The 115343-nt window shown below is 44.7% G+C and carries 84 protein-coding genes and 3 pseudogenes (1 of these 87 cut by a window edge); 57 read left to right on the forward strand and 30 right to left on the reverse strand.

The window, feature by feature from the left end:
- The 4 genes from FCL46_RS25790 to FCL46_RS25805 form a co-directional block, all read right to left on the reverse strand.
- A protein-coding gene (locus FCL46_RS25790) for a sensor histidine kinase (protein WP_176371627.1) crosses the window boundary here: on the reverse strand, positions 1–1664 show its 5' portion. Its footprint begins 34 nt before the window's first position; the window shows 1664 of its 1698 coding nt (coding positions 1–1664); the start codon lies at positions 1662–1664; its stop codon lies off the left edge, out of view.
- Between the two features lie 143 nt (positions 1665–1807).
- Positions 1808–3136, reverse strand: a complete 1329-nt coding sequence (locus FCL46_RS25795; RefSeq protein ID WP_136808784.1) for a TRAP transporter large permease — start codon at positions 3134–3136, stop codon at positions 1808–1810.
- Positions 3136–3636 carry a TRAP transporter small permease subunit gene (locus tag FCL46_RS25800; RefSeq protein ID WP_167505958.1) on the reverse strand — a complete coding sequence of 167 codons (501 nt, stop codon included), beginning with the start codon at positions 3634–3636 and terminating at the stop codon, positions 3136–3138. Before FCL46_RS25800 ends, FCL46_RS25795 begins: the two co-directional genes overlap by 1 nt.
- 99 nt (positions 3637–3735) lie before the next feature.
- Entirely contained in the window at positions 3736–4806 is a 1071-nt protein-coding gene (locus tag FCL46_RS25805) for a TRAP transporter substrate-binding protein (protein ID WP_136808783.1), read from the reverse strand.
- Between the two features lie 671 nt (positions 4807–5477).
- Between FCL46_RS25805 and pta the strand changes: the two genes are divergently transcribed.
- Together pta and FCL46_RS25815 are read left to right on the forward strand one after the other, a co-directional pair.
- Positions 5478–7604 (forward strand): phosphate acetyltransferase, encoded by a 2127-nt coding sequence (gene pta, locus FCL46_RS25810; protein WP_136808782.1) that lies wholly within the window; start codon positions 5478–5480, stop codon positions 7602–7604.
- A complete protein-coding gene (locus tag FCL46_RS25815) occupies positions 7601–8806 on the forward strand; it encodes an acetate kinase (protein ID WP_136808781.1) in 1206 nt (401 codons plus the stop codon). Before pta ends, FCL46_RS25815 begins: the two co-directional genes overlap by 4 nt.
- 401 nt (positions 8807–9207) lie before the next feature.
- Here the strand turns inward: FCL46_RS25815 and FCL46_RS25820 are convergent, their stop codons facing one another.
- Positions 9208–10542, reverse strand: coding sequence for a tetratricopeptide repeat protein (locus tag FCL46_RS25820; protein ID WP_136808780.1), 1335 nt, complete (start codon positions 10540–10542; stop codon positions 9208–9210).
- Positions 10543–11141: 599 nt separating this feature from the next.
- Between FCL46_RS25820 and FCL46_RS25825 the strand changes: the two genes are divergently transcribed.
- From FCL46_RS25825 to FCL46_RS25845, 5 genes are all read left to right on the forward strand, one after another.
- Positions 11142–12206: a hypothetical protein gene (locus FCL46_RS25825; protein ID WP_136808779.1), complete on the forward strand. Its 1065-nt coding sequence runs from the start codon at positions 11142–11144 to the stop codon at positions 12204–12206.
- A 19-nt stretch (positions 12207–12225) separates the two neighbouring features.
- Positions 12226–12684: a hypothetical protein gene (locus FCL46_RS25830; protein ID WP_136808778.1), complete on the forward strand. Its 459-nt coding sequence runs from the start codon at positions 12226–12228 to the stop codon at positions 12682–12684.
- 54 nt (positions 12685–12738) lie between these two features.
- The gene (locus FCL46_RS25835; RefSeq protein ID WP_136808777.1) at positions 12739–13140 is read left to right on the forward strand and encodes a hypothetical protein; all 402 of its coding nucleotides are present in this window, start codon (positions 12739–12741) and stop codon (positions 13138–13140) included.
- An 815-nt stretch (positions 13141–13955) separates the two neighbouring features.
- A complete protein-coding gene (locus tag FCL46_RS25840; RefSeq protein ID WP_136808776.1) occupies positions 13956–14567 on the forward strand; it encodes a nitroreductase family protein in 612 nt (203 codons plus the stop codon).
- Between the two features lie 23 nt (positions 14568–14590).
- Positions 14591–15160 carry a PIN domain-containing protein gene (locus FCL46_RS25845; protein ID WP_136808775.1) on the forward strand — a complete coding sequence of 190 codons (570 nt, stop codon included), beginning with the start codon at positions 14591–14593 and terminating at the stop codon, positions 15158–15160.
- A gap of 208 nt (positions 15161–15368) precedes the next feature.
- Here the strand turns inward: FCL46_RS25845 and FCL46_RS25850 are convergent, their stop codons facing one another.
- Positions 15369–15956 (reverse strand): PEP-CTERM sorting domain-containing protein, encoded by a 588-nt coding sequence (locus FCL46_RS25850; protein ID WP_136808774.1) that lies wholly within the window; start codon positions 15954–15956, stop codon positions 15369–15371.
- Between the two features lie 498 nt (positions 15957–16454).
- Between FCL46_RS25850 and FCL46_RS25855 the strand changes: the two genes are divergently transcribed.
- Both FCL46_RS25855 and FCL46_RS25860 read left to right on the forward strand, forming a co-directional pair.
- A complete protein-coding gene (locus FCL46_RS25855) occupies positions 16455–16892 on the forward strand; it encodes a DsrE family protein (protein ID WP_136808773.1) in 438 nt (145 codons plus the stop codon).
- Between the two features lie 144 nt (positions 16893–17036).
- Positions 17037–17762: a hypothetical protein gene (locus FCL46_RS25860; protein WP_136808772.1), complete on the forward strand. Its 726-nt coding sequence runs from the start codon at positions 17037–17039 to the stop codon at positions 17760–17762.
- Positions 17763–17837: 75 nt separating this feature from the next.
- Here the strand turns inward: FCL46_RS25860 and FCL46_RS25865 are convergent, their stop codons facing one another.
- Positions 17838–19823 (reverse strand): MopE-related protein, encoded by a 1986-nt coding sequence (locus tag FCL46_RS25865; RefSeq protein WP_167505957.1) that lies wholly within the window; start codon positions 19821–19823, stop codon positions 17838–17840.
- 330 nt (positions 19824–20153) lie between these two features.
- On the opposite strand from FCL46_RS25865, the gene FCL46_RS25870 reads away from it, so the two are divergent.
- The gene (locus FCL46_RS25870) at positions 20154–22259 is read left to right on the forward strand and encodes a SpoIIE family protein phosphatase (protein ID WP_136808770.1); all 2106 of its coding nucleotides are present in this window, start codon (positions 20154–20156) and stop codon (positions 22257–22259) included.
- 464 nt (positions 22260–22723) lie between these two features.
- On the forward strand, positions 22724–23920 hold the full coding sequence (locus FCL46_RS25875; RefSeq protein WP_136808769.1) for an amino acid aminotransferase: 1197 nt from the start codon (positions 22724–22726) through the stop codon (positions 23918–23920).
- Between the two features lie 228 nt (positions 23921–24148).
- On the opposite strand, the gene FCL46_RS25880 is transcribed toward FCL46_RS25875, so the two are convergent.
- Positions 24149–25294: an alginate O-acetyltransferase AlgX-related protein gene (locus FCL46_RS25880; protein ID WP_136808768.1), complete on the reverse strand. Its 1146-nt coding sequence runs from the start codon at positions 25292–25294 to the stop codon at positions 24149–24151.
- 8 nt (positions 25295–25302) lie between these two features.
- Positions 25303–26751, reverse strand: coding sequence for an MBOAT family O-acyltransferase (locus tag FCL46_RS25885; RefSeq protein WP_136808767.1), 1449 nt, complete (start codon positions 26749–26751; stop codon positions 25303–25305).
- Positions 26752–27336: 585 nt separating this feature from the next.
- Here FCL46_RS25885 and FCL46_RS25890 point away from each other — a divergent pair.
- On the forward strand, positions 27337–27831 hold the full coding sequence (locus FCL46_RS25890) for a DUF2059 domain-containing protein (RefSeq protein ID WP_136808766.1): 495 nt from the start codon (positions 27337–27339) through the stop codon (positions 27829–27831).
- A 184-nt stretch (positions 27832–28015) separates the two neighbouring features.
- Here the strand turns inward: FCL46_RS25890 and FCL46_RS25895 are convergent, their stop codons facing one another.
- On the reverse strand, positions 28016–28354 hold the full coding sequence (locus tag FCL46_RS25895; protein WP_136808765.1) for a hypothetical protein: 339 nt from the start codon (positions 28352–28354) through the stop codon (positions 28016–28018).
- Between the two features lie 249 nt (positions 28355–28603).
- Here FCL46_RS25895 and FCL46_RS25900 point away from each other — a divergent pair, with 249 nt between their 5' ends.
- The 3 genes from FCL46_RS25900 (at position 28604) to FCL46_RS25910 (ending at position 30944) form a co-directional block, all read left to right on the forward strand.
- A complete protein-coding gene (locus FCL46_RS25900) occupies positions 28604–29476 on the forward strand; it encodes a DUF1835 domain-containing protein (protein ID WP_136808764.1) in 873 nt (290 codons plus the stop codon).
- 387 nt (positions 29477–29863) lie between these two features.
- On the forward strand, positions 29864–30322 hold the full coding sequence (locus FCL46_RS25905) for a hypothetical protein (RefSeq protein WP_136808763.1): 459 nt from the start codon (positions 29864–29866) through the stop codon (positions 30320–30322).
- Positions 30323–30548: 226 nt separating this feature from the next.
- The gene (locus tag FCL46_RS25910; protein ID WP_136808762.1) at positions 30549–30944 is read left to right on the forward strand and encodes a DUF2750 domain-containing protein; all 396 of its coding nucleotides are present in this window, start codon (positions 30549–30551) and stop codon (positions 30942–30944) included.
- Positions 30945–31067: 123 nt separating this feature from the next.
- Here FCL46_RS25910 and hypD read toward each other — a convergent pair whose 3' ends face one another.
- Positions 31068–33428 (reverse strand): trans-4-hydroxy-L-proline dehydratase, encoded by a 2361-nt coding sequence (gene hypD / locus FCL46_RS25915; RefSeq protein ID WP_136808761.1) that lies wholly within the window; start codon positions 33426–33428, stop codon positions 31068–31070.
- Positions 33429–33432: 4 nt separating this feature from the next.
- Entirely contained in the window at positions 33433–34350 is a 918-nt protein-coding gene (locus FCL46_RS25920) for a glycyl-radical enzyme activating protein (RefSeq protein WP_167505956.1), read from the reverse strand.
- Between the two features lie 214 nt (positions 34351–34564).
- Between FCL46_RS25920 and FCL46_RS25925 the strand changes: the two genes are divergently transcribed.
- Positions 34565–34969, forward strand: a complete 405-nt coding sequence (locus tag FCL46_RS25925) for a DUF4332 domain-containing protein (protein ID WP_136808759.1) — start codon at positions 34565–34567, stop codon at positions 34967–34969.
- Positions 34970–35128: 159 nt separating this feature from the next.
- On the opposite strand, the gene FCL46_RS25930 is transcribed toward FCL46_RS25925, so the two are convergent.
- A complete protein-coding gene (locus FCL46_RS25930) occupies positions 35129–35590 on the reverse strand; it encodes an SRPBCC family protein (protein WP_228723283.1) in 462 nt (153 codons plus the stop codon).
- A gap of 260 nt (positions 35591–35850) precedes the next feature.
- On the opposite strand from FCL46_RS25930, the gene FCL46_RS25935 reads away from it, so the two are divergent.
- The 3 genes from FCL46_RS25935 to FCL46_RS25945 all read left to right on the forward strand — a co-directional run bounded on the left by FCL46_RS25935 (position 35851) and on the right by FCL46_RS25945 (position 38671).
- Positions 35851–37071, forward strand: coding sequence for a hypothetical protein (locus FCL46_RS25935; RefSeq protein ID WP_136808758.1), 1221 nt, complete (start codon positions 35851–35853; stop codon positions 37069–37071).
- 169 nt (positions 37072–37240) lie between these two features.
- On the forward strand, positions 37241–38050 hold the full coding sequence (gene thiD / locus FCL46_RS25940; protein WP_136808757.1) for a bifunctional hydroxymethylpyrimidine kinase/phosphomethylpyrimidine kinase: 810 nt from the start codon (positions 37241–37243) through the stop codon (positions 38048–38050).
- A gap of 51 nt (positions 38051–38101) precedes the next feature.
- Positions 38102–38671, forward strand: coding sequence for a flavodoxin family protein (locus FCL46_RS25945; RefSeq protein ID WP_167505955.1), 570 nt, complete (start codon positions 38102–38104; stop codon positions 38669–38671).
- 181 nt (positions 38672–38852) lie between these two features.
- Here the strand turns inward: FCL46_RS25945 and FCL46_RS25950 are convergent, their stop codons facing one another.
- Both FCL46_RS25950 and FCL46_RS25955 read right to left on the reverse strand, forming a co-directional pair.
- On the reverse strand, positions 38853–41273 hold the full coding sequence (locus FCL46_RS25950) for a PAS domain S-box protein (RefSeq protein WP_167505954.1): 2421 nt from the start codon (positions 41271–41273) through the stop codon (positions 38853–38855).
- Positions 41274–41526: 253 nt separating this feature from the next.
- Positions 41527–42696, reverse strand: a complete 1170-nt coding sequence (locus tag FCL46_RS25955; protein WP_136808754.1) for an iron-containing alcohol dehydrogenase — start codon at positions 42694–42696, stop codon at positions 41527–41529.
- Between the two features lie 459 nt (positions 42697–43155).
- Here FCL46_RS25955 and ilvB point away from each other — a divergent pair, with 459 nt between their 5' ends.
- The 10 genes from ilvB to FCL46_RS26005 all read left to right on the forward strand — a co-directional run bounded on the left by ilvB (position 43156) and on the right by FCL46_RS26005 (position 56705).
- A complete protein-coding gene (gene ilvB / locus FCL46_RS25960; protein ID WP_136808753.1) occupies positions 43156–44844 on the forward strand; it encodes an acetolactate synthase large subunit in 1689 nt (562 codons plus the stop codon).
- On the forward strand, positions 44825–45127 hold the full coding sequence (gene ilvN, locus FCL46_RS25965) for an acetolactate synthase small subunit (RefSeq protein ID WP_136808752.1): 303 nt from the start codon (positions 44825–44827) through the stop codon (positions 45125–45127). Before ilvB ends, ilvN begins: the two co-directional genes overlap by 20 nt.
- A gap of 167 nt (positions 45128–45294) precedes the next feature.
- Positions 45295–45495: a cold-shock protein gene (locus FCL46_RS25970; RefSeq protein WP_136808751.1), complete on the forward strand. Its 201-nt coding sequence runs from the start codon at positions 45295–45297 to the stop codon at positions 45493–45495.
- A gap of 246 nt (positions 45496–45741) precedes the next feature.
- On the forward strand, positions 45742–46572 hold the full coding sequence (locus tag FCL46_RS25975) for a class I SAM-dependent methyltransferase (RefSeq protein WP_136808750.1): 831 nt from the start codon (positions 45742–45744) through the stop codon (positions 46570–46572).
- A 128-nt stretch (positions 46573–46700) separates the two neighbouring features.
- Positions 46701–48278 carry an MBL fold metallo-hydrolase RNA specificity domain-containing protein gene (locus tag FCL46_RS25980; protein ID WP_136808749.1) on the forward strand — a complete coding sequence of 526 codons (1578 nt, stop codon included), beginning with the start codon at positions 46701–46703 and terminating at the stop codon, positions 48276–48278.
- A gap of 1054 nt (positions 48279–49332) precedes the next feature.
- A complete protein-coding gene (locus FCL46_RS25985) occupies positions 49333–50484 on the forward strand; it encodes a TRAP transporter substrate-binding protein (protein ID WP_136808748.1) in 1152 nt (383 codons plus the stop codon).
- Positions 50485–50623: 139 nt separating this feature from the next.
- Positions 50624–51130, forward strand: a complete 507-nt coding sequence (locus tag FCL46_RS25990) for a TRAP transporter small permease subunit (RefSeq protein ID WP_136808747.1) — start codon at positions 50624–50626, stop codon at positions 51128–51130.
- A 2-nt stretch (positions 51131–51132) separates the two neighbouring features.
- On the forward strand, positions 51133–52476 hold the full coding sequence (locus FCL46_RS25995) for a TRAP transporter large permease (protein ID WP_136808746.1): 1344 nt from the start codon (positions 51133–51135) through the stop codon (positions 52474–52476).
- 688 nt (positions 52477–53164) lie between these two features.
- Positions 53165–54940, forward strand: a complete 1776-nt coding sequence (locus FCL46_RS26000; protein WP_136808745.1) for a hybrid sensor histidine kinase/response regulator — start codon at positions 53165–53167, stop codon at positions 54938–54940.
- Positions 54941–55277: 337 nt separating this feature from the next.
- Entirely contained in the window at positions 55278–56705 is a 1428-nt protein-coding gene (locus FCL46_RS26005) for a sigma-54 interaction domain-containing protein (RefSeq protein ID WP_136808744.1), read from the forward strand.
- 75 nt (positions 56706–56780) lie between these two features.
- On the opposite strand, the pseudogene FCL46_RS26010 reads toward FCL46_RS26005, so the two are convergent.
- Positions 56781–58361 (reverse strand): annotated as a pseudogene (locus tag FCL46_RS26010) (acyl CoA:acetate/3-ketoacid CoA transferase); the annotation flags it as partial.
- Positions 58362–58635: 274 nt separating this feature from the next.
- On the opposite strand from FCL46_RS26010, the gene FCL46_RS26015 reads away from it, so the two are divergent.
- From FCL46_RS26015 to FCL46_RS26050, 8 genes are all read left to right on the forward strand, one after another.
- Positions 58636–59430 (forward strand): SDR family NAD(P)-dependent oxidoreductase, encoded by a 795-nt coding sequence (locus FCL46_RS26015; protein WP_136808742.1) that lies wholly within the window; start codon positions 58636–58638, stop codon positions 59428–59430.
- A 52-nt stretch (positions 59431–59482) separates the two neighbouring features.
- On the forward strand, positions 59483–60766 hold the full coding sequence (locus FCL46_RS26020) for an acetyl-CoA C-acetyltransferase (RefSeq protein ID WP_136808741.1): 1284 nt from the start codon (positions 59483–59485) through the stop codon (positions 60764–60766).
- Positions 60767–61135: 369 nt separating this feature from the next.
- Positions 61136–62320 (forward strand): NrfD/PsrC family molybdoenzyme membrane anchor subunit, encoded by a 1185-nt coding sequence (gene nrfD, locus FCL46_RS26025; RefSeq protein WP_136808740.1) that lies wholly within the window; start codon positions 61136–61138, stop codon positions 62318–62320.
- Between the two features lie 205 nt (positions 62321–62525).
- The gene (locus FCL46_RS26030) at positions 62526–63074 is read left to right on the forward strand and encodes a DOMON-like domain-containing protein (protein WP_217909524.1); all 549 of its coding nucleotides are present in this window, start codon (positions 62526–62528) and stop codon (positions 63072–63074) included.
- Positions 63075–63110: 36 nt separating this feature from the next.
- Positions 63111–63458, forward strand: coding sequence for a DsrE family protein (locus tag FCL46_RS26035; RefSeq protein ID WP_136808738.1), 348 nt, complete (start codon positions 63111–63113; stop codon positions 63456–63458).
- A gap of 131 nt (positions 63459–63589) precedes the next feature.
- A complete protein-coding gene (locus tag FCL46_RS26040; RefSeq protein ID WP_136808737.1) occupies positions 63590–64243 on the forward strand; it encodes a lactate utilization protein in 654 nt (217 codons plus the stop codon).
- 189 nt (positions 64244–64432) lie between these two features.
- Positions 64433–66262 carry a peptidase U32 family protein gene (locus FCL46_RS26045; protein ID WP_136808736.1) on the forward strand — a complete coding sequence of 610 codons (1830 nt, stop codon included), beginning with the start codon at positions 64433–64435 and terminating at the stop codon, positions 66260–66262.
- 547 nt (positions 66263–66809) lie between these two features.
- Positions 66810–67148 carry an IscA/HesB family protein gene (locus FCL46_RS26050; RefSeq protein ID WP_136808735.1) on the forward strand — a complete coding sequence of 113 codons (339 nt, stop codon included), beginning with the start codon at positions 66810–66812 and terminating at the stop codon, positions 67146–67148.
- A 143-nt stretch (positions 67149–67291) separates the two neighbouring features.
- Here FCL46_RS26050 and FCL46_RS26055 read toward each other — a convergent pair whose 3' ends face one another.
- Both FCL46_RS26055 and FCL46_RS26060 read right to left on the reverse strand, forming a co-directional pair.
- Complete coding sequence (locus FCL46_RS26055) at positions 67292–68434, reverse strand: tyrosine-type recombinase/integrase (RefSeq protein WP_136808734.1); 1143 nt, start codon at positions 68432–68434, stop codon at positions 67292–67294.
- Positions 68434–68994, reverse strand: coding sequence for a hypothetical protein (locus FCL46_RS26060; protein ID WP_136808733.1), 561 nt, complete (start codon positions 68992–68994; stop codon positions 68434–68436). The genes FCL46_RS26055 and FCL46_RS26060 overlap by 1 nt, the downstream gene beginning before the upstream one ends.
- Positions 68995–69162: 168 nt before the next feature.
- On the opposite strand from FCL46_RS26060, the gene FCL46_RS26065 reads away from it, so the two are divergent.
- The 7 genes from FCL46_RS26065 (at position 69163) to FCL46_RS26095 (ending at position 81871) form a co-directional block, all read left to right on the forward strand.
- Complete coding sequence (locus FCL46_RS26065; protein ID WP_136808732.1) at positions 69163–69354, forward strand: helix-turn-helix domain-containing protein; 192 nt, start codon at positions 69163–69165, stop codon at positions 69352–69354.
- A gap of 4 nt (positions 69355–69358) precedes the next feature.
- Positions 69359–69574, forward strand: coding sequence for a helix-turn-helix domain-containing protein (locus tag FCL46_RS26070; RefSeq protein WP_136808731.1), 216 nt, complete (start codon positions 69359–69361; stop codon positions 69572–69574).
- A 162-nt stretch (positions 69575–69736) separates the two neighbouring features.
- On the forward strand, positions 69737–71716 hold the full coding sequence (locus tag FCL46_RS26075) for a PriCT-2 domain-containing protein (protein WP_136808730.1): 1980 nt from the start codon (positions 69737–69739) through the stop codon (positions 71714–71716).
- A gap of 214 nt (positions 71717–71930) precedes the next feature.
- A complete protein-coding gene (locus tag FCL46_RS26080; RefSeq protein ID WP_136808729.1) occupies positions 71931–72515 on the forward strand; it encodes a hypothetical protein in 585 nt (194 codons plus the stop codon).
- Position 72516: 1 nt separating this feature from the next.
- On the forward strand, positions 72517–72765 hold the full coding sequence (locus FCL46_RS26085; RefSeq protein ID WP_136808728.1) for a hypothetical protein: 249 nt from the start codon (positions 72517–72519) through the stop codon (positions 72763–72765).
- 394 nt (positions 72766–73159) lie between these two features.
- A complete protein-coding gene (locus FCL46_RS26090) occupies positions 73160–79684 on the forward strand; it encodes an NACHT domain-containing protein (protein ID WP_136808727.1) in 6525 nt (2174 codons plus the stop codon).
- A 1617-nt stretch (positions 79685–81301) separates the two neighbouring features.
- The gene (locus tag FCL46_RS26095; RefSeq protein WP_228723284.1) at positions 81302–81871 is read left to right on the forward strand and encodes a PEP-CTERM sorting domain-containing protein; all 570 of its coding nucleotides are present in this window, start codon (positions 81302–81304) and stop codon (positions 81869–81871) included.
- 550 nt (positions 81872–82421) lie between these two features.
- On the opposite strand, the gene FCL46_RS26100 is transcribed toward FCL46_RS26095, so the two are convergent.
- From FCL46_RS26100 to FCL46_RS26130, 6 genes and pseudogenes are all read right to left on the reverse strand, one after another.
- Positions 82422–83459: a hypothetical protein gene (locus FCL46_RS26100; protein WP_136808725.1), complete on the reverse strand. Its 1038-nt coding sequence runs from the start codon at positions 83457–83459 to the stop codon at positions 82422–82424.
- Between the two features lie 313 nt (positions 83460–83772).
- A pseudogene (locus FCL46_RS26110) lies at positions 83773–85080 on the reverse strand (IS5 family transposase); the annotation flags it as partial.
- Between the two features lie 311 nt (positions 85081–85391).
- Positions 85392–86438, reverse strand: a complete 1047-nt coding sequence (locus FCL46_RS26115) for a hypothetical protein (protein ID WP_136808722.1) — start codon at positions 86436–86438, stop codon at positions 85392–85394.
- A gap of 938 nt (positions 86439–87376) precedes the next feature.
- Positions 87377–87979 carry a MarC family protein gene (locus tag FCL46_RS26120; RefSeq protein WP_136808721.1) on the reverse strand — a complete coding sequence of 201 codons (603 nt, stop codon included), beginning with the start codon at positions 87977–87979 and terminating at the stop codon, positions 87377–87379.
- A 494-nt stretch (positions 87980–88473) separates the two neighbouring features.
- Positions 88474–89250: a TIGR03915 family putative DNA repair protein gene (locus FCL46_RS26125; RefSeq protein WP_136808720.1), complete on the reverse strand. Its 777-nt coding sequence runs from the start codon at positions 89248–89250 to the stop codon at positions 88474–88476.
- Position 89251: 1 nt separating this feature from the next.
- Positions 89252–90508, reverse strand: a complete 1257-nt coding sequence (locus tag FCL46_RS26130; RefSeq protein ID WP_136808719.1) for a putative DNA modification/repair radical SAM protein — start codon at positions 90506–90508, stop codon at positions 89252–89254.
- Between the two features lie 411 nt (positions 90509–90919).
- Here FCL46_RS26130 and FCL46_RS28995 point away from each other — a divergent pair.
- The 5 genes and pseudogenes from FCL46_RS28995 to FCL46_RS26155 all read left to right on the forward strand — a co-directional run bounded on the left by FCL46_RS28995 (position 90920) and on the right by FCL46_RS26155 (position 98950).
- A pseudogene (locus tag FCL46_RS28995) lies at positions 90920–91863 on the forward strand (AAA family ATPase).
- Between the two features lie 6 nt (positions 91864–91869).
- Positions 91870–93081, forward strand: coding sequence for a DUF58 domain-containing protein (locus FCL46_RS26140; RefSeq protein WP_136808718.1), 1212 nt, complete (start codon positions 91870–91872; stop codon positions 93079–93081).
- Entirely contained in the window at positions 93078–94481 is a 1404-nt protein-coding gene (locus FCL46_RS26145) for a DUF4129 domain-containing protein (protein WP_136808717.1), read from the forward strand. Before FCL46_RS26140 ends, FCL46_RS26145 begins: the two co-directional genes overlap by 4 nt.
- Before the next feature lie 539 nt (positions 94482–95020).
- Complete coding sequence (locus tag FCL46_RS26150) at positions 95021–97531, forward strand: hypothetical protein (protein WP_136808716.1); 2511 nt, start codon at positions 95021–95023, stop codon at positions 97529–97531.
- Positions 97532–98083: 552 nt separating this feature from the next.
- Positions 98084–98950 carry a dienelactone hydrolase family protein gene (locus FCL46_RS26155; protein ID WP_136808715.1) on the forward strand — a complete coding sequence of 289 codons (867 nt, stop codon included), beginning with the start codon at positions 98084–98086 and terminating at the stop codon, positions 98948–98950.
- Positions 98951–99009: 59 nt separating this feature from the next.
- Here the strand turns inward: FCL46_RS26155 and FCL46_RS26160 are convergent, their stop codons facing one another.
- The 3 genes from FCL46_RS26160 to FCL46_RS26170 all read right to left on the reverse strand — a co-directional run bounded on the left by FCL46_RS26160 (position 99010) and on the right by FCL46_RS26170 (position 101550).
- On the reverse strand, positions 99010–100245 hold the full coding sequence (locus FCL46_RS26160) for an anaerobic sulfatase maturase (RefSeq protein ID WP_136808714.1): 1236 nt from the start codon (positions 100243–100245) through the stop codon (positions 99010–99012).
- Between the two features lie 421 nt (positions 100246–100666).
- Positions 100667–100843, reverse strand: coding sequence for a MarR family transcriptional regulator (locus tag FCL46_RS26165; RefSeq protein ID WP_136808713.1), 177 nt, complete (start codon positions 100841–100843; stop codon positions 100667–100669).
- 335 nt (positions 100844–101178) lie between these two features.
- Positions 101179–101550 (reverse strand): pyridoxamine 5'-phosphate oxidase family protein, encoded by a 372-nt coding sequence (locus FCL46_RS26170; RefSeq protein WP_136808712.1) that lies wholly within the window; start codon positions 101548–101550, stop codon positions 101179–101181.
- Positions 101551–101696: 146 nt separating this feature from the next.
- Here FCL46_RS26170 and FCL46_RS26175 point away from each other — a divergent pair, with 146 nt between their 5' ends.
- Together FCL46_RS26175 and FCL46_RS26180 are read left to right on the forward strand one after the other, a co-directional pair.
- Positions 101697–102185 carry an RrF2 family transcriptional regulator gene (locus tag FCL46_RS26175; protein ID WP_136808711.1) on the forward strand — a complete coding sequence of 163 codons (489 nt, stop codon included), beginning with the start codon at positions 101697–101699 and terminating at the stop codon, positions 102183–102185.
- Between the two features lie 430 nt (positions 102186–102615).
- A complete protein-coding gene (locus FCL46_RS26180; protein WP_217909527.1) occupies positions 102616–103452 on the forward strand; it encodes a YitT family protein in 837 nt (278 codons plus the stop codon).
- A gap of 211 nt (positions 103453–103663) precedes the next feature.
- Here the strand turns inward: FCL46_RS26180 and FCL46_RS26185 are convergent, their stop codons facing one another.
- Positions 103664–104500 (reverse strand): class I SAM-dependent methyltransferase, encoded by an 837-nt coding sequence (locus FCL46_RS26185; RefSeq protein ID WP_136808709.1) that lies wholly within the window; start codon positions 104498–104500, stop codon positions 103664–103666.
- A gap of 504 nt (positions 104501–105004) precedes the next feature.
- Complete coding sequence (locus tag FCL46_RS26190) at positions 105005–105640, reverse strand: TetR/AcrR family transcriptional regulator (RefSeq protein WP_136808708.1); 636 nt, start codon at positions 105638–105640, stop codon at positions 105005–105007.
- 190 nt (positions 105641–105830) lie between these two features.
- On the opposite strand from FCL46_RS26190, the gene FCL46_RS26195 reads away from it, so the two are divergent.
- From FCL46_RS26195 to FCL46_RS26215, 5 genes are all read left to right on the forward strand, one after another.
- Positions 105831–106916, forward strand: a complete 1086-nt coding sequence (locus tag FCL46_RS26195) for an alkene reductase (RefSeq protein WP_136808707.1) — start codon at positions 105831–105833, stop codon at positions 106914–106916.
- A gap of 121 nt (positions 106917–107037) precedes the next feature.
- Positions 107038–107334, forward strand: a complete 297-nt coding sequence (locus FCL46_RS26200; protein ID WP_136808706.1) for a hypothetical protein — start codon at positions 107038–107040, stop codon at positions 107332–107334.
- 676 nt (positions 107335–108010) lie between these two features.
- Positions 108011–108838, forward strand: a complete 828-nt coding sequence (locus tag FCL46_RS26205) for a putative selenate ABC transporter substrate-binding protein (protein ID WP_476700524.1) — start codon at positions 108011–108013, stop codon at positions 108836–108838.
- A gap of 177 nt (positions 108839–109015) precedes the next feature.
- The gene (locus FCL46_RS26210) at positions 109016–109687 is read left to right on the forward strand and encodes a phosphonate ABC transporter ATP-binding protein (protein ID WP_136808704.1); all 672 of its coding nucleotides are present in this window, start codon (positions 109016–109018) and stop codon (positions 109685–109687) included.
- Positions 109688–109690: 3 nt separating this feature from the next.
- The gene (locus FCL46_RS26215) at positions 109691–111187 is read left to right on the forward strand and encodes a PhnE/PtxC family ABC transporter permease (protein ID WP_136808703.1); all 1497 of its coding nucleotides are present in this window, start codon (positions 109691–109693) and stop codon (positions 111185–111187) included.
- Positions 111188–111254: 67 nt separating this feature from the next.
- On the opposite strand, the gene FCL46_RS26220 is transcribed toward FCL46_RS26215, so the two are convergent.
- Positions 111255–113999 (reverse strand): DUF748 domain-containing protein, encoded by a 2745-nt coding sequence (locus tag FCL46_RS26220; protein WP_167505953.1) that lies wholly within the window; start codon positions 113997–113999, stop codon positions 111255–111257.
- Between the two features lie 483 nt (positions 114000–114482).
- On the opposite strand from FCL46_RS26220, the gene FCL46_RS26225 reads away from it, so the two are divergent.
- Complete coding sequence (locus FCL46_RS26225) at positions 114483–115004, forward strand: YkgJ family cysteine cluster protein (RefSeq protein WP_136808701.1); 522 nt, start codon at positions 114483–114485, stop codon at positions 115002–115004.
- Positions 115005–115343 lie beyond the last annotated feature (339 nt).

Genomic DNA, 115343 nt, shown 5'->3' on the forward strand with positions numbered 1-115343 from the left:
ATGGTGATGACTGTTTTTTCCTGCGGAATGCAGGATATTTGAATACCGTGTTCTTCTCCGCAAAGATTTTTAATACGCTTTTCAACGATGTCCATGCCCAACCCTTTTCTGTCTCGTTTCACAAAGTTTCCGGCATTATCTTCAATGATAATACACATGCGATCTGACTTCTGACGGGCGGATATGCGGACTATACCCTGGCCGAGCATCTGCGAGATACCATGCTTGATAGCATTTTCAACAATCGGTTGAAGGGTGAAAACCGGTAGCTTTCGCGAGAGCATAGTTTTGTCGATATCCATTTCTAGCTGCAACTTATCTTCAAACCGTGCCTTCTCTATGACAAGGTATGAGTTGACATGATTAAGCTCTTCTTCGAGAGTGGCGAGATCGCCGGTTCGTTTAAGATTTTTCCTGAAAAAGTTTGAGAGGTGCATAAGCAGGTCACGCGCACGATCACCGTCTTTTCTGATAATGGCACTGATAGTATTGAGCGCATTAAAGAGAAAATGCGGGTTGACCTGAGCCTGGGCAAGTTTGAGTTCTGATCGGGTCAGTAAATCCTTTTGTTCAACATAACGTGAGTAGAGAATCTGGTCGGAGAGGATTTTTGTGATTCCTTCACCAAGTGTTCTATTGGTAACCAGGAAGAGTTTATTTTTCGGTTCAAAGAGGTTTATGGTCCCAACAAGTTCGTTATCAACCCGAAGCGGAACGCAGAGAACAGAACCGAGTGGACAGTTATCGGAGAGATTACATCGCCACTTCTTTTTACCGCCATCTGCATAGATGATCCGGTTTTCACGAATAGCTTTTTTGGTTTGGGATGAACTGATTGCCTGACCTATCTGGTGGTGGTCGTGGCCATCTCCAACGAATGCTAAAACTTTTTCCCTGTCAGTGATGGCAACAGCGCCAACGCCTGTCTCCTCGCGGATAACTGAGGCGACCTCCGAGGCTGTGTCCATGTTCAGCCCCCGACCGAGAATCGAGACGGTTTTCTCAGCCATTTTAAGAGCTTTTGCAGAAAAGGTGACACTTAACTCATCGTACATTTTTCGCTGGTCCCGGATGATGGAAACAAAAATTGCAGCACCTGTTGCGTTGGCGAGCATCATCGGCAGGGCGATGATTCGAACTAGGGAATAGGCGCTTTCAAATGGTTTCGCAAATGTCAGAATGATCAACATTTGGCTTATTTCGGCAACAAGTGTCGTGAGAAATGCTACCCAGGGGCTGAGAAGCTTATGCTGCTGATAGCTGCGTATAAGATAGATGTGCACCAGACCGCCAATTAGTCCTTCTGCTGTTGTGGAAAGACCGCAGGAGAAGGCCGTGAATCCTCCAAGGGAAAAGCGGTGGAGGCCAGCCGTAAATCCGACAGCTCCGCCGAGAAGGGGCCCACCTATAATTCCGGCAAGAACTGCACCTATTGCCCGGGTGTTAGCAATGGCATCGTTTATTGGCAGACCGAAATAGGTGCCAAGTATCGAGAATGTAGAAAAGACAGCGTACAGGAGGAGTAATTGCTGCCAGTGGAGTGTGTGGATATGGAACGATTTAAAGAAAGGGGATTTGGTAAAGAGATAGGCGATAACCAGAAATACTGACATCTGTTGCAACAGAGCAAAAATATTGTTGATAGAAAATGTCAGCAGATCCATATACTACCTTATTGCCTTTGTGGTTGAGCACTTTAAACGATTACGAGTGTAACATATCATAAACACTATGGATCTGAAAGTTATCCCCGCCATCCGTCGATATGGTGGTGGCGGGGATAGTCGACTTTCAGAGAATAGTCTTTTTACAGGCCATATTGACCAGGAAAAATGATAATTGAGGCCAGAACCAATATCTGGATAACAATAAATGGGAGAACTCCACGGTATATATCGACTGTCTGCACTCCAGGTGGACACACCCCTTTGAGGTAAAAGAGTGAGAAACCAAACGGCGGCGTAAGAAAAGAGGTTTGCAGGTTCATGGCAACAAGGATCGCAAACCACATCGGGTTTATCCCGATGGCTTCTGAAATTGGTAGCAGAATGGGCACTACAATGTACGATATTTCTATAAAATCAATAAAGAAGCCGAGGAGCATGATGGCTAACATCGAAAGAATAAGAAATCCCCATTTTTCACCCGGGAGGTTCAGCATGAACTCTTCCACAAGGAGATCAGCGCCTGTGTAGACAAAGACCATGGAAAATGCGGTTGCACCGATCAGGATGGCAAAAACCATTGCTGTAATCTTTACCGTCTCAAGCGAAGAATCAATGACGATATCCAAACTGAGTTTTCTGTACATTGCGGCGAGAATCATTGCTCCCAGAGCACCAACTGAAGCGGATTCTGTTGGTGTCGCAATTCCGGCAAAGATCGAACCGAGAACCATGATAATCAGGGCAAGCGGCGGAATGATGGCCAACAGAGCTCGTTTGATTGAGCCTTTTTGATCTTCTTCGGCGATGAGAATCTCTGGTGCTACCGTCTTGTCAAAGAGAGCGATCAGAACGATATAGAGGATATAACAGCCTACCAGAACAAGCCCGGGAACCAGTGCTGCCTTAAAGAGATCACCTACAGGTAATTGGAATACGTCACCAAGAATGATCAGCACTATAGATGGCGGAATGATCTGTCCTAATGTTCCTGCGGCACAGATGGTTCCCGTGGCAAGTTTCTTGGAATAGCCATATTTCAGCATCACAGGTAGAGCTATCACTCCCATGGCTACAACTGAGGCACCGACAACACCGGTTGATGCGGCAAGTAGTGTACCAACAAGCACAGTGCTGATTGCCAGGCCGCCACGTACTTTACCAAAGAGGATACCCATTGATTCAAGTAATCGCTCAGCCAGTTCTGATCGCTGCAGAATGATACCCATCAGGATAAAGAGGGGCACAGCCATCAGGATGGTGTTGGTCATTATTGAGTAGATCCGGAACGGCATCATGGAAAACATCGAGAAAAATTCTTCCGCGACCATTATGAGGCCAGCATCGGGTTGCAATTCGATAAAGGCTGCAATTGCACCGAAAAACAGTGCCACCGCCCCGAAGGTGAAGGCCACGGGGTAACCTACGACCAGGAGAACAAGGGCCGCAAAAAACATTATAATACCGGTCATTATCCTCTCCTGAAGTTATTGATATTCTGCAGGACGTAGCCTGTCGCGCTCAAAAGTAAAAATACAAATGATACAGGGATCATACTTTTGATAATCCACCGATAAGGCAGACCGCCGGGGTCTTCAGAGATTTCATTCATTGAATATGCGTCATAAACAAAATCCACGGAACCAAAAAGGATCAGAAGGGAGAGAGGCATTAAAAAGAGTAGAGTACCGAAGATATTAATCAGGGCTTTGGTTTTCGGTCGCATACGGTCATAGAGAAAATCGACGCGTACGTGCGCTTCATGTTTAAGGGCATATCCGACTCCGAAGAGGATAACGATAGTAAATAGATGCCACTCAAGTTCCTGCATGCCGACAGAACTCGCGCGGAAGAGGTATCGCATCATAACGTCAAAGGCGACATTAAGTACCATCAGCAGTAGGGCGATTGCCAGCACGATGCCCATGGCATCAACAATTCTGCCGATGAATTTTTCAATTTTTTCCAACATGATGGTAGTTCGCTCTGAGAGAAAATAGAAAGGTGCCGCCCGGAAAGGTGACCGGGCGGCATCCAGGGTGCTGATGGGGTTCGCAGGCGTCAGATCCTGTTATTCCAATTCCTGAGAAGTCTTGATGTAGTTATACTCAGAGATGGTGGTCCAGTTTCTGGCCTTGGCCATATAGGCACGCTGAGAGGCAAGGATCTCTTTGAAGCTCTCATCTTTTGCTGCATACTCTTCATAGAGTTCGTCAGCGGCTTTTTTCATTGCTTTAAGAACTTCTGGTGGGAAGGTTTTAACCTTGATATTCGGGAATTCGGTTTTCATCTGTTCCCAGGCTTCAGCACTTTCTGCGAAGTTGTCTGTAGTCATATCTGTGCTTGCTGCTTTCATAGCAGTGATCAGCATTGCCTGATATTCTTTAGGCAACTTGTCGTAGGCGCGCTTGTTAATGAGAAATTGCAGCTCGGTGGCAGGCTCATGCCAACCGGTGTAGTAAAAGGGCGCAATTTTATGAAAACCCATTTTGATGTCCATACCAGGTCCAACCCACTCGAGAGCATCGATGGTTCCGCGGTCAAGAGAGGTGTACAATTCGCCAGCAGGGATATTGGTAACGTTAACGCCAAGTTTTGCAAATACTTCTCCTGCGAGACCGGGAATACGCATTTTCAGGCCCTGCAAGTCGTCAAGAGAGTTGATCTCTTTCTGAAACCATCCACCCATCTGGACACCGGAGTTGCCGCCGGGAAAGCTCATTACCTCGAATTTATCATAGGTTTTCTGCATCAATTCCATACCGCCGCCATGGTAAAACCAGGCGTTCTGCTCATCGACATTCATGCCGAATGGAACTGTGCAGAAAAATACGGTGGACATGTCCTTGCCTTTCCAGTAATAGGATGCGCTGTGAGCCATCTGGTACTGACCGCCTTTGGTCATGTCGAGAACACCGAGTGCAGCTTTATGTTTCTCTGCACCTTCAATGCGAATGGTGAAGTCTCCACCACTCATTTCCTCTACCATCTTGGCGAGGTACATTGGAGCATTGGCAAACGGGGTAAGGGTGGAAGACCAGCTCATTGCCAGTTTCCAGCGAACTTTTTTGGCCGCAAAGGCCGGTGTGGCGAGAAATGCGAGAACGATGAATACAGATGAAATGCGTAAAACCAATTTCATTGCAACCTCCTTTGGATGGATTGAAAATGTTCCCCCCACGGGAACAGCGTTATACTACCCAAAGCGGACTGGCGAAAAAACACTGTCGCCGTTAAGTGGTCGAATGTCAGGCTAAGCGGTTACTGTTGAAGTTAAGTGGTTTATACCTCGTATTTTTCCAGGATAAAAGCTGAAAATATATTTGAGGCCGTGTGGTTAGCGTAGATTACGACCGATAATGAACTTTGCGGGGGGATGCATCCAATCAGTTGCGTACGAAGCTTGTATTGGTCAGACCATAGTGGATATTTTGGTAGTACCAATTTTGCAACATAGTGCTTTTGCGGTATGGAAGATATACTTTCTGTAAATAAATTCTTATAACTCGTGATCAGACCGGAGCAATCGCATAACAAGTAAGAACGGGCCCTTTGCAGAGCTGAGTGGTAATCTGGTCTGATTAAGAACCGAGTTTCTAACCGGAATATCGTCGAAAAGAGTTGTTTCCCTATAATTTGTCGGCTAATATGCAGCGGTATTTTGTGTGGCACATAGTGACATTGCTCGTGAAGAATTCTTTTTTTGCAATGTCACATCCCCTAAAGTGATTATTGTCTCCCTTCGCGTGTCGGTGGACCGGTACGTTGTGAGGGGTTCTTTTTGTTTGCGCTGATGACAGGGCGGGAAAGGTTATGTCGACGAATTTGTATATAATGGCAACCGAGGAACGGAGCGGCAAATCCGCTATTGTTCTCGGTGTTATGCAGATGTTACTGAAATCTATTGATAAGGTGGCATTTTTCAGGCCGGTGATCCATGAGACTGAACCCGGTTGGGAAGATCCTGTGATCAGCCTGATTCTTGAGCATTTCGATATTGATATCAATTACGAAGATACCTACGGCCTGACTCTTCAGGAAGCCCAGGAGCTTGTAAATTCAGGTCAGGAAACCTTGCTCCATGATATCATTCTTAATAAATATAATGCTTTAAAGGCTGAGTTTGATTTCATTCTCTGCGATGGCACTGATTTTCGCGGAAAAGATATTGCTTTTGAATCGAACATCAACACTGATATTGCAGCAAACCTCGGCGCGCCTGTACTGCTTGTTTCTTCAGGCAGGAAAAAAGAGACGGAAGAACTTGTCAGGTTAACACAGCTGAGCATTGATGCATTGATTGAAGAAGGCGTTGATGTTATCGCCTGTGTCGTAAATCGCGCTGCTGAGGGTGTTGTCGCAGATGATTTTGGCAGAATCCAGACAAAGGCTACTGGTGATAACCGGCTGCCTGTTTATGTTATCCCGGAAAACCATGAGTTGGCCAATCCTACTGTTGGCGATGTAAAGCGCTGGCTCGGTGCACGCACTATGTATGGTGAAGAGGGCATGACTACTCTGGTTGAGAACTATGTGGTCGCAGCCATGCAGATCGGGAACTACCTCGATTACATCAAGCCGGGTTCCATGATCATCACTCCGGGTGACCGCTGTGACATTATCCTCTCAACAATCTCTTCCAGACTTTCCACTACCTATCCTGATATCTCCGGTATTATCCTCACTGGTAACCTGCTGCCTTCAGAAAATGTTTTACGACTTCTACAGGGTTTAAGCACTACTGTTCCTGTGCCTATTCTGGCTGTTGAAGGTCACACCTATCAGACCATCGAAAAAGTCGGGGAATTGTACGGGTATATCGAGGCACATGATACCAAGCGTATCGCTACTGCCATCGGTGAGTTCACCAAACATGTTGACTTAAAAGAGCTTGGCAGAAGAGTTGTGTCAACCAGGCCGACCCGTGTTACTCCGAAGATGTTTGAGTTTGCCCTGATGGAAAAGGCGGGGCGCAACCTTCAGAGGATCGTACTACCCGAAGGTACCTGTGACCGTATCCTCCAGGCTGCTGATATTTTGATGCGCCGTGGTGTTGCCAATCTTGTTTTGCTTGGTGACGAAGAAGAAGTTCGGATGCGCGCAACCGGATGCGGCCTTGATCTGAAATGGGTTGAAATAATTGACCCTTCCAAATCGAGCCTGCTCGACTCATTTGTTGCCGAGTATATGGAGTTGCGTAAGCATAAAGGTGTAATTGAAGAAGTGGCACGTGACAGAATGTCTGACCCGACCTATTTTGGTACTATGATGGTCCATAAAGGTTTGGCAGACGGCATGGTCTCGGGCGCCGAAAATACTACCGCACATACCATTCGTCCTGCTTTCGAGTTTATAAAAACCAAACCGGGAATATCTGTTGTTTCTTCAGTATTTATCATGTGCCTCAAAGATCGGGTGTTGGTATACGGCGATTGTGCTGTAAATCCCAACCCGAATGCCCGTCAACTCGCCGAGATAGCACTCAGTTCAGCAGCTACCGCCAGAATATTCGGAGTAGAGCCACGGGTAGCCATGCTCAGCTACTCAACAGGTAGTTCAGGTAAAGGCGAGGATGTTGAACGCATTGTTGAAGCGACCGCGATTGCAAGGGAACTCATTCTGGAGCGTGGCATGGACCTGCCTCTGGAAGGTCCACTGCAGTATGATGCTGCCATCGACCCGGATGTTGCCGCGACCAAGTTACCTGGTTCACTGGTTGCAGGTAAGGCGACTGTTTTCACGTTCCCTGACCTCAATACTGGCAATAATACCTACAAAGCTGTGCAGAGATCAGCGAATGCTGTGGCCATCGGGCCGATATTACAAGGATTGAATAAACCTGTTAACGATCTTTCCCGTGGCTGCACGGTCGACGATATTGTTAACACTGTTGCTATAACCGCCATTCAGGCACAAGCAGAAAAAGAGGAAAAAAAGTGAAAGTATTAGTCATCAACTCAGGAAGCTCTTCTATTAAATTCCAGCTTCTTGATATGCAGGATGAGTCTGTCCTGGCTTCCGGCCTTGTAGAGCGAATCGGAGAACCGGAAGGTTTGATCAAGTGTGAGCTTCGCCCTGATACAGATGCAGAAGAAGTAATCAAGATTCAGGAGCCTGTTCCAAATCACGAGCATGGTATGCGTAAGGCTGTTGACCTGCTCTGTGACCCAGACAAAGGTGTTATCGCTGATCGTAATGAGATTGCAGCAGTTGGTCACAGAGTTGTACATGGTGGTGAAGATTTTCATCAGCCAACCCTCATTACTGAAGAAGTTATTGCCGCAATCACCAAGAACGTTCCACTTGCACCTTTGCATAATCCTGCAAACCTTGATGGTATTAGTGTAGCACGTGAGCTCTTCCCAGAAGCTCCACAGGTTGCTGTATTTGATACCGCGTTTCATCAGACCATTCCTGCTCATGCTTTCCATTACGCGTTGCCTAAAGAGCTTTACGAGAATCATCGTGTACGCCGTTACGGTTTTCATGGTACCTCCCACGCGTTTGTTGCCGGTGAATGTGCAAAATTAATGGGACGTCCTGCAGAAGAGCTGAACATCATCACCGTTCATCTTGGAAACGGTTGCTCAATGACTGCAGTTAAAAATGGTAAATCCATTGATACTACTCTTGGACTTACCCCGCTTGAGGGCCTTGTAATGGGAACCCGCAGCGGTGACGTTGACCCTGCAATCTACGCATTTCTTGCAAGAAACTGCGATATGGATATTGATCAAATCGACAACATGCTCAACAAAGAGTCCGGCCTTAAAGGACTTTGCGGCTTAAACGATATGCGTGATATTCATGACGCAATCGCAAAAGGCGATGAGGCAGCTAAGCTCGCTCTCGATGTTCAGACCTACCGTAACCGTAAATATATCGGTGCATACATGGCAGCCCTTGGTAGCGTTGATGCGATTGTTTTCACTGCTGGTATTGGTGAGAATGACGACATCGTTCGCGCGAAGTCTGTTGAAGGCCTTGAGCAGTTCGGTATCGTTATGGACGATGAGGCAAATGCACAGCGTGTAAAGAAGCCTACTCTGCTTAGCAGCAGCGACAGTAAAGTTCAGATCTGGGGTATCCCGACCAACGAAGAGCTTGCTATTGCTCGTCAGGCGGTTGAAGTTATCGGTTGATATCTTGTGGGGTATATAATCCCATTTTTTTGGTACAGGTGTAATAGTATTAATGTGTTACAGTATTTTGCACCTGTGCCAATATCATATCAAGTTTTTTTTATTTTCTGGTGAGCATCAAGTCTGCAGCATAATAGCTCTTGCCAAATAATCCCCCTCCCCCTCTTGCTCAATCAAAGAACAATCCGGGTGCAAATAAACATGAACCGTCTATGTAGGTGCACAGGTACTATCTAAAATTCATAAATATTTAAGATAGTAAGATCTTGGGACTGGCGACCTTGGCACTTTGCTATTTAAGCTAGAGTCAAAATATATTGGAAATACATTGACTATATGAATAGATTAGCTCTGATTTCTCATGGTAAATTGGTATCAGGTCTAATGTTTCATTTGGGCTGTTATTTCGCTTTGTATTTCACGTTGTAATAAAGCTGGTAGAACTGGCCGGATGAATCTTCAAATGCCGTGAGCAGGTTATATGCGGTAATGATATAGCCGCCGTTACTCACTGGAAGATTGTTCGAGCATTTTATCACGCCGGGCTCTCCAACTATTTCTAAATTTTTATACACTATTTCTGCAGGTTTCCCCAGTTGTGGTACAGGAAGGATCTCCTGAAAATCCAAGGCTAAACCGGCCTGGATAAATCCTGTTTCCCCTTCTTGTGCTTCGAACTCTCTTTCTGTCATTCCATATATATATCGGGGAAAAAGTTTACCATTTTGCTCAAGTTGCTTAAAGAGGTTGAACTTATGGTAATTGAAATAATCTCTATAACTATCTCCTGCTGATCGGGCCACTACGCCTCTCAAGTAGTAGATATCAGAGAGTTGTGGCTCAAGGTGTTGGGCTTTATCCAAATCACTATAATATTTATCTGAATATCCTTGAATCCTTGACGCCGCATCGGCTCTTACAACGTAGAGTAAGGCAATATTCGGATTGAGCTCAATTGCCCGTGACATGAGATCATATGCTTCGAAAGCGTTGTTTTGTTGAAGTTTTTCCAGTGCGTTTTTATAGAGTTTTGTTGTTTCATCATTGGCATTCTCGAATACCGATGCCTTTACCGCTGTATCAATCTCAGAGCAGGTTTCATCTGTATTGCACGAAAAAGCTATCATGGCCATTAGCCCTTTAATTTCTGCAGTATAAATCATATCCCTTATCAACACCGCGCGTGTCTGTGGATTCAGGATGGAGAAATGAAGGCTATAAAATTCGATACCTCCAATTGTTGCTTGCGATTCTTCATACGCAACCTCGGTGCCATCCTGCTTTGCAGACTGCTCGTATGCTTCTGATAATGTCTGATGAAAAAATGGAATAGTCTGTTGAAATTCCGGGAACCGAACTTTGTCATATTCCTGATATTTATAATTCAGCGTGTTACCAGGGCTATGAATAAGTGCCAGTTCACCGGAAGGTTTTGAAGAGGGTCGAACTCGTTGACCGCTTGATGACTCAATCATCTTCTTGCTTTCTTCATATAACTCTTGGGCAAGCTGCTCGCTCTGTACCTGCCATCCTTCAGGAATTACAAATCGCCAGCCTGATGGCTGGTGGTAAAAGCTGCGTTCTTCGACAGTGGTAGAGGAGATTTGCGGTTCTGTAGTGGCAACATTCTCTTCAGCCTCCGGGAAGAAGACAATAACAATAACGATGAAACCTATGCAGATAATTACGAGAAGGGCAACACCGTAGAGAATGAACTTGAAGAGTTTCTTCAGCATATGGGAGGTCTTTTGTAGAGATTAACGGCATCTTTTCATGGTTCGTCAAATCCGGTTATTCAGTGCATATGCCTCTAATTCTATATCATACGCAGCCAAAAAGGAAATTGTCTTCACTGCACCTTACCGCCAGGAAGATTAGCATCCAGAAATGTCACAGATAAACGATACTAGTTTCGAGAAAATGTGGGATATACAGCCGGTCTGTTAGCCACCGTGAGCTAAACACGATTATCAACAGGCTAGCAGTTTAAGAGGAGCTCTCCGGGCTGGTAGAGCCGGATACGCCTGAAGATAAGCAGAGCCATGCAATATAACGGAATGTAGTTTTAGAGATCAATCACCCATGGAGCAGTTTTGAGCGATAATCCGTTAGCCATGGCGCGATTTCAATTACTAGGTAATGGCCTTACGGAATTTGACACATTGTCGGTCAGGAAGATAAGGTAAATGATGCGGTTGTATTTTTGGATCATAACCATTCTCTGGATTAAAACGGTGCAAACCGTGTAGTGGATAGGTCGGCATGCGATCTGTCAACGGTAGGGGAGCATCGCAAGTAGTTTGTCGAGTCTGAAACTCTGCTCAGGAAAGTCGAAATGCTGAAAAAAGCCGATTGGGTATCACCGTTGCTCCTTGTTTTCACATGCCTGTTTCCCACTGCTTCTCTACTTGAGGCTACCACGTTCTCAGGTTCGAAGTTCGGTTGGCAGATTCACCTGCCGAACGAATGGAAGATAGAGGTTCTGCAGGATACCGGCGGCTCGGTATCTGGGGCTCCGGCAAAGGCCTGGATGATCAAAAAAGACCCGATGACGTATGTTATCTATCAGATAGAAGATTCAGATATACGAAACAGCATGCGGCTTGATGAGTTTAAAAACAAAAGTTTCGAACTTATCTCGGCGTCGATGCAGCATACTGCCCGGCAGGTGAGTGCCAGTCCATTCTCAAATATTGACCAGATCGTGGTGGGCAACCAGGTTTTTGATACTTTAGTCTGGATCCTGGAGGCACCCGGCCGGCCGGATCTCAAATCCATGACTCTTGTAGCACCAATGGCAGATAAGGCTGTGACCATAAATGTTTCCTGCACGGGTGCCGATTGCGACACTGTATTCAGGGCAATCGATAACTCTCATTTCAGCAATCCCGATGGGAAAGGGGTGGTTATACCCGCACCGCCGCCGCTACCGCCGACAGCCTTACGGAGTACTCGTGATCCCGTCTGGGATTTCACTATACCACTGGGGTGGCAAAGGGTGGCCGTTTCTTCACCGGAAGATAAGCTGGCTATTGAAAAAGGAGAAGGTAACAGCCTTTCCTACTCACTTATGGCGGATGAAAAACATGAACTTGCATTGATGACGATCAATGACCTTAAAGGTGAGATTTTCAAAGAGACAATGACCCAGTTTCAACAAATTGCTCATGAGAACGGTCTACTTTTCGGGAGTGAAGAAGAAGTGATAATGCTGGGCAAAGCCCCCTTTCAGACGCTTTCCCTCAGCCTGGTGGATCCAAATACTCAGGAGCCTGTTATGGTTGTCGCCCACCTTATTTCGATGCTCAACGATAAATTGGCGATGATTATGATAACCTGCATGGACGAACTTAGTTGCGTCGAAGTGCAGGAGGCTGTTGAGGATTCATCATTTCGATAGCAAGACCTAAAGAGTCAAGATGCAGAGCCAGGTTTCCTTATACAGGTTTTGGTTTGTCTTTGTTTTTTCGGTTCTTTTCTGCAATGAGTACAATCTGCAGTGGCTCGCTGCGGTTGTTGTGGGGAAGTTAAGCCTCATCGGCGGCTTTAAGGATGCATATCAGTTCCTCAGCTTTGACTCCTACGCATTTTTTACCGCAGCGAGGTTGCCCCCCTTTCTCGTGTTGGCCATTATGGTCTTTCTTACACGAAAAAAGGATAGTTCAGTGGTCCATGCAATCGCATGGGGAGGATTGATCGGTGTTGTCGGCACAATTGTCATCGTTGAGTGGTCGATAGTAAAAACATATTATATAAATATCCATGTACCCTCAACATCCGCAATAGGGCTGCTGGTTGCACCGATACTTGCCATCCCGTCATGTCTTGTCGGTGGATTGCTCGGTCGTATTACGTGTTGGATTTGCTGTCATAAATAAGAAAATTTGTACGGTGGATTGATAAGAGAAAAATCGAGAAAGAGGAGACGTGATATGCATAGCAGCGATAAAGAAAGGGTTTTTGACGAGGCAGCTCCGGATACCATGAATCTGCTCACTGTTGGCAGCAGGCAGAAAGCGCTCCTTAGGGCATTGCTGGTCTACCTGCTTGTAATAGTCGGGTCTGTTTTTCTACCTGCGGTCAGGGAATTTGAACAGCTTCTTCTGCTTCTTGTCGGAATTGTAATTGTTTATCTGACAGCTCGTCTCTGCTGGGCACTTTATGGCAGGGGGAGCGCGATACTGTTGACACTGTTGAGTTGTATTCCCTATGTCAATATAGTTATTATTCTTTTGGCGAGCGGTAAAGCAACCAGGATACTGAAAGGAAAAGGTTTCAAGGTTGGTCTGCTCGGAGCGAATTTGTCAGAAGTGGAGGGGAGGGGGGAAGGATAGCCGAGGTGCCCCGGATGATCCGCTTCCGCTCAGCAGTTTTGGTATGTGAATGGTATGAGCCACCAAAACAAAATTACCCGTGTGCAGATCCTGCATGACCAGTACTACTCTTATCTCTTGCATGACTACGCATTGGAAGGAGATCTACACCACAGTCGAATCAAGCAGACATCAACTTGAGAGATCTAGTGTAAACCCCAGGGGAGGCCGGCCCCATACCCGCTTTCGCTCTCTTGCAGGGATAAACAGGGGTTGTCAGGCAAATGAGACGTCATTGCAGGATTTAGCTTTACTATTTTCCTACACGTAACACACAGAAAATACAAGTAAAGAGGGTGTAGCAAAGGCAGGGGACCTACGAAAAAAGAGATGACCGCTTTTGTGAAAAGATATTGCGATTAATCCGGATTATCGTTGGTCTAACTGTCCATCGGAAATCCGTTTTTTTTTTATTGTGAATCATGGTAACGGAAAAGCCGTAGTTGGGGCAGGTCTCAGTATGTCTTACGTCATTTAAAGCAAAAAAAAAGTGTGTTACACATCTGATGAAGAGTTTCAATATATCCTGATACTCGCTGTTGCTCTAACGGAATACGATTTGTCGGCCTTGTAAAATTGGACCATATGCAATAAAGTAAGCGCGGAATTTACAGTCAGGATGGCTGTGTTCGAACACCTGGTGATCTTTCCGTTTTTTTCACAATATTTTTCTGAATATCTTCACCTATATCATATAGTTTTTACACAGAGAGCACGAAAACAGGTGCATTCTCCTGTTTTTGCAGAGAGATGTAACCGTAAATCAGGAGTATATAATGAGTAGGGTTTTCGGCAACGATACATTGGAAACCATCTATAATCGACGTTCAATTCGACAGTTTCAGGACAAGCCGGTTGACGATGAAACGATCAAATTGATCCTTGATGCCGCCAACCAGGCGCCATCAGCCCATAACCAGCAGTCATGGCAGTTTATAGTAGTCCGCGGGGAAAAAAAACAGGAATTGGCGCAATTGGTGAGCAGCAAAGCTGCAGCTTTTCCAAAACCTTCGGCGGCAATCCTTCGTATGGCCGCAAGAAGTCTTGCAAATGCGCCTGTTGTTATTGCTGTTAAAAACACAGGGAGTCTAATCAGTCACGGGAGTGAACTCTTCCAGATAGAAAAAGAGCGATCATTTGATTTTTTTAGAACAATGGAAATCCAGAGCTCTGCAGCGGCGGTTCAAAATCTGCTATTGGCAGCATCTTCTCTTGGCCTGGGGAGTGTCTGGCTTGGGATTCTTTACTTGATTAAAAATGACGTGCTCGAATTCCTTGGTGAAGAAAAAGGTGAATTTATGGCTGTTATTCCGATTGGATATCCTAAAAAGGAATCCGGCGGGCCTAAGAAGGTATCGCTTGAATATGTTCTCAAAGAGCTTGAATAGGTTTCTCTTTTATCCACTATAAGATGGATAATATACTACCTCAAAACACCTTGAATCCGGTTCGACAGAAAAACGATGTCCTGCCGGATTCGTCCTCTCTCATTCTTCTGCAATCTGCCGGAATTTTGGAGCTTGTCTGTCACTATTATACCCTGTTGCTGGTGCCTTCAGTATTTGAAGAGATAACAGAAGCTGAAAAACCGGGGGCCAATTTTTTCGTATATCTGCAAAAGAAGAATCTGCTTCATCTGCTTACGGGTTCTGATATTTCCAATACCCCCATGCAAAGAGCAGAACTTGGTAAAATGGGGAAGGGCGAGAGTGAACTCCTTGCAAATTTTCTTTCAGGGGCTGGCTCGTTTGTTGTGGTTGATGACCTGCGGGCGGCTAAGTTTTGCGTGAGGCATGAAATACCGTTTATCAATGCATTATTGATACCACGGATTCTTATGTTTGCAGATGTACTTTCAGGTGAGAGTGCAGATGAATACTTTAGTCTGATTCAACAGCGCGGCCGTTATTCTGTTTCTATTCTGAAAAGAGCTGAGTCGTTTCAGCATGAAGATTTAGAACGATTTTTTCCAGACAGCTAAGCAGAGTGTAACTCTTTAAGTGCAATGTTGTATTGCATGAGTTTGTGCTTTCTCTGTATTGGTGGCGAATATTGTTGGTTAAACCTGACAACTAGCGGGGAACTATTATGCGGCTTAGGATAACTAGAACCTCCTATTGATATAACAAAGGCAAAGCCAGAGGAATGGCTTTGCCTTTGTGAAAAGCAATCAATGTTACAGATTGAAATCAGCTTTTTTTTCTTCTACGTACTGCAGCCAGTCCGGCTAGACCCGTTCCAAAGAGCAACATCGTGGTTGGTTCCGGTATCGGAGCTGAGGTTTCTGCGATGTACCCTTCAATGATACCATTAATGGAGTTAGTGTTGTCGTTCCATTGCCAATTGAATCTGTTATCGAGTGCTATGAAGCCTTCATTACCGCCAGCATTGTTCGGTTCGCCGCTGTACCAGTTAGTATATGTAAATGTCTCTCCGGTAACCCATTGCCACCCACCTGCCGGTTCAGCTGAACCCGATGGCTGGTAGCCACCAATCCAGTATTCATCAATTTTTTCACCATCATATTGGGCTGCCGGTAAGATGTTGGAGTATATGAAGTCAAATTCTGCCTGGGATGTAATTGTAGCAAGATACCAGTCAGATCCTTTTAAACCTAATAGATCTGTATTAGCATCACTCCAGGATTTATCTTCTAATACAATCAGTTCATACCAGTGACCATTTGCGCCCCATTGCATAGGTGTGGCATTTGCTGTTCCAACAAAACCACTTATAAGTAATCCAATTGCTAAGCCTGCTAAATGCTTCTTTGTCATATTTTTTACCTAACAAAAAATTATACAACTGCTACCCTGTCAGACCGTAATTGTAATCAGTTCAGAGTTCTGGTAACTGTTATTACTTGATAGCAATTATTGTACCAGGACGAAGGGATATTAATGTTAGGTGTCTATGTTTACGTTTTTCTTCCAAAATAGGAAAGATTATTAGGAAACTGTCTTTTAAAAATTCTAAACACGCATTTCTGTATTTCGCCAATACGTCAAAATTTTCCACAATTGCGGAAGTTTCAAGCGATTAGCCGATAATGTGTCTAATTTCGAATCTGAAATAGCTATTGGTTAGCGCGCAAACACGGATTTTTCCTCTATGCACTTAAATTTGTGTATCTACTTATTATAGGCTACAATTTCATGAATAAGTCATGTGATAACTACTACATGGTGGTCTTTTTGTTTGTGTAATCCGTGTTACGCTGAACATATTTCAACAGTGTCCTATTATCTATACTCATCAATGCAAAGGAGACATCAATGAAGGTTGTTAATGCTGCTCTATGTCTGATTTTTGTCCTTGGTATGTTCGTCCAGAGTCCGCTGGCGTCAGAGGCAGAGAAAAGCCTGTTTGTGAACCTAACCAGCAATGAGATTAATAGAGCTGCAATGGCCATAAATATTAGTACCCGTGTACTGAGGCAGAAGAAAATTCCAGTAACGATATTTCTGAATGTAGATGGGGTAAGGCTGGTAGATAAGGATGGTGCTGAGCATAAACATGCGAGTGGCAAATCGCTAAAACACATGCTGACTGAATTTATAGATGCCGGTGGCACAGTGCTGGCGTGCCCTATGTGTATGAAGAACGTTGGTGGTCTTACAAAGGATGACCTGCTGACCGGTGTTGTGGTAGGTGGTTCCGATACTACCTGGCCTGCCTTGTTTAAAGATGGTGTTACAGTTTTGAGCTATTGATGTTGTTATTTGAATCGTTCGAAATCAACACGTTACGGGGGAGTAATATTTATAAAAAAATGAAATATCGATCGGCCAGAATGGTGTTGTTGCTATTAACGCCATAGCGTCGGAATTACAATACAACCAAGAGGAGACGTTCTTATGAAAGTGTGCATGACCCTGACAGTTGTTGCGATACTGTGTATGGTATCAGTAGCTTTTGCATCACAGAACAGGTTTCAGCAGTTCAACACTGATGTTCAGCATGCCTACGCTAATTACCGTATTGCATTATTTCAGACGAATAAAAACGATGGAGAAAAATCTCAAATAGCTGTTCAGCAATTTCAGCAGGATTGGGAACTGATTATTGAGACGTACGGCGTTGTTCCTCCAGAGGTTTTCAGCACTGATCCACAATGGAAAATAACCCTCAAGAGTATTAATGATATAGCGAAGAAGAGCGCCGACCAGATTGAGCAGAATGAGTTAGATAAGGCGCATGAAACTCTGGAGGGGATTCGGGACGAGTTAAGCAACCTGCGGCATAGAAACTCTGTTGTTGTTTTCAGTGATCATGTCAATAACTACCATGAGGTGATGGAGGGACTGCTGCTTGCGGGCTATAGCCCTGAAAATCTTGATGCAGATGCCGTGGATCATATCCGCGGAGAACTTGCAGTCTTAAAGTATCTGGCGAAGCAGATTAAAGAGAATGCACCACCGCAGTATGGTGAGAATGTTAAATATCAGCAACTGATTCAGGAGTTGTCAAGGTCTTTGGAAAAGCTCGAAATGGCGGTTAAAGACAATACGCCTGAAAAAATAAGCAACGCAGTTAAAGGCTTGAAGCCGGCATATTCCAAACTTTTTGTGAACTTTGGTTAGTGAATTGAAATACTTTTAAAAGCGAGATAGCCGGCCAATTTGGCCGGCTATCTCGCTTTCGTATTTTAGCAGCAGTTACTGAGTACATTCAGCATGCGGATAGGGGATATTATCCACAAAGTCAGTTGCATTGGGGTCACAGGGACCAATACCGCCGCGCTCAGCCTGACGGCTGAAATCATGGCAGAACAGACAGTCCATACCTGCGCCCTTGTTGATGTGATTGTGCATGCCGGAGTGACTGGCTTTGAGATTTTTCTCACGGTGACACTGAGAGCATATCTGACTCTTGGCACCTTTCAGTTTGTACCCGAGTAGATCAAGCTCACTATCATTGTCGACATCAAGTGAAGAGTGACATTTTACGCAATCAACGCTTGCAGCAGTAGCTACACCGTGATTGATCAATTGATAGGTGTCAGTGGTAACCCATTCGACAGGTTCATCGGCAGGATATCCCATATTAACGAGGCCGGATTGGACAGCTGCATTTACATCGCCGCTTACACTCAGATATTCAAAAGTGTCGAGAGCTACAAGTTTATTGCCGTTAGTGATCATTGGCTGAACAGCAGTCTTATACTTGAAAGGATAAAGCTTGCCGTCATTAATGTTTCCCTTAGGCCGTGATGTCGGATATGTACCGGTTTCAGGATCAATAACTGCTGTATCTCCGAGAAGATAATTGTCGCTTGTGCGGTTCCAGAATTTGTAGACTGGTTTGAGGCTATCAGCGACAGTGAGTTCAGGGTGACCCGGACCGGAGGTGCCGTCAGCAGGGAGGCCACTATGATTGTATCTCCAATCACGATTGGTCTCTGTTGCGACTTTAGCATAACTGTCAATATGACAGGATTGACAGGCTACCCGTGAAACGTGACGATCTGCGTCAGTACGGTTGGCACCTGCGGCTGCATGACCGCCGTTTGCTTCAAAACCGGTATGGCAGGTGTAACATGTAATTTCACTGCCACGAACAAGGTCATCTGTAGGCCTCAGGTCGGATCCGCGTCCAATGGTTTTATGATTTTGGAATACATGACAATCCTGGCACGACAGGTTCGAGGCCGCTGTATTCATATGAACATCAAAGTCCGGATCGGTATTGTTGTTTGTACCCTCAAAAAGAGGAGAACCATAGAGGTCACTTCCGGACATGGACAGATCACCTCGTTTTACACCATTGCCGCCACCGGCGAATGCATGACATTTCAGACAGTTAGTTTTTGTCGGTTTGGCAATGTTCTGAGTATAACTATCAAGGGTGGTCAACTCTGCCGGGGTTGGGTTTTCAACAGCCGCCAGTGCGGGAGCCAGGGTTCCGTCGGCCAGGCGGCCGCGAGCCAGGGCATAGTCCTCATTATGACACATCAGGCAGTCAATATTAGAATTGTCAGCCAATTGATCATCAGGACGTAATCCACGGCCGACGTGACACTTGCCGCAAATTGGCCAGTCACCGACAATGTTAATGCAGTAGCTGTTAACAGCGTTGGTCAGTTTTCCCTGTACCGTGCCGTTTTGATTTGCCATTTCAGTGGTGTCCCCAACCCATTTGTAATGCGTGGAATTTGCCATTTCATTGAACTGAGTATCATGACAGCTCATACAGTCTACCGGATAATTAGACCAGCTATTTGCTGCGTGTGGGTTTGATCCACAATATGGATCAACCGAGTCGGTCAATCCGTCGCAATTGTCATCTATACCGTTATCACATATCTCAGAAGCTCCGGGGGAGACGCTAGAGAGTGTATCGTTGCAATCTTCTTCGGCATAGGTACACGAAGGGTCTGCAGGGAATCCGTATCCGTCTCCGTCAGTATCTGAACAGGTTGGCGTTCCGCAGGCGGGATCGGAGCTGTCAATGAGCCCGTCACAGTTGTTGTCTACATTGTCTGAGCAGAGTTCAACAGCACCTGGGTAGATTGCAGGATTGTTATCGTTGCAGTCAACCCTGCTTTTAAACCCGTCACCGTCATTGTCGACAGGTTTGGCTGCATGGGCCGGGGCGAGGGAAAGAGCCAGCAGAAAAGTGAAAGCCACAGCTTTCGTCCACATCGTGTTCATCATTGCCACCAGGGGGTAAAATTGGCATTTCAGGACATTCCTTGAGAATGTCCCCCGAGTACGTGCATAATTATTTAAGCAAGTACTTTAGCGTGGCTTTGGTAAAAAAACAACACATTGTAGTACGTATAAGCGGTTTTTAAGGATACTGATTTTTTTTACTAGAGAGATACTGGCTGGGGAAAAATGCCTGAAAGTTTGCAGGAACACTCCTAACGTATTGTTACAACTTGACCTCTCATATTGAGCGTGGTTAGGCTACAATACAACTCAACCAAAATCTTGAAATCAACCCTGCTACAACCTGTATGGGAATAGTTTATGAAGTTACAATGGAAATCATTCATAATCCTGCTTTTGGCCAGCTTGATACCTATGATGCTGGTTACAAGTTTTACACAGAAGGCCTCTATAGAATTGGGTGCAGCTATTTCGGACCAGACTCAGGACGCTTTGACAGAAACAGTCCGAAGGGAGATTGTCTCTGCTACTGAGAATTATGCCATGATTACTTTAGGGGCCAAGTCATCAGTGGAATTTGCCTTGCAACTCCTGGCTAAAGAGGCTGCAGAGGTATTGAACAGCCCCGTCTCCGAGACAGAAAAGCTTTATTTTGCACATGACTTTGATCAAATAGAATCAGCACCGGCAGACCTTGCACCGTCAGAAATTCATTTCAAAATCGGAGATGATGGAAAACAGACGAAACGTCTTGTGAGCTTTGAGCAGCCCAGTTTTTTATTGGCTCCCGGTGTTGTTCGTGATGAAGTGAAAGATGATATTGTAAGATTATCGGGTCTGGCACCTGCTTTAAGGCGCATTGCAGGAGGCTTGGAGCAGAGGGGATTCTGGATCTATACCAGTCTTGAGAGTGGTGTGCATATATCTTATCCAGGTCATGGTGGCTATCCTCCAGGCTATGATCCCCGTCAACGTCCCTGGTATATTCGCGCCAAAAATGAACAAACGCTGAATTGGGGGACACCTATTGCTGATCCAACAACTAACCAGCTGACATTTTCTCTCTCTGCACCCATTTATGATGCTGATGGAACGTTTGCCGGGGTAAGTGCTATCGATGTCCTTATTCCAGACGTCTTGCTGGCGAGTGAGATTTCTTCGCAGTGGTCAAATAAGATGCAGTCATTTCTCCTTGGTCAAAGTGATAAGGCAAACGGCAAACAGCATCATTGGGTACTGTCGAAAACGTCTAAAAACAGATTGGACAACACCAATAATGAAACTGGGATGTTCTGGGTAGAAGATCAACAGGATTTTGTTATTCTTATTGATAACATAGGTAGTGAGAAGTCCGGCAGCCTTGAAATGCAATATAAGGGAGTGGATAGTTTCTGGTCATATGCTGAAGTCTTTCCCGGGCTCTATTTTGTGATTGTTGCTCCGACATCTATACTTATGGAATTGCCTGAGGCTGTTGGTAAACGTTTTTCTGAATATACACAAACTCTTAAAGTTGTTTCCGCGTTGGCCGTTATTCTGGTTGTTTTTGTTATCGCTGGATTGGCCTTTCTGTTTTCGCGTTCAAATACCAGAAATATCATAGGTATAGCTGATGGATTTAAACGCCTTGAGCAAGGAGATTACTCAGCAAGGCTGGGAATACGATTTAATGATGAGCGTGATCTTATCGTCGATACGTTTAATCGAATTGTCCCGAAGATGGAGGAACATCTTCGGATGAGCAGAGCCCTTGGGATTGCAAAAGAAGTGCAGCAGAGTCTGTTGCCGGCGGAGAACCCTATGCTAAGTGGTTACGATATCGCCGGCACAAGTGTCTATTGTGAAGAGACAGGTGGCGATTATTATGATTTTATCAGGATCAGCGATGATCGGCTGGCGGTGGTTGTAGGGGATGTCTCAGGGCACGGTGTGTCCTCTGCGCTACTGATGGCGACAGCCAGAGGGCTGGTTATGTTGCGTGCATCAATGCCGGGACCCGCAGCTAGCATCATTAATGATGTGAATAAGCATCTCAGTCATGACACATCTCATACCGGCAATTTCATGACCTTTTTCTATTGTGAACTCACAACAGAAAAACATGAAATCCGTTGGGTGCGTGCTGGTCATGACCCTGCTCTGATCTACGACCCGACGAGTGATGAGTTTACTGAACTTAAAGGTACAGGAGTTGCCTTCGGCCTTGATTACACATTTGAATATGAAGAGTTTGAACGAACACTTTCTGCAAACCAGATCATTCTGATAGGTACAGACGGTATATGGGAAATGCGTAATAATGGTGATGAAATGTTTGGTAAAGAGCGGCTCAAGACGATCATCCGCCAGAATTCTACCTGTACCTCAAAAGAACTGCTGCGGATAATTACCACAAGTCTGAATGAATTCCGCGGCAATATGATTTTAGAAGATGATGTGACAATGGTTGTTGTTAAGGTCGTTTAGCTTAAAGTCGAGTGATAGGCAAAGCTTAATAAAAGAGGGGAAGATTTTCCGGTGGCGCGGTTACGTCTGCATCACTGTTTTTTGTTGTATGGTCAAAAAGTTCCTGAATATCCCGAATGGAGGTGAGCAGGTCTGAGAGGATGATGACATCATACGGTCTACCCAGGTCAATATCTTCGGCAATACCACAGATAAACTGCTGGCGAGATGCTGAAATTTACTAAAAATGTAAAAAAAATAACTCAGGATGTCATATCCAATACCTTTTTTCTCGCTGATCTGATATCTTGGCGAATTCAGTTGTATGAGACTCCCTACCGCCTGCTTTCCCAGACCTACCCCCTAGGAGTACATTACGGGCCAATCAGCGTAACATCTTGTTGACACATTCGGTAAGGGATAACTATGTAGTAATTTCTATCCCAAGGCCCTTGGGAACCCCAAAATCCTTTATGGAGGCACATATGTGGAAAAATATTGAGGCTGCTCCGGCAGATTCGATCCTCGGCCTGACAGAGGCCTTCAGAAATGACAGTAATCCTGCGAAGGTAAATCTTGGTGTTGGCGTTTATAAAGATGACGCGGGCACTACCCCTGTGCTGAAAAGTGTAAAGGATGCTGAAAAAATCCTGCTCGACAAAGAGAAAACCAAAAGCTATCTGCCTATCTCTGGTGATCCGGGCTACGGCGTGTGTGTTCAGAAACTTCTTTTTGGCGAAGCAAGTGAAGTTATTTCCTCTGGTCGTGCAGCAACAGCTCACGCACCTGGTGGAACCGGTGCCTTGCGTGTTGGTGCTGAACTGCTGAAAAAGTTCAATACTACAGCAAAAGTATGGATCAGCAAGCCAACCTGGGCAAATCACAAAGGTATTTTTGGTGCTGCCGGTTTTGAACTTGATGAGTATGCATACTATGATGCTTCTTCCATGAGCCTTGATTTCCCGGCTCTGGTGAACAGCCTTGAGAATGTGCCAGCAGGAGATATCGTTCTTCTTCATGCATGTTGCCATAATCCGAGTGGTGTTGATTTAAACGAAGAGCAGTGGAGTCAGGTTGTAGAAATTGCAAAAGCAAAAAATTGGATTCCTTTTCTCGACTTTGCGTATCAGGGATTCGGCGCAGGCGTAAACGAAGACCGTTTCGCTGTAGAGCAGTTCGCGGCAGCGGGAGTTGATTTCTTCGTGGCCAGTTCGTTCTCTAAGAACTTTGGCTTGTATAACGAGCGTTGCGGCGCTATCACCGTAATCAGCCCGAGCCGTGAGGAGTCAGTTGTGGCGATGAGCCATCTGAAGACCACTGTCCGTGTACTCTATTCGAATCCACCGGCACATGGTGGTTTGGTTGCTGCAACCATTCTCAGCGATCCTGCCCTTTATGAGCAGTGGATTGGAGAACTTGCAGAGATGCGTCAGCGTATTGTTGCAATGCGCAGTGCACTCGTTGACGGTCTTGCAGCACGTGGTGTTGATCGCGATTTCTCGTTTATTAAAGAGCAGCGCGGTATGTTCTCGTTCAGCGGTCTTAACGATGATATCGTCAAATGGTTGCGTGACAACAAAGCCATATATGTTGTTGGTGGAGGCCGGATAAACCTGGCAGGACTTACCACTGCAAACATCGATTATGTCTGTGATGCCATTGCCGAAGCAATAAAAGCGTAAAGCACTACATCCTGGATGTAATAAAGGCTGCTTAAGAGAAACTCTTAAGCAGCCTTTTTTGTTTTAATGCTTTTCATTGGAGGTTTGTCCGAGAATAGGTATTTGGGTCAAAATCGAGGCATTATCAAAAATCAAGCGAAGCCATATGTATGATATTGCGAGCGTTGTTTTTTGATAATAACGAAGAGTTTGGAACAAAGGCCATTGTCGGACAACCTTCTAGTGTTTTTACTTGAAAAATTTTCTTTCCACCTGCGCATTTATTACGACATCCGGAGTGTAAATATCAAAAATTTCCTCGACATTTTTCTGGTCATAATCTTTCCACAGATAGACAACATGTCTGAAGTTTTCTGATAAAAATGGCTGAAGTTCTGTGAAAAATGAGTCTCGGAACACCAGAGCTGTGAGGTTTCTGTCAGAGCATCCTATGGCATAGGACGGTTTGGCGCGATCCCTGGTATAGTTTGAAAGGTGGTAATGATTAAAGTTTCGTGGATTGGCACATTGTTTAAAATTTTCAAGGGAATGGAAGATTACACTGGTCTCATTGTGACGCATTGCCATCCTGGCGAGATCGCAGCTTTTCGGCACCTCACTGCATTGCTGTTCACGTTCTTTACCAAATGTGAACTCTGTGACAAACTCCTCTTCAGGAAACCGTTCTTTCAATGCATCAATTATTGCAAGAAATGCAGCATATGCTCCCCGTTTGTTCCAGTGAGTGTCAGTCTTATAGAAAAGTTGTGCGGTCGATTTCGCTGTGCGTAGCGGTTCGTGCAGGTCGATAAGATAAGGGAGTGGATTATCAGCTGTATAGTTGACCAGTTGCTCAAGCCGTGTCGTTCCGCGCATTTTCTGAACTTCATCGGGTAGGTATTCCGTATAGATTGTATGTTTTCCAGGTGGTGCCATAGTCAAATATTCAATACCGAGTGAACCAAGCCACTCATATCTCCGATTTTGGTCAGCAATCCAGGAGTCAAGTTCCTTCTCGGTGAAAGTAACTTTTCCCAGAAAATCATTGAGTTGGTTCTGGGCCGTAAAAAAGTACCAACCATCTTTTCCCTCCAGCACTTTTGATTCAAGCCCTGTTTTACCGAACCGTTTGGACATCTCCCGGTAATAGCGTGAGATAAGGAAATCTCTATAGCCAAAATGGTCGCCCAGGTAGGTGTCCAGCTGCAGAAAGTAGTCTTTTATCTGTTGAATTGAGTCAGGCCATTCGGGTAAATCCGCAAGCTTTCGTTTTTCGCTCTGTGACCAGTTCTCCTTCGGAGAAAGCAACATTTTGGCAGGCGGAAGAAAGATCAGCGAAAGAAACATGAAAATAACCAATGTATTAAAAAGCTTTTCAATTGATATAGTTTTCATATTCCGTCCTAAAATCTAAAGTAAATGAACGGGTTATAGGCTCCGGCTGCAAGGCTTATAACGGTAAAATAGGTGAGCGTAACGGTAAGGGTGAACTGGACTAAGTAGAATCCCGCAAGCCCTGCATTCCCGCCGGGAACTGTTTTTTGCGTAAGAGAATCCCGTATACGTACAAAGAGCGGAAAAAGTGGTACTGACATTAGCATAGCCATAAATAGTTCAAAGATAATTTTATAGTCAAGCAGTACAGCAATCGGATATGCGCTTATCTGCTTGTCGACTAAGCCAGACATCATTGCAAAAAAGTTCATCGCCTGGGCGGGACTTTCCGATCGAAAAATGACCCAGCCAAAGATAATCAGCACTATGGTTATAAGGTGTTGGAGCGGTGACCACAGTTTTTGCAGCAGGTTGCCGATAACTGTACGCTCAACTGTCAGGAACAAGCCGTGATACAATCCCCAGAGCACAAAGGTCCAGCTGGCACCATGCCATAGTCCGCAGAGAAAAAAGACTGTGAGCAGGTTAACGCTTGTCCGGGTATTCCCATGACGATTACCGCCCATGGGAATATAGAGATAATCCCTGAACCAGCTGGAAAGCGAAATATGCCATCTACGCCAGAATTCCCGGATTGATCTGCTGATATACGGATAGTTGAAGTTCTCGGGGAAGTGAAAACCAACCATTCTGCCGAGTCCGATAGCCATATCGGAATATCCGGAAAAATCAAAAAATATCTGAAATGTGTAGCAGATAGCCCCCAGCCAGGCTACAGAAAATGAGAGTTCGTTTCCCGGCAATGAAAAAACCTGATCTGCCATAGCTCCCATTGGGTTTGCCAGCAGTACTTTCTTTGAGAGTCCGTATAGAAATCGTTGTGCACCAGCCGCAAAATCGCCTGTGGTTATTGTACGTTCGGCCAGCTCACGGGCGATATGATGGTAACGGACAATAGGGCCGGCAATCAATTGCGGGAACAGACTTATATAGAGGCTCAAGCGTATCAGGTTCTGCTGTGGTTCAACATTTTTCCGGTAAACATCAACAATGTAGGAAACCGCCTGAAATGTGAAAAACGAAATCCCAATAGGAAGGTGGACCGGGTCCAGCAATACGACAGGCAGTGAGAGGGCATCAAACAGGCTATTCAGGTTATCAACGATAAAATTTGCATATTTGAAAAATGCAAGAATACCTATGTTGGCAACGATACCGGAGGCCAACACAAATCGTGATGGGGAATCAGAGCCTTTACGGATAATGGATATCCCACAGAGATAGTTAAGCAATATAGAAACCAGCATAACCAGTAGATATATTCCTTCTCCCCAGGAGTAGAATAGCAGGCTGGCGAAGAGCAGAATAATGTTTCTAAATTTTCTTCCGGCTATTACGTAAATCAACAGCGTGAGAGGCAAAAAGAAAAAGAGAAAGGTAATAGAAGAAAAAACCATAATATAGCAATTTCGTGGAGTTGCAAATGTATTGATAGTGTAATGATTGAGAATAATAGAGTTATAGCATACTCTGGCCGGAGATGCAGTAATGAATCGTAAAGATTGTCAGGTAGTGGTAAGGTGACGGCAGATGCTGCATCCGGTCTTATTCGTGAAAAATGGTAACAATATATCTTCATTATGTGACTAATAGTTTTTTGTCGCTGCTTGGCTTTATCGCTCTATATGTCACTTTGTTGGTGATGAATGTAAGCTGATTACGCTACTGCGGTTATCAGAAATAGAAAACTGCTACACAGTCACAACCGCATGTGCAACATGCATTACCCGGATTTTTCATCAAAACAGTTTTCGCTGATCGAGGCACCAGAACCGCCGCTATAGACAGCTGGCATAAGTGGCTTAACGCTGTAGCAACTGGAACATCTATTGACCCGAAGGGTGAGCTTTTTGATTTCAAACGAAAAACTCGCTGGTATTTAACGCGATCATTTTTTTAATATAAAATTAAACAGTTGAGCTTGTAATCAGAGAGATAATGAGAATTGCGGGGTAGTGCCCCCCCCCTTATAAGGAGATGCAATGAACCTGCTGAAGAGACAGATGTTTTTTAGTGGTAGTGCACTGCTGTGTATTTTGATCTGTTCTATCCCGTGTTCTGCTATGATAGACGGCCATTACCAAAAGGCTGAACGTCTACTGGTTCTCACCGAGTTGCCTGTCAACCTTGAGCAGTTGTCAGCAATTGCGATCACTATCCAGATGGAGGAGGAACCTAAGCTGAAAAAATATGAAAAGATTTTCAATGAGTATGTCAGCAAGTATGTAAGCTGGGAAGTATTGAAAGACGACTTTGTTGATGTGTACATGGAGACGTTCAGCGAGAGTGAACTCGATCAATTGATCGAGTTTTACTCATCTCCCCTTGGCAAAAAATCAATACAACTCGCACCATCTCTTATGAATCAGACATCTTTTATAGTCCAGCAAGCCTTTATCAACAATGAAAGACGCCTTGAGAAAATGATCAAGGAGTACGATCGTAAGTCGAGGAAAGCTGCTAAGAGTAAGAAATGATTAATCTTCCGATAGAAATGACTTCAGCGCCAGTAATCACCGGACTACGAGTTTTCACCGTGTCAGTCTGAAATGTTCTTGTGTTAGTTTCTGTTGTTTAGAGCCGATATATTAATTACTTTCATCTCGCAAGGGTACCGGCCTCGTCTTTATTCTCTTCATTACTCTTCAATCTCCAATACCTTCAATTACTATCACTCCTTCGCTCGCGTGATCTGATAGCCGAGCTGTAGATATTCTGAGCTCTATTCATAGCTTCTTGAGATTCAAGTGCAATTCGATAGGCTTTATCCCATTTGTTCTCCTGCCAGAAATCTTTGGCTTCACCCAGAAGTTCGTTGGATACCTGTATTTGAGATTTCATTCCAAATGGAAAATATGTGCGGGTACGCGCCCAGTCCAGACGTCCTTCAATATCGATAATGGCGTCTTCGTATTCTTCCTGTATATATTCTTGTCGTGCAAACTGAATGAGATAATAAACAAATACGACGAGGAGTCCGGTTGCTAAAACAGTGTTCATAGCTGTTCTCCAAAAGTGATCCTTAAATATCCCCATGGTTATGCCGCAGATGGCCGGGAGAGGCTTTGCTGTATTTTTTATTAGAGACCTTATATCAGAATACTGTATTTTGATGGTAAATCCCAAGTTGAGATTTTAGATGATCGTATTATGAAATGAGAGGTATGTCTGGCTGTCAGTGCAGCATAACGTACTTTAGCGGTCTAATATTATATGACATGATTTCTTTGTTTCGAGGAGTTGTCCTGTATGGCTACGGTCCTTCATATTGTTAATGGTGATGGTGCAGGGGATAGTCTGAAAAAAACGGGTATTTCAGGTGATTTTCTGATTTGTCGCGATCTGCTTTACGATGGGCCTCGAAACCTCGGCTGGCCTGATGAAGCGACCCTGGCTGCTCGGGCAGAGTTCCTTGAGGAATTTACCGGCGGTGGGATGGATACGAGTAGCATCCTGGAAATCCTGCAAAGCCATTATCAACAATTTTTGACCGCTAAAACCTATGACAATATCGTGCTCTGGTTTGATGGATGTTTATGTGATCAAACTATGCTGGCACATACCCTTGTTTGTCTCGATATTCTGCAAATAGACCAGGTTGAACTTATCTGTATTAATTCTTTTCCCGGTGTTGAACGCTTTAATGGTCTTGGGCAGCTTGACCCGTCTCAACTAGCATCTCTGTATGGTACGCGTCAGCATGTGACAAAAGAGCAGATAGATTATGCGAAACGTGTAAACACGATTTTTGTAACTCAGGATCTACAGTTATTAAAAGAACTTGCAGCTGATGTTAATGCTCCTTTACCCTTTGTCCCTGCCGCGGCCGCGCGATGGATCCAGGAGCAACCCGACCCCGATACCGGTTTAGGACGACTTGAGAGTCTGGCCCTTGAGGCAATTGTTGGCGGCAGGAATACGCCGGGAGAAATTTTTAGAAGCGTGGCTGATGCAGATGTTCCACCGCAGTTCTGGGGCGATATTACCTTATGGCAGAAAATCAATTCTCTGACATTACGCACTCCACCGTTAGTGTGTATTGATGGTCCCTCAACAATGCTTCCCCAAGGTGGGAATCCCGACGAATTGAAGAAATACAGAGTTTATCCATCAAAGACGTGAGGTGTTTTTTCGTTATAAGGGGAATGCCTTGCTGGTCTTTGCTATCTGCTCTGCTGTCAACTCTTTCAATTTTAGGCGCTCAAAAAATAATGCTCGCAATATCATCTGAATGGCTGTGCTTATTTTTTGAAAATGTCTCGATTTTGACCAAAACCCTTATTTTCGGACACCCTCCTAGATGTTCAGGCCCTGTTTTGTCAGAAAAACTCTTGCGAGAAATTCCTGTAATAGGCGCGCGAGTCAGAAAAGAGTTGGAGAAAAGTGTAAAGTAGATAATGAATGATGCATCGAATTACTTGATCAATTTTATGCTGGAACTATTTGAATATAAATAAGGAGATGTTCTTCTCAACTGATTGTGACGAGAGGACATAAACGAGTAGAAATATGTATTTCATTAAATATCACCCGTTAAAAGAACAGTTACTGAATCGAACACTTACTGAAAAAGAAGCTTTGCCTTATCTCGTAGTTTTTTCGGCCCTTACAACCCTCATATGTTCTCTGCCCTTACTGGATGGCTACAATGAGTGGGATGGAATGTCCTCCTTTGCAAATGTTTGTATTGCTGTATGGGGTGCAATATATGCGTATCGCGAGAATGGCGGTGATGAAGGGTTTGATTTTATCCAGAAGTTTGTTGTGCTTGGTTGGGTAGTATCAGTACGGTTTTTATGTGCCTTTATTCCGGCGATGATTGTTGTTTCAATTGTTGGCCAGATGCTGGGTCTTTCTTCACTTGATGCCACAGGGCCTTACGATGTCCTTGTTGCGTCAGTTGCCGAAGTCGTTTTCTATGAGCGGCTTGGAAGACACATACGCGATACCGTCAAGATAGCCGAATAACCGGGAGCATACGTAAAGCACCTGGGATAAAAAATAGTTTAGTTCATTTGCACATTATGTCGTGATTTATTTTGTGGATCATGCTAACAATCAAAGCGATCAACGTTGTAGATGTGATGTATTGCAGAGTTGCCGATTGGATTGCTGGCTTTAATTCGGAACGTTTGTGAGAACAATATATTCCTAACTGATGCCTGTGCAGCAGAGTTTGTCGTAGCTTGGTTGCATGGCATTGATCCACGTCGAAGAACAGGCTATGAAATCACTACCCGCCGAGTCGTTTTACAGAGAAGTTTCCGCTACACTCCATCTCTGGTCCATTTCCACAGATGAGGGAGTTCCGACATTTAGTAATCATGACGGGGCGACCTGTCTGCATGTATGGTCATCCAGGGAAAAAGTAGAAAAAATTATAGAGTCAGAGAGCTGTTTTCAACAGTTTCGACCTCTGCAAATTCCCTGGTCACACTTTGAATCATACTGGATGGCGGAACTGCTGCCCGAGGATGTGGTATTTGCCGTAAACTGGATAGGCAAAAAGCATAAGATCTGGGAAGAGCCGGCGAGCGAGCTGACGAATCATGTAAATACCCTCATTCACCAGCGCGTTTCGCAAAAATAGATGCATTAAAAGAACCATGGAAATCATTGCTGTCGCTGATTTTATGGTTCTTTTAATGTTTGTAATTTTGGCTATTTTTCTCATCTAAGAGTTTGGCCAAAACTCCTGTTATCGGACAGGCTCCTATGCGTGTTCCTGCTCTGTCCTGCTGATAATCTCAGCCTGATGTTCTGCATCAAGATCAACGAAATAATCGCTATAACCTGCCACGCGAACAAGCAGATTTCTATAATCGTCAGGGTGATCCTGTGCCTTTTTGAGGGTGGCGGTATCGATAACATTGAACTGAATATGATGACCGCCAAGTGCAAAGTAGGTGCGAACCAGACTGCAGAGCTTTTTCAGATCCTCATCTGTTTTTAACACAGAAGGGAGAAATCGCTGGTTGAGCAGAGTGCCGCCAGATTTGACCTGATCCATCTTGCTGAGTGATTTAATAACCGAAGTCGGGCCGTGCCTGTCCGCGCCCTGGGAAGGTGAGGTTCCGTCAGAAAGCGGTAAATACGCATTCCGACCATTGGCGCTGGCCCCCAGCATTTTGCCGAAATAGACATGACAGGTAGTAGAGAGCATGTTCAGGTGATAGCCGGTTCCTTTGGTGTTGGGCTTGCCATCAATGGCATTAAAAAGGCTGCTGTACACCTGCTGCATGATTGAATCTGCCGCGTCATTGTCATTGCCGAAAAACGGGGTCTTGTTCCATAGTGTCAGCCGAAGTGGTTCGTTGTCTTCAAAATTGTTCTTCAGAGCCGTTAACAGTTCCTTCATACGTATTGAAGGATTATCAAAGACGTGGGTTTTAATGGCTGAAAGTGAATCGGTTATTGTACCGATTCCGCAGCATTGGATGTAATTGGTATTATAGCGTGGGCCGCCGTTGTAGTAATCTTTTCCATTTGCAATGCAGTCGTCGATGACCACAGAGAGAAATGGCGCAGGAGAGTAGCGTGCATACATCCGTTCGATGTAGTTATTTACGCGAACCTTGAGGTCAACCACATGCTCAAGCTGTTGCTGAAAGGCATGGAGCAAATCATCAAATGATGAGAAATTTAAAGGATCTCCTGTTGCCAGGCCCACTTTTTTTCCTGTCAGTGGGTCAACACCGTTATTCAGTGTTAGCTCAAGAATTTTAGGAACGTTCAGATAACCGGTCAGGATGTATGCCTCTTTACCAAAGGCTCCGGTTTCAACGCATCCGCTGGTACCGCCTTCGCGTGCATCTTCAAAGGTTTTACCAACACGAATCTGCTCCATGATAACTGTGTCGGTATTAAATACAGAAGGGTATCCGTAGCCCTTACGCACCACATTTACAGCAGCTTTTAAGAATCTGTCCGATGTCTTGTTACTGATATGCACACTTGGCTGCGGTTGAAGCAGATGCAGTTCATCCGAAACTTCAAGAGCCAGAAAAGATAGTTCAGAGCAACCATCTGTACCGTCTTTTTTGAGGCCACCGAGATTGATCTGGGTAAAGTCGTTATAGGTTCCGCTCTCTTTGGCGGTTACACCAACTTTGGGTGGTGCCGGATGGTTGTTTACTTTTATCCAAAGACAACTCAGCAACTCTTTTGCCATTTCGTTATCAAGTGTGCCTTCAGCAAGTTCCTTTTCGTAAAAAGGCTGCAAATGCTGGTCGAGGTGACCGGGGCTCATGGCGTCCCAGCCATTTAATTCGGTAATAGTTCCGAGGTGGACGAACCAGTACATCTGAATAGCTTCGTGGTACGTATCTGGTTTATTTGCGGGAATCTTACGGCATATCCGCTCAATTTCGATGAGTTCAGCGCGTCTGTCGGGATCTGTCTCATCTTTTGCCATGTTTGCCGCAAGATCTGCGTGACGTTCAGCAAAAAGAATTGCGGCATCACAGCTGATATCCATAGCCTGTAATTGTTCTGCCTTATCAGATGCTTCGGGGTCATTTTTATAGTCGAGCCGTTGCATGCTATCGGCGATGCGCGCTTTGTAATCGAGCATGCCATATTGGTAAATGCTACCGTCCAGAGCGGTGTGACCGGGAGCGCGCTGCTCCATAAACTCAGTAAACAGTCCTGCCTCATATGCTTCCCGCCATTCAGTCGGCACTTCACTGAAAATTCTGTCACGCATTGACCGTCCTTCCCAGTAAGGAATTACCTTTTCGCGGTAGGTCTGAATATCTTTTGGTGCAACCTGGTAATTTGTCATGGAACGATCATTTAAAATCTGCAGATCTTCAGCGGTGTGGCAGGTCAGTTCAGGAAAGGTTGGAACGACTTTCGGTGCAGGTCCACGTTCGCCAACAATAAGTTCATCATCGCCTATGTAGATGGTTTTTCGGGCGCAAAGATGTTCAAAACAGAGAGCACGTAGTACCGGCAATGAGAATTTACCGTAGTTTTCTGTATAAAAATCCGTTTCGAGTAATGCTCGTTCAATTGAAATTGAAGGCTGGGTCTCGAAACTTTTCTGCCGTAATCGGGCAATGCGTTCATTCATTGTATTACGCTCCTAAACGGACCTGGAGTCCGAAATCTTTAAATATGTGGGTAACTCGGGCGAGGCATTGAGAATCCGGGGTGTGATACTGTTCCCCGCGATATTCCCCGCCAAGCTTAAGATATTTATGACTGGCAAAATGATGATAGGGTAGTAGATCGACACCTTGAATTCCTTTGAGGTTGCAAATGAAATCAGCTGTAAGGCGGATGTTGTGATCACTGTCGTTTATCCCTGCGAGTAGCGGTACCCTGATCTGTATTTTTGCACCGCTCTCAGAAAGTACTTTGAGATTTTTCAAGATCAATGTGTTGTCTACGCCGGTATATCTTTTGTGCAGCTCTGCGTCCATTACTTTAATGTCATAGAGGAAAAGGTCGACATGTTTGGCAATATCTAAAAGTATTGCAGTTGGTGCAAAGCCTGTCGTATCGACAGCTCTGTGAATTCCACGTTCACCGCACCGTTTAAGCAGTTCGAGCAATGCTTGCGGCTGCATAAGTGGCTCGCCGCCAGAAAAGGTGACTCCGCCACCTGACTGTTCGTAAAAGAGGCGGTCTTTTTCAATTTCTGCCATCACCTCGTTGATTCCGCTCTGATACCCAACAGCCTCATGGGCCAGAGACGGACATATCTCGACACATTCGAGGCAGGTGGTACATCTGGAAAAATCTCTATGAATACCAGTGTCATCAACTGTTAAAGCTGATTCCGGGCAACCATGCAGGCATTCACGGCAACCGATACATTTATCTTTTACAAATATAACTTCGGCCTTTGGATTGATGCCTTCAGGGTTATGACACCAGAAACAAGATAGCGGGCAACCTTTAAAGAAAACCGTTGTCCGGATATTGGGGCCGTCATGCAGCGCATATCTTTTAATAGAAAACAGCAGTGGGCTTGGGTTGTTTGTAGTCATAGAAAACAGATAACAAAAAATATCGCTGTACAGCAAGATGATTGTATACAATTGCAGTGTATTAATAATAAATATTATTTCCAACTTGACAATATCATACCGATACATAGCTTTCAATTAATAAATGTCCTTATATACCAGGACGTTTGGTTCCCGCAGGTACACTGCAGTACGGTTGGATTACATCATAAAATATCTGCAATGGTGGATTATCATGGCAAAAATAGCAATGATTGAAGGTATTGGCAAAAAATACAGTGAAAAACTTGAAGGTGCCGGTGTCGGTACAGTTGAGGCATTACTGGAAAGAGGCTCTACTAAAAAAGGTCGTAAAGAAATTGCTCTGAAAGCTAATGTCAGTGAGAAACTGGTATTAAACTGGGTGAACAGGGCAGATCTTTTTCGGATTAAAGGCATTGGTTCACAGTATGCAGATTTACTTGAGAATGCAGGTGTAGACAGCGTGCCCGAACTTGCTCAGCGTAACCCGGAAAATCTGCTACTTATGCTTCAGGAGGTCAATAGTACAAAAAATCTGGTCCGTGCTATGCCATATTTGAAACAGGTGCAAAAGTGGGTGGGAAGGGCAAAAGACCTTCCAAGAGTGGTTACTCATTGAACAGTTCGTTATAGAGTTGTCCGGTAGATTATACCGCAGGGATAAAAGGGCTGGTTATTGTAAGACCAGCCCGATATTCTCCACGTAATTTCTCTGTAAGTAAATATATGCCTGGCGTAACTAATCATCTCAAACGGTCTCCTGGCAAACCTTTAAAACCTAATATACATACGGGAAAAGTTGGGCTAACCTCTGTTCTCTGTAATTAAAGATACGGTCTAGAGTTTTACGTATGAAAGCCGAATGGAGCATTGTGCCGATAAAGCCGTAAGGCATTATGTAGGTTACCCTGTCCAATGAGACGACTCCGCCAGCAATTTCTGTTAGCTGGTGATAGTGATTCCAGAAGCGAAAAGGTCCAGACTGTTGTTCGTCAATAAAAGAGTGTTTTATACGGATGTGCTTGATCTCGGTGAGCCATTTCTGTCTTCCAAACCCGGGTATGCGGATTGAATACTCAATAAGCAGGCCGTTATACATCTCTTCCGGCACGTTTGTTATAATTTTAAACTGAAGATCCGGAGGGGTTATGATGTTGAGGTTTGCAGGGTTTCTCAAAAAATCCCAGCATTGCTCAACCGAGGCTCCCAGCTGTATTTTTCTTTCAAGTGTGTATATCATTATATAGGCCGCGGACATCCTCCTGGTGGCTCGGTAAGAGGTTTTTTTCCTGATCTTTCATGGTAGCATACGTGTGCGTTTAGCTGCAAATTGCAGACTGTATACCTCCTGTCAGGTCTGACTATGATATACTCTTTTGCAGGGATTCATAAAGTCAATTTGCAGCATCGATATTTTGTGAAATTTGTAAAGATATCGGAAATTCTGAACAGTGAATTTTCTATAAGAGATTGTTGAAGTACGTGAGCAGGGAATGGCATATGCGACTAATCCAGGCAAAGGTGCGATGTGTTGAAGGTGTTGTGGATACCGGCTGGCTTGTTCCGGGAAGGCAAACTACCGTAATTTACGGCCCTGTCGGCAGTGGTAAGAAACATTTCCTGAAGGCTTTGGAGGCATTGAATCCTGTCTATGACATCTCGGTAGAAAATCCATTCGTTAATCATCCTGAAATCTGGCAGCAGGGGAAGTATAAACGACGCGTGTACCCTGAGAAGAAGACTGCTGTTTTCATGGTTTTTTCGGCGCAGCCGAACCTTGTTCGGGAGCTGGATAACATAGACCCTGCACTTATTGAGACTGATAGAATCGAAGTGGGGAGAAGACTGGATCTCAGCAGGTGGATAACCTTCGTAGAGATTTCTGCATCGACCCGCTGGTCCGAGATCGCTGATCAGATGAAAACATTGCGGGAACGATTGCAACACTGTTCTAAAGGGCGGGATTTTGTGTTGCAGGGAGATTTTATAGATATGCTTGCAGCAACTGACAGGGTTAAGGGAGAGGTCGCAGTTACGTGTGCTAACTGGCTAAATTCAATCGCTGACGTGCTGACGGAGGAAGACAGGCCCTTACTGGATACCTGCATGCAGAAAACACAGCGTGCAGAACGGTTTATAACAGCACGAAAAAAGGTTGAAGAGTCGTTGCCGCCAACGATAGCCGTTCACAAAGAGCAGAGCATTCGAGCAGATTACTCGTTCTCATTCCTTGAAAAAGCAGATACGGATTGTGATCCTGTTGTTTCTCTATTACGGAATATTTTTCACTCATACCGGCTAGGAAGTAAACATGGTCGCGAAAGATTTTTTTCGACTCTCAAAGAGCCATATGCTGACATTAAGTCGCTATTGGTGGCAGGAATTAACTTGCCGGAACTGATGGTGGATGAAAACGGCTTCACACTTACAGCGTATACACCTGACAGCATTTTAGCAAAACGGGTTCAATTAATGGGACTTGTAGCACTCTTGTCTACCGTCTGTTATGGACGGCCACCTCTCCTGCTTATTGATCAATTAGATGAAGGAATGGATGACGAAACAGCAGACACCTTCATTGGCTGGTTGCAAGATTTTAGCGGCTATTGTCAAATTATTCTGGCAACCGGGAGCCGTCGGGTTGCATTACGTCCGGGATGGCAGGCGGTAAAGCGAATCGGCCCTGAAGGACTCACTGAAGGCGGAATAATCTCAGAATGAGAGCTGTCGTGCACGATATGACAATGCATTTTTCACGCACCCTCAAGGCTTGTAGTCTCTTGCAACTTCCTGTAATTTTTGCCAGTATGAACTATTATTACTGCCAGAAATACTGAATACAGATCAAATACAGATTAAATACATATCGAATACAACGAATGAGAACGAGATGAAAAAGTACACACGATTGCTGACTATTGCTGGGTCGGATAGCGGAGGGGGGGCCGGGATTCAGGCTGATCTAAAGGCATTTTCTGCCTGCGGTTGTTACGGAATGTCAGCCATTACAGCTTTAACAGCACAAAATACAGTAGGAGTGACGAGTATCCACCCTGTCCCTGTGCCATTTTTAGAAGCGCAGATTCGTGCTGTCTTTGATGATATTGGTGTTGATGGTGTAAAGATCGGTATGCTCCATTCAACTGAGGTTATCGAGTGTGTAGCCGGATTGCTCAGTGAGTATGATTGCAGGCGGGTGGTGCTTGATCCGGTTATGGTTGCCACAAGCGGAGATCCGCTCATCAAAGAAGACGCTATCGAGGCAATGAAGGAGATACTCTTTCCGGTTGTTCATCTTATCACTCCAAACATTCCAGAAGCTGAATTATTACTCGGGCGAAAAATAGGCGGGGCTGCAGAACTCGGTGATGCTGCCAAAGAGTTGTCGGTTGCCCATTCATTGAATGTACTTCTTAAGGCCGGGCATTTGAGTGATGAGTCGCTTGAAGATGTCCTGGTTACGCTAGAATCCGAAAAAATAAATATCTATAGCAATGCCAGACTGAAAACAAAAAATACTCATGGAACAGGGTGCACACTTTCGTCAGCCATTGCATCGTATTGGAGTAAGGGGCTTGAAATAGCGGAGGCAGTGGCAGAGGCAGAGAGCTATCTGCACAAGGCAATAGCCGCTGGATCTGAATATGCAATTGGCGAGGGACATGGGCCGGTGCACCATTTTCATGCCGTTTGGAATTGAAATGATGTTGTCATTGCGGGAATAACCAACTTTTAGGGTGAATATATGCACATGGTCATAGTGTTGGGTAGTCCAAGAAGAAACGGTAACAGTGAGATGTTGGCAAAAGCCGTGGCGGAAGGTATGGAGTCTGAAGGTGGAACAGTTGAATATCTCCGATTAAATGATCTGGATATTCGCCCCTGCCAGGGGTGCGGTGGTTGCGATAAGTCAGGCGAATGCGTCGTCAAAGATGATATGACCGAAATTTACGGAAAAGTTGATAACGCAGACAGGTTGTTGTTGGTGACTCCAATATATTTCTATGCAATGTCTGCCCAGGCAAAGATTTTTACTGACCGAATGCAGGCTCGCTGGTCAAGGCGATACAATCTCAAAAACCGTTTCAGGCAGGGTGAGGGTAGACGCGGATATGTGCTGGCAACCGCTGCAACTGGCGGTGGTAAACTTTTTGAGAGCACAGAACTGTGTGCCAGATACCTGTTTGATGCGATTGATATGGAGTGTGGCGAATCGCTGCTGGTAAATGGTGTGGATGATCGCAAAGCTGTACGTGAAAAATTAGATGAACTGACCCGGGCCAGATCATTTGGTGAGAAAATCAGCCGTGGTGAACTGTAGGCTTTAGACAGCCTCCTGGGAGGCTGTCCGAGAATAGGGATTTTCGCTCAGATCAAGGCAAACTCGCAAAATTACCGGAGGCATATAGTTAATATCTCGGAGTCTCGTCCCTCGCTTACCGGAGGATAATTTTTCGAGTTTAACGAAGATATGGGTGAGAAGAGCGTTTTCTGACTGCCTCCTAGCAGGTTGCAGTCACATGCGGCCTTTCTTCTGCTTGTAATACCCTCTGCAAAGTTGATGCAAGAACTGTTGCATCAACTGGTTTGGTCAGATATTCATCCATCCCGGCAGAGAGAAAATTCTCTCTGTCGCCCTTCATCGCATGCGCAGTTACAGCAACTATCGGAATAGACATCCCCTTCTTAAGGGTGTTTTTCCGAATAATCTTAGCTGTTTCTATGCCGTCCAGTTCGGGCATCTGAATATCCATCAGGATGCAGTCAAATGATGTCGTTTCCAGCAGGTCAATTGCCTTTCTGCCGTCTGTCGCCAAAGTTACATTATGACCAATGTTTTGCAGCATCGCCAGGATCACCATGGCGTTGATTTTTTCGTCTTCTACTACAAGTATATCGGCTTTGCGAGTCGATGTAGAAGTTACCGGTTTACCCACTTCATTGCCGCCTGAGGTAAATGCGTCAGGTTGTACGAGGATCGCAAAGTCAGCTATAGTCCCCTGTCCTTCGCTGCTTTTTAATTCTATGGTTCCATCTAAAAGCGTGAGCAGCTGTTTAACAATAGATAGACCAAGCCCGGTTCCCTTGTATTTACGTTGAAATGAACCGTCCGCCTGGACAAATGGCTCAAAAAGCTGATCAGATAACTGAACCGGTATTCCGATACCTGTATCTTCAAGTTTGAAGTGGATTTTGATCCTATCTTCTACCTGCTCTTCTGCAGTGACCAAGAGATGGATATGACCGTTGTTGGTGAACTTTACTGCATTACCCAGCAGGTTGAACAGAATTTGCTGGAGGCGGGATTCGTCTGTCTTTATGCGTCTGGGGACATCATCCGCTATTATGAGCTGTAAATCGATTCGATTGCTATCAATAAGACTCTCAAATGAATAGAAAATCGTTTTTAGAAATTTTCTTAAATTAAAACAGCTTGGGAGAAGTTCAATTTTTCCTGCTTCGATTTTTGAAAAATCGAGAATATCAGTAATCAGGTGAACCAGATTAGACCCGGACTGGATTGCGGTATCGACAAATCCCGCTTGTCGACTGTCGAGATCTGTTGCCTGGAGCAGTTGCAACATGCCGAGTATTCCGTTCATCGGAGTTCGTATTTCATGGCTCATATTAGCCAGGAATTCTGATTTTGCCTTACTGCCTGCCAATGCCTGTTCTTTGGCATTTTCCAATTCTTTTTGAGCTTCGACTCTGGCTGTAACGTCACGACTGACACCGACTACTCCGAAGAAGTCGCCGTTGTCGTCATACATGGGGGAGGTAATTGTTTCTATCCAGATGAAGGAACCGTCTTTGTGGCGAATCTCAAATTCCCAGAATTGCAGCTCTTTACTTGTTGTTTTTCTACGAGATATTCCTTTGTAATGTTTCGAGAATTGCTTGTGGTACGGTATGGAAGATTTTGGGAAATATGTTGAAAAGTTGTTGTTGAGAAATTCTTGCGGAGTATAGCCGGTAACATCTACAAGCGAAGGAGAGAAAAAAGTGAATGTAAGCTCTGCATCCATAGTCCAGATTACATCACGAACATTCTCGGCAAGCAGGCGGTAACGCTGGTCTATTATACGTTTTTCTTCTTTTATTTTGAGGTCCTGAGTGATGTCTCGCCCGGTTCCCACTGTGCCGATGAGTTTTCCTCCGGTGTCAAACATCGGTGCTTTGTGGACATCAAGCATGATGTATTCTCCGCGAACGAGGCCATCTTCCAGAAAGCGCCCTGGCTCACCTTTTTCTCTTACCTGTTCATCTGAATTTGTACAGATTTCTCCAAAGGTATGCATATGGCCCAGTGCTCTTTCACGTAGAGCAAAAAAGATGTCATTTTTACCCAGTGCCTCCTGAGCAGAGTCGCATTTCAGTAGAGTGTTGCAAATCGCCTTGTTGGCAAAAAGATATTGGTCGTCAAGGTCTTTGGCCCAGATCATGTCCGGGACAGTATCAGCCATTAACCGCATCAGGTTATACAGTGCAAAATACTTCTCTTCACTTTTTCTAAGAGCCAGATCTGTTTCTTTTTGCGCGGTTATGTCTTTAAAAATTGAAAAGATAGCGGATTGCCCGTCAATCTCTATAACACTGCCTGAGATAGAGACAAATCGGTCATTCCCATCTGAAGTTTTTAGGTGGGCTTCGTAATCTTCGAGTTTCCCTTCGGCTCCTATATGTTCTACGAAAGTGTGTCTATCCTGTGGATTCGTCCAGAAATCGACAATATTTAAACCGAGAGCATCTTCAATCTTGATTTGAAAAAACGATGCTGCAGCATTGTTCATATAGAGGATGGTCTGCTTTTTAAGTGATGTTACCACAAGTGGCAACATCGCATTATCAAGCATCTGCCGGTATTGCTCGTTTAGGGGATCGACAGTGTCTTTTTCTGAATTTGCATTAACGAGTTTCAGCATGGTATCTCTGTGTGCCTTCCGCATGAATTTGGCTGAAGACAGAGTAAACCTAGTTTTGGGTATGGGTTACTCTGGTGTCGTGATATTTCGGAAAGTTAATCTAACACATTATTGAGCCTGTAGGAATGAAAGTATTGATATCCCGTAAATAAATAGTATTACACCTTAAATGTCGCATTGTTGCTCAATACGATGTTCGAGATGCCTGTATGTGTAGAATTCTGTATTCACTTCTCAAAAGTACTCAATATATTTATATTCTTTCCTGAAGGATGAGTCGGTGATCTTCTTTGGTTAAAGCTGCCGGATTGTATTTATTACCTGTCTGATTGAGTATTTCATCAAACGAATTTTCAGTGACTCCATAATCGCCAAGGCACGGGATACCAAGAGTAGTTGAAAGATTTGTAAGATATTCGATGAAGATGTCCTGAGCTTGATGGTCTGAAATATCCAGCTCTGTTGTTAATCGGCCAAGTTTTGCATATTTTGCAAGCGAGATTCTGTCACCGTCGTTTTCGCGAAGGTGTTGTAGTGTAAATCTGTTGGCTGCAGCCATCAGCGTTCCGCAGACTACTCCATGGGGGATTTCGCTAATTCCACCGATAGCCGATGCAAAACCGTGGATAAGTCCAAGACCGGCATTGGCGAGTACTATGCCGGAGAGATACGAGGCGTACGAGATGTCTGCTCGTGCAGAAATATTGTCACCATCATCACATGCATTCTGCAGTGAATGTATAACGCGTTGAATTCCTTCAAGAGCAAGAGCGTCGGTTAAAGGCGACCCGTTGGTTGATAGATATCCCTCAACAAGTTGGGTGAATGTGTCCATTCCGCAGGCAACGGTCAGGTTGCGTGGACACGCTGTTGTCAGTTCCGGGTCGATTAAGGCAATGTCCGGGATGTAGTTATCGTGACGAAGAGACTTTTTAAAGCCGTGATGACCAACACTGCTGATTACAGCATTGCTGGTTGCTTCGCTGCCGGTACCTGATGTGGTCGGAACAGCAATGAATGGGATTTTTTCTCCGCTTGGCTGTCTGCTACCTACCCCTTCGAGAAAAGTTGTTACAGGTTCCTGTTCAACCAGCATGGCGGAGATTGCTTTTCCTGCATCCAGAGCGCTTCCGCCACCGATACCGATGACGGCATCGATAGGCTTATCTGAATAGTGTTCGGTAACTGTATCGATATCAGCAGGGGAAGGTTCACCTTCAATATGTACGAGATTGAAGGAGTATCCGGATTCAGTAAGGTTACGTTCGAGATCACCCCAATATTTGCCTGAAGTAAAGGATTGACCACCGACAACAATGAGCAGTCTTGAGCCAAAACGTTTGAGCACTAAGGGAAGTTCTTTATGTCTCCCTACACCGAAAAACAGTTGCGGCGTGGGTTTAAAACTGAAGTCTGGCACCATTATGCATCTCCTGAAATTGGTCTGTCATTAATAGAAAAGTCTGGAACAGGATATAAACATCACTCCTCCAAGGCAAAGGAAAAACATATGACAGAGAAAAATAGGTATATAAAGAATACCGCTTGACGGTGCCTGTGAATTTTGCTATTTCAAAGGCAGTTACATAATCTATTTCAAATACGGACCAAAAAAACGCAAAGCGAATGTTACCTAAAGCCACCAACATGAATGTAGTTTCTATTCTATCTCTAGCACTAGTCGTACTTAGTGTGGTGGTCGTGGTGCGTAACGTGGAGGGCGCAGCGCCGTAACAGGAATAGAAGAGTAAAATAAATTACTTAACCCCTGTCGGCGCAAGCCGGCGGGGGTTTTTTTTTGCCCTCGCCGAAAATCGCCGGCATAAAACGCAACCAGCCTCGGAATTGTTCAGGGTTTCGGGCTGGACGGAGGAACCCACCAATGCATACCATGAATGGAGCTGATCTCATTATCCGCCTGTTGGAGCGGCAGGGAATAACAACTATTGCCGGAATTCCGGGAGGAGCAAATCTGCCGTTGTATGATGCTTTGTACAAGGCACCGCTAATTAATCATATATTAGCGCGACATGAACAGGGGGCTGGATTTCTGGCTCAGGGAATTGCCCGTTCAACCGGCAAACCGGCTGTATGTTTTGCGACTTCCGGGCCGGGAGCAACAAACATAATGACCGCCATAGCCGATGCCTATCTTGATTCAATTCCGATCATTTGTATTACAGGCCAGGTGCCTGTTTCTCTGTTGGGTACTGATGCTTTTCAGGAAGTAGATACATACGGAATGTCCATCCCGATCACTAAGCATAATTTCATGGCTCGAACTGCCGATGAATTACTTAGCATAATCCCAGAAGCGTTCAGGCTGGCAATGTCTGGAAGGCCCGGCCCCGTATTGATTGATGTGCCCAAGGATGTGCAGATGGCAGAGGTGTCGTTTGAAGAGTGGCCGGAACCTGGTGAAAAAGAAGTAGCTGCACGTGCTGATAAAGGCGCACTGAGGCTGGCCGCGAAGCTGATTAATGGTTCCAAGAGACCGGTACTCTGCCTTGGGGGTGGAATAATTCATAGTGATGGCTCTGATGCAGCCTTAAAGCTTGCGGAGAAAGGAAATATCCCAACAACCATGACCTTGATGGGCTTGGGAGCAATACCCGCAGACGAGCAGCTTTCTTTAGGCATGCTCGGTATGCATGCGGCGCGTTCAACAAATATGATCCTTCAGGAGTGTGATCTGTTTATTTCGGCGGGGGCCAGGTTTGATGACAGGGCAACAGGAAAAATAATGGAATTTTGTCCTGACGCAAAGATTATTCATATGGATATTGATCCAAGTGAAGTCAGTAAATTAAAAACGGCCAATATCGGCCTTATCGGCGATGTTCGGGATTCACTGGAGCAGCTTTTGCCTCTCATTACAGCAAATAAGCGTTCAGCATGGAAAAATCGTGTGGGTGTATTACAGAATGCTTACCCGATGACAACTGGTGATATGACGGTTCCTGAAAAACCATATGGTATAATATTACAGGTTGCAGAGCGTATGGGGCATGACGGCATCATCGCGACCGATGTTGGCAAACACCAGATGTGGACAGCGCAGGTCTATCCTTTCTCAAAACCACGGCAATTACTCACTTCCGGCGGTCTAGGTACCATGGGATTCGGGTTGCCTACGGCAATCGGTGCGGCTATTGCCCACCCAGAAAAGCGTATTGTCTGTTTTAGTGGTGACGGTAGCCTGCAGATGAATATTCAGGAGCTGGCCACAGCTGTCGAACAACAACTCGATATCACTGTGATTGTAATGAATAATAATTCGCTGGGGCTGGTTCGTCAGCAACAGGGGCTGTTTTATTCCCAACACCATTACGCCTCGGATTTCCAAATCGATATAAATTTTGCCATGATCGCCAGAGGCTTCGGGATGCGGGCTTATGATGTCGGTATAGATGGTAATCTCGATGAAATACTTGAAACAGCCTTGACTGAAAAGGGGCCTTGTCTCATCAACGCACCTGTTGGCAGAGAAGAAGAGGTTTACCCTATAGTTCCTCCTGGAGCTGCAAATATCACGATGATTGGAGGTCCTTATGCAAAGCAGACAGCATGATAATTCAAAAAATACCACAATGGTTTTGCAACTTGAAGTAAACAACCACCCTGGAGTGATGTCGCATATCTGCAGCCTTTTTGCACGAAGAGCGTATAACCTCGAAGCGATAGCCTGTGTTCCTGTTGACACCGGTGATATGAGCCGGATCTGGTTACAGGTAGATGAAGCTGACAGGCTGGAGCAGGTAATAAAACAGATTCGCAAATTGCCGGACGTAATGGACGTAACCCCTCATGAAGGTGAGCATCCTGTTTTTTCCGGACTGTATACGTTTACTTGAATGGTGGGGGAGTGGATTGGTGCGGCACCTTTTAAATGACAGGGAAATGACAGATAGTGTTTGTGTTTTTGGCGGCTTTATGTTTATAACAACTTAATGGAGCGTTTTGTCGTTGTCGTCTTTTGTTGTTGGTGTTTGTTGCTATAATCTGAAGAGGAGTTTGAATCATGGCAGAAGGTAAAGTTAAGTGGTTTAATGATGCAAAAGGTTACGGTTTTATTGAACAGGATGGTCAGCAGGATATCTTTGTACATTACTCAGCCATTCAGGAAGACGGGTTTAAAACCTTGAAAGAAGGGGAACCAGTGTCTTTTGAAGTTGTAGAAGGTCCCAAAGGACTGACTGCGGAAAAAGTAAGCAAAGTGTAAAACATATCAGCAGGCATGATGTCCTCATGCCCGGTGAATATAGCGCCCTGAAATTATATCATAATTTCAGGGCGCTTTTTTTGTTTGAGACAGCCTGAACCGGGTATAATGTGGTTGTACAGGTCGGAATTGTTTACGACGTGCACTTTGAGGCCTTAATCCCGGATTTCTCAAAGCAGCGGGCCGAAATGCATGCTGGGCTATCAAGCCTCACGGGATATCAGATAAAAGTAATGTGTTGAGATTATGTCTGTAAATTTAAAAAAGTACCTGCACAATTTACTGTCGCAGGAAGAGCTCGGATTACTGGTTCGCTCGTATGATGTTATTGGCGATATTGCGGTAATTATTATACCGCCAGAACTCGAATCCAAAGAGAATGTGATTGGCCAGGCGATTCTGGATAATACAAAAAACATTAAAGTCGTTGCGAAACGGGATGGCATATATGGCGGAGAATTTCGGACTATTCCATTAAAAGTAATCGCAGGGGAAAATCGCAAGGATACTGAGCATAAAGAGTATAGTGTGCAATTACTTGTCAATCCTGAAGAGGTGTATTTCTCTGTACGCAGTGGAACTGAGCGAAAACGCATCGCTTCATTGGTAGAGCCGGGAGAGGTTGTTCTGGTGATGTTTTCAGGTATCGGTCCATATCCGCTGGTAATCAGCAAAAACAGTCAGGCAAAAGCAATTGTAGGGGTTGAGAAAAACCCAATTGCTCACAGTTATGCCTTGAAAAGTCTGGCCCGCAATAAACGGATAAAAAATGTGAGATTCTATAACGGGGATGTGGAGGCAATTCTTCCTGCACTTAATCGTCTATTTGACCGAGTAGTTATGCCATTACCGAAAGGGGGAGAACTTTTTCTACCCAAAGCGCTGCAGGTATTAAAACCACATGGCATGCTTCACTATTATGAGATGCAGAATGAAGAGTGTTTCGACGATTCGATAGCAAAGGTTGCGGCAGTATGCCGTCAGCAAAGTAGAGATTTGATTTCTGCTGAAGTGGTCAAGGCCGGTCATTGCGCTCCGCGGACGTATCGAATCTGTATAGATTGCGTAATTATATAATTTCCTACAATTATATAGTAAAGTATTTGTGTTGATCGTGAAGATTGAAAAAGATTCTGAAGTAAAATTTGTTGGTAATTACATGTTGTAAGACGTTAAAATATATACGTTTACAGGGAGAGTGCAGTATGCATCTTACATTTCATGGGGCCACCAGAGAAGTCACCGGATCGTTTCATATGTTGACTACAGAGCATGATCGTATCGTTCTGGACTGCGGGCTTTTCCAAGGTCGGCGTAAAGAAGCCGAGGCGAAAAACAGGGTGCTCCCTGTAGACCCTGAAGGGATAACGAATATAGTGCTATCCCATGCTCATCTCGACCATTCCGGAAGAATTCCAATGGTTACCGAAAAAGGTTTTAATGGTCGCATTTTCTGTACACGGGCAACAGCGCGAGCCTGCGAATACATGTTGCGTGATTCTGCGAAAATTCAGGAGGGTGATGCTGCTTACCTGAATTACAAGACTGCGCGAAATTTTTTGTCTAAGCTTAAAAGTGGAGGACAGAAGAAGGTCTCAAAAGAAGAGATGGCAGAAATTAAGCTTCTTTTAAAGAGAGGGAGGCATCGTCTTAATGATGAGGCAATTGCAGCACTCCTTTTAGAGCATCAACTCGAAATTATAACACCGCTGTATTCAATGGAATCTGCGGAGGAGTCTCTCTCGTATTTTAACGGTATTCCGTACAAGCACACTGTGACGATCGGTAAAAATGTAGAGTGTACTTTTTATGACGCGGGACATATTCTCGGTTCAGCAATGACCGTGATTGGCAAGGAAACAGAGGGACGACGCAAGAATATACTATTCACGGGTGATATTGGTAGATTCAACAAACCGATAATTGAGGACCCTACTCTTGAGTTTTCAGATGAGCACCGGGAAATAGATTTGCTAATTATGGAATCGACCTATGGCAACCGGCTTCATGACCCGGTGAAAGACATGAAGCCACAGCTGAAAAAGGTGTTGAAAGAAACTTTTGCCCGTGGTGGATCGGTACTTATTCCGGCATTTGCATTTGGTCGTACCCAGGAAATTATCTACTACCTCCATGAACTCTATCTGGAAGGTGAAGTTCCCCCAATGCCGGTCTATGTTGACAGCCCATTGGCAACGAATATAACCCATGTCTTTGGCGAGCACCCGGAAACATATGACGAGGATACGCATGAAACATTTTTGGAAGATGGTTTGAATCCGTTCAAATTTGAACATCTGAAATTTGTTCAGACTGTTGAAGAATCAATGGCCTTAAATCGAGACACACGGTCACATATAGTCCTTTCAGGCTCGGGAATGTGTGAGGGGGGACGGATTCTACACCATTTGCGACACAAGATTCATGATGCCAGGAACACGGTTCTAATTGTTGGATATATGGGGTCGAATACCTTTGGGCGACAGATTCAGGACAAGGCAGAAGCGTACGAGACAAATAAGCGAAGAGGACCCGCTCCGACGGTACGGTTTTATAACAAAGAATACCCACTTCGTGCGCAGGTTGTAACGCTTGGCGGGTTCAGTGCCCATGGAGACAGAGATGAACTTCTGAAAGTTCTGACCGGTTCAAATCTTGAGGTTAAAAAAATTGCTCTGGTGCATGGTGAAGAGGAGCAGTCTTTATCATTTAAAACTGTTCTGGAAGAGAAAGGTTTTGAAGTTACCGTGCCGTATCAGGGACAGACAATGTATGTTTCCTGAAACCGGGTGTAAGATATTTAGAAACCACAGGGGACGGTTCTCTGTGGTTGATGTACAGAGCAATGGTCATGTGTCGCTTATGTATAGATGCATGGGGCTGTCCGATTGGGCGTGTGAGTGAATACGTATGTTGCTGTAATTTAGGATTAAGTGCTTGTAGTTGTTCGGTTGTATCTATTCTCTTTGCTGCGTTGTCAGGTCCTTTTGTAGTCCAAAGAACCAGCTGATTCTCCCTGTAAAATTTTCACTCATTCATAAGCGTGTTGTATTGATATTGGCACGTAATGCGTCATTTAATCCAAAACGCGATAGGTTGAAATATCTTAGAATTGTCCTCATAAACACCTCCTGTCCGGGAAAAAAGACAACCTAGTAGCCTGTGATCATATGGAAAAGTTGAAATTCGTCCCTGAGGGCTGGATTGTGAGCCCAGTCTTTCGATGCTTTTCGAGGCTCATTTTGGAAACCACAATCTCGTATTGAAAACCAGCTGAGTGCACTGCAATCATACTACTTACCGAATTCACGATTATTTGTCTCCAGGAGGTTTGTGTGCGTTAAGTGTTGGTTATTGTGTCTATCTGGTCGTAGAGCAAAATTGGTCTAATGTCTGTTTTATCAGACATGCTGTTGTTGCCGGTGATCTGCCTGAAATGCTTGATTGCGATCTCGTGGGGTAAATCACACATCGTTGATCATTATACATAGCTAGAAATATGAGTATTTTTACCGACGATTGTCGGATTACTTCTGTGAATTGACCGTATGAAAGTATTTGCAGCATTCCAGTATTTAAGACAGGTGCTGGAAGGTTTTGGAAACCAGGTTTTCGTTAAGCGGCTGTATGTCGTGGAAACTCAGGTGGAAAGTGGAAATATCCAGAACTGGCATGAATTGTGTATATAAAAGAGGCGGTTGGTGTGAAATACAGCGGTCATCTGTTTCCACACCACTATCCTTGCAATCACGGGGCAAACTGATTGCTTGGAATGAAGGCGTGTCAGGACGCTTGGTCCTGATGGGCAATCAAATAAAAATAAGGAGGAGTTGTTTCATGAAAAAGTTATTTGCAGGTGCTCTTACCGCATGTTTGGCAGTTGGACTCACAGTTGCTACTGCTGATGCTGCTAAGCGTGAGAAGTTTGGTGTTGATGAACGTCATAAGATTGCCAAGCGCGTAAAGTTCGAGACCTCTCAGGACAAGATCAAGTGGAAAATGGTTATGCCATGGTCCAAAGGACTTCTTTTCTACGACATGGCTGTTCACTTTGCTGATAGTGTACGTCTTGCTTCTGCTGGTAGACTTGATATTAAACCTTTCTCTGCTGGCGAACTCGTTCCTGGTAACCAGTCTTTCGACGCAGTTTCCAAAGGTTCTGTTCAGATCGCACATGCTTCTCCTCTTTACTGGAAAGGTAAGAACGAGGCTTTCGTAGCTTTCGGTTCTGTTCCTTTTGGTCTGGATGCTGAGGGTTATAACATCTGGTTGCAGGAAAAAGGTGGTATGGAGCAGCTGAACGCTCTCTATAAGCCTTTTGGTATCGTATCTCTTGCTGCAGGTCAGACCGGTCAGGAAATGGGTCTTTTTTCTAACAAGAAAGCGACCACCATGGCAGATTTCAAAGGCATGCGTCTGAGAACTCCAGGTTGGTACATGGATATCATGACAAATCTCGGTGCTTCCGTATCTCCGCTTCCTGGTGGAGAGGTTTATCTTGCTCTTGAGCGTGGCGTAATTGATGCTGCTGAGTATTCAGTACCAGCTATCAACTATCCAATGGGTTTTGACGATATCACCAAATACGTTATTCAGCCAGGCGTTCATCAGCCAGGTTTTCAGTGTGACGTAATGATCAACGAAAAAGCTTGGAGTGAACTGCCAGAAGATCTTCAGTGGATCGTAAAGCTTGCTGCTGCTGAGACCCAGGCTTGGTCGTACAACTGGATCAACGCACTTAACGCTCAGGCTCTTCTCAAGTTCAAAGAGAAAGTAGAGATCGTGAAGATGGACAAAGATACCCTTATCGAGTTCCGTAAAGTTGCAAAAACCTATCTTGACGAAGTTAAAGCCAAGAATCCTGACGTGAAGACCGCTCTTGATAGCCAGGAAGCTTTCATTCAGGAATACTCAGTATGGCGTGAAGCTCGTAGTGGTGCAACTCCTTGGCCATATGAGACCTACATCTCAGGTCAGATCACTGAATAATTCGATTCAAGATATCACCTGACGCATAACATGCTCACCGTCTGCTTGTAGTCAGGGACACGGCCCTCTTCTCATGAGAGGAGGGCCATCTGGTTTGGGGTTAAGAGTTTATTAATTGAGCAATTATAAGGATACTGTGATGTTCTCAAAAATATCCAAAGGCATTGATACGTTTAGCACCAAACAGGGTGAGTATACTTCAATGCTGATACTGCCTCTGCTTGGAGTTGTTATCTATGAGGTTTTTATGCGTTATGGATTCAACTCTCCAACATCCTGGGGTTTTGAAGCAACAACGTTTCTGTATGGTTGTCACTATATGTTCGGTGTGACATACACAGATGTAAAGAAAGGACACGTTCAGGTAGATATCTTTACCGCGTTGGCTCCGAAAAAGGTTCAAGCTGTAATCTCATCGCTTTGTACCACAATTCTGTTTCTGCCGGTAATGACGTGTATGACAATATGGTCAGCGAAGTTTGCTTATTCTTCAGTTATCGGCCTTGAGCGTAATCCGACAAGCTGGGCTCCGCCAATTTATCCCTTCAAGGTGTTAATGGCAGTGTGTTTTCTGTTTTTGCTTCTGCAGGGTGTGTCGAATCTAATCAAAGACCTGCAGGTTGTTTTCAATAAAGAGGAGCGGTAATTATGAGCCCGGAAATCCTGACAGTGGCCATGTTTGCTACTCTCATACTTGCAATTACCTTAGGCCATCCATTGGCCTATACCCTCGCGGCGGTAGCTACGCTGTTTGGACTCATCGATAACGGGTTTGACGTACCTGCATTGTTCGACATGTTTGCGAACAATACATGGGGCTTGATGAACAACTATGTTCTTGTTGCAATCCCCCTGTTTATTTTGATGGCCCAGTTACTTGATCGGTCAAAGGTCGCCGATAAACTCTTTGAGACACTCTTTGTTGTTCTGGGTGGCTTGAAAGGTGGTCTTGGTCTTGCGGTTGTTGTTGTTTGTACAGTATTTGCTGCTACCACCGGTATTATCGGTGCGTCAGTTGTTGCCATGGGTCTTCTGGCGACACCTGCACTCATGAAGAAAGGTTATCAGAAAGAGATGTCTGCCGGTATTATCTGTGCTGCCGGTACACTTGGTATTCTGATACCACCTAGTATCATGATGGTTGTTTATGGTGGTCTTACCGGTTTGAAGGAAACTTCTGTTGGTAACCTCTTTGCAGCTTCCATCCTGCCAGGTCTGCTTCTTGCTGGTTTGTATTTTATCTACATCTTCATTCGCTGTACACTTAATCCCAAGCTTGGACCCCCAATCAGTAAGGAAGAAGCGTCGAAGTGGAGCCCGGTTCAAAAGGTGGTTCTTACTCTTAAGTGTCTGATTCCGCCGATGGCTCTTATCCTTTCAGTTATGGGTACCATCCTCGCAGGTGTTGCAACACCGACTGAAGCCGCAGCTCTTGGTGCTTTGGGTGCGTTGATTCTTGCAATTTTCAATGGGAAATTTAACTGGACAGTATTGAAGGAATCCTGCCATGCTACCATGAGCACTACTGCCATGGTAATGATGCTCTTTATCGGCGGTAAATTTTTCAGTACAGTATTTATGTCAATGGGCGGTGGTGATGTTGTTGCCGACGTTCTGGTTGGCTCTGGTATGAACAGATGGGCTGTACTTCTCATTATGATGGGTATTGTCTTTCTGATGGGTATGTTTATCGACTGGGCGGCAATTCTGCTCGTTACAGTACCGATCTTTATGCCGATCGCAATGGAGCTTGATTTTAATCCTCTGTGGTTCTCTATTCTTCTCTGTGTGAACCTGCAGACCTCATTCCTTACTCCTCCATTCGGTTATGCCCTATTCTACTTCAAAGGTGTTGCGCCTGAAGGCTACACCATGGGGCATATATACAGAGGTATCATGCCCTTCGTTTTGCTACAGATTGTTGGTCTTGTAATTCTGGCGATGTTTCCATCAATTATTACATGGCTTCCAAGTATATTCTTCGGAGCATGATGTTGAGCATGGTATGACGTAGTACCTTAGTTCAAAAGTGAAAAAGGCTGCAACCGGGATACGGATTGCGGCCTTTTTCTTTTGTCTAATGTTCTTCTTTTCATCTGTTTCCTCCTCCCCTCCTGTTTTTTAATCTATGGTGCTGTTAAGCCGGATTTCTTGTCAATCAAGTATCTCGCGGGCTGAGGTACCCACCATTACACGCCATGTGTAAATACATGGGCGAATAGCAAGGTTGTAAATAACGTGTTTTTCTATTCTCAAATCACATCTTATGATGAGAGAGATAGGTATATATTGTATCGTGATTTTGCTTTTGATTATCTGGCGTGATATCCTGAGTAGCAGTTGTCATGAAGGAATTTCAGCTCCTTAAACACTATCATATGCCAACGCGTTTGATATAATTAGGGGATGAGCCTTTGCCTGAAGTCTTTTGGGGTCTTGCTGCAGTTTGTCCGGAACTATGCGTTCTGTATAATTCTGGAGTGGCTGACTTCCAGAGAAGAAGGATCGATCTTTTTTTTTGCAGCTGAGAAATCGATTAATCTCTGAATGAAATTATCAAAAAGATGGATCCGAATAGAGTTGTGAAGTGAAGATGTTTTTTGCATGTAGTCATTATTGTAAAATGCCAATCTTGAATCTCATTTTTATAAATTTACTCTAGGAATTGCCTACTTTCCTCATGTTATCACTATTCAAGAAGTCTGCGAAAACCCAAATTGCAGTTATGAAGGTTGTTCTTATCTATTCCTTGTTTTCAATGGCCTGGATTACTTCATCCGACCAGTTATTGTTACTTCTCGTGAAGAGTCCAGAAATTCTGACCCGGATCCAGACGTTAAAAGGATGGATATTTATCATTGTCACATCCTGTATCATCTATGTTCTGTTATTTAGCGAGATCAACAAGGTCAGGCGTGCTCAGAAGGAACTTTATGACAGTGAAGAAAAATACCGTTTTATGGCTGAACTGACCGGTTTACTGGTCTACGACTATGATATAGCTACAGGGGAAATTAAATGGTCGGGAAGTATTACTGACATCACCGGATATTTGCCAGAAGAGTTTCAGAAAATTGATCTGCAGGATTGGGAACGATTAATTCATGATGATGACCGTGAGTATTGCGTTGCTGAACTTAAAAAGGCTATTGCAGGTGGAACGATTTATAAGATTGAATACAGGTTAAGGCGAAAAGACGGGAGCTATATCCATATTGATGACAGCGGAAGTTTCGTAAAAGATGATACCGGTAACGTGTATCGTATGCTTGGAAGCATGAAGGATGTATCTGCGAGAAAACAGATGGAAGAGCAATATATGCATAGTCAGAAAATGGAAGCAATTGGCACCCTGGCTGGCGGAATAGCTCATGACTTTAACAACATACTCGGGGCGATAGTTGGCTACACCGAGCTCGCTAAAATTAACGTAAAGACTGATTCCGGTGTTAATGAAAATCTCGATAAAGTCCTTGAGGCAAGCAATCGCGCTAAGGGATTGGTGCAACAGATACTTACCTTTAGTCGCAGGAGTCAGTCTGAGCGTTGTGCATTGAAGCCAGCAGAAGTTGTCGGTGAAATTGTTAATATGCTGCGTCCCACAATTCCTGCCAATATTAACATACACCTGGACATTGATGCCGGTGACGAGGTGGTTATTGCAGATCCCTCACAACTGAATCAGGTGTTGATGAATCTTTGTACCAATGCGTTCCATGCTATGGAAAGTTCTGGTGGTACGCTGGGAATCTCTTTGAAGAAGGAAGAGCTCTGTGAAAAGGATTTACAGAACAGGCAAGATGTTAATAGCGGCACGTTTGTCAGATTATCGATCACAGACACAGGACATGGGATATCATCAGATATAATAGATAATATCTTTGACCCATTCTTTACGACAAAGGACGTTGGCAAGGGGACAGGCATGGGATTGTCTATCGCGCATGGGATTGTTAAACGTTATAACGGATTTATCTCTGTAGAAAGTGAACCGGGGAAAGGAGCCACATTTCATGTTTTTCTGCCGACAGTACATACATCATTACACGACAATGAGAAAAAAGAAGAAGCGGATCCGCGAGGAACAGAGAGGATACTCCTGGTAGATGATGAGGAAGCCCTCACTGAAACAGGCCAAAAAATTCTGGAACAGTTAGGCTACAACGTTTCTGTGAGTAACAGCAGTACTGAGGCACTGAGACTTTTTAAGGAGAGACCCGGTGAATTTGATCTGGTTATCACTGATCAGGCGATGCCAACTCTCACTGGTGCAGAACTGGCCAGGAGTATTTTGAGTATTCGGGCTGATATTCCTGTGATTCTTTGTACGGGATACAGCTCGGTCATCACTGAGAGCGAAGCACTATCTCTAGGGATAAAAGCGTTTGCATTCAAACCATTATCAAAAAATGCCATTGCCAGATTAATACGTGATGTGCTGGGCGTAGTTGTGTAACTATTTGAATTGCAGTAATTGCGTCGTCCGAGTGTTGTGATGCAACTATTAACTCGCAGGATTAATCGTGTTTATTAGTTGGAGCTGATAGCCTGACGTGCTAACGCATGTCATTAATGACAGCTACATTTCAATTGGGCCTGTCTTCGTATTCATATTGTATGCGAATCCTTTTTTCCTTCCGGAAATCTTGAAAAACATTCCATCGAATCTCCATTAAAAGACGGCAGAGAAAAATTGTTCCACCGTTACAGAAAGTATCTTGATTCATTGCTATCCAAGCGAGTAGAGTGATGTATCATAATAACTACATGTTGACGATTTGATACGGGGTGGTATGAGCAAAAGAGCGGAAAAAAACATTGATCTGTTCGATGAACAGGATAGTGATCGCACGAGAAACCGGCTAAAAGAACTTCAGCGGATTTTTGAGCATATTCAGGATGGTGCATGTGTAACCGATGAATATGGGATAATTACGCATTTTAACGGTCCTTACGGAAGATTCCTAGAGGTTGATCCACGTGAGCAAATTGGTAAGCATATAACCGATGTGGTTGAGAATTCGAGGATGCATATTGTAGCCCGTACCGGCACGGCTGAGATTAACAAAAGCCAGTCAATCAAGGGCCAGAACATGCTTGTCCAACGCATACCGATAAAAGAAGACGGCAAGGTTATTGCTGTTTTTGGTCAGGTAGTATTCAAGGATATCAACGATGTCGGCAGGCTGGCGCAAAAACTTACAGAGCTGGAAACGCGGGTAAGGTTCTACCAGAAGGAACTGAGTTCTCTGCGTTCAACGCGTTATTCGTTTGAATCGATTATTGGTGAAAGCGAGCCTATGCTGCAGGTGAAACACGAAGCTCTTAAGGCTGCTGCCACCAGCCTGTCAGTGTTGATTTCCGGTGAGTCCGGTACAGGTAAAGAGCTGTTTGCCCAATCTATCCATAATGCGAGTTGCCGAAAGTCCAAACCGTTTATTCGTTTGAATTGCGCAGCCATCCCTAAAGATCTGATGGAATCGGAGCTGTTTGGATATGCGAAGGGAGCTTTTACCGGTGCCAAAACAACCGGAAAACCAGGTAAATTTGAACTTGCAGACAAGGGCACTCTCTTTCTTGATGAGATAGGAGATCTTCCACTTGAAATGCAGCCAAAACTGCTTCGCGCATTGGAAGAAAAAGAGTTTGAGCGGGTTGGCGGAAATCGACTTATTCAGTCAGATTTCAGGCTCATAGCCGCAAGCAACCAGAACCTTGAGGAAATGGTTGATAGGGGGGAATTCAGGGCTGATCTCTTTTATCGGCTCAATGTTGTTCCCTTACATATCCCGCCTCTTCGTGAGCGAGGCTCAGATGTACTGCTACTCGCAAGGCATTTGCTTTACAGAAACGAAGAAGAAACACGTGTTAAAGGAATCGATTTCACTCAGGCGGCAGGGGAATTGTTAGTAAAGTACTCCTGGCCCGGCAATGTCCGTGAACTGAACAACGTCATTGAGCGAACTATTGCTACCTGTGACGAAGCACAGATAACCCCTTCAGACCTGCCGCTGTATCTTCATAAGACTCAGGCTGTCATTGGTGATGCTCATAGTTCGTTACTTAAAGAGGTTGTGGCACGGGCAGAAAAAAATGCTATCGTCGATGCACTGAAGATTACAGGGTATACCAAGTCAAAAGCCGCAGAATTATTGGGTATCCATAGAACCCTGTTGTATAAGAAGGCGAGGAAGTACGGGATTTCCCTTACTCCGGAATAGCCGGAGGAAGGGAGTAGGGGAGTGGTTATGGGGGGGGCAAATAACTATTATCTCTTACACTTTTAATGCTTGAGCTCCCATTGGCTCATCACGAAATATTCTGCTATCCATCAATCTCGGGGTCGATTTAATAATTGGCTCAAAGTCCATTTGATCAAGAATATCTTTTTGCAAGTCGATTCCGGGGGCGATCTCTGTAAGCTCCATGCCTTGCTCAGTAAGGGTGAAGACACAGCGTTCTGTGATATACAGCACTTTTTGCCCTCGTTTAAGAGCGTAGTCTCCGCTGAAAGTGACATGCTCGACTTCATCCTGAACAAACTTTCTGGCCTTACCTTCCTGAGTGATTTTTAGCTGATGATTTTCAATATCAGCCTTAAGTCCACCTGCTGTAAAAGTTCCTAGAAATACAACTGTTTTTGCATTCTGGCTGATATTGATAAAGCCGCCTGCCCCTGCGAGCTTGCTGCCAAATTTGCTCACATTAACATTGCCATGCAGATCTGCCTGAGCCATGCCGAGGAAGGTTATATCAAGCCCGCCACCATCGTAAAAGTCAAACTGGTATGGCTGATCAATGATTGCCTGAGTGTTAACGGCTGCACCAAAACTCAGGCCGCCCACAGGCACACCACCAATGACGCCCGGTTCTGCAGTAAGAACAATATGGTCAAGCATTCCTTCTTCATTAACGACGTCTGACACTCCTTCGGGTACGCCGATACCAAGGTTTACGATATCTCCTTCCTGTAACTCGAACGCGGCTCTTCTGGCAATAACCTTTCGTGGCCCCATTTCCATCGGTAAAAAGGATTGAGACGGAACCCGTATCTCTGCACTGTAAGCAGGGCTATATTGTTCTGCAAAGGTCTGCCAATGATTCTCAGGCTCAGAGACAACAACGTAATCGACAAATATTCCGGGTATTTTTACATTCCGTGGATGCAATGAACCGTTCTCGGCGATTCGCTCTACCTGAACAATGACCTTGCCGCCCGAGTTACGGACTGCCATAGCTATCGCAAGCACTTCAAGAGTGAGGGCTTCTTTCTCCATGGTTATATTTCCTGCAGGATCGGCTGTAGTTCCACGTAGCAGGGCAATATCAATCGGCAGTGTTTTGTAGGCAAGATACTCTGTATTATCAAATTCTATCAATTCAACAATATCTTCGGTTGTTGCGGCGTTAATTTTGCCGCCACCATTACGGGGGTCGACAAAGGTGCCGAGGCCGACACTGCTGATAGTTCTGGGCTTTTTGGCGGCAATGTCGCGAAACATGGTCGAAATAACACCCTGGGGCAGGTTGTAGGCAATGATCTTGTTTTCAACTGCGAGCTTTTGCAAAGTAGGAACAAGGCCCCAGTGTCCACCAATAACCCTGGCAACCATTCCTTCATGACCGAGATGGTTGAGTCCGCGGTGTTGACCATCTCCCTGTCCTGCTGCATATATAAGGCTTAAATCGCGGGGAAATGCTGTGGCGATGAATCGTTCTTCAAGAGCTATGGTGAGTTGCTCGGCAAATCCTATTCCGACAAAACCGCCGGTAGCAATCGTATCACCGCTTTGTATCACACTTACCGCTTCTGCTGCGGTAACGACTTTGTTCTTTCTGGGGACTCTATGGGGTTCGTTGTCTGGGGATATCTTCATAACTGTACCGACACATCGTAATGTATTAAAAAATAGCTTTTCTCTCGGTTAATGAAAATTTAACCGGAAGTTCCTTGTAGATTGTATGTTGTTTGAGCAATAATTGTGCCTGACGCAAGTTGCATAAAATTCTGTCGGAGCAATGCAACGCATTCTTCATCCACTCTTTGCTGAAATTGTTATGATGACGAAGGTTGGCTCAGAGTTTGCATATGAGGGGTGGCGTGTGTCGTAAGGCATTGACGAATTTAGTTCCCGAAACGTGGAGGAAAATATGTTGACTGTAAAGGATTCCGTCGCCGTAATAACAGGCGGTAGCGGTGGTATTGGTAACTCATTGGCGGAATACTGGCTTAAAGAAGGCGGAAAGGTTGTTATAGCAGATATGCAGGAAAATCTTCTGCTTGCTGCAGAAAAAGAGCTCAAGACGATCAGTGATAATGTTGCTTCTATCGTCTGCAATGTAACGAGTGAAGAAGACAATCAACGATTGGCGGAGTTTGCCATTGAGAAATTTGGAGCGATAAATCTGGTGGCTCCTTTTGCGGGAATTACCGGTGACGGGCTGATGATTAGTACCGATCGTGAAACCGGGAAGGTGGTTGGTAAGATGTCGCTTGAGAAATTTCAGCGAGTTATAGACGTTAATCTCACAGGTGTTTTCCTTACAGTCCGAGAATGTGTAGAGCAGATGGTAAACCATGACTGTAAAGGTCTGGTATGTCTTATTTCTTCGACAGGTTGTCTTGGGACAGCGGGACAGCTGAATTATTCGTCCTCAAAGGCTGCTGTCGCGGTGATGCCGAAGGTACTGACAGGGGAGTTTTTCAGGCGTAATCTTTCAGATAAGATCCGTTGTATGGCAGTGGCTCCAGGTTATGTTGGCACTCCTATGGTTAAAAATATGGATGAGCGTATTGTAGATAAGATCCTTCAGCAGATTCCGATTGGAAGACTTATTGAGCCGGAAGAGGTGGTATCCCTGGTGAAAGAACTCTATAGAAACGAGGCAATGGCTGGTGAGACGGTGTTTATTCATGGTGGCTTACGCCTTGGCTCCAAAGGGTAAATTTCTATACATTCCTATATAATACGATCGTTATCTTTTAGAGGAGATACGTATGCGCGATGTCGTAATAGTTAGTGGCAAACGCACTGCAATCGGTGCTTATGGCGGCAGTTTGAAAGATGTTCCGGTAGTTGATCTCGGAGCTGGTGTTTTGAAAGAAACCTTGAAGTCGGTCGGACTCCGCCCGGTTACGAGTGAGGAGTGTATCAAATTTGCTCCAGATGCTATTCGTGATGAAGGTATGATCGAACTTGAGCAGCGATACCATGAATATGATGAAGGTTTACAGCCGGTAGAAATCGATCAGGTGATCATCGGCAATGTCCTCTCAGCAGGTCAGGGGCAGAATGTAGCCAGGCAGGCGATGATCAAAGCTGGTATACCCAAAGAGACCAGTGCGACAACTATCAACAAGCTTTGTGCCTCAGGAATCGAAGCGGTGGCACTGGCCAGTCAGGCGATCCGTTGTGGTGATGCTGATGTCATCCTGGCAGGCGGTATGGAATCGATGAGTCGTGTGCCTTATGTGTTGCCTGACGCCCGCTGGGGACAGCGTATGGGCGATGGCAAGATGGTCGACCTGATGATTTATGATGGTCTGTATGAAATGTTTTATGGGTATCATATGGGGCTGACCGCTGAAAATATTGCTGCCAAATATGGAATCAGCCGTCAGGAGCAGGATGAAATCGGCGCACTCAGTCATCAGCGGGCAATGGCCGCAATTGCCTCGGGTATTTTTAAGGAAGAGATTGTACCTGTCAATATCCCGCAGCGAAAAGGGGATCCGCGTATTTTTGAAATCGATGAACGCCCGATGGAGACAACTGCTGAAAAAATGGGCAGGCTGCGTCCAGCATTTAAAAAAGATGGAACCGTAACGGCAGGAAACGCTTCCGGTATAAATGATGCGGCAGCTTCTTTGCTGGTTATGTCTGCTGAAAAGGCAAAAGAGTTGGGTCTGCAACCGATGGTAAAAATCAAGGGGCATTCCACCGCCGGGCTTGATCCTGCATATATGGGTCTTGGGCCGATCCCGGCTGTGCGCAAACTCATGGCAAAGCATACGCTGGCAATAGGAGATTTTGATTCCATCGAATTAAATGAAGCTTTTGCGGTACAGGCAATTGCGAGTATGCGTGAGCTTGGTTGTGATATCGACAAAACCAATGTGCTCGGCAGCGGCATTTCCCTCGGACATCCTATTGGCTGCACGGGAACCCGTATTCTGCTGACGCTTATGCAGCAGATGAAACGCGGTAATCAGGGCCTTGGTCTTGCTTCTCTTTGTATTGGCGGTGGGCAGGGTATGGCTATGGCTCTTGAAAACTGTTGATCGACTCAACCATATCAAAATCAGGATGAAAATCTGTTAACCCGGATAAAGGGTAATCAAATGAACCACAACGGTGGAAAGTGTACATCACACTTTCCACCGTTTTTTTTTGACAGCGATAGCACTGGGTAAGGCTCTTTATTCTGGGCATATACCTATACACTGTGGTACTATTTGTTGCGGACCAAAGAGGCTGATCGAGGGAATACGAGAGTGTGATTCATGATATCATTACTGTAGATATTGATTGTAGCCCTATAAATGTCTATTGTTTCGCTGAATTTCAGACTCGACAATGGCTGGTGTTCTCCTATTGAATTCCAGCTTAAATGTATTCACCACCACAGATTAAAACAGCAGAGTTAGACTATGATATTTTTTGATAAAGCCGCTGAGGCTGATGTCCAAGGCAGAAATTACATTCCGTTGATGGCTGTGCTCGCACTCCTTACCGTGACCGGGGTCGCTTTCGCTATTCATGCGTTATTTGTAGGCCACGACCACGTTTTTGGTACTTCAAGAGAGGTTCCCTGGGGCATTCTTATCACTCCCTATGTGTTTTTTGCCTGTCTTTCTACAGGAATTTGTATCATTTCTTCTCTGGGGCAGGTGTTCAATATCAAGCCGTTTGTTCCTATTGTTAACCGTACAGTTTTCTTGGCAATTATTGCCATGGCAGCTGGATTGATGTCTATCGGTCTTGAGATTGAAAATCCGTGGAATATGGCAATTTATGGTTTTCTTTCACCTAACCCGCTTTCAAACATCTGGTGGAAAAGCTCTATCTACACCTTGTTTCTTCTTTTCATGTGTCTGAATTTTATGTTTTTGCTGATGAAGAGAGATGGTGTGGCAAGAATAATGGCATTCGGAGCCTTGGTGGCTATCACCTGCGGTAATCTGAATATGAATTCGGATATGGCAATTCTTGGTGCTCGTGGATTCTGGGCAGAGAATTATATGCCGCTCTTCTTCCTTATTGTTTCTACTCTCTCAGCCGCATGTTTTGTTGTCGTGCTGCTCTGGCTCAGCAGCTGGCTGCAAAAACGAAATATCGAGGAGAAAGTCCGAGGTTCAGTTGGGGCCATCTATAAACTTACCATGGTGCTCGTTATTGGTGCGCTCTGTTTTGCTGTGATGAAAGCACTTGGTGGATTTTCCGAAAAATTTACAGACAATCCTGAAGCCATGCAAATGCTTGTGCGTGGTGATTTCGCCCTTAACTTCTGGCTGGGCGAAATTGTCCTTGCCGGAGTATTGCCAATTATTCTGCTTTATCTCAGTAAGGGTGGAAAGAATATTGGTCTGTTTGCTTTAGCAGGATTTTGTGCGTTGATCGGTATCAGTATCACCTTCTATGACTTGATCATCGTAGGGCAGCTTATACCTCATTTTCACCAGTACAATCTGTTTGGTGAGCCGGCTTTCTATTCCTATAGCCCGACATTGCATGAATATATGATGGTGATTGGAACAACAAGTTTCTTCTTTCTGGCTTTTCTCGGTGGTGAGTTGTTGTTTAATTCGAAATTTCTTGAGAATCTGCGATCATAAATTTTTTCAGGTAAGAACTGAAGTCTCTTAACCTGATTGTACGATCCCTTCCGCTTTACTATCCCCGATTTACATTGAGTGTAAATCGGGGATAGTTGTTTTTACATCCCGTGTTTTTCCTGTAAGGTATATTTGAAGCATGCGGATGTGCGACAATATTGAGTCGGATATAGTAGATTGATGCAAATCAGATTTTAAGGGGAATTTGAAAAAAATGGTTACCAAGGAGTTTACTTTACATCCTTTTACCGATATTGGAGTGTCGTCACAATTGAGGGTAACCGGTGAAATATCCAGAACAACCGATTTTCTGTACCTGAGATATTGTGTCAGCGGAAATCGTAAGTTGATCGTCTGGCCTTCACGTGAACCTGAACAGCACAGGTGTGATAACCTCTGGGAAACAACCTGTTTTGAGTGTTTCATTCAGCCAGAGGGGAGTGACCGGTATCTTGAGGTAAACCTGTCTCCAAACGGCTGTTGGAATATGTATCGTTTTAACGGATACCGTATGAGGATGAAGGCAGAACCGGCTTTACAGGCAATGTCCACTGAGTTGTGTCAGGAGGATGGTGCTATAGTCCTGCGAGCATCCTTTCCGCTTGATGGTCTCGTTGTGGTTGAAGAATCTTTGCGAACAGGTATTTCCTGTGTACTTGAGCATCCAGATGGTACAAAAAGCTATTGGGCCCTGCAGCATCCAGCAGGGGAACCCGATTTTCATCATCATGATAGTTTTCTTTTAACGCTGTAGAAATGTAATTTTATAAACCTCTACCAGGTGAGACGAATGGAAAAAATTGCGTTGGTTGCATATACAGGCGAGTTGATGTGTTTTTCCCATGTGATGTTATACGCACTTGATTATGCGGAAAAGGGTCACACTGTTTCGGTTATTATAGAAGGTGCAGGGACAAAGCTGATCACCGATCTTGCAAAAACTGAGACGCCTTTCGCCAAGCTTTACTCACAGCTGCGCGAAAAAAAGCTGATCGGTTGTATCTGTAAAGCCTGTTCAGTAAAGATGGGTACCTACGATGAGGCCGTTCGGCAGGGTCTGGCCATGGGAGATAATATGTCAGGACACCCTTCTCTTGAACAGTATACCAAAGAAGGGTATGTAATTATGACATTTTAACAACCCCTTTAGTGTAGAAGTATAACGAATATTAAAGGGCGAAGCTGCGGTAATCTGGCAGAGTTGTAGATATCTGCGGCTATGGTTAGAGATAGAGCAGTCATCAATGATTACACTGATTGGAGGAAGCGGTGAACGACCCTATTGAGAATTTTTGGAAGATGAGACTCGATGAGCTGAAGGTCCAGCTTGAGAAAAACAATTTTGAGGTGTTTATAGTCGAGAACGCAGCAGAGGCTGGTGCGCTGGTTATAGAGAATATACTCCCTGCCAGTGGGGCAAAGACCGTCTCGTATGGTGGATCAATGACCATGAAGTCTGCCGGGCTGCATGATGCTCTTCTTCTGCAGGAAAACTTTGAAGTTATACGGCCTGATGAGCCGGGCCTCTCAATGGAAGATAAGATCGAGCGCAGACGCCAGGGCTTACTGGTAGATCTCTATATCAGTGGTACAAACGCTGTCACTGAAAACGGTCATCTGGTGAATCTCGATATGATCGGCAACCGGGTGGGTGCTATCACCTTTGGCCCGAAGAATGTCGTTATACTGGTTGGCCGTAATAAGATCGTACCGGATCTTGAATCAGCAATTTACCGTATTAAAGAATATGCTTCTCCGGTAAACGCCATGCGTCTTGACTGCAAGACACCGTGTGTGAAAACCGGCCACTGCGAAGATTGCAATAGCCCTGGCCGGATATGCAATAGCTGGACAATTACAGAAAAGTCTTTCCCTAAAGGGCGGACGAGAGTTGTACTTATAAACGAAGAACTGGGCTTCTAGGAGGCTGTCGAACTGAACCCTTTCCCCTCAACTCGGCGTTATTGTCGAAAAATCAATGCTCGCAATATTAACTATATGGCTGTGCTTAATTTTCCGACAATGCCTTGATTTGAGAGGGGAAATGCTCAAGCCGACAACTTCCTGAGCAGTTTCTTAACAAAACAAGTCTTAGATATATCGAGTAGTGTTATGCAGCAGCACCCTATTGAACTTCTTTCCCCCGCAAGGGACCTCGAATGTGGTGTTGCCGCCATAAACCACGGGGCCGATGCGGTTTATATCGGCCCCCCTAAATTCGGCGCCAGGGCAGCGGCTGGCAACAGCCTGCAGGACATCGAAAAGCTAGTGCGTCATGCCCATACATTTTCGGCCAGTGTCTATATTGCCTTAAACACCCTCTTTGATGATAAAGAGATTGAAGAGGCTGTACGCCTGGCCCATCAGCTATATGATATTGGTGCCGATGCGCTTATCATCCAAGATATGGGTTTGCTTGAGTGTGACCTGCCGCCAATCCAGTTGCATGCATCCACCCAGACAAATAATCGCACTCCTGAGAAGGTTCAGTTTCTTGAGCGTGTAGGCTTTGAGCAGGTTGTCCTCGCTAGAGAGTTGAGTCTTGAACAGATTCGTGAGATTCGTTCAGCCACTTCTGTTCCGCTCGAATGCTTTATCCATGGCGCACTTTGTGTGTCTTACAGTGGGCAGTGTTATATCAGTGAAGTTGTAAGTGGCCGCAGTGCCAATAGAGGTGAGTGTGCACAGTTCTGCCGTCATCAATATACGCTCAAGGATGCAGCTGGGAAAATCGTTGAGAAAAGTCGGTATCTTCTTTCACTCAAGGATCTTGACCTATCGGCCCATGTAAAGAGCATGATCGAGGCCGGTGTAAGCTCGTTTAAGATTGAAGGGCGCTTGAAGGACAGTAACTACGTGAAAAATGTTACTGCATACTACCGACAATTGCTGGATGAAATTATTGCGGATAACCCGCAACTTCAGCATGGATCATCTGGAAAATGCGAATTTTCATTTAAACCGGATACTAACAAATCGTTTAATCGTGGTAAAACCGACTATTTCCTGAACGCTCCCAGAAACACTCCCGGCTCGCTGGACACGCCAAAATCACTTGGTGAAGAGATTGGTATAGTCAAGAATGCAGATCGTCATTCATTTTCGCTGAACACTACAGCTACGCTGCATAACGGTGACGGTCTCTGCTATTTTGATGCTGGTGGAACTCTGGTTGGAGTCAAGGCAAACAGGGTAGAGGGCAGTCAGGTCTTTCATAGAGATCATTCATCTCCACAGAAAGGTACACATATCTATCGTAACCTTGATGTTGATTTCTTGAAAAAGTTGAAAAACAGTGAGCAATGCCGTTTTCTGACTGTGGATGTCGAGATAACAGAAACCTTAGACAGTTTACAATGCGATGTGAGAGATGGCGATGATGTTCACTCTACGGTTGAGTTGAAAGCCGAAAAAGAGTTTGCAAAGCAGCCTGGTAAAACGGCGGCAATGGTTGAGCGGCAAATTCGAAAGAGCGGCGGCACAGTGTTTCGGGTTGATTCGGTCAGCATAGCTATAGATGAAAATGTCTTTATACCAACAGCTACGATTAACGAACTTCGCCGCCTCGCCTTTGATAATCATCTAGTCGCACGACAAGAATCGTATAGCAGGCCGGAAAGTCAGCTTCAGAAAAATGAGATACTGTGGTTGTCAAATAAAGCTACTTACCTCGATAATATCACCAATAGATATGCCAGAGACTTTTATCAGAGGCACGGTGTTACAGAGTTTGATATTGCCCCGCAGGGTGTGAAGGGCGAGCAAGATGTCGCGCTTATGACAACGAAATACTGCATAAAAGCACAGTTGGGGATTTGCCCGAAAATCTCACCCAAGGTAAAGAAGCTCGCTGAGCCCCTGACGCTGACCGATAAAACCGGAGTGTATGAACTGGAGTTTAATTGCGCGCAGTGTGAAATGGTACTTCGAAAGAAAAAGTGATTTTTTCCGAAGGGCATTCTTTTGGACAGACTATATGACCGGGTATATCAAGTACCCGGTGACCTGCTAATCCTGCCAATCAAAAGCTATCACCCGTTTACAGTTCATCTTTGCAAATTCTGTATTTTTGTGATCTCGGTACATTTATTTGCTTTGTTTTATTGTAGAACTCCCTCGCTTTTCTCTTTCTAAGCAGAGAAAATTATCTCATATAATTATGTTAACTTAACTCGTCTTTGGGGATTAATAGCGATCTATTACTATCTGGATGCAAGTGTAGATTGCCGTCCAATATAAGCTATCGGCATTGCCGATAGCTTATATTGGATATATTTAATTAAACATTTTGACTCTGCATTTACGAAGGGTTAGGTTCTTCTCCCAACAAAAACTATTCCGAGCATCCTGTTATTTCTGATTGGTGGTTTGTCAGGAGGCTGTTTCGAAGGATTATTACTTACCGCACGAAGACAGGGCTTTAAAAGATAGTTTTTTAGTGAATAAATAATAAGATAACCAAACCGAACACCTATCCATGAGGACTAAAATGCTGGAAGTTACCGCTCAGGCAAAAACAAAACTTGTTGAATATCTCAAGGAAAACAACATCACCTCACCGCTTCGTGTATTTATAAATCAGAGCGGATGTTCAGGGTCTTCTCTTGCATTAGCTCTTGATGAGCAAAAGGATGGCGACCAGGTCTTCACAGAGGATTCCCTCACATTTCTTGCTGAAAAAGCCATGCTGGCTCAATGCGGAACTATTAAGGTTGATTATATTGATGCCTCGGGAAATGCTGGATTTAGCTTAAGCTCAGCCAACCCTCTACCTGGTGGTGGAGGCTGCAGCACAGGATCGTGCGGATCTGATGGTTGTGGGTGTTAGTTCAGTATTTGAACACAATGGTTTAATTTTGTAAGCCTACAAAATGCGTTGGAATTGGTAAGAGCAATTGATGCGACCTTCTGCCTTCTAAGCCGTAGGTCGCAGGTTCGAATCCTGCAGGGCGTACCATATATATCAAGGAGTTAGCCAGCAATGGTTAACTCCTTTTTTATTTGGGGCGCGCGGGAGGCGCTAGTGCGCTCTTCCAGGATGTCGACCATTTTTCCCGGAGAGTTATCCTTGAGTACATGACCGTATACGTCCAGTGTAATGGAAGGCTTAGAATGGCCAAGTTGTTTCTGCACGTACAAAATATCTCGACATTTCTTTAGTAAGATTGATGCGTAGGTGTGTCTCAGGTCATGCAGGCGCCGGACTGGAAGCTTTGCCTTTGCAACAATTTTGTTGAAGTGGCGTCGTCGGAAATTGTTAAAATCAATCCGACCGCCGGCTTTATTGGTAAACAGAAATCCGGATCCTCCAGAGGCAAGTTTTGCCTTTCTCAGTTCGGACGTAAGGAATGGTGTTAAGTCGACATCGCGGTCTTCTCCGCTCTTTGTGAGTTCTATAAGCTTGCCACGTACGTATGCTTTCTTGATCGTAAGGGTCCTATTGTCGAGATCGACGTCATCCCAGTTAAGGGCTGCAACCTCTGAGCAGCGGCAGCCTGTTCTGACCATAAGTAGAGCCAGCAGATAATAGTATGGATCATGCTGCTTAAAAGTTTCTAAAAGTTTTTCGACCTGATCTTCGGAATAGTATTGTCCTTTCTTGGTAGCCTTTGCCTTTTTGGCTGCTCGCCTGTTTTCCCGGAGCTTCACTGTGATGCAAGGGTTGACGGGTACGCCAGGTTGGCCGACGGCGCGGTCAAGCGATTGGGAGATACATGTTTTGATGTGTTTAACCGTACTCAGTGCCTTGTTTCGACGCTTCTTTGTCAGAAAGTCTTCGATTATACTCTTGGTGATTTCTTTAGCTGGTGTGTCCCAAAAAATGGCTATTTTAAGGTGGTTTACGACGATTCCCTGATAATCGCTTAATGTTGCAGCGGAGCAATGAAGCGGTGCATAGTCCTTAATCCATTTGTTGCAATAGAAACCAAATGTTTCTTTCTCATCATCAACTATCCCGAGCTTTTTGTAAGCTAGCGCCTCTTCTGCCTTTTGGGCCTTTTTAAGGGCCTCGGCTTTGTTCATTCCAGCGACCATTGATCGTTTTTTGCCATTGTGGTGAATGAACAGGTAATAAGGCCCATCCTTCTTTTTCTTCCTAACAGTTACTCCCATTAATTTTGGTCCTCCTTTGTATGTTTGCTGAGTATGTTTTTGTTAATTTCGACCCTTTGCTCCTGAGTCGGTTGTCGCCGGCTCGCATTATACGCTTCACGCTCTTCTGATGTCTGTCTTTTACGATGGGCGGCAACACGGCACTTGTTACCGCAATATTTGCCAGCCCCTTTTGATCTAAAATCGATTTTGTCGCAAGCTGGGCATCGGTTAATCCTGGCACCGGTTGACGCTAGAACAAGCAACATGGAGCGAACTATGCCGTCCTCTCCGACAAGCTGATTCTCTGTTACTGTCCCATCAGTGACAATGTCGTATGTGAGTGTGAATTTTTTAGGAACCTCTGTTTCTGCAAGTAAGCGCATAACTTTGCGCAACCCTTCTTGCTCTTCTCGTATGTCTTCCAGTGTGGGTGGTGGTCCTCCGGATAGCATGTTGCCGGGAACTAGGATGCCTCCTCGAGTGATAAGCAAACCCCGGAGATTGTCGAATGCTTCTTTTAGCCGTTGTGTGTTGCTTGGGTTGACTCGGGCAAACGTTGCGAACCTTTTCAATAACAAGTTGAGATCTCTCTTAGGCATTGTGTAATGGCTTTTGTTAAATTTGTTACTCCGATTATTTTTCAATAACCCATTGATAAACTGAACTGATATCGATATTGATAACTGTATGAGACATGATAAAACAAAATGAACATGTTATCAAGGGCGCTAACGAAAGGTGGTTGAATGATGAATTTTTACAGTATTCGCGAATTTGCAAAGGAGACCGGGAAATCTGAGCCGTGGGCGCGTAACGCGGCGAGAATTGGCCGAATCAAAGCGATTAAAGTCGGTAAGACTTGGGTGGTCGAGCGGGGGGAGGGGGAGCGGTTTATACGAGCACCATTCATGATAACCAGAAAAGAACTCGGGTTATAAGCTTATGGGTTGGAAAAAGACCAGGCTGGCAGCTGAGCATTTTGGCGTATCGGAAAGGACCATGAGGACTATGCTTAAAGAGGGGTTCCCACATGTGAAATTACCGAGCGGGACAATTCTAATTAACTCCAATGACGGCGATGAGTATCTTCGGAATAACTTTTCTGTGGATCATGACAAGGACGATCAAGCGATTTTCAATGCGATAAAAGACCTGTAGGGAAAATTTAATCTGTAAGGATGGTCCGTAAGGTGACTAGTAATGAAAGCGCCCAACGGAAATGGTGTGTGAGGTATGAGAAAAGCATGCTGTGACTTAGGCGAGATGGCGGTCTCGCCTAAGCCTAACCGATAAAAAGAACCTTTGAACGAGGTTGCAAAAGTGACATTAAACCAGACTCAACATATTGTCAAAACACAATCCAGCAATAGGAATATCGAGAGTGCACGATTCTTTTTTAAATGGCTAGATCCAAATTCTGACGAGTTCTTTTTCTGGATCCACCATCCGGAAACAAAAGACGTCAAGGATGCTCTGATCGGATCGATTGACGAGCTTTGGCAGGAGCTCTGCCTTCTAAATGATCAGGGGTATGGGATTTATGTCGCCGTTAACCAAGTAAACGGTCGGCGCCGACAGAAACAGGCGATTGCCAGAATCCGGACTGTATTCCAAGAGGACGACGAAAACTTTCAAGGAGACCTGCCGCTCGCTCCTTCGATGGTTATTTCTACCAGTCCGGGAAAATACCATCGATATTTCCTTACACTAAGAACAATCTCTCCGCAAGCACGCAAAGAATTCGATGATGTCATGCGCTGTATGGTCGAGCGGTATGGTTGTGACAGGAACGCCAAAGATATTACTCGAGTTTTACGAGTACCTGGCTTTTTCAATACTAAGCCGTCCCTCAGTGAGGCGTATCTGGTTGAACTTGTAAGCGGTAGCGGAATTCGGTATCCATGGGAAAGAATTGTCGAGGCTTTTAATCTCGCTCCAAGGCCAGCGTTACAGCTTCCTCGAAATGAGAGTACAGCAGACCTGAACGAGGCCCTTGAGGCATTGGGAACGATTAACCCTGATTGTGACCGAGATACCTGGCGTAATGTAGGTACAGCTTTAAAAGAGGGCTTTGGGGAGGAGGCGCGCGAACATTGGATTCGGTGGTCTATGCAATCAACTAATCCAAATCATTTTAATACCGCCGAGCAATTGTCGAAACAATGGCATTCTTTAAGTGTAGATTCCGGAGTAAATCTCAGAACTCTTTTTTACCATGCAAAGGCGAACGGTTGGCGAAAGACCGTCAACACCGTTAACACCGTCAACAGCGTCAACATCACCTCAAAAACGTCAACGCCATCAACAAACGTAGACACCCTGCAGGGGGCGTGTAAAGAAAACTACGGTATTTCCTATATGGTGGATCAATTCATTGATAACTCATCGGGGAAATTCTGTTCAAATGACGTAACTAACTATGTTTCCGCTCATAGTAGAGCTGATAAGCAGGCCGTTTACCAAAAGTTAGAACGATTAGTAAAGTCCAAAAAAATCAGAAAATTAAAAGGTGGTGTTGGCAGGTATGAAACTATAGGCGTGGAAGTTGATGTTATTGACTTTGACGAGGCTGACGCGACACCCGTGGAACTCCCGCTCCCATTGGGTTTGGATAAAATGGTTAATATCCATAGGGGCGATATAGTGTTGATCCAGGGAGAATCGAATGCTGGGAAAACGATGATCCTTATGTGGGTTTTGAATGAACTGTTGACGGCTACATATAACCCTATATCTCTAACGAGATATAAGGACGTTAGAGATTTATCCGAAAAGCCTTACCGATATCTCGTTACTGAAGGACGGATGGAATACAAAAACCGAATGGAGAGCTTTGGTTCTCGGCCCGTCAAAGATTGGACAAAACAGTGTGACTTTATCGATCGCTCAGATTACCCCGGATTGCATCACCAGGTAACCCTCGAGAACGGGATCACATTTATTGATTATCTCGATATTGAAAAAGATTTTTATGAGGCGCCTATGCTTATAAATGAAATTGATCGAAGGCTTAATGACGGTATTGCAATAATCGCAATGCAGAAAAGCCCGGGTAAAGACTTCGCTATAGGTGGCGCCCAGGTTATCGCAAAGCCACGTCTGGTGATTACGCTGGAGAATAGAACGACAGGTGGCGCTCGCCTGATCCTGGCCAAAGCAAAGCATTCGACGGATTACTCGAACAAACCTCAAGGGTTGTACATGGATTTTGAAATAACAAAGGATTGCAGGATTATACCTTTGAATACTCATTGGAAACGGGTCGCCGCAAGGCCAAATTTCAATAATGAGAGGGGGTAATATGAAGCATGCTATATATATGGTGCTGCAAAAAGATCAAGCGATAGGGATTTCGTTTACATGGTTACAAAAAGGGGCTCAGGGATCTGTAATCTGCGCCCCAGGGGAGCCTTGGCATTTGATATGGGGCAGAAAACCTTTAAACATGGCTGTTTAGGGTAAGAATGAAACGGACAAGAGATCCGTTTAACTATCAACTCGGGACTCGAAAAGGATGGCAGGTTCAAAATACACATTGACTGAAGAGGAAGCGAGGAAACTTCTAGAGGATCCCGAAGTAATGGCTGTTGTAATGGACGCTCTAGTAAAGGATGCCGGTGGGGAAGACTTTGCCCTCGACGTTGATAAGAAGACGAAGGTCGTCCAGATAGATTCTGGAGACTTTAAGAAAGCCTTTGGCATCAGCGATCCGGTTATCGCTAATATCATTGGGACACAGATCCTAAAATCCGCGCCAAACCTCTATGCGGATGAAGATGGGCATCCAGAGGCAATTGTAATGATGCTTAAGGAGTTCAAACCACGAGATGGTGTAGAGGCTATGCTGGCAGCCCAAGCTATTTTGGTCCATTTTGTGGCTATGCATCAGTACTCGAAGGTACAAGTTGCCGATTACGTCGATAATGCAAAGGCGGCAATTGATACTGGTATCCGATTAACGAAAACTTTTACTGGGATCCTTGAGGCTCTTGATCGATACCGTGGCAAAGCTGCAAAACAAAAAATTGTTGTCGAAAGGGTCGTGGTAACTGAGGGCGGGCAAGCTGTTGTCGGTAGCAACATAGAGGGGGGGAGCTGAAATGGGTGATGACATTCAACCTCTTGTCAGGCAATGTAAAGCCAAGTCTAAGCGAACAAGGAAGCGCTGCCAGCGGCTGGCAATGGCTGGTAAAAAGGTCTGTTATCACCATGGTGGTGCAAGTCCCGGTGCTCCTAAGGGAAACCAGAATGCCTTTAAGCATGGTCGAAGGTCTGCTAAAGCGGTTGCAGAACGCAAGGCTGTCAACCAGCTTATCCTGAATGTGAAGCAGCTCATAGGGCAGATATGAGCCATTGCTCATTTTGACTCTATCTTTGGTGATCTCTTCCTTGCGGTTGCTCAGCTTTCCAACAATACATGTAAAATAGGTCGTTTTTGCCGAACCGGAAATATATTTTGGTGCCCTTACCGATTTTCGTTTGATATGGGCAAGACTTACCTTAACCACATCCAGAATGGGTTATCTATTCTATTTCAGTTGGTCGCCCCACGGCTTTGTACTTCGGATTTCGCAAAATGGACCTTCATTAGACTGGCCTTGCCTTCGGCTAATATTTATGTTTCTGTAATTAATAAGAAACATGGTTCATCTCCAGTGGGATTGCACCCTTAAGATTACGGCCATACCGAGCGTACAAATCATACCAACGGACTCAGCATAATTCGAGAGTCAGCTGAATTCCATGCAAGCGTTCGCAGTACCCTATTTCTTACAATTTTATGTTTTGGCTTCGCTCTCTATACCTGAATATTATGAAATCAGCCAAGCTCTAAGAGTTAATGTCTTTATGAATAATGCAGTAGTGAGAATAGACGACGTCAGAGTGTCACGCAGTGGGCATACCTTCCACGAACGATGGGCGGCACGGCGTGCGCTACAACTCGTGTTTCCAAAAGACAATCTCTTCGCGATAGTTATTGAGGGTCTCTCTCCGAACGAGCACTTGGAGTTGGGACAAGAGGCTGAAGATATCGCCGACCTGACTCTCTTCTATGGCAATGGCGACACTTTCGAGACCTGTACCTCCCAGCAGATTCTACAGTTCAAATACAAGGAAGCTGCCAAGCCCGTTACATCATCCTATCTTAAGAAAACAGTTAAGAAATTCTCTGCAACTCTACGAGCCTTCAAAACCAGTGTTTCGGATGAAGAGATCGGTAAGAAGCTGTCATTCGGGTTCGTGACGAATGCGGAATTGTCGGGTGATCTTTGGGAGGCCATAGCCTGCTTGAAATTGGATCGTGCACCGGAGTCCAAAAGCGCCAAGAAGCAACTTGAATATCTCAAAACCTGGTGCAAAGAAGAGGAGATAGAAGCGGAAGCTATTTTCCCCCTCATCGAGTTTCGTGCTGCAACAAGTGATTTGCCAGCACAGAATCGATCCTTGCGCAGAACAGTCAGTGATTGGTCGGCTAACTCAACCGGGCATGCGGCAAAAAGACTGTTCGCTCTGGTGGAGCTTGTCCGCGAGAAGGCGCAAATCGAGGGTCAGGGCAAGAATTCTATTAGGCGTGAAGATATTCTCAACGCACTCGAGTGTGATGAAGATCAATTATTTCCTGCAGATACGAGATTTGTGAATGTTGGTGATGTCGTCGAGCGCAGTGTCCTACAAGATATCAAAGACGAAATCAAAGCTAGCAATCTACCTGTATTTCTACATGCTGACGGTGGTGTCGGTAAAACAGTCTTTATCCAGAGCCTAGCGGCACATCTGACAGATACCTTCGAGGTCGTCGTCTTCGATTGCTTTGGTGGCGGTTCATATCGCTCCGAAGCTCAAGCACGTCACATGCCCAAGATTGGCTTGCTACAAATCATAAATGAACTTGCAACGCGCGGTCTCTGTGATCCACTTCTTCCAACCGATAGCGATCAATATGGCTTGATCGAAATTGCCCGAAAGCGTCTCAATCAAGCGAGCAAGACCGTCCAATACCAATCCGCCATGCAAGGCGTACTGATTGTTTTGGACGCTGCAGACAATGCGCAACTGGAAGCTGATGCACGGAATGAAGTTGCCTTTCCCAGGCTGCTGCTTGCATCGCTCAGCGCGGATCCCCTCAACGGCGTGAAGCTTTTGCTCACTGCGCGTCCCCATAGGATGGATGGGGTTATCGGCAAGAGCCAGGTGAAGCGCCTTGAGCTTGAACCTTTCACTGAGGAGGAAACCCAGCAATTTCTTGAGACAAGACGCAAAAATATTAAGGATTTAGAACTTTCCACGGCACTCATTCGTTCAAGAGGCAATGCCCGGGTTCTTGAATACCTAGTCGAAAGTTGGGACACGAATGTGTCTGGTAGCGCACCACAGACTAAAATATCGGTCGAAGAACTAATTGCACAAAAATGCGAAAAAATATTCCGTGACCTACACACGGCCGGCTGGAGCGAGATGGAGATTCGCGAATTTTTCGCCGCTCTGTCGCTTCTCCCACCACCCATTCCACTTACTGAATTGGCCAAGGCGTTGGGCTGGTCAGACTCACAGGTTAATAGCGCCGCATCCGATCTAGCACCAATGCTTGAGCTGGTCACACACGGTGCGATTTTTCGCGACGAACCTACAGAGACTTACATAAAAGATCACTACGCAAGCGAGGTTTCTGCGCAGCAATCCATCGCGCAAAGGCTTCAAATGTCGCAGAAGAACTCAATCTACGCAGCAGAAGCGCTACCCCATTTCCTGGTGGTGATTGGTGATAGCAACAGGGCTTATCAGCTTGCAGGTTCCGATGATTTCCCCACCGTACTTGAGTCTGAATATGGCCGTCGCAGATTGAAACTTGCGCGGCTTTATGCGGCATTCTCACTTGCCTCGCGCGACAAGGACTTAGACCGTGTACTGAGTTTGACGATGCAACTATCGCAGGTAGCTTCGGCTAATGCGAGGGGGGATGAGTTTATCAGGCGCTCACCTGCGATGGCAACAATCCTTGGAGACTCGGATGCTTCCCGCCGCTTGTTCAACGATCGTTCCGGTTGGCGCGGTGCACGTGATGCGCGGCTCATCGTCGCATATTGTTTTTCTAATGAGCTCGATGAAGCGCTTATTCATCAGAGCAGGGCTATTGGCTGGATAAATTGGTATCTCCATAACGATGACAAGACCAAACAGGTTGAGCGCTCGAGACCAGAGGTGTCCGACATTGCGGCAGTGATGTTCTTGAGTGTTTTGAAGAATGAATTCTCGGTGTTTAATCGGAACATCAAGCTTTGGAATATCAAGTTTGCGCTCTCGGTCATTCAAGAGCTGATCACTCTTTGCGCATACCATGAAGCGTCGAATGGAAGTGAAGCTTTGCTAACCTTGGCCGAGTTCGCTGGATCGAAAAGGTGCCATTCTCTCATTTTGCAAATTGGCCTACTTTCTAACGAGTATGGCCTTTCAAAAAAACAACTAAAGGCTGTGTCACGAGCCGCGAGTTCGCTCTCTCAGAGATACAAGAAAAAGGTTCCCGACGATAACACCGGCTACGAGATGGAGTTGCAGGGGACCATTGCCGATGCGGCGATGAATTCCCTCGTCGTGAATTCAAGGCAGTCAACGAAGCGGCTGCTCAAGTCATATCGCTGCCGTAGGCCGTCAAGCTACGACTATGGTGTGCATCATGACATGAACTGGCTTTGGATACCTGTTCAAACCGCTTACATCAAGGCGTGGTCTTCTGGCAAAGAACTGTCCTTTCATGATCTTATGCCGGAGGAGGTGAAAATAGGGCGAAAGACAATATCAATAGCCACAGAAGCTGATCTCAGCTTGTTCCTTGATAGTCTCTTCGTAACGAAATACGAGAACTGGGTGCGAAAAGGTCTGAAGCCAGAGAAATACAAGCAATTTTCCAAGCAAGAACAGGAGATCATTGTAACGGGCGCAACCTGCGCCCTGCAGCTAGGCAAACCTATTGAGGCCGCACTTCTGTCAAAGGTTGCGCTGTCAAATGACGTTTTTTACGACTTCTTGGTTGTCTGGGAATCTTCGTTGAGACCCGATGTGCACTGGAGGGCTGAAACAGGAAAAGACAATGTTGCTCGACACGTCGGCATTGGGCTTGCCAGTATGCTGCTTCGTCATAGCGAAACGGTCGAAGAGAACGAGGCTGAAAAGCTCGTAGAAATCATTAACACGAACCGGTTTTCGCTCGCCATCAAGCTGAGCGTTCTCGCTCTTATCGCAAGGCGCCCTAATCTGGCGGATGTCGCAGGGGCTTTCGCAAACACGATTTCCAGCGACATAGTCAAGGATGACTACATCGAACAACGTGGCAAGTCTTACCGGGAATTAGCTGGATCTTTGATCTCAATGAGTGTTGGTGAAGCGCAAGAATATTATGCTCAAGGATTGGCTCAGCTTGACCAGATGGGTGGTGATGATTTCGACCTGATTTACTCTGCCTTGCACTACTCAGCAGAACAGTCAGGTGGATTTATGAAGCCGGAGCTTTCGCATAGGCTTATGAACCTTTGTCAAACGATCTTTCAACATGAGCCATCAAAGTTCGGATGGACTCTATTCGGACGTGCTGCTGCTTCCTCCATTGGCTTTCCTGCAATCTACAAGCTGATACGCTGGTACGATCAGGGTGCTGTAAATTTTTCCTACGGCCTTCCACAGCTTGCCTGTTACCTCGCGAAAGCAGGTCATCTGGATGCGCGCCGCTCTGCAGTGCTTCTCACAATCTGTGAAGATCATGGCTGGCATGAATGGCAGGTCGGCAAGGGAATCCATGATCTGCTTTCCGTTGCCGAGCCTAAGGACAGGAGAGCGATTTTCTCGGTAGTGACACAAAAGCTGGAGCAAGAACATAGTTTTGGCGGATGGAAAGGACTATCTGAGAGCCTGTTGGGCTGTATGGATGCCTTTGAAGAGATAAACAACGAGGGTTTTCGTGCGTATCTGCAAGGAGAGAGCGAGGCCGCAAAGCGTCGGCGTGATATCAAAAATGCTGAATGCAATCATGGCTGGACCAATGCTGAATACAGCCTTCAAGCACATGCCAAAAAACATGATGAGCATACTCCTAACGCACTCGCTGACGTTATTGACAAGTGTGATCCTACATGTGCCACATCTCTGGATGTGGCAATTCAGGCCATTGATGGGTTGCCGTTCGAGAACAGGAAACGTCTGTTCGACGAGTTGCGGAAAGCTTGCCCGTATGACAAACGGGCTAAATTTCTTGAGGCACTTTGTGAGTCTGCTGAGCTAAAATTTGATCGCGCACTTGATCTAATAATAGAGTGCGTGAAGGATTGGGGCAATAGCTCGGCGCATTTGAGAAAAAGTGTATCTGATTTGATTAAGAAGCTTTTTGCGTTCAAGGGCTCAGAGCTATTTGATCTTCGTTATTCGGATATTTCCCAGCAAATCAACCGCATGTCCAATCTATGCGACGATCCAATATTCGTGCTGCAAATTGTTTTGGAAACGATTGCGAAGGAACGCCTTGAACTCAGAGGGGACGAATGGCTCCAACTAGCGACCAGCCTGTCGCGCCACACTTTAACCTCGACGGCGTTGGATGCATTTGAGAACTTATTATCAAGTTCAGCTGCAAAGGTTGGTGATGAAATTGGCGAAGGCATGTATCGTAACGCGTTCGCTGGCAAGAACCAGGAAAGAGATGCTATTGCGGATATCATCTGGCATCTGCTCGGTGATAGTGATGCTTTTGTCAGGTGGAGTGCCGCACGTAGCTTGAAGTACATGCTCGATGTCGGATTGACCGAGGATGTTGGGCGCTTGCTTGACTACTTTGATATCAATGAGAACCCATCATTGGCTTCCGAAGAGCATTATTTCGCCTTTATGAATGCACAGCAATGGTTACTGATGGGATTGGCGCGCGCAGCTCTACACCACGGCGAGACGCTCAAACCCCTGAAGTCGCAAATTGCAGCGCTAGCAAAGCGAAACGATTTGCACGTGCTCAATAAGCTTCATCTCGCCCGATGCCTGAAGCATATTGAGGGCGGTAAATCCATGAGCCCTGAACTTGCGCAGTTGTGGACTGAAGTTCAAACTCCCCCGCATGGCATCGTTGAACGTGATGGCTGGCCGGACAACAAGGACCGCCGGTTCGAGTTTGGTTTCGACTACGATTTCGTAGAGTCCGAAATTTCAAGCCTGGCAGGGCTTTTCTGGATATCCGAAAATGAAGCTTGCGATCGCGTTGCCGATGAAGTGAAAAGACGTTGGCCGGATGCTAAGAGCATGTCCGACTTTCCTGGCAGGGTTCGTTACCAAGGCGACGAAAGGTTCGAGACCTATGCTGAGCACATTCAACGGCATACTCTGCTTCACGCCGCAACCACGCTCGTAAAGACCATGCCCGTTGAGCGGAGAAGCTATTACTGGGGAGGCCTGAATCCTTGGCAGAAGTTTATACAAGACGGGGATGTTTCGTTTGAGGATGGGTCCTGGTTGTCTGACCACAAAGACCCAGTTCCAGCTCAGGCGCGGGAATACCTTCTTGGCAATCGTAAAGGGAACCAGGAAACACTTGTCAAAAAGGAGTTGCTGTTTAAGAAGGTTGGGTTTCCCAAGGGCTCAAAGGATCGCTTCTTACCACTCTACGGGCACTGGGTATCTCAGGATGGCGTACACGTCAGCCTAATCTCAGCCTTGGTTATGGAACGCGGCGCTGTCGGACAATGCACAAAGTTGGCGAAAACACCAGTTTATGATCTTTGGCTGCCCAGATTTAAAACTGATGGTATGGTTGATCGCTACTCCAAGAAAAGGCCATTTACCCCTTTGATATGGGAGCCGGAGAAGTATCCTGTTGGCATTGATGAACGTGACGAGTGGGCCGCACGAGGTACGATAGCTCGTCCAAAGTTGGGGCTGGCGATCAACAAATTGCTTGGGCTGGCCTCCAACGATGATGGTCGGCACTGGCACGACAACGCGGGGAGGCTCGTATTGAAGAGCGACGTCTGGGGGGAGTGGAAACCAGACTTCGATGTTCGTGGACGCAGCTATCAGAATGAGGGGGCCATCCTGTGGGCAGAGCATGACTGGCTCGGCAGAGCACTCAGGTCCTGCAAACGAAGCCTCATATTCAAGCTCGATTTCTCGAAATACAGATCCAACAAAAGCTATGACGAATCTTCCGGTGTTCGAGAACTGTATGTGGGCTTGAAGCGGAGTGGTGAATCCCCCCGTTTTTGGTATGCCAAGAAGGCATCTGAAACTGTGTACTAACAAGCTGTTGAGAATCTCTGGCCCCGAACGATGTCAAGTTGTTCTTTGAATTTTGGCCATTAGATACATCAGATAAATTGCCTGTGTTTTCCCCTAATATTGTCACATCGAAGCTCTGATTGTCCTCCTGTCATCTTATTTACTAACTCCTAAGTCCAGGGAGACACGTTCTCCTGCAACCTAACAGCCAAAAAGAAATCCCGCATATAGATTTTATCTATGAAAATCTTACCCTCAGTGGCGTATTGAGGGGGGCGAGCTTCTTTCTTTTTATCTTAGCTGTCGATTATTTTGTTTTGGATTTATAAACTTTCCTGATCCACAAAAATAAATGGCGTTCCAGTTGGTGGGATGAGGATGAAACGCCGTGGATAGGAAAAGTGAGATGAATCGTGGTAGTTCACCTAATACCTGAATGCCCGAGCTGGCTATATTGATCCTGGTCCTGCCGCGCATTTAGCGGACCGTCTGGTAGTTACATGGCAGTGCCTCCCTAAGTTCTGAGATGATCCACATTTTATGTATAAACTACCTTCCACGATCACCGACTAAGTGATAATGATCAGGAGTAGTGTTAAAATAATTGACGACATGCTTTTTAACCATGTCGTGTAATGATTATTCATTCTTTTGTTATTTTGTTTTAATGGTTTTTCTGATGTGCCTGTAAAACGCGGAGATGAGGAGCGTATGGGGTGCAAAATGCGGCAAAAAACACGCTCCTTTACGTTGTGCAAGTTGTTGATATGGCGTATTTCATGATGTTTGTGGCAGACTTCTAAGCCGTAGGTCGTTGGTTCAAATCCTGCAGGGTGTACCATATAGAGAAAGGGTTTGCGGCAAATTGCTGCAAACCCTTTCTTCGTTTCTCTGGTCTTATTCTGGTCATTTTATAAAGATATTTCTAATGGCTACCTAAAAGAGTGTATTGTCATTCTAAATGATGGAAGACTACGGGAATCGAACTGAACTCCATGTAACTCAAGGGATTGTGTTATGGTATATCCGGTGTCTTCTGCTCACATCTCCTCATAATAAGAATGGAGTCAAAGATAACTCTTTCTGCCCTGTGGGCTGTCCTCTTAAGAGTCAAGGGTGGTATTCTATCCCCGGATTCTTTTCTGAAGCCTCCACGCCTCTTTGAATTTACCAATCCAATGGTATTGATGTTCTTTTTCTAGTTGTTAAAATCCTTATTTCTTACACAAAATCTGCACATTATATCTCTAGTATTCCTAACAAGAAATAGTTTCGCATGTTCTCGGTCTACATGGTTCAAAACCTGTTTAAAAAAGATGAAATTGTCTTGGTGGTGCGTCCGATTTGTTTCTGAGCAAGTGCTAGTGTCACGTTAACGATGTTTTGACGTATCGTGCTTGTTTTGTCCGTTCCTGTACCGCGCCAACTTTCCGCACCTAGCCCCCCTATGTATGGCAAGGCGGCACAGTACAGGAACAATCAAATCCAGCGCAATATTTCGCAATTTCATCGTTGACGCGACACTAGTCAGCTAGGCTTTAAAGGTGTTTGCATTTGGGTGGCCAATCCATGGCAAGTGTTGGTTTGGCCTTTTTAAAGGAAGTAGTACTCGAGTTAATTCAATTTAAGGAGGAAAGGATGAAAAAATCTTTGTGTAAAGGACTGGTAATTGCTGTTGTTGGTTCTTTTATGGTGGCAGGAGTGGCATCTGCTGCTCTTATTTCTGGTGATATCAGTATCAGTGGCGGCTTTGATGTACTCGAAGACGGGAATAGCCTGGCTGATGCAATTGGCATTGATTTTTCTGATGACATGTTTGTGGTGAATGGAGTTGAGACCGGCAGTGTTCTGGATTCCTATATTGATGCGTGGGAAACAGGTACTATCAATGATTTTTATTTTACAGATGTGACAGGTGATGGAAAAGTTTTGTGGGAGGTGAACGGGGTTACATTCACTCTGACAACGCTTACAGTCGGGGAACAGGATTCTACATCTTTATTTTTAAGTGGAACCGGATATTTCAGCTACAGTGGTTATGAAGACACGTACGGAGAGTGGGCTCTTTCAGGACAGACCACAGATGCTTCGACTACGTTATCGTGGTCTTTCACCAGTGATGCTTCGGTGCCTGAGCCAGCAACCATGCTGCTTTTTGGAACAGGGATGGCAGGGCTTGCCAGTATGAACAGAAGAAAAAGATATTAAGCGCTACAGCTATAACTTTACCTTAATAACCCTGAGATGTAGCAGCATCTCAGGGTTTTTGTATTTTGTCCTACCAGCAAACCCTGCTGACCACCATTATATATCTCCTTTACTTTCATGTACATGGAAAACTGAAGTGGTTGATTCCTTAACATGAAATTGAGATGCATCCAGTATCTTTCGAGTTCTAGCTTGTGTATTTCTATGTAAGCAGATCTGACCTATATAGATCAGTGGAGTAACTTCCGCTGTTATAACTTTTTGATCGTGTCTGATACGTAATAAAGATGGGGATTTTTAATGGGTGACCCCTTGTGTTTGTTTTCTGAGGAGGCCCTAGATAAGATTAAGCCAAAAACAGATTTGCCTCCATTCGCCCCTCATTTCCAATAAAAAGGTGATAAAGATCCACATTTCAATCAATGGGCATAAATTTACCCATTGCGTTCTTTGATTAGAAACAAACTGGCAATCAGGTGGTTATATTGCTTTCGACAGGCATTGCTCTCATAACCACTTGATTCGTCCTTCTGAAATTGAGTGATCACTCTTAATTGCTGCCAACCTGCGAACATGTTAGGTCGATTGTATAGTTATACATTTCAAATCCATCCCAACTGTCGATAAAAGTCCCTTGGCTCGTCGACAAACAATCTTGAATTTGGATGCCTTCATTGTTATTTACGCAGGTAAACGTTGTCCCATCTGTTGATGTTATTTCATAATTCGAATACCAGTCGCCATCTGCAGACAATGAACCTTTATATATTCCATTGCCCTCATCTTGGTATGCAATATTCAGCACACCAACTGTCTGACCATCCTTGCTGAATGTTCCTTCACAGGTTGTTACTTCATTTCCAAGTTGGATAGTTGAATCAATGTCAGCAGCAACAAGCTCACGACTAGATCTATAATTATAAGATATATATATTCGTTTCACCAACCCGATAGATTTGGCAAAATATTCGACCCTTAAATTTTGAGAACCGGCAATTTCCCTTGTTATCATCAAGCAATTGTCAAAACTACCAGCAGGGGTAGTTACGTTCTCCACAGCCTCGAATACATATTTTCTGAATTGTGGTTTTAAATCGGACTCCCACTGATACACGCTTGGAATGATATCCCCCACTTTCATTTCTGTTTTTCCGAAAGGAATAGGAGGTTGCGGTATCGAATCTTCCCAACCGGTTTCAGTAAATAAGGTGAAAGAGACTGTATCTCCAGAAACAGTCGCATAATCAATTCCATTTCCCCAATCGATACTGTACCGGGGCTGCCCTTCAACAGTTTCGATATCACTTGTACGTGTTATAAAGGATATGATTGGTGTTCCATACTCATCATCGAACCAGGTCTCTTTATAAACGTATTTCGCATTGTCTTGGTAATAGTAGTCCAGAAAATTATAAACCTTAACATCTTCGGAAACTGTTCCAGTCATCCCAGCAGAGATTTTCAGGGCATTTATAGCCTCTGGCAACCCGACAAGATCATCACCATTTACATCGCCTATAACTGCTGTATTTCCAATAGTTCCACTGCATAATAATGCCAATCCCACAATACTGATACTTTTTCGCACCTTTTCTCCCCCCATTGTAAAATCAAGTAAAATAAAATCGCTGTGGATACTGACGAACACAAGCACTTAACAATACTAGTCATGCTATAAGTGTTTGAAATTTAATCATAATGCGGAAAATAATCAACTTGTTTCCTAATATCTATATATTAATTAGAGTCTCCTCAGAAAAGAGTCTTGCAACCTAACCGAAAACAAAAGAATGCCTGTGACTCTTTAACCAGTCTGGTAGTAATTGGGTAAAAATCTTTTCAAGGAAATGGTAGTAGCCTGATAAAGACGTTTTTTTTATTATTTTTTCTGATTTTTCCCACAGTACTGTCAGGTTCATCACTAGGAAAATACTATTGAGCCTGTAACCATTCTTGCCCTGGCCAAATTTCCCTTCGATCGGTATTCTTTTCCGGCTGTCCTGGGTCCGTTGTTTCTTCATTTGTTCAAGGTGTTCTGCATTCTCCGCTGTCTTCTTGGGTGGTCGTCCTAAGGCTTTTCCTCCAAAACGAATTCCATTTTCTTTGAGGTATTTTCGGTTTTCACGTGAACCATATAGCTGGTCGCCCAATACAACTTCCGGGTAGTATCCATGCCTCAGCCTGAATTCCCCGACTTGCGGTTTCAAATCTTTACTTTCATTGTAGGCGTCCCAACCAAGGTGATCTACAAAAGCCAGTCCCTCGCTCATGTTGACGTTTGTTTTTGGCACCGAATTCTGTCTTTTTGCTGGCTTTGCCACGTACTATCGGGCGAACATGAGGCTGTGATATGGAGACAACTTGATCATCACATCGTTTCTGCCCACTTGTGTACATCTTATCTTGCTGCGCATACAAATGCTGGATGATCCAATACTGCCGTTGCCGCTTATACACCAGTGGAAAGGGTTTGCTTCCAACGTGATCAAGGAGCTCAGAGATATGCTTCAGATTCCTTCTCAAAAATTGAAGCTGCTCTCGAAGACCACGACGCCTTACTTTCACACTGGGCTTTTTGTTCTTGGCTAATTTCAGGTACAACTTCCTCGCTTTTCTTCGATACGTTCTCGGTTTCTTTGTGTAGCCACTAAGAACGTACAGTTCATCTATGAGGCTCTCAGATATTTCTCTGGCTTCATTGAGCAAGCTCATGTCTGTCGGATAACGTATGGCTTGCTCAGCAACAGTGGCATCCACAAGCATTTTCCCCTTGTGGGTAACTTCTTTCAAATCCGCCGGTTTCGATTGGACAAGCTTATCAAGGATCACTTGCTCAAATTGAGCAAACACCTCTTTTCCCATACGCTTGCGGATATCAACAAACAGGCTGGGAGCAAATGGCTGTTCATCTTTGTAACTTGAGAAACCAACGAAGTACTGCAGGTATGGATTCTCCTGAATTTGCAAGACGGTTTCCTCGTCACTCAGGGTCAATTTATGCTTTATGATCAAAGCAACAATCACCATTCTTGCGTCTTTTCCTGGTCGACCTTTTGAACCGTTCATCGTGCTGTAATACCCAACAGCCAGATCATCCCAGGGAATATGTTCGCTCCATTTAACCCACCTGTTTTCCGGATTCAATTCTCCACCAAAGGAAGTTTAAATCCTTCAAGTGAGAGTTGTTTGCTGCTCGTATATCGGATCATGTGCATGCCTTATGATGAATATAGGAATAAAACCATGCACATTATAACAATTTTTCAAGACATAATCAGGTCTTTACAGATAGTTATGTCATTCTGAGTTCAATCTAAATAAAGGGGGGATTAGATAGGCAGCCTAAGGAAAGTGTTCATGTATATTTGACCACTACACGTGAGGGTGCAGATGAAAATCGTGAAAGCCTCAACATGAATACCAGCTTCATCGTGTGCAGCAGGAGATGCGAAGCTATCTCAAAAAATTACCGCTGCACATTACTCACACTAAATCAGAATTGAAAATTCTAGGGAGTGCCTCAATAGGTTTCACAAGTGATTTGAAGATTATAAGGGATATCGTCGTATTCACTGAAAAAGAGATTTTGATTTAAGGAGAGGCATTGGTATTCCTCCTCTACGTCATACCCTGAACAGATAAATGTGTTCTGATCCTGAGAGGTCAGGTTGTATGAATCAGTACCCCACTCTGAATGGAGGTTAAATGTACCCTCAGCAGTATTGTCATCAAGTAGTCTAATTGATATTGATATATCGAAAGATTTCTGGTCTGAGTCAATTGCCGTCCCCTTGCATAGTGTCATGTCATTGCCATAATGGGTACCGTCAATGTTTCCACTGATCAGTTCTTCAACAGTGCTGTAGTAATTATCTGAGGTACCTGTAACCACTCTCTTTACCCGGCCTACACCTTTTGCAAAATATTCAATTCGATTACTAGACCAATTTGACAGGGTTCTTTTTATCGCTATACAGTCGGGGAAGAGCCCTGCAGGAGTGATGACATCTTCAATGCCAAGAAAAGTATATTCCCTGATGATGAACGGTGTGTCGGGAAATCGCTGGTATATCGTCCTAAGGGTCTCGCCGACTTTCATGTTTGTCAAACCAAATTTTATTGGTGGAGTCGGGTATTGCTCTATCAATATTGGTGAAGTAGGGTATTGCGAATAATCTGGATATGTAAATTTACTGAAAGAAAGTACGTTTTCTGAAATGCTTACGTAGTCAGTATCGTTATTATAATGAATAACCAGAAGGTTTTCTCCATTTTCCTGACTCAGTTCTGAGTGAATGACTTTGTCAAATGTTCCGGGAGGCTCATCGATGGAAATGGTTGTGCTTGTATAGATGTAGGTTGATTTATCTTGGAAGAAATATTCCAAAAAATTGTATGACTTTGTCCCGGTTGTGATTTCTGATCCACCTGCAGCGATGCTCAGAGCATTAATTGCCTCTGGAAGTCCGACAAGATTATCACCATCAATATCGCCAACGGTGGCCAACGAAGAGGTTGAAAGTGTTACTGCGAGTAATAACGTTGATGCACAGACCTTGATTTTCATTTCCCCAACTCTCCCTTTATCCTGCTTTCGTGATGTTAAACTGCATGTGTTAATAACTGTTTTAGAAGTAAGGTACATTGTTTAATATGTTTCAATTATTAAGTAAATAGGGGGGTGGTGTGAATTTTTACGAAGTTTCCGAGAGGCAGGGCATCAGAAAATGAAGATCTTGTAAGTTAAGGTGCAATCATGAGATCTAGAACCATTTGTCTTGAGAAAGGCAAATTTTTGGTTGTCACTTCTACTTTGAACATCAGTAGATTGAGATTGCTGAACCAAGCCTCCCATAACGGCTATAGTCTCAGCAGTGAAGGAGTCTACTTGAATTTCGTTGAAGAAGTACAGTAAGCGCAACAGACTTGAGCCTGATCATCAGAGGTAATGGATTGATCAAACTTGAGTTGGCTTCGGTGGTGTTGATCTTTAATCGAATTTTCTCCGGTCGCCCTCCGGTACTTTGGTTCATGGAGAATTGCTTCGACATTTCACTTTAGGTTAAAAAAAAAGGGGTTACCCATAAAAAGGCCCTGTCAAGGAATGGTATCCTCCATGAAGGAAAAAACAGCATTTTCCTTCGTAAGGTACATAGTCGCCATGGAACTCCAGCCTTACAGAATACCCGTTCTTTATTGCACCCATAATTTCAACTTTACGTGTCGGTAACATCTTCACCGCACCAGTCACCCATCAGGATCAAGGCTAAGGGAGAGATTAGGATTGTGGATCGAAGAGATCCTCGAAAAAATCTCGTAATGGAATAACTCTAACCTGGTATCCACCCCCCTGTCCGCTGTTGCGGACCCAGAAAATTATTGGTGACATACTTGTCCAAATGTTTGTACAAGTCTCATGATACGGTGTGGTAAAGGGGCCAGGGACCGACTGGAAGTGCAGCTTCTTGGGGTATCGTGGATTGCTTTTTTGCCCAGATGATTGGCTTACCCCAGGTGTAGGAAATTTTGTATACCGGTAAAAATAATCTGGGCTGCAATAGCTGAGACAAAGAGACCAGTTATCTTAGGCAGAATAATAAGGCCTTGTGCACCGATCAAGCGCTTCACGCTGGAGGAAAGGTAAAGAATGATTCCGACACTCAACACCGCCAGAAGAATTGCTAGTCCTATAATTACCTTTTCACTTATCGTCCCTGCTTCGGCACCTGTAACGAGCAACATCCCGATAACGCCTGGGCCTACAGTCATGGGTATTGCCAGTGGTACTATGGCAATATCCCGGCTGTTATTCTGGCTTTTGGTGTCAGCCTTTTCTGATATCATGGAAATAGCTGAAAGAAAGAGAATTGTGCCTGCACCTATCCGAAATGCATCAAGGGTTATGCCAAAGAGTTCGAAGATGTATTTGCCAAAGAGAAAGAAAATAAAGCAGCTGATCAGGACGCCAACGGTAACTTTAACTGCGGTCTGTTTCTTTTCTGTATCGTCGAAATCTTTGGTCAGTGAGATAAAGGCAGACAACACAAAAAATGGCGTGAGAATAAAGAAGGTCTTTAAGTAGAAATTAATAAATGTTTGTACTATCAATGTACCACCTTAAGGAATACAGTTTTAAAGTCACCGCGGGTATTTTTTTCAGGATTTACCACGAGGCTGCCCATAGAACAATTGTTCTTACAGGAAGTAATTACAATTGAGAAGGTTAAAAAAATGTTCATGGGATAAATCGGTATGGGGTCGGACCGAGCCGACACTCTCTAAATTAGATCTTAATTTCCAAATCAAAAGTGTTTTCAAGGCTTAGAGGGGCCTTTTGGGAAAGCGTTAAGCTTATACAAAACAATCTTCTTGGCTTGCTGCTAGTCGATTGGCTCTGGTTAACGTGTATATTTCGTTGAAGATTCATGCTTTCTTGAAAAGGGTGTTATAATAAGATTGCGGCCCTCTCAAGATCAGGGGGGCAAAAAACAGTTTTACAGAGGCTGGTTGAAATATCTGTGCCCCTGATAGGTTCATGGACTCGATTGTTCTGGGGAGAATATTTGGGGATGAAGTCTAATGAGTTTTCTGCTCAGAGCAACTCACTCATTCATCTCGATCAAATATTTCCAGTAGCGCTGGGGCAGAAACTGGCGCTGGAGATTGAGATTTTCCCGGTCCCGGTTGGCAATTGCCGTGTGGAAAGTCTTCCAGAGGTCTTGGTAATAGCGTTCTTCACTGGTCATTCGAGAGTCGGGGATTTCGCCATGCTCTTGTATGTGTTTGGTGAAATCCTCATCAATATCGATTGTACGCAGGCACGATCTGTCCCAGAACAGTGCATGATTTCGTCGAAGATCATGCAAAATCCACTGCTGATTCTTTAGCCGCGTTTTGAAATGCTGAGCACAATATCCGATGATGTTACAATCTGGTTCAAAGGGTGCGTATTGTAGGCCGTCTTCAAATATTCTAAAGCGGATAAGCCCTGTGAATCTATGCGCTTCAAATGCGACCTTCCGTGATAACGTATCAAGATGTCGTATGGAGTCATGCGTATACATTTTAGTGGCTCGTGCCCCGCGCGAAAGGCACTCTTTTACCATCCAGTAGAGGTGTGTTCCCACCTCAGGATCTTCACTTAAATAGCCATTGAATGCAAAGCGGGATGCGTCGTCATTGAGATTCCGCAGATAGTTAAAAAGCCGAAGAGCCTGGTCTTTATCTGCTTTAAGTCGGATTTGTGTATCAAAGAGATCTGGCGTGAAGCTGTTTTCTGCAAAAATTCCTCTCACCTGCTGGTTTGACTTTACGGCAATGGCTACGGCGTGAAGCATTCCTTCAAAAGATCCATCATGGAGATATATGTACTGATTCATATCAGAAAAGCCTGAGTTGACGACTGTGCTGAAGGAGCTTTTTGGTGCTCGGCTGCTCTGCCTTACACATAGCTGCAACAAGGTGATGGTGAGGAATCCCTGAACCAGCTATGCATCGACCGTTGATGGATATGAAATATTTTGCGCGTTTGAGGACCATGCCGATTTTTTTAAGATCCTGTTCGCGTATAGCAGTAACTCTACGAGTATTAATGATACGCTGGGCAGAGGTGACACCGACACCGGGAATTCGCAGTAGCTCCTCATAGCTTGCCCGATTGATATCTAACGGGAATAAATCAAAATTGCGTAATGCCCAGGCCGCTTTGGGATCAATCCGTTCATCAAGATGAGGAAACGCGAGGGAGAGTATCTCGTCAGCTTGAAAGCGATAAAACCTGAGCAGCCAGTCAGCCTGATACAAACGATGTTCGCGGATTAGTGGTGGTGCAGTGTTGAGTGCCGGGAGTTGCGGTGTCTCGTTTACTGCAATATAGGCGGAGTAGTAGACGCGTTTTAAGCGGATTTTGGAATAGAGATTTTCTGTGAGTGTAAGGATGCGAAAATCGCTCTCTGCAGAAGCCCCGACAATCATCTGGGTGGTTTGCCCGGCGGGGCAGAAGCTGGGAGCGTTTCTGCTTTTTTTACGTTCACGCTGAAATCCGCTATGGTCTTCACCTATCTGTTGCATGGGAGCAATTATGCTTTTCTTCGTTTTTTGCGGAGCAAGCAGTTTGAGTGAATCTTCAGATGGCAATTCGATATTTACACTGAGGCGGTCAGCCAGAAAACCGGCTTGTCGCACTAATTCCTGGGATGAGCCTGGAATAACTTTGAGGTGAATATACCCGTTAAATCTATGTTTTTGGCGTAATAACCTGCATACTTCCACCATGCTGCCCATTGTTGTTTCAGGAGAGGCAAAAACTGCCGAGCTGAGAAAAAGACCCTCAATATAATTACGCAGGTAAAAGTTGATGGTGAGATCAGCAATTTCCTCGGGAGTGAATGTTGCCCGCTCAAGATTATTTGAGCGACGGCTCAGGCAGTAACTGCAATCGTAGACACATTCATTACTCATCAGGATTTTAAGCAAAGAAACACATCTGCCGTCCGCAGACCAGCTATGACAGATCCCGCTATTTGCAGCGTTGCCTATACCTTTGTTGTCTGCTTTACGAGTGCTGCCACTTGAAGAGCATGATGCATCGTATTTCGCAGCATCTGCGAGAATCTTAAGTTTATCAGAGGTATTCATTTGCCCTTGTGTACATCGTTTTTCAAATGAGTTGAAGCAGTAAGTTATATAGTATCAACCCCAAATATATTGGCTATCAAGAAATTGATTATGACATGAGAGGGTTATCACAGAGTGAGTACCCAACATTTTTTTATTCATTCTTCTCCTTTTAATATAACACGAAAATCTCATGTGTTGATATGGCTGAGCGGTGAGGAGGGTGTCCGGAAATGCCAGTGGTAATTCAATTTTTTCTGACCTCTGTTTTGCAAACAATATGTTGAACAGGATAGGTCTGGCATGTCTCTTTATCGCGATAATATCATTTGATAATTTGCAGACTGATAAGACGACAATACCTGTTGTCGGTAGAGGTTGTGTCCGTTAAATAAAAACGTATATCGCATAGTTGCAGACAAGGGAGTTTTGATGAATTTCGATTTATGTACACGTATCATGGACAACATGTCGAGAGTGATTGTCGGTAAACGTGATGTTTGGAGTTATTGCTGGTTGGTCTGCTTGCTGAAGGTCACGTCCTGCTGGAAGATGTTCCGGGGCTTGGTAAAACATTGATGGCCAAGGCCCTTGCCAAAAGTATAGGTGGAACATTCAAGCGCGTGCAGTTCACCCCCGATCTGCTCCCTGCAGATATCACCGATTTTAATATTTATAACCAGCAGACCTGTCAGTTTTCTTTACAGTCCGGCCCGGTAATGTCGCATGTGTTGCTGGCAGATGAGATCAATCGAACTATCCCACGCACCTAGTCCAGCCTGCTTGAAGCGATGGAAGAGCGTCAGGTAACCATTGACAGTCAGACGTTGCCGCTGCCTCAACCATTTTTTGTTATGGCGACCCAGAATCCGATTGAACAGGAAGGTACTTTCCCGCTCCCTGAAGCGCAGTTAGATCGATTCCTGTTGCGTGTGAAGCTGGAATATCCTGATCGAAGCGAAGAGATTATGCTACTCGAACGTTTCAGAAAGCAGGATGCATTTGTAGAGTTGCAAACCGTAGCAAGCCCGGAGCAACTTACCGAGTTACAAGAAGCCAGAAAGCAGATCCATGTTTCTCTGCCAATTCAGGAGTATATAACTGATATGGCTCGTGCTACCCGAAATGATGAAGCCCTTCGTCTTGGCGTCAGTCCACGCGGTTCTTTGGGCCTTATGCGTGCGGGACAAGCTTTGGCAGCCCTCAAGGGTCGCGACTATGTGCTTCCTGATGATATTAAGCGTTTAGCCATCCCGGTGTTGGCTCACCGGATGACAATTCGTGAAGAAGAGTGGCTACGTGGCAACTCTGCTGAAAATATTCTACAAACTATTATAGATCAACTCACCGTACCCGCAGTGGAACAGTCGGCATAACTGCACATGCAGAACTCAAGCATCCCGGAAGACCGGTTAAGCGCCATATTCACTATCCTGTTTATGCGGTTTATGGTGGGAATTGTTTTTATGGTAGCGCTCCTCAATGAAGAACAGAATTTGATACTGCTGTGCCTGCTGCTTTTCTCCGTGGTCGGTGTTGCGAAACTGTGGGGGAAATTCAGCCTTCGGGGGATTACCTGTTGCGGTAGCGTAGACCGTAAGCGTCTATTCCCAGGAGAAAAGCTGACGCTTTCGGTGCGAATCGAAAACATGAAGTTCCTGCCGGTCTGGCTCAGGGTAAATATTGAGGGTGCAACGAATAGCGCTGTCGATTTTGCAGCTGAAAAAACAGAGTTCTCTCATGATATTTCACTGCTCTGGCATCAGCGTGTCAGTTTTAAATGGCAGTTGATAGTAAAAAAACGGGGGGTAAACAGTCTTGGGCCGTTTCATATTCTAGCGGGTGACCTGCTCGGTTTTTTCCCGGGTCATCGTAACGAACAGGCCCCTGAAGTTATCGTTTATCCGCGGGTTGTCCCGCTTAAACCGTTGCCACTACCAGGACGTGACCTGTTCGGTGTACCCGGTGCCAGTAGCCCTGTGCATGATCCTGTCTATATCGCCGGTACCAGAGAATACCAGCTTCTTCAGCCCGCAAGATATATTCACTGGAAAGCCAGTGCCCGCCATAATCAGCTGCAGGAGAAAGTTTTTACCCCTTCATGGAAACAGAAAATCTTGTTACTCGTTGATGCTCAGGGTTTTGTTGACAACAGAGCGTTTGAAGAATTTGAGAGAACACTTGAAGTTGTCGCCTCACTGGCAGTTTCCATGGTTCAAAAAGGTATCAGTGTTGGTCTTATTACCAACGGATGTCTTGATGGGAAGTTGTCTGGATCAGGCGCCGTACCTGTTATGAATCACACGGGAACACTGCCTGCAATCCTTGAGACTCTTGCCCGTATCAGGATGGAGATTGCAAATACTCTCCCGGTAGTTTTGCAGAATTCTATCACTATCCCCTGGGGAGTGAGTGGTGTCCTGTTCTCCCATTCTGCTGATGCCACGAATATGGCTTCATACAACGCGCTTGCTCAGCGCCGTATTCCTACAATCTGTCTTGTTTCTACGGATAATGCTGATCAGCAAGCACAAACAACGCTTGAAGGGAAAGTTATCTGCTGCGATGATCTTCGGTTGGAGATGAGACAATGAGTACCATTCGTGAGCAACTTCTGTTCATGTCGGCTGCCTGTATGTCGCTACTATGGCGATTCGCGCTTACCACGACCATTGCGGCAAGCCTGTTTATCATGCCTGTTCCATTTTTAGCTGCTGTCTTTTGTCTCTGTATCGGAGCGTTGATCAGTGCATTTACACGTGGTGGAAACTGGCGGATTATTCAGCTACTGCTAGTACATACTCTCGGTTTCGGGAGTTTCGTAGCAATAATAGTGCATAGCTCTTTTGATGGACCTGGTTATCTGCCGGATCTGACTTGGCTGAAAAATCTGGTCATTTCACCAAAAAATCCGTTGCAATGGTTTACGCAGGTGTATTTCGTGTTGAGCTCTTTGTGGTTCTGGATATGCGGCTCTTCGCTTATTTCAACACCCCGGAGTTATAGTAATATCTGTCAGCGCTTTGATGTAGGAACAGCATGGTTCTTTGCTATGTTCTTATTTCGATTTTTCCTGGATTGGCAGCATGATTTTGTGATCACTGATTCAGGGTCCGGAGCTTTACTGATACCATTTTTTCTGTTCAGCATGCTTGGGCTTGCCCTGGCGGGAAACCGCAGTCGAGGTCATAAGAAATTTATACCCGGCTATAAAGGTATCGGCATAATCCTCAGTTTTTCTCTGACAGTGCTAGGGATAGTGGTCGCAGCGCTATCTCTCTTCCAACCGGCCCTGCGACAAGGAGCAGAGACTGGATACAGCGCACTAAAAGCAGTGGCGGAGCCCCTTGTGCCATACTTCATTAAAATCATCCTCTTTCTTTTTGCCCCTCGTAAGACCTATCAGGCCTCACAGGTAACACAGCAAAATGATAAAGCCGCAGCAATAGCCTTGCCGCAGGAGAGCTGGCTCAGTGATTCTGCACAGGAGATTTTGTCGTATATTTTTATTGGCATGCAGGCGCTGATTCTTATTGTTGCTGTACTCTTTCTGGGTTGGTTGGTCAGCTGTTGGTTCCTCTCCAGATCACCTGTAATACGTGCGGATGATGACAGGCGACAATTTCAACTCTCTTTCCGTTTAGTTATCATTCAAGTAATAGGTTTTTTAAAGCAGGTTCTCAGGCGCATCTTCCCTAAAAGAAATCCTGCTGCTGATGAACTCTATTCTTATCTGCTTGGCTGGGGGCAATACAGTGGCGTGCAGCAACGTATCGGAGAAACACCAATTGAATATGGCTGCCGCCTGCAATCCCATTTTCCGGAGTTAAGCGATGAGGTACAGCATTTAATCGATACATTCATTATGCAGGTTTATGGCGAAAACCATATCCCAGCTTCTGCCTTGGTTCAGGAACAAATTGCATGGAAACGCATGCGTCACCCTCGCTATTGGAAGATGCGGCTGAAAATGGTGATGTTTGGGTATGTGTGATGTCTATGCATGTTTCCCCAAAAGACTACAAATAGAAATCCGGACCCGGACTATGGAGTTATCTTTTAAGTGTAAGCTGATTGAAGATATTATGTGCTTTAAAATAGTTCAATTTCAATATTTGTATATTCTCTAGTGTACAAACCATACGAGTCTGCTTTGACTGTGTTATACAAATTGCTCCTTTACTTCATTTTATTTAATTTTTTTTGATTATTTACAAATGTATATTCTATAGGCAGAGCAGTGTAGGATATTCTGCTTACATCTTTTGATGTGAAAACGTAATTTCCGTATAAGTTCTTGTAATTAAATTTAAAAGACATGTTATTCTCGGTTCGTCATGGATGCCCTGGTTGTGGAAAAAAAATTGTTATCATTATTTCGGCTTAACCACGCATGAAATAAGTGAAATTATCGTGCTTTAATAGGTAGATATACCCATTGACCTATCTTCGCTATTTCGTTAGAAGACACATTTTACGTTTAATATTGCTTATTGGATTGTTTTGCTTTCAAAGTCATCCGGGGGGATGGGTATGCATAGGAAATTGAATCACATATTGGTGTGTTGTGGCACTGCAATGTTTTTTGTCTCGCTACAAGGAGCTACTTCAACTCTTCAGGCTGCAGTCATATCTGGAGCTGTAACCTCATCTAGCACAGGCGATGGTGTTTCCGGGGCATGTGTTTACGTGCTAAAGGAGACATGTGGAGATTTTTTAGAGACGATGGCAGGTGTTACACAAACGATATCTGATGGTACCTACCAGTTGGATGTCTCACCGGCTGACGGATATTACCTATCTGTGAATCCCGGCTGTGAACCCGACACAGTGCTACTGCCGGAGTATTGGACAGGAAACGGACCTGAAGATAACGGCAGTTCGGACTGCAGTGAGGCGGTTGCAACACCACCTGTGACCACAGAATTTCCGCTGACAGGAATCAACTTTTCACTTGATTCAGGTGTGGTGATTGAAGGATATATACGTGATACGATGGGAGCCCCGCTTTCATGGGTCTGCGTGAATGCGTACGCCGGTGAGAAATGTGATCACAACTGGGTGAACAGCACGAGTGCCAATGACACTGGGTATTATCGGCTGATTGTACCTGGGCAGCAACAATACTTCTTAAATACAAATACTAATTGCAGTAGTGAACACGATGAGTTCCTGGACGAGTATTGGGATGGCCCAGAAGGCGATGGAACTACCAAATGCTATGATGCGGAGCTTACGGATGTGCCTGTAAGCAATATAAACTTCCAACTGGATAAAGACACCGATAGTGACGGTCTCAGTGATACCGTTGAGAACCAGCTGGGTTTGCTTATTGATAATCAGGATTCTGATGGTGATGGAATTGGCGACTCTATTGAAGCGGCGTATTGGGCTGCTGATTACGATGAAGATATCGACGATGATGGTACGCGAAACATTGACGATACAGATGCAGACGGGGACGGAATCAGCGATATCGAAGAGTTTACTTATGGCTCTGATATCAGGGTTGCTAATTCTGAACCTGTGCTTCGGCTTTATGAAGATTTTTCGACGGGCACAGTTGATTCAGCAAAATTCAAATCAAGTCAGATTACACGCGAGACCACAAACGGCGATTTGCATTTAGGCTTTATAAGCCCCTCAAAGGATAGCATGGAAGCAACGCTGAAAGACAATACCGTAAAAGGTATGAAGGTCTCATTTACCATCGACAGTCTGACCGGTGACTATGATGGAGCCCCATATTTTGGTTTGGACGGGAACTATTATAATGATACTGCCTCCAGCGGCGTAACCGGGACGATTATGGCCGGTCTCTATGTGGAAAGAGACGGAGATCTTCTTACTCCTGGTTATTATATTGGCAGGTTTACTGACGAAAATTGGACCTACTCCAATATCACCGGTAGTGTTTTTGGCGACTCGCAAGGCGTGCCACTTCAACTTGCAATTGGTACTTCATATCAAGCGTCTCTCGTCTGGGATGGAGACCATGGGTTTACCTTCACAATACTCGATAATGCAGGGAATATTCTTGCGGAGAATACTGTTTCCGGGCCTGCAGCTATTGCTGCAATTTCCGGTGATCGTCGTGCCAGGGTGCGTGCTCGAAACGGTGGGCAGATCGCAGCACGAATTCATGACTTTTATACGGCCGGAGAGATTCTGAATGGTGTTCCGCAATTTACACTGCTTGATGATTTCACCAGCTCGCTTTTGTCGTCTGTCAAATGGAAGATGCCGGAAATGGTTCTAGAGGTTACACCTGAACATGATTTACGGTTACTCTCTCAGTCTTTTGGAGACACTCAGAGTACACGGTTGAAACTTGCAGAAAAGCTTCCTTATGTCGAGGTAAGGGTCAGGATTGATGAACAGAGTGTGATTTCCGGAGATGCACAAGGCAGGATGCGGCTGGCCTCCTACCTGTACAATGACAGTCATGGCCCCGGCAGCGGTAACTCATACAATGGGCATGAAGGAGATTACTGGGCTAAAGTGATGCTTGAGTATGTCAAAACGAATGAATATCCAGAGGGGAGATTCAGAGCACAGTTTTATGTAACCAGGGTTCTCGACGCAGATTTCTCTTCAGATGCGCAGCAATATTCAACAGATTTTACAATGCCGATTAGCTTTAATGCTGAGTATATCCTGCATCTCGGATTCAATGGTGAAGTTTTGGTTGGAGGAATTTACTCTGGTGACAAATCGCAACATGAGATAGCTGTATATATGCCGACTACTGACGTGTATCCTGGCTTCAATCCTTCTACCGAAGTCATCTCAAGGGTTAGAGGAAATGGAACTACAGGCATGCTTCAAGTCTTTGTTGACGAAATCAAAGTGGCTGGGGAGTCTCTTGAGAAGGAAGGCGATGTAAATGTTGATGGTTCTGTTGATCTCAAAGACGCAATTCTTAGTCTTAAAACCCTGACTGGAAGTAGTGGTTATGACTCCTGGACAAAAGGGGATGCTGATGGCGATGGCAGGATTGGATTACCGGAAGCTGTGTTTATCCTAGATGCTCTCAAGCAGTAGTTCAATATCCTAACTGGAAAAATGAAATTTCAATGATTTGCTAATCGTGATCATTTCCGGTTAGCGCTGTTATGAGATTTCCGAAATAAAAAGCCGCCTGTGATGATCACAGGTGGCTTTATTTGGTGTTGATCAGCGTCGATAAGAAGATTTTCGAGCATGCACTTGTGTCCTTTTCCTCTATCTCTTTCGATTACCTGGTAATCCACTATTTCTAACACTTCAGGCTACCAATCTCGTGCCTGTGCTTTCACTTCGTTCTGATTTTTGCTATCTTTTTGTTGAAGCAGGTAATTTTAGTTCTTCTGAATTGCAGATGCTGTTTTGTCCCTGCCTTTGATTCTGCAGAGCAAGTTCTACCTGTTCAATTTCTGAAGTGTACAGGAGGGATTGATATCTGTTGTAATAGCTTATTCGATTGAGGTTACAGTACGCTCTCTTTCATGTTATCTAAAAGTCTTAAGAAAAGGTCAGACGTTCATATAAGTTTTTTACCAGGCGAGGGGAAAATTCCCTGACATCCTGTCTGAGTTCAAACAAAAGGAGCGCAATATGATCGACATTACTGTTCGTAAGACGTATCAGGACTACAGTGACGGCTCTATCAGCAGAAGGACATTTCTTGAGAAACTCGCAAAACTTGCAGGAGGCGTTGCAGCTGCCTATGCCTTGCTGCCGATTCTCGAAAATGACTACCTTGCACGAGCCGAGATGATCCCGGAAAATGACGCCCGCCTCACTACTGAGTACATAACTTATCCCGGTGTTTCAGGAGAAATTCGTGCATATCAGGCCCAGCCTGCGAGTGCAGAAAAGCTGCCTGGCGTACTGGTAATACATGAAAACAAAGGCCTTAATCCACACATTGAGGATGTGACTAGACGATTGGCCCTCGAAGGCTATATGGCTGTTGCTCCGGATGCACTCTCTGTTGCCGGTGGCTCTCCCGAAGACCCTAAACAGGCTGTCGAAATGATTAAAGCGCTGGACATGGGCGCGACTATAAAGAATTTTGCCGCTGCTGCCGCATATTTGAAAACACATCCAAAATCCACAGGAAAGGTCGGAGTGGTCGGATTCTGCTGGGGCGGTGCCATGGCCAACCAGATGGCAGTAAACTCTGGCGATATCAGCGCTGCGGTTCCATATTACGGGAAGCAGCCGGACGACGCGGATGTGGCAAAAATCAAGGCATCACTTATGCTCCATTATGCAGGGATAGACGAGAGAATCAATGCGGGAATTCCAGCGTACGAGAAAGCCCTTAAGGATAACATGGTTGAGTATCAGCTTTTTATGTATGACGGTGCCAAGCATGCATTTAACAATGATACCAATCATGAACGTTACCACAAGGAGGCGGCTGGTCTCGCGTGGCAGCGCACTGTTGCCTTTTTCAATGAGAAACTCAAAGAATGAGCGAGCTTGAATATTTCAAGCGTCTGCTGATTCTGTAATCAAGGTATCACTGATTGGGTTTATAACTTCAGGCAGCATCGTTTATACTTTTTTCCGCTTCCGCACGGGCAGAGATCATTTCTGCCCGTTTTCTTTTGAGACCTGTCAGTGTGCTGCAGATGCCACTGTTTTGCTACAGAATCCACAAACGGCTGGCAGTGATTAAAAAACATTTTGTAGCCGGCACAGAGATAATTGATTGAGTTGTCTTCTCCTGGGACTGTTACAAAACGGTTTTTGGGGCATTCACCATTGCACATGGAGAGAACTTCGCATGTTTTGCATCGTTGTGGCAGGGTGTTCATCTTTGCGGCGCCCAGAGCCTTTAACGATGCACTCTCAAGCAGTTCTGCAAGCTGATGCTCGGTGATATTGCCGATAAGATGTTGCTGATCAACGAAGTGATCACAAAAGTACAGATCGCCATTACGTTCAAGAACAGGGATATCTCCACAGACAGGTCTAAACAGGCAGAGTGAATGTTCCTGCTTAAAGGCTGTACGTGTTGCTTCTTCAAAAACCTGTATTTTGACGTCACCAATATCATGCTTCAGCCAGTGATCAAAAATAGTACAGAGAAATGCCCCGAATGCTTCCGGCTGGACACTCCGTTCTGTCACGTCCTGTGGCGAACCGCTTACGCTCCTTTCAACCAGTGGCAGGAAACTGATATATTTCCCGCCGATATCTTTCAAATAACGATAGACCTGTAACGGGTACATGACGTTTAGATCATTGACCACGCAGAGAATATCTGTAGGGATTGTGTATTTGCGAAGGTATTTCCAGCCCTGCATTACCGATTGGTGTGTGTCCCTATCATCCACGGTGCGCCGATAGTGATCATGAAGTTCCTGCGGGCCATCTATACTGATCCCTACCGTGAAATTGTGTTCTGCGAAAAAAGCACCCCATTCATCGTTTATCAGCGTTCCGTTTGTCTGAATGCCGTTAGTGATCTTTCTTCCTAAGGTATTGTGTTTTTTTTGAAATTCAACAACTCGACGATAGAAACCCGTCCCTGCCAGCAGCGGTTCTCCGCCATGCCATGAAAAATTAACCAGATCTCCTTTGCAGGCTGCAATATGCTCGTTGATGTAGGCTTCAAGCATATGATCGGTCATCAAGGACGGTTGAAAGGACAAGTCGAACTGCTCACTCTTACAAAGGTAATAGCAGTAGTGGCAGCCAAGATTGCACCTGTAGCTTACCGGCTTGGCAAATATCTGAAAATTCTGGTGGCTGGGTTTTGGCATGGGATAGAATAGTATGAAATTTCCGTTCCTCGAATGCAATAGTATGGAAGGAATAACAGGTGGCCGAGCGAAATAAAAGCGTCTAAATTGCTTTCATAACAATTATCACAAATCTTAAAATAGCAGTTTCCTCTTCAGATAGTGAAAAATATCTCTCGATTACTATAAATTTTACCAGTAGATGTTTCCGTCCATCGCCTGTGGTGGGCGACACAATAACTAACATGTCTACGTTGTTTCGCAAGAAACACATGATACATATGCTGGTTTATTCAATCCGACGGCCTTCTGGCAGACGAGTAAAGGCTGAGAAAAGAGGGCCGTCTTTGGTAAGGCGAAACACGGCGACGCAACTTTACTAAGATGTCATTTGTCTGAAACAACCTGTGGCCCCCACACTTTCGTTAGCTTCAAACGAGGATTAAGCTGGCTCCCAATAACAACGTTTAGGTGAAACAATCTTTTCTTCTTTTTTTAGTTTCGCCATTGCTTTGTCGACTGCTTTACGATCAAGTCCACCGATTTCGGTAATTTTCCCTGCATTGAGGGGCTGCCCACTTTCACGCATAATCTCTAAAACTTTTTCGGAAATGTCCACTGTGAGGCTCCTTGTAGTTATTGCTGTAATCTTCTTAAAGGCTCCTGATGAATAGGAGCATATTCTATAACCCAACATGCTTATAGTGACATGTCATGCCTCAGATGTCTAAATCTGTTCGCCTTTTTCACTTCCTGCCTTCGTTACTCATTCAGTTACATAGCGCTGCTATGCTCCATCAGTCATGCCTTGCAGGAAAAGAAAAAGCTTCACATTATTACGACATCTGACATGACACTGGCTCGTATTTTTCATGAACAATTTCGAAAAAAATATTCATGAAAAATACGGGTTGGCGCAAGAAAAGAATTCACGCCGCTGTTGATACGTGCATGCTAAACCGTTTGTTTTATTGATTCCACTGTGACTTCAAGTACCCGTGTCAAAAAAGAGAAATTTTCTTTCATCATATCCCATTCTGGGCCTGATGATATAAATCTCGCAGTTCCTTTTACAAGAAAACCTGTTCCGGGTCCCATTTTACCCTCTACTTCTTTTGATCCGACTGTCAGCAATATAGTGTCGTTCTTTATTACTTTCTTTTCGGTTTTCCTCATTGACCATGCAGGAAGTAAAATTCGTTCATCTTCTGTGATGTGAAGGTATGAATTCCAAGTATTTACAACATGCGCTTCATTGTCAGCGCAAGAAACTATAGCAACAACACCTTCATGACTAATTACATCTAAGAACTTTTCTGTGAGCATAAGTTGATCTCCATTTGTTGTATAATGTCTATTGTGGATATCTGTTATCCATGATAACTTTAAATTAAAAACGAAAGAAGAGTCAAGACATTTTTTTCGTAAAAGTGTCTAATGTATGGTTTTGAAATCATCAAAGGAGATCATAGATGCAATACAGTATTGGCGTAGAATATGCGTTTCATTCGCTTTTTTACATGGTGGATTTGCCCGAACATAAAACTATCGGAATCAAGCAGATAGCAGAATTGAATGGGATTACGGAAACGTATCTTTCGAAAGTTTTTGCTAAGCTACGAAAAGCTGGGATAGTTCGGTCAATTGCTGGTGTGAAGGGAGGCTATCAGTTAGCCAAAAGTGCTGAAGATATCTCATTTTGGGATATTATTGAGGCAATTGAAGGTCCTTCGTTTTTGTTTCAATGCGCTGAAATTCGGAAGAAAAACATATTCGTTGATGATCCAAGTGTCTTTACGGACAAATGCCCGTGTCTCATTAAGGTCGTTATACAGGATGCAGAAGAGTTAATGCGAAACCAGTTAAGGACCAAGTCACTTCTGTGGCTGCACGAACAGGTACATAAAGATTTTTCGACGGAGAAGAAAGAGGGTATTGTTGAATGGTTGAAAACCATATGATGTGCTTATCTATCCGATATCTTTGAGCGTAATTCTTAAGCGAGTGCCACTTTACTCTTACCCACGTACTTGAACAGCTCGGCTGATATCACGTGCCAAGGGTGAATTCGTTCAAGTTAATCTGGTAAGCTATTGTATTTAATAAATATGAAAAACAAAGCGGCGCTGGGTTTTATCCCGTTTTCGGATCAGAAATAGTCTTACACTCCAATTCTCATCATAGCTTCTTTTTATCCAGAAAGTTGATGTTTGGGGCGATCATGGCGTGAGATGCCATTGACGTGGTATAAAAAGTATCTCTGCCAGAAGGCTTATGCCAGGTCAACTCTCAGTAGACTTTATACTCCCTTTAACCTGACAGAAATTCTCGTCAAATTATATTCTATCAATGAAAATCTCTTCACACTTTCAACAAATCAACAGAACACGATTGCGACAAGAGCTTGCAAATTTTAGCTACATGATTTTCGGTTCCCTTTGTATCGCGCTGGGAGTCGTGTTGTTTCTTGCACCCAATAATATCGCTACCGGTGGGGCTCCGGGTATGGCTATCTTGCTCAGCCACATGTTCGAATCGATATCTTTGGGAACTTTGATGCTGATAATCAATGTGCCATTGCTGCTCATCGGCATGAAATACTTAGGTAAATCATTTGGTATACGGACAGTTGTTTCTATTTTTCTGGTCGCGTTATTTGTCGATCTTTTCAGTATTGTCATAAAGCTCGAGCCGGTAAGCCACGAGATGCTACTGGCAACACTTTTTGGCGGGGTTATTATCGGCATAGGCGTCGGTTGTATCCTGCGCGGTCACAGTTCAGCTGGTGGCTCCACAGTTATTGCAAGAATCCTTGCGGCTCGTTTCAATATCAAACCCGGACATACAATTCTGGCAATCGATGCGCTTATCATCAGTTCGTCAGCCTTTGTGTTTAACGGCATCGAGCAATCACTCTGGTCGCTTATAAGTATTTATGTCACCTCCCGTTGCATCGACATCATTCTCACAGGCGGACCTTCTGAGAAGGTCGTCCATATTGTATCAAACCGTGTTGAGTTGCTTGCTGATAAAATCACCACATATCTCGGCCCGAACGGCACCATTCTGAGTGGTACAGGGCTGCAGAAAAGTGAGGAGAAGACGATGATTTTCGTGGTCGTCGAATCAAGCAGAATTACAATTCTCCGGGATATCATCCATAACAATGACCCGAATGCTTTTATGATTGTGATGGATGCTTCAGAAATGCTGGGACGTGGGCACTAAGTACGAGACTCCGAGATATCACCTATATGGCTCTGGTGAAAGTTATCAAGCGCCTCGATTTAGATGAAAACACCTCGTTTTGGGATGGGAACTACGTAGAATAAAAACAGATAAAGAAATGAGAGATCGGTAATTCGTAGTTATCTTTCATTTTCCGTGGTCCGACCATTTGGATCAATGGGTCGAACCACGGTGGAAATGATGTGATTTCTTATTTCCTGGCAATGCAGAAGGTAACAGAATCCGAACTATACAGGTCAGAGTCCGGAATCACCTTTTCATAACATTGTATAGCCTTGAAATCTGCGTTTGATAATAGGCTATCTAGATCGGAATGAGTAAACGTGTGTACCCAAAATCGGTACACTTCAGATTTCTCATTATCTTCAATAATCGTATGCTGGCTCAGGCTCACCTTATGCTCTTCGTAATAGAATGTTTCTGTGAGTGCCAGGTAATGGCTATTTCGCCAAAAACCACTTTCGGATGCTTCCCACTCTCTGGTTTCTGTGAGTGACACCTGATGATTCTCATTGAGAACATCAAATACAAATGTACCACCGGGTTTTAGTGCCCTATAAATATTTGCCAGAATGATTTCACGCTGGTCTGGTGTCAGCACTCCGAAATCCGTAAAGATCATCATGATCAGATCATATCTGTTCTCATCACTCAGCTCTAAATAGTTCTGTACTACATAGGAAATATCGAGATTTTTTCGACGCGCAGACTCTTTTGCATAGGTGATGGAGTTTTGGGAGAAGTCCATTCCCGTGACATTGTGCCCACGGGCTGCTAATTGTTCGGCATACAGTCCGGGACCACACCCCATATCAAGAATGTTCAACATCTCAGCTGACATATGAGAAAGTATCCACTCTATTGTTGAAGCGATGGTGGTTTCTTTTCTGCTGGCAAGTTCAATATCCTGGCTGAGATGAGTTGCCAGGAGCTGTTTGGAGATATGTTCATCCACCCACATCATAGCGGTGCCGGGGGTATAGGCTTCAGGCTTCTTTACAGTTTTTATAAGAGTGTTAATATTCATGAAAACCTCTATTTTTCGAATAATTCCTGCAAGACGACAGCAAAAGAGGGCCACGCCTGTCTGCAGTAATGTCGCTTGTTAATTCTATTAATCAGTGATTGGACGCAGGAGTAGAGCCACAAAATCATAGATTGTTTCTATGACGTGTTAGAGCTCATCAAGTCCATGTCGGATATAACACGAGAAGATATGTGATTAGATGGTTTTCATAATGAAAAATTGTTTACTGTGAGACCTGCCTGAAGTCAAGAGAAACCGTAATAGTGAAAGTAGCGCAACTTGATAGCCATCATCTTGGCCTATCGTCAAGAAAAATACTCATAGGTTTCCAGCCCCCTATTGAAACCAGCAGTGTATTCCTTGCCGGCTGTAAAACGTATGCCGGAAATTTCTGGGCTCAACTATACATGGGATGCAGGTAAACACCTATGTAAGTCGATTCGATCCTGATCTCATATCTTCTTGTCAATAGAGGTCTCTATACCTCACTATACGTCTCAAAAATCACCCTTCAGCGGGATCATTAAAGCCAAGATGCTTGAGAAAACTATGAGCCATTGCCTGCAATTTTTGCTCAGACACACCACTCTTTGAAAAAATTGAAAAGCCACTCAGAAAAGCCTGAATAATATCGGCGGTAGTCTCAGATTCCGTATCACCCGGCAATTCTTTTTGATCTATAGCCTGCCTGATGAGCAATTCGATGAGCGTTCTTTGTTCAACCTGCATCTTTGCCAGTGTATCACCCAACTCCGAGTTACCTGGAATAAGCTCGCTCATGCAGTTCACTGCCAAACATCCACGATGTTTGCTATCCGCCGCAAGATTCTTTGAGGCATCGCTAAACAATCTGAAGAATACGGGTCCAACTGGATCACCTTTTCTAATTTGCGTGAGGATTTTGCCTGGTGAATTGGTGGAGTATTGGTTGATTGCCTCAAGAAATAAGGACGCTTTCGTTTTAAACGCATTATAGAGGCTCGCGCGGGTTAACCCTGTTGCCTTAGCTATCTCATTTAAAGACAGGTTGTTGTATCCTCGCTCCCAGAAGAGCTCCATTACCTGTGATATCAATTCATTGCGATCAAATGATGCTGGCCGGCCGCGACATTTTTTTGGTGCTATTATTTCATTATTCATATCGTTTATATCTTTTTGTTGAGCTTCTTTAAACAAATATAATACCACAGCACTTGATTTTAGACAAACCTGTATAATATTGACGGTAACCGTTTTTGTACAGCAGTGTATAAAATAATATAAAAGCACAGCGATGGTTCGTTAGTGTTTCTCTATACGAATTTTGTTTAAAGCCTGAAAGGAGAATGAAATGACAAAGAGCTTATTTGAGTCGGTAACTATTGGTGATCTTGAGCTAAAAAACAGAATCGCAATGGCTCCATTGACCAGAGGACGTGCGGGAGAGACCAGAGTACCGAATGAATTGATGGCTGAATACTACGCACAACGAGCTTCAGCCGGGCTTCTCATTTCAGAAGCCACAGTCGTTTCAGCTCAGGGTAACGGCTGGATTGGTTCTCCTGGAATCTACACAGAGGAAATGACAGCAGGCTGGCGCCAGATAACTGAACGCGTTAAAGAGGCGGGCGGCCATATATTTCTCCAAATGTGGCATTGCGGGAGGGCATCTCACAGTGACTTCCACGACGGCCTACTCCCTGTTTCAGCATCGGCAGTGAAGCTCAATGGTGATATGATTCACACCCCGCTCGGTAAAAAAGAATATGAAGTGCCACGTCCGCTAACCATTGAGGAAATACACGCAACAGTCGACGACTATCGAACTGCCGCTCTGAACGCCAAAGAGGCAGGATTTTCCGGTATCGAGGTACACAGTGCCAATGGATATCTGCTTAACCAGTTCCTTGATTCCAAAACTAATCTTCGTGATGATGAGTATGGTGGCAGTCCCGCAAACAAATACCGCTTCTTAAGGGAAGTGCTGGCTGCGGTTCTTGAGGTCTGGCCTTCTGGAAGGGTTGGCGTGCGGCTTTCACCAAACGGTGTCTTTAACGATATGGGGAGTGAAGATTTCAGAGAGACGTATCTTTATGTCATCAAAGAGCTGAATAAACTCGATCTCGGGTACGTACACATTATGGATGGTCTTGCTTTTGGTTTTCATGAAAAAGGAGAGGCAATGTCACTTTCTGATTTCAGGGAGCATTATGATGGAGTCATCATTGGGAATTGTGGATACAGTAAAGATGATGCTGAACAGCGGATAGTAGAGGGCACAGCCGATATAGCAGCAATTGGCCGCCCATATATCAGTAATCCTGATCTCGTCGAACGCTGGCAGAACGACTGGCCTTTAGCACCATATGAGGACATGTCCCTCTGGTATACGAACGAAGCTGAAGGGTATACAGATTATCCGACATACTCTGCTTAAGACTATCTCTTAATACAATATGGTTCCCATAAATCGTATTCGATTTATGGAAACCGGCGTATCGTGCAGGAGGCATTCCTGGGCAGCCTCCAAAACTAGAATACACCTCAAAGGATCTCTTATGAGCAGAATAGCAATTCTCCCTTGTGATGTAGAAAGTAGAGGTACATACCTGAGTACACAGACGCTACCCAATGATTATATGAGTGATTTTAGTTTGATGGGTTTTGTGGTGGAACACTACCATGATGCACTCAATGTATTGGAATCAGCAGGCTACACATTAGAAAAATACGAATATGGAGCAGAGGTTCATATTGATGGTCATCGCCATCTTCTCAAAATCCAAAAACTCTTTTCCTTACACAATCTCACCAATTCGTATTCCGATGTTGCCGATACGCTATATCAGGCATGATAGTGAGGTGGCTGTCTGGTGGATAGTCCCAACAATGTCCAGGAGGCTGTTCCACAATGGCCTTTCGAAGTCTACGCTATCTGCCCAAACTCTTCGGAATTTTCTAAAAATAATGCTCGCAGGTAGCGTAGACTCGGATATCGAATATATGGCTGTTCTTATTCTTTGAAAATGTCTCGATGTAACTGCTCACAGGGCACCAAATCTTTCCGCGATCAGTCTGGTTTACGTATGACATTATGGCTTTGCTTGATTTTTCGAAAATGCCTTGATCTGTGAAAAAAATGCTATAAGCCGACAGACTCCTAGCTGTTTTTGAAAGAGCGAAAGAGCGTGTTGCTTTAACCTACGGCTAGGATAAGACGTTTTCATTTGATCTTGGTGAGCAATTTTTCTTAGCAGTTAAGCTTTAGAGAAGAAAACATTGTATCCCAGAATGCTGTTATGAACGTATGCGCCATATAACTAACTGGAATCACATTGTTATAGAAATAGCTGATGCGATCAATCTGATATATTCAATGTAACTATTTGACCTTGTCTCATCAAATGCGCATTATTACTATGGTTTAGGTTGGTTAATACTACGATGTGTTATAGGTAATTTTGTCATTGTCATATTGGAGATTTTATGATCGCTACACGACGTTTTTCCGTATTGGTTGCATCTCTGCTGATGCTTTTTGTTCTGCCGTTTACTGGAGCAGCTGCTGAGTTTAAGTTTACTGCTATTCCGGATCAGGATACCGCACGGCTCCAGCAGCGGTTTGGTAAAATTGCTGATTATCTGAGTAAAGAACTGGGGATCAAGGTTACCTATGTTCCTGTGAAATCCTACTCTGCATCTGTACAGGCATTTAAAAATAATGAAGTGCAGATGGCATGGTTTGGCGGTCTATCGGGTGTTCAGGCGCGCCTCGGAGTTCCCGGTTCTGTAGCTATAGCACAGGGTGAGGAAGATGAGCATTTTGTCAGCTATATTATTGCTCATAGTTCCACCGGGCTCAAAGAAGGTGATGTGCTGAGCGACGGTATTGCCGGGAAAACCTTTACCTTTGGCTCCAAAGGTTCCACTTCAGGACGACTGATGCCGGAATATTTTATCCGTGAACATTTTGGTAAAAGCCCGGAAGAGTTGTTTTCCCGTGTAGGTTTTAGCGGCGATCATTCAAAAACAATCGCACTTGTTCAGTCCGGTAGTTATGAGGTTGGCGCAGTGAATTTCAAGGTTTGGGAAAAGGAGATGGAAGCGGGGAATATTGATCCTGCCAAGATTTCGGTGATCTGGAAGACTCCGGAATATCCTGATTACAACTGGACTGTACGAGGAGATGTAGACAGCACCTTCGGCGAGGGTGTTACCGCCAAAATCCAAAAGGCGCTTCTTAATATTACAGACCCTGAATTGCTGAGTGCTTTTCCGCGGAATCGCTTTATTCCTGCCGATAATTCTATGTATCAGCCAATTCTTGATACTGGTAAAGCTATTGGTGTTTTTCGATAATTCCCGTCTCATGACGAGATGATATCTGTGAATCCTGGTTATGAAATACATTTTATCCATGAGGTGTCAGAAGCATGTCGGCGATAAAATGTATTTCGACCATGGTTAAGAAGATACTACCTCGATGTGGAATGATACTTTTCATTTTGTCCAGTCACGATCTTATCTGATATTTATATGTCATTTTCATCATCACGAACGCTGCTTTCACTGGTGGGCGAAGATATTTCCTATACAGATTTTGTCGCCTTAAAAGGGATTACGCTCTCTATTGCAGAGGGCGAGAAGGTAGCGCTGATCGGTCAGAGTGGTGCTGGCAAAACAACACTATTGCGTAGGCTCTACCAGCTGCAGCCCGAGCTGTGTTCATTTATTCACCAGCATCATGCGCTGGTTCCGCAGCTCTCTGTTTTCCATAATATCTATATTGGCAGGCTTGACGCTCACTCAGTATTTCAGAATCTGCGTAACCTTGTTCGTCCTGTTCAAAGAACTATTGACGAGATTATGCCCATCGCAAAACAGCTTGGTCTCGAAGATAAACTCTTTATCCGAACAGGTGAGCTTTCAGGTGGACAGCAGCAGCGGGTAGGGATTGGCAGGGCTTTATATCGGGGCGGATCTATTCTGATGGCCGATGAACCGGTTTCTTCTCTTGATATTGTTCAGCGTGAAGAAATAATGGAGTGTATTGTCGAGGCAGGGAAAACTGTCGTTTCGTCATTACATTCGATCAATCTTTCTCAACGCTTTTTTAAGCGGATTATCGGCTTAAAAGATAAAGCCATCCTTTTTGACCTGCCTGTTGATTTGGTTTCAGACAACCATATTCACGAGTTATATAATTAGCTGATGCTGCGCACCAGTCTCTATTTTGTGTTGATTGCTGTTGTTGCATTTGTCGGCGCGGATATCTCAATATCAACGTTTGACCCCTGGCAGGAGCTACAGAAGCTCGGTTTGGGTCTGCTTACCCCTGATTTTTTCAGCCTGCCGGAATTCTGGTCTGCACTGGTCAACACCGTAAGTTTTGCCCTGATTGGCATTGTTGGTGCTGTGATCATGGGTTCGGTACTGTCACTATTTTTTGATTACACATCTGTTCGGCTTTTTTGCGCCTTTATCAGATCCATTCACGAGCTATTCTGGGCTTTTATCTTTATGCCGATTGTTGGGCTCAACAGCCTTTGCGGCATACTTGCCATTGCTATTCCCTACGCCGGGGTGTTTGCAAAAGTCTATGCTGAGATCCGTCAGGAGTCGGATACCAGACCAGCTGATGCTCTGCCCGCAGCTACCTCACGAATAAGCGGCTTTCTATATACGACCCTACCGGTTATCTATCGAGATATTAAAAATTACACCTCGTATCGTTTTGAATGTGCTTTGCGCTCAAGTGCCATTTTAGGATTTATCGGCCTGCCGACTCTTGGTTATCATCTTGAGACAGCATTTCGCGAAGGTATGTACAGCGAGGCGGCAGCACTGCTCTATGCTTTTTATCTGCTGATTATCTCAATCCGCTTCTGGGCCAAACCAAAGTTTATTATGGTTCCATTATTAGCGGCATTGCTCCTTACTTCATGGGATGTTTCACTGTCTGTCGCCAATATCGTACGATTTTTCACCTACGATATTCTTCCCTGGCCAATGCGGGCTGATGGTTATTATGCTGGTACACAGGCGTTATCTATGCCGTTGATGGAAATTGGCAGATGGGCCTGGGATATTCTCATTTCAGCAGCATTGCCGGGGGCATGGTCTACAATACTGCTTACTCAGATTGCCCTTGTCTGCACGGCTATTTTCACGCTAATAAGCTTTCCGCCCGCCAGCCGCACCTTCTTTTCAAAGCCGACTACCGGTTGTGCCCATACTCTGCTGATAATTTTTCGAACAACACCTGAATATATCCTGGCCTATGTCTTTCTCCAGCTATGGGGGCCTTCAATGCTGCCTGCTATTTTGGCGCTGGCTCTGCATAATGGTGCAATATTATCGTTTCTCACAGCACGGAATGTCAATCTACTTGAATTGCCGATAGACACTTCACCCAATAGAATTAACCGCTATTTTTACGAAGTCCTGCCAAGATGTTATGGCCAGTTTCTAGCGTTTCTGTTTTATCGTTGGGAAGTAATCATGCGGGAGTCTGCGATCCTGGGCATTCTCGGGATAACAACTCTCGGTCATTATATCGACAGCGCCATCACCAGAGATCATCTTGATACTGCATTATTTCTTATTCTGATCACCGCTTCCCTGAATATGGGTATCGATTCACTTTCTCAAATAATCAGGAAACGGCTGCAAATCTCTGCGCACCTTGAAACGCGGGTCTCACCGTAGAAAGCCGTTCTATCGCACCTTCTCTCTCTTGTGTTATTCCCGAACAGATAGTGTTCAGTCGAAAACTTTACTTCACCTCAAGCAGCACTGCAGGCTGTGTGTCCTCAGGTTGTTTAATGCTGGTTGAGGAAACAAGCAGCCGTGTTTTATCAATGGTATGGGTATCGGAGAGGTACGTTTGAATTTCTGCAGCCCGTTGTTGGCCAAGTTCTCTTAATGACTGTTTCTGCTCACCATTTAGGTCAACAGGGTTGGCCTTCTGGATTTCACGTTCTTCCTCGCTGAATAACTCCCATGAGGCGACCAGCGGAATGAGTTGCAGATCTGTTTCCGGTCGCTCTTTTAAGATTGTTGCTATCCTCTCAAGATAGTCCGTTTGCTCTTTGAGAAGTATTCGTTCACCTGGTTGGAACTGAATTGGAGGCAGATTAACCTGCATCATCTCTTCGCCAACTTTCATGCCGACATAGGCAAGCGCAGCATATGGGCCGAGGGCATACACAAAATAGGAAGATGCTGCAGAAACAATCGATTTACTGAGCGCTGTCACAACAATGTCGGATATGCCGACAGATATATCATTAACTGGTCCTGAGATCGGAATATCAAGGTTGATATTTCTGTCGCTGTCACGAAGCATGGCGAGTGCAGCATCCAGAGGGATGGGTAACTGGTTGTTGAGTTCGGTCGCAAGTTCCTGCGAGATGGTTTCTGTTTCAAGCTGTTCAAGAAATACAGAGTTTTTCAAATCAAGTGTATCATCGATAAGCTTCAGCTTACTCTCAATCTTCAACTGTCCTCCCGCTAACGCAGTTCCTACTGATTGAACCGTGTAGGATGACAGGCTGGTGAGCGGATAATTTTTCACTATGAGATCAAGATTAATGGTTGGTTTTTCATTGAAGGGAGCGAGATTACCAGAAATTTTGATGGGTGCCCGTTGTTCAAGATTGCCTTCAAAAAGAAGGTCCATCTGTTTTTCCTGCCGCGTTGAATCAAGGTCGGTTACCTGAAATTTTCGTATGCTAAGATTGGTTGAGTACGGTACGGCAAGTGTCTGATCTATAAAGCTGACATTCGAATTACCGGATAAGAGGATTTCGCCGAACGTGATTGGGGCTGGCGGACTCTTCTCTTTAGCTGGAAGTTCTGCAGCGACATCTTCGCCAGTCTCCGGTGCCGGTATTTTCATCGCTTCAAGCCGTTGGCTGAAGTTCATAACGCCGTCTTTATCCCGTACGATATCGGCCCTTAATCCTGAGAGATTGAGTGTGTCGCCTTTGAGCCCCGAGCCAGGATCATAGCTGATTTGATCGAGGTTAGCGTGGGACAGGGACAGGACATTTTTATCTTTACTGTTTTCTTTACTGGTGAGGAGTGTAAGTGTCTCAATAGCTATATCTCTGGCAGAAAAATTCTGTTGTACGTTTGCACGAATGTCCTTAACGCTGAACTGTTGTAAACCGGTCAGTATTGTCTCGTTTAGGGTTGATTTAACCTGTAAATTTTCCAGAGCGGTTTCTGCGATGGTAAAGTTTTCCAGATCACCTGTTGCCAGTCCGCTAAATGAAAGTGTGGGAAGGCTTACTACGAGAGGCATGTCGCCAGGAACAGTTGTCTGAATATCTTCAGCGACGATAGTGCCGATTGTATAGTTTGAGCTGTTGCTGATGTTGATTGTATTGATAGTCAGACTGTTGAGTCCAGCTTTAAGACCAGCGCCTTCACTGCTCTGATATTCGAATCGGCCGAGTTTGATGCTGCCCTGTGTATTCAGTTTGCCCTGATCGGTTGCTTCGAAATGGACCTTTCCTTTCCATTGCATGGCTTCTTCAGTGAGTGCAATGTCCTGCATCTCCAAGGCGGCTCCATTGATGGAGAGGGTGCCATCAGCCGTAACCTGTGCAGCTGCTTTGGCAGGGGCATTAACGGTGAGTGCACCGCCCCAGGCTATGGTATCAACGCTGGTGTTACGTTCATCTTTTTCAAGATGAATGGAGTTGGCGGTGATCTTGCCGTGATATTGAGCTTCAAATCCAGATTTTATGGAATGATTCAGGAGTACATTACCGTCAATGCTGAGATTTCCGGTGAAAACCGGAAGGATATTCTTTGTAAAAGCTGTAATTTCATCAAGGTTAAATTTTGAGATGTGTATATTGCCGCCCAACTGCAGGTCAGGGTTCACCTGTAGTGTATCTAGATCTATGGTGATGGGGCTATCATCAAGCTTTCCGGTCAGGTGAAATCTGCCGGATGGCTGACGTTCTTTTGTTGTGAAGCGGGTGAGCTCTGCAGAATCAATGCTGAGGGTCATCTCGATGTCAGGCGTGAGTAATTGCACCCTGCTATTTTTTATACGAACCTGATCGGCGCTGAGAAACCATGGTTGAGTTTTAGGTCCATCATTTTCTGATACGGAGTCTGATGCAGCATCTTTGATGTTGAATGAACCATAACGCCAGCTACCGTCGGCGAATTGCTGAAGGTCTATAAAGAGATCGTGATATTCTATCTGCTGGATATGGATATCACGTTTAAACAGTGATGTGATACCCACATTGATAACAAGAGTTGAGTGATGGAAACGCTCTTTAGAATCACTTGTGATATCAACGCCCCGAACGGTGAGCCTACCATAAAACGGGTTATAGCGAATGGACTCTATTGAGGCGCTTTCAGCCCCATTTTTAACCAGCCAGTCTTTAAGGAAATAGGATGCACCAAAAGGGAGCAGAGTGAAAAACAGGGTGATTGTTGTTAACAGACCAAGGATGATTTTTACTGAAGTGTATTGAAATATTTTTTTCATTTTTTCCATTTGCAAGTTCGATCTGTGGGAAGGGTGAGCGCTCAATAAACGTTTTTTTAACGGAGAATTACACGATATAAAATTGTTGATGGATTTGCTTGTGAAATTCACTTAATAGTGAAAAAACACGAAAAAATGTCAGTTTTATACGATGTTTTTTCATAAACAGACATCGTCAAGGCATCACCATGGGTATTATGCAGGTAGATTTGCCATTTGGGGTGTAGTGCATACTGTTCTAGGAGCCTGTCGGATTGTACCCTTATTCCCCATCTCGGCGTTATTTTCAAAAATTCAATGCTGCAGGTAAGCGAAGACTCCGATATCAACTATATGGCTGTGCTTGATTTTTCGAAAATGCCTTGATCTGTGAAAAAATGCTATAACACGACAGACTCCTAGCGTATATTTTACGGTAATGGGAAGCTCCCATTTGGTTGCACGAAAAATAAACTTTCATCAGGTATTTTTTATCTTTTTATTATGCAAGAACACAAACAGAGTTATCCGTCTCCTGACGAGAAAATTTCCAGGGAATACAAGGCGCTGTTGAGTGATGTTGATACCAGAGTTAATCAACTGGTTGACCATCGATTTAAACTTACTCTTCAATGTCGTCCGGGATGCTCGGACTGCTGTATGGAGTTTAGCGTACTGCCTCTGGAAGCTGCACATATCATTCAGCAGTTGAAATTTCTGAAGCTGGAAAAGCAGAGTGTTGAGGCGAAATGTGTAATGCTTGAAGATGATCTTTGCCGGGTATATGAAATCCGACCTGTCATTTGCCGAACTCAGGGGATGCCTGTTGCCTATGTTGATGAGATGGCCGCTACGATTGAAGTTTCTGCCTGTCAGCTGAACTTTCCCGATGATTACCCACTTGAACATGATGATTTACTCATGATGGATCAATTCAACAGCCGTCTGGCCGAGTTGAATCTGCAATATTGTAAGAACAATAATATCAATCCTGAGCGTCGTGTGCCACTTGCTGAATTAGTCTAAGTTTTTTGGGCGATATCTACAAAACCCTGAAGCAAAGCGTTGGACGCGATGGCTCGCATCAGAGATGATAGAGCCTATTGTTCAGCCGATTCCCTTTCAAATATTTGTCATACTTGATTACGGGAAGTTATTTGGAAAATTTACATTCCTAGAGTGAAGAGTCATGAGAATTACATTGATCCAAAAAATCTAACTCTCTGCCCAATATATTCTTTTGTAGACCATTACAGCGTTATCAAAAACTGGAACCAAATGCCAATTTGAGTGATAATATCGTACTCTTGCCGGGGTGACTGGCAGGAGCAATATAATCATTTTGGTTGCTTAGTATGTTGGTTA

It is taken from the genome of Desulfosediminicola flagellatus (assembly GCF_005116655.2).
Lineage (GTDB): Bacteria > Desulfobacterota > Desulfobulbia > Desulfobulbales > Desulfocapsaceae > Desulfopila > Desulfopila flagellata.

What these genes read in the sequence shown, in the direction of transcription:
- FCL46_RS25795 (WP_136808784.1), bottom strand. Translation starts at nt 3,136, where the DNA reads ATGACCGGTATTATAATGTTTTTTGCGGCCCTTGTTCTCCTGGTCGTA.
- FCL46_RS25800 (WP_167505958.1), bottom strand. Translation starts at nt 3,636, where the DNA reads ATGTTGGAAAAAATTGAAAAATTCATCGGCAGAATTGTTGATGCCATG.
- FCL46_RS25805 (WP_136808783.1), bottom strand. Translation starts at nt 4,806, where the DNA reads ATGAAATTGGTTTTACGCATTTCATCTGTATTCATCGTTCTCGCATTT.
- pta (WP_136808782.1), top strand. Translation starts at nt 5,478, where the DNA reads ATGTCGACGAATTTGTATATAATGGCAACCGAGGAACGGAGCGGCAAA.
- FCL46_RS25820 (WP_136808780.1), bottom strand. Translation starts at nt 10,542, where the DNA reads ATGCTGAAGAAACTCTTCAAGTTCATTCTCTACGGTGTTGCCCTTCTC.
- FCL46_RS25825 (WP_136808779.1), top strand. Translation starts at nt 11,142, where the DNA reads ATGCTGAAAAAAGCCGATTGGGTATCACCGTTGCTCCTTGTTTTCACA.
- FCL46_RS25830 (WP_136808778.1), top strand. Translation starts at nt 12,226, where the DNA reads ATGCAGAGCCAGGTTTCCTTATACAGGTTTTGGTTTGTCTTTGTTTTT.
- FCL46_RS25835 (WP_136808777.1), top strand. Translation starts at nt 12,739, where the DNA reads ATGCATAGCAGCGATAAAGAAAGGGTTTTTGACGAGGCAGCTCCGGAT.
- FCL46_RS25840 (WP_136808776.1), top strand. Translation starts at nt 13,956, where the DNA reads ATGAGTAGGGTTTTCGGCAACGATACATTGGAAACCATCTATAATCGA.
- FCL46_RS25845 (WP_136808775.1), top strand. Translation starts at nt 14,591, where the DNA reads ATGGATAATATACTACCTCAAAACACCTTGAATCCGGTTCGACAGAAA.
- FCL46_RS25850 (WP_136808774.1), bottom strand. Translation starts at nt 15,956, where the DNA reads ATGACAAAGAAGCATTTAGCAGGCTTAGCAATTGGATTACTTATAAGT.
- FCL46_RS25855 (WP_136808773.1), top strand. Translation starts at nt 16,455, where the DNA reads ATGAAGGTTGTTAATGCTGCTCTATGTCTGATTTTTGTCCTTGGTATG.
- FCL46_RS25860 (WP_136808772.1), top strand. Translation starts at nt 17,037, where the DNA reads ATGAAAGTGTGCATGACCCTGACAGTTGTTGCGATACTGTGTATGGTA.
- FCL46_RS25865 (WP_167505957.1), bottom strand. Translation starts at nt 19,823, where the DNA reads ATGTGGACGAAAGCTGTGGCTTTCACTTTTCTGCTGGCTCTTTCCCTC.
- FCL46_RS25870 (WP_136808770.1), top strand. Translation starts at nt 20,154, where the DNA reads ATGAAGTTACAATGGAAATCATTCATAATCCTGCTTTTGGCCAGCTTG.
- FCL46_RS25875 (WP_136808769.1), top strand. Translation starts at nt 22,724, where the DNA reads ATGTGGAAAAATATTGAGGCTGCTCCGGCAGATTCGATCCTCGGCCTG.
- FCL46_RS25880 (WP_136808768.1), bottom strand. Translation starts at nt 25,294, where the DNA reads ATGAAAACTATATCAATTGAAAAGCTTTTTAATACATTGGTTATTTTC.
- FCL46_RS25885 (WP_136808767.1), bottom strand. Translation starts at nt 26,751, where the DNA reads ATGGTTTTTTCTTCTATTACCTTTCTCTTTTTCTTTTTGCCTCTCACG.
- FCL46_RS25890 (WP_136808766.1), top strand. Translation starts at nt 27,337, where the DNA reads ATGAACCTGCTGAAGAGACAGATGTTTTTTAGTGGTAGTGCACTGCTG.
- FCL46_RS25895 (WP_136808765.1), bottom strand. Translation starts at nt 28,354, where the DNA reads ATGAACACTGTTTTAGCAACCGGACTCCTCGTCGTATTTGTTTATTAT.
- FCL46_RS25900 (WP_136808764.1), top strand. Translation starts at nt 28,604, where the DNA reads ATGGCTACGGTCCTTCATATTGTTAATGGTGATGGTGCAGGGGATAGT.
- FCL46_RS25905 (WP_136808763.1), top strand. Translation starts at nt 29,864, where the DNA reads ATGTATTTCATTAAATATCACCCGTTAAAAGAACAGTTACTGAATCGA.
- FCL46_RS25910 (WP_136808762.1), top strand. Translation starts at nt 30,549, where the DNA reads ATGGCATTGATCCACGTCGAAGAACAGGCTATGAAATCACTACCCGCC.
- hypD (WP_136808761.1), bottom strand. Translation starts at nt 33,428, where the DNA reads ATGAATGAACGCATTGCCCGATTACGGCAGAAAAGTTTCGAGACCCAG.
- FCL46_RS25920 (WP_167505956.1), bottom strand. Translation starts at nt 34,350, where the DNA reads ATGACTACAAACAACCCAAGCCCACTGCTGTTTTCTATTAAAAGATAT.
- FCL46_RS25925 (WP_136808759.1), top strand. Translation starts at nt 34,565, where the DNA reads ATGGCAAAAATAGCAATGATTGAAGGTATTGGCAAAAAATACAGTGAA.
- FCL46_RS25930 (WP_228723283.1), bottom strand. Translation starts at nt 35,590, where the DNA reads ATGATATACACACTTGAAAGAAAAATACAGCTGGGAGCCTCGGTTGAG.
- FCL46_RS25935 (WP_136808758.1), top strand. Translation starts at nt 35,851, where the DNA reads ATGCGACTAATCCAGGCAAAGGTGCGATGTGTTGAAGGTGTTGTGGAT.
- thiD (WP_136808757.1), top strand. Translation starts at nt 37,241, where the DNA reads ATGAAAAAGTACACACGATTGCTGACTATTGCTGGGTCGGATAGCGGA.
- FCL46_RS25945 (WP_167505955.1), top strand. Translation starts at nt 38,102, where the DNA reads ATGGTCATAGTGTTGGGTAGTCCAAGAAGAAACGGTAACAGTGAGATG.
- FCL46_RS25950 (WP_167505954.1), bottom strand. Translation starts at nt 41,273, where the DNA reads ATGCTGAAACTCGTTAATGCAAATTCAGAAAAAGACACTGTCGATCCC.
- FCL46_RS25955 (WP_136808754.1), bottom strand. Translation starts at nt 42,696, where the DNA reads ATGGTGCCAGACTTCAGTTTTAAACCCACGCCGCAACTGTTTTTCGGT.
- ilvB (WP_136808753.1), top strand. Translation starts at nt 43,156, where the DNA reads ATGCATACCATGAATGGAGCTGATCTCATTATCCGCCTGTTGGAGCGG.
- ilvN (WP_136808752.1), top strand. Translation starts at nt 44,825, where the DNA reads ATGCAAAGCAGACAGCATGATAATTCAAAAAATACCACAATGGTTTTG.
- FCL46_RS25970 (WP_136808751.1), top strand. Translation starts at nt 45,295, where the DNA reads ATGGCAGAAGGTAAAGTTAAGTGGTTTAATGATGCAAAAGGTTACGGT.
- FCL46_RS25975 (WP_136808750.1), top strand. Translation starts at nt 45,742, where the DNA reads ATGTCTGTAAATTTAAAAAAGTACCTGCACAATTTACTGTCGCAGGAA.
- FCL46_RS25980 (WP_136808749.1), top strand. Translation starts at nt 46,701, where the DNA reads ATGCATCTTACATTTCATGGGGCCACCAGAGAAGTCACCGGATCGTTT.
- FCL46_RS25985 (WP_136808748.1), top strand. Translation starts at nt 49,333, where the DNA reads ATGAAAAAGTTATTTGCAGGTGCTCTTACCGCATGTTTGGCAGTTGGA.
- FCL46_RS25990 (WP_136808747.1), top strand. Translation starts at nt 50,624, where the DNA reads ATGTTCTCAAAAATATCCAAAGGCATTGATACGTTTAGCACCAAACAG.
- FCL46_RS25995 (WP_136808746.1), top strand. Translation starts at nt 51,133, where the DNA reads ATGAGCCCGGAAATCCTGACAGTGGCCATGTTTGCTACTCTCATACTT.
- FCL46_RS26000 (WP_136808745.1), top strand. Translation starts at nt 53,165, where the DNA reads ATGTTATCACTATTCAAGAAGTCTGCGAAAACCCAAATTGCAGTTATG.
- FCL46_RS26005 (WP_136808744.1), top strand. Translation starts at nt 55,278, where the DNA reads ATGAGCAAAAGAGCGGAAAAAAACATTGATCTGTTCGATGAACAGGAT.
- FCL46_RS26015 (WP_136808742.1), top strand. Translation starts at nt 58,636, where the DNA reads ATGTTGACTGTAAAGGATTCCGTCGCCGTAATAACAGGCGGTAGCGGT.
- FCL46_RS26020 (WP_136808741.1), top strand. Translation starts at nt 59,483, where the DNA reads ATGCGCGATGTCGTAATAGTTAGTGGCAAACGCACTGCAATCGGTGCT.
- nrfD (WP_136808740.1), top strand. Translation starts at nt 61,136, where the DNA reads ATGATATTTTTTGATAAAGCCGCTGAGGCTGATGTCCAAGGCAGAAAT.
- FCL46_RS26035 (WP_136808738.1), top strand. Translation starts at nt 63,111, where the DNA reads ATGGAAAAAATTGCGTTGGTTGCATATACAGGCGAGTTGATGTGTTTT.
- FCL46_RS26045 (WP_136808736.1), top strand. Translation starts at nt 64,433, where the DNA reads ATGCAGCAGCACCCTATTGAACTTCTTTCCCCCGCAAGGGACCTCGAA.
- FCL46_RS26050 (WP_136808735.1), top strand. Translation starts at nt 66,810, where the DNA reads ATGCTGGAAGTTACCGCTCAGGCAAAAACAAAACTTGTTGAATATCTC.
- FCL46_RS26055 (WP_136808734.1), bottom strand. Translation starts at nt 68,434, where the DNA reads ATGGGAGTAACTGTTAGGAAGAAAAAGAAGGATGGGCCTTATTACCTG.
- FCL46_RS26065 (WP_136808732.1), top strand. Translation starts at nt 69,163, where the DNA reads ATGATGAATTTTTACAGTATTCGCGAATTTGCAAAGGAGACCGGGAAA.
- FCL46_RS26070 (WP_136808731.1), top strand. Translation starts at nt 69,359, where the DNA reads ATGGGTTGGAAAAAGACCAGGCTGGCAGCTGAGCATTTTGGCGTATCG.
- FCL46_RS26080 (WP_136808729.1), top strand. Translation starts at nt 71,931, where the DNA reads ATGGCAGGTTCAAAATACACATTGACTGAAGAGGAAGCGAGGAAACTT.
- FCL46_RS26085 (WP_136808728.1), top strand. Translation starts at nt 72,517, where the DNA reads ATGGGTGATGACATTCAACCTCTTGTCAGGCAATGTAAAGCCAAGTCT.
- FCL46_RS26090 (WP_136808727.1), top strand. Translation starts at nt 73,160, where the DNA reads ATGCAAGCGTTCGCAGTACCCTATTTCTTACAATTTTATGTTTTGGCT.
- FCL46_RS26095 (WP_228723284.1), top strand. Translation starts at nt 81,302, where the DNA reads ATGAAAAAATCTTTGTGTAAAGGACTGGTAATTGCTGTTGTTGGTTCT.
- FCL46_RS26115 (WP_136808722.1), bottom strand. Translation starts at nt 86,438, where the DNA reads ATGAAAATCAAGGTCTGTGCATCAACGTTATTACTCGCAGTAACACTT.
- FCL46_RS26125 (WP_136808720.1), bottom strand. Translation starts at nt 89,250, where the DNA reads ATGAATCAGTACATATATCTCCATGATGGATCTTTTGAAGGAATGCTT.
- FCL46_RS26130 (WP_136808719.1), bottom strand. Translation starts at nt 90,508, where the DNA reads ATGAATACCTCTGATAAACTTAAGATTCTCGCAGATGCTGCGAAATAC.
- FCL46_RS26140 (WP_136808718.1), top strand. Translation starts at nt 91,870, where the DNA reads ATGCAGAACTCAAGCATCCCGGAAGACCGGTTAAGCGCCATATTCACT.
- FCL46_RS26145 (WP_136808717.1), top strand. Translation starts at nt 93,078, where the DNA reads ATGAGTACCATTCGTGAGCAACTTCTGTTCATGTCGGCTGCCTGTATG.
- FCL46_RS26150 (WP_136808716.1), top strand. Translation starts at nt 95,021, where the DNA reads ATGCATAGGAAATTGAATCACATATTGGTGTGTTGTGGCACTGCAATG.
- FCL46_RS26155 (WP_136808715.1), top strand. Translation starts at nt 98,084, where the DNA reads ATGATCGACATTACTGTTCGTAAGACGTATCAGGACTACAGTGACGGC.
- FCL46_RS26160 (WP_136808714.1), bottom strand. Translation starts at nt 100,245, where the DNA reads ATGCCAAAACCCAGCCACCAGAATTTTCAGATATTTGCCAAGCCGGTA.
- FCL46_RS26170 (WP_136808712.1), bottom strand. Translation starts at nt 101,550, where the DNA reads ATGCTCACAGAAAAGTTCTTAGATGTAATTAGTCATGAAGGTGTTGTT.
- FCL46_RS26175 (WP_136808711.1), top strand. Translation starts at nt 101,697, where the DNA reads ATGCAATACAGTATTGGCGTAGAATATGCGTTTCATTCGCTTTTTTAC.
- FCL46_RS26185 (WP_136808709.1), bottom strand. Translation starts at nt 104,500, where the DNA reads ATGAATATTAACACTCTTATAAAAACTGTAAAGAAGCCTGAAGCCTAT.
- FCL46_RS26190 (WP_136808708.1), bottom strand. Translation starts at nt 105,640, where the DNA reads ATGAATAATGAAATAATAGCACCAAAAAAATGTCGCGGCCGGCCAGCA.
- FCL46_RS26195 (WP_136808707.1), top strand. Translation starts at nt 105,831, where the DNA reads ATGACAAAGAGCTTATTTGAGTCGGTAACTATTGGTGATCTTGAGCTA.
- FCL46_RS26200 (WP_136808706.1), top strand. Translation starts at nt 107,038, where the DNA reads ATGAGCAGAATAGCAATTCTCCCTTGTGATGTAGAAAGTAGAGGTACA.
- FCL46_RS26205 (WP_476700524.1), top strand. Translation starts at nt 108,011, where the DNA reads ATGCTTTTTGTTCTGCCGTTTACTGGAGCAGCTGCTGAGTTTAAGTTT.
- FCL46_RS26210 (WP_136808704.1), top strand. Translation starts at nt 109,016, where the DNA reads ATGTCATTTTCATCATCACGAACGCTGCTTTCACTGGTGGGCGAAGAT.
- FCL46_RS26215 (WP_136808703.1), top strand. Translation starts at nt 109,691, where the DNA reads ATGCTGCGCACCAGTCTCTATTTTGTGTTGATTGCTGTTGTTGCATTT.
- FCL46_RS26220 (WP_167505953.1), bottom strand. Translation starts at nt 113,999, where the DNA reads ATGAAAAAAATATTTCAATACACTTCAGTAAAAATCATCCTTGGTCTG.
- FCL46_RS26225 (WP_136808701.1), top strand. Translation starts at nt 114,483, where the DNA reads ATGCAAGAACACAAACAGAGTTATCCGTCTCCTGACGAGAAAATTTCC.